Origin of the sequence: Pseudomonas sp. LB-090624 (assembly GCF_003205205.1) — a bacterium.
Lineage (GTDB): Bacteria > Pseudomonadota > Gammaproteobacteria > Pseudomonadales > Pseudomonadaceae > Aquipseudomonas.
Genome location: NZ_QJRL01000012.1, coordinates 1 through 112,602 on the forward strand (window position 1 = coordinate 1; position 112,602 = coordinate 112,602).

101 protein-coding genes, 5 tRNA genes and 1 pseudogene (1 of these 107 only partly in view) are annotated in these 112,602 nt (G+C 62.1%); 59 read left to right on the forward strand and 48 right to left on the reverse strand.

Features of this window, described 5'->3' with window-relative positions; translation table 11 throughout:
• Nucleotides 1–78: integrase core domain-containing protein (locus DMX11_RS13490; RefSeq protein ID WP_146146908.1), on the forward strand; the 78-nt coding region annotated here is incomplete at its 5' end.
• A 523-nt stretch (nt 79–601) separates the two neighbouring features.
• Here the strand turns inward: DMX11_RS13490 and DMX11_RS13495 are convergent.
• The 4 genes from DMX11_RS13495 to DMX11_RS13510 all read right to left on the reverse strand — a co-directional run bounded on the left by DMX11_RS13495 (nt 602) and on the right by DMX11_RS13510 (nt 5,925).
• A complete protein-coding gene (locus DMX11_RS13495; RefSeq protein WP_110744970.1) occupies nt 602–2,491 on the reverse strand; it encodes a methyl-accepting chemotaxis protein in 1,890 nt (629 codons plus the stop codon).
• A gap of 180 nt (nt 2,492–2,671) precedes the next feature.
• A complete protein-coding gene (locus DMX11_RS13500) occupies nt 2,672–3,955 on the reverse strand; it encodes a cation:dicarboxylate symporter family transporter (RefSeq protein ID WP_110744971.1) in 1,284 nt (427 codons plus the stop codon).
• A gap of 90 nt (nt 3,956–4,045) precedes the next feature.
• Nucleotides 4,046–5,254 (reverse strand): aminotransferase class I/II-fold pyridoxal phosphate-dependent enzyme, encoded by a 1,209-nt coding sequence (locus DMX11_RS13505; protein ID WP_110744972.1) that lies wholly within the window; start codon nt 5,252–5,254, stop codon nt 4,046–4,048.
• Nucleotides 5,255–5,265: 11 nt separating this feature from the next.
• Nucleotides 5,266–5,925 (reverse strand): RraA family protein, encoded by a 660-nt coding sequence (locus tag DMX11_RS13510; protein ID WP_110744973.1) that lies wholly within the window; start codon nt 5,923–5,925, stop codon nt 5,266–5,268.
• Between the two features lie 197 nt (nt 5,926–6,122).
• Between DMX11_RS13510 and DMX11_RS13515 the strand changes: the two genes are divergently transcribed.
• On the forward strand, nt 6,123–7,025 hold the full coding sequence (locus tag DMX11_RS13515; protein ID WP_110744974.1) for a LysR family transcriptional regulator: 903 nt from the start codon (nt 6,123–6,125) through the stop codon (nt 7,023–7,025).
• A gap of 126 nt (nt 7,026–7,151) precedes the next feature.
• Here DMX11_RS13515 and DMX11_RS26465 read toward each other — a convergent pair whose 3' ends face one another.
• From DMX11_RS26465 to DMX11_RS13525, 3 genes and pseudogenes are all read right to left on the reverse strand, one after another.
• On the reverse strand, nt 7,152–7,892 hold the full coding sequence (locus DMX11_RS26465) for a methyl-accepting chemotaxis protein (RefSeq protein WP_370290711.1): 741 nt from the start codon (nt 7,890–7,892) through the stop codon (nt 7,152–7,154).
• A gap of 114 nt (nt 7,893–8,006) precedes the next feature.
• A pseudogene (mcpA, locus tag DMX11_RS26470) lies at nt 8,007–9,083 on the reverse strand (methyl-accepting chemotaxis protein McpA); the annotation flags it as partial.
• Between the two features lie 97 nt (nt 9,084–9,180).
• The gene (locus tag DMX11_RS13525; protein WP_110744976.1) at nt 9,181–10,059 is read right to left on the reverse strand and encodes a LysR family transcriptional regulator; all 879 of its coding nucleotides are present in this window, start codon (nt 10,057–10,059) and stop codon (nt 9,181–9,183) included.
• Nucleotides 10,060–10,158: 99 nt separating this feature from the next.
• Here DMX11_RS13525 and DMX11_RS13530 point away from each other — a divergent pair, with 99 nt between their 5' ends.
• Nucleotides 10,159–10,587 (forward strand): PACE efflux transporter, encoded by a 429-nt coding sequence (locus DMX11_RS13530; RefSeq protein WP_110744977.1) that lies wholly within the window; start codon nt 10,159–10,161, stop codon nt 10,585–10,587.
• Between the two features lie 49 nt (nt 10,588–10,636).
• Here DMX11_RS13530 and DMX11_RS13535 read toward each other — a convergent pair whose 3' ends face one another.
• From DMX11_RS13535 to folD, 5 genes are all read right to left on the reverse strand, one after another.
• Nucleotides 10,637–11,698, reverse strand: coding sequence for a hypothetical protein (locus DMX11_RS13535; RefSeq protein WP_110744978.1), 1,062 nt, complete (start codon nt 11,696–11,698; stop codon nt 10,637–10,639).
• Between the two features lie 146 nt (nt 11,699–11,844).
• A complete protein-coding gene (locus DMX11_RS13540; protein ID WP_110744979.1) occupies nt 11,845–12,513 on the reverse strand; it encodes a GntR family transcriptional regulator in 669 nt (222 codons plus the stop codon).
• Nucleotides 12,514–12,529: 16 nt separating this feature from the next.
• A complete protein-coding gene (locus DMX11_RS13545) occupies nt 12,530–13,231 on the reverse strand; it encodes a FadR/GntR family transcriptional regulator (RefSeq protein WP_110744980.1) in 702 nt (233 codons plus the stop codon).
• 44 nt (nt 13,232–13,275) lie between these two features.
• Nucleotides 13,276–14,586 carry a C4-dicarboxylate transporter DctA gene (locus DMX11_RS13550; RefSeq protein WP_110744981.1) on the reverse strand — a complete coding sequence of 437 codons (1,311 nt, stop codon included), beginning with the start codon at nt 14,584–14,586 and terminating at the stop codon, nt 13,276–13,278.
• Nucleotides 14,587–15,019: 433 nt separating this feature from the next.
• Nucleotides 15,020–15,874, reverse strand: coding sequence for a bifunctional methylenetetrahydrofolate dehydrogenase/methenyltetrahydrofolate cyclohydrolase FolD (gene folD / locus DMX11_RS13555; RefSeq protein WP_110744982.1), 855 nt, complete (start codon nt 15,872–15,874; stop codon nt 15,020–15,022).
• 270 nt (nt 15,875–16,144) lie between these two features.
• Between folD and DMX11_RS13560 the strand changes: the two genes are divergently transcribed.
• The 11 genes from DMX11_RS13560 (at nt 16,145) to DMX11_RS13610 (ending at nt 25,834) form a co-directional block, all read left to right on the forward strand.
• Nucleotides 16,145–16,221, forward strand: a tRNA-Arg gene (locus DMX11_RS13560).
• A gap of 41 nt (nt 16,222–16,262) precedes the next feature.
• Nucleotides 16,263–16,338: transfer RNA gene (locus tag DMX11_RS13565), tRNA-His, on the forward strand.
• A gap of 52 nt (nt 16,339–16,390) precedes the next feature.
• Nucleotides 16,391–16,475: transfer RNA gene (locus DMX11_RS13570), tRNA-Leu, on the forward strand.
• 44 nt (nt 16,476–16,519) lie between these two features.
• Nucleotides 16,520–16,595: transfer RNA gene (locus DMX11_RS13575), tRNA-His, on the forward strand.
• A 214-nt stretch (nt 16,596–16,809) separates the two neighbouring features.
• On the forward strand, nt 16,810–17,109 hold the full coding sequence (locus DMX11_RS13580; protein ID WP_110744983.1) for a DUF6388 family protein: 300 nt from the start codon (nt 16,810–16,812) through the stop codon (nt 17,107–17,109).
• Between the two features lie 247 nt (nt 17,110–17,356).
• Complete coding sequence (tig, locus tag DMX11_RS13585) at nt 17,357–18,670, forward strand: trigger factor (protein WP_110744984.1); 1,314 nt, start codon at nt 17,357–17,359, stop codon at nt 18,668–18,670.
• A gap of 91 nt (nt 18,671–18,761) precedes the next feature.
• A complete protein-coding gene (gene clpP / locus DMX11_RS13590) occupies nt 18,762–19,403 on the forward strand; it encodes an ATP-dependent Clp endopeptidase proteolytic subunit ClpP (protein ID WP_009683825.1) in 642 nt (213 codons plus the stop codon).
• 108 nt (nt 19,404–19,511) lie between these two features.
• Nucleotides 19,512–20,795, forward strand: coding sequence for an ATP-dependent Clp protease ATP-binding subunit ClpX (gene clpX, locus DMX11_RS13595; RefSeq protein ID WP_110744985.1), 1,284 nt, complete (start codon nt 19,512–19,514; stop codon nt 20,793–20,795).
• 164 nt (nt 20,796–20,959) lie between these two features.
• Nucleotides 20,960–23,356, forward strand: coding sequence for an endopeptidase La (gene lon, locus DMX11_RS13600; RefSeq protein WP_110744986.1), 2,397 nt, complete (start codon nt 20,960–20,962; stop codon nt 23,354–23,356).
• Between the two features lie 152 nt (nt 23,357–23,508).
• On the forward strand, nt 23,509–23,781 hold the full coding sequence (gene hupB, locus DMX11_RS13605) for a nucleoid-associated protein HU-beta (protein WP_003250246.1): 273 nt from the start codon (nt 23,509–23,511) through the stop codon (nt 23,779–23,781).
• Between the two features lie 181 nt (nt 23,782–23,962).
• Entirely contained in the window at nt 23,963–25,834 is a 1,872-nt protein-coding gene (locus DMX11_RS13610; RefSeq protein ID WP_110744987.1) for a SurA N-terminal domain-containing protein, read from the forward strand.
• Between the two features lie 76 nt (nt 25,835–25,910).
• Here the strand turns inward: DMX11_RS13610 and DMX11_RS13615 are convergent, their stop codons facing one another.
• Nucleotides 25,911–26,951 (reverse strand): patatin-like phospholipase family protein, encoded by a 1,041-nt coding sequence (locus DMX11_RS13615; protein WP_110745084.1) that lies wholly within the window; start codon nt 26,949–26,951, stop codon nt 25,911–25,913.
• A 179-nt stretch (nt 26,952–27,130) separates the two neighbouring features.
• Here DMX11_RS13615 and DMX11_RS13620 point away from each other — a divergent pair, with 179 nt between their 5' ends.
• The 3 genes from DMX11_RS13620 to DMX11_RS13630 all read left to right on the forward strand — a co-directional run bounded on the left by DMX11_RS13620 (nt 27,131) and on the right by DMX11_RS13630 (nt 29,077).
• The gene (locus DMX11_RS13620; protein WP_110744988.1) at nt 27,131–27,409 is read left to right on the forward strand and encodes a hypothetical protein; all 279 of its coding nucleotides are present in this window, start codon (nt 27,131–27,133) and stop codon (nt 27,407–27,409) included.
• 14 nt (nt 27,410–27,423) lie between these two features.
• On the forward strand, nt 27,424–28,191 hold the full coding sequence (locus tag DMX11_RS13625) for a CHAD domain-containing protein (protein WP_110744989.1): 768 nt from the start codon (nt 27,424–27,426) through the stop codon (nt 28,189–28,191).
• 88 nt (nt 28,192–28,279) lie between these two features.
• The gene (locus tag DMX11_RS13630; RefSeq protein ID WP_110744990.1) at nt 28,280–29,077 is read left to right on the forward strand and encodes an acyl-CoA thioesterase II; all 798 of its coding nucleotides are present in this window, start codon (nt 28,280–28,282) and stop codon (nt 29,075–29,077) included.
• Between the two features lie 54 nt (nt 29,078–29,131).
• Here DMX11_RS13630 and DMX11_RS13635 read toward each other — a convergent pair whose 3' ends face one another.
• From DMX11_RS13635 to DMX11_RS13645, 3 genes are all read right to left on the reverse strand, one after another.
• Nucleotides 29,132–29,500 (reverse strand): Mpo1-like protein, encoded by a 369-nt coding sequence (locus DMX11_RS13635; protein WP_110744991.1) that lies wholly within the window; start codon nt 29,498–29,500, stop codon nt 29,132–29,134.
• 75 nt (nt 29,501–29,575) lie between these two features.
• Nucleotides 29,576–31,054, reverse strand: a complete 1,479-nt coding sequence (locus tag DMX11_RS13640; protein WP_110744992.1) for a methyl-accepting chemotaxis protein — start codon at nt 31,052–31,054, stop codon at nt 29,576–29,578.
• 189 nt (nt 31,055–31,243) lie between these two features.
• Entirely contained in the window at nt 31,244–32,041 is a 798-nt protein-coding gene (locus DMX11_RS13645) for a TatD family hydrolase (protein WP_110744993.1), read from the reverse strand.
• A 157-nt stretch (nt 32,042–32,198) separates the two neighbouring features.
• On the opposite strand from DMX11_RS13645, the gene DMX11_RS13650 reads away from it, so the two are divergent.
• The 4 genes from DMX11_RS13650 to greB all read left to right on the forward strand — a co-directional run bounded on the left by DMX11_RS13650 (nt 32,199) and on the right by greB (nt 35,160).
• On the forward strand, nt 32,199–33,605 hold the full coding sequence (locus DMX11_RS13650) for a transglycosylase SLT domain-containing protein (protein ID WP_110744994.1): 1,407 nt from the start codon (nt 32,199–32,201) through the stop codon (nt 33,603–33,605).
• 112 nt (nt 33,606–33,717) lie between these two features.
• Nucleotides 33,718–34,155 carry a DoxX family protein gene (locus DMX11_RS13655; RefSeq protein WP_110744995.1) on the forward strand — a complete coding sequence of 146 codons (438 nt, stop codon included), beginning with the start codon at nt 33,718–33,720 and terminating at the stop codon, nt 34,153–34,155.
• 212 nt (nt 34,156–34,367) lie between these two features.
• Complete coding sequence (locus tag DMX11_RS13660; protein ID WP_110744996.1) at nt 34,368–34,676, forward strand: hypothetical protein; 309 nt, start codon at nt 34,368–34,370, stop codon at nt 34,674–34,676.
• 10 nt (nt 34,677–34,686) lie between these two features.
• Nucleotides 34,687–35,160: a transcription elongation factor GreB gene (gene greB, locus DMX11_RS13665; protein WP_110744997.1), complete on the forward strand. Its 474-nt coding sequence runs from the start codon at nt 34,687–34,689 to the stop codon at nt 35,158–35,160.
• A 22-nt stretch (nt 35,161–35,182) separates the two neighbouring features.
• Here the strand turns inward: greB and DMX11_RS13670 are convergent, their stop codons facing one another.
• Nucleotides 35,183–37,690, reverse strand: a complete 2,508-nt coding sequence (locus DMX11_RS13670; RefSeq protein ID WP_110744998.1) for an ABC transporter permease — start codon at nt 37,688–37,690, stop codon at nt 35,183–35,185.
• Nucleotides 37,690–38,373: an ABC transporter ATP-binding protein gene (locus DMX11_RS13675; RefSeq protein ID WP_110744999.1), complete on the reverse strand. Its 684-nt coding sequence runs from the start codon at nt 38,371–38,373 to the stop codon at nt 37,690–37,692. Before DMX11_RS13675 ends, DMX11_RS13670 begins: the two co-directional genes overlap by 1 nt.
• 10 nt (nt 38,374–38,383) lie before the next feature.
• On the opposite strand from DMX11_RS13675, the gene DMX11_RS13680 reads away from it, so the two are divergent.
• The 3 genes from DMX11_RS13680 (at nt 38,384) to DMX11_RS13690 (ending at nt 40,429) form a co-directional block, all read left to right on the forward strand.
• The gene (locus tag DMX11_RS13680; protein WP_110745000.1) at nt 38,384–38,989 is read left to right on the forward strand and encodes an arylesterase; all 606 of its coding nucleotides are present in this window, start codon (nt 38,384–38,386) and stop codon (nt 38,987–38,989) included.
• A gap of 58 nt (nt 38,990–39,047) precedes the next feature.
• Entirely contained in the window at nt 39,048–39,338 is a 291-nt protein-coding gene (locus tag DMX11_RS13685) for a hypothetical protein (RefSeq protein ID WP_110745001.1), read from the forward strand.
• Nucleotides 39,339–39,451: 113 nt separating this feature from the next.
• The gene (locus DMX11_RS13690; protein ID WP_110745002.1) at nt 39,452–40,429 is read left to right on the forward strand and encodes a L,D-transpeptidase family protein; all 978 of its coding nucleotides are present in this window, start codon (nt 39,452–39,454) and stop codon (nt 40,427–40,429) included.
• Between the two features lie 132 nt (nt 40,430–40,561).
• Here the strand turns inward: DMX11_RS13690 and oprI are convergent, their stop codons facing one another.
• On the reverse strand, nt 40,562–40,813 hold the full coding sequence (gene oprI / locus DMX11_RS13695; protein ID WP_003259780.1) for an outer membrane lipoprotei OprI: 252 nt from the start codon (nt 40,811–40,813) through the stop codon (nt 40,562–40,564).
• A gap of 508 nt (nt 40,814–41,321) precedes the next feature.
• Here oprI and DMX11_RS13700 point away from each other — a divergent pair.
• Nucleotides 41,322–41,603, forward strand: coding sequence for a GNAT family N-acetyltransferase (locus DMX11_RS13700; protein ID WP_003250290.1), 282 nt, complete (start codon nt 41,322–41,324; stop codon nt 41,601–41,603).
• Between the two features lie 56 nt (nt 41,604–41,659).
• On the opposite strand, the gene DMX11_RS13705 is transcribed toward DMX11_RS13700, so the two are convergent.
• The gene (locus tag DMX11_RS13705; RefSeq protein ID WP_110745003.1) at nt 41,660–42,736 is read right to left on the reverse strand and encodes a 3-deoxy-7-phosphoheptulonate synthase; all 1,077 of its coding nucleotides are present in this window, start codon (nt 42,734–42,736) and stop codon (nt 41,660–41,662) included.
• Nucleotides 42,737–42,970: 234 nt separating this feature from the next.
• Here DMX11_RS13705 and DMX11_RS13710 point away from each other — a divergent pair, with 234 nt between their 5' ends.
• From DMX11_RS13710 to cysB, 3 genes are all read left to right on the forward strand, one after another.
• Entirely contained in the window at nt 42,971–43,918 is a 948-nt protein-coding gene (locus DMX11_RS13710; protein ID WP_110745004.1) for a putative 2-dehydropantoate 2-reductase, read from the forward strand.
• Between the two features lie 112 nt (nt 43,919–44,030).
• On the forward strand, nt 44,031–44,528 hold the full coding sequence (locus DMX11_RS13715) for a universal stress protein (RefSeq protein ID WP_110745005.1): 498 nt from the start codon (nt 44,031–44,033) through the stop codon (nt 44,526–44,528).
• Between the two features lie 127 nt (nt 44,529–44,655).
• Nucleotides 44,656–45,630 carry an HTH-type transcriptional regulator CysB gene (cysB, locus tag DMX11_RS13720; RefSeq protein WP_061203019.1) on the forward strand — a complete coding sequence of 325 codons (975 nt, stop codon included), beginning with the start codon at nt 44,656–44,658 and terminating at the stop codon, nt 45,628–45,630.
• Between the two features lie 39 nt (nt 45,631–45,669).
• Here cysB and DMX11_RS13725 read toward each other — a convergent pair whose 3' ends face one another.
• The 5 genes from DMX11_RS13725 to DMX11_RS13745 form a co-directional block, all read right to left on the reverse strand.
• Nucleotides 45,670–46,404: a phosphoadenylyl-sulfate reductase gene (locus DMX11_RS13725; protein WP_110745006.1), complete on the reverse strand. Its 735-nt coding sequence runs from the start codon at nt 46,402–46,404 to the stop codon at nt 45,670–45,672.
• 160 nt (nt 46,405–46,564) lie between these two features.
• Nucleotides 46,565–47,908 (reverse strand): aminodeoxychorismate synthase component I, encoded by a 1,344-nt coding sequence (gene pabB, locus DMX11_RS13730; protein ID WP_110745007.1) that lies wholly within the window; start codon nt 47,906–47,908, stop codon nt 46,565–46,567.
• 247 nt (nt 47,909–48,155) lie between these two features.
• Nucleotides 48,156–49,136: an alpha-L-glutamate ligase-like protein gene (locus DMX11_RS13735; protein WP_110745008.1), complete on the reverse strand. Its 981-nt coding sequence runs from the start codon at nt 49,134–49,136 to the stop codon at nt 48,156–48,158.
• Nucleotides 49,136–50,671 carry an inactive transglutaminase family protein gene (locus DMX11_RS13740; protein WP_110745009.1) on the reverse strand — a complete coding sequence of 512 codons (1,536 nt, stop codon included), beginning with the start codon at nt 50,669–50,671 and terminating at the stop codon, nt 49,136–49,138. Before DMX11_RS13740 ends, DMX11_RS13735 begins: the two co-directional genes overlap by 1 nt.
• Nucleotides 50,672–50,676: 5 nt before the next feature.
• Nucleotides 50,677–51,213, reverse strand: coding sequence for an ATP-dependent zinc protease (locus DMX11_RS13745; RefSeq protein ID WP_110745010.1), 537 nt, complete (start codon nt 51,211–51,213; stop codon nt 50,677–50,679).
• A 306-nt stretch (nt 51,214–51,519) separates the two neighbouring features.
• Between DMX11_RS13745 and DMX11_RS13750 the strand changes: the two genes are divergently transcribed.
• From DMX11_RS13750 to prpD, 6 genes are all read left to right on the forward strand, one after another.
• Nucleotides 51,520–52,236: a GntR family transcriptional regulator gene (locus DMX11_RS13750; RefSeq protein WP_110745011.1), complete on the forward strand. Its 717-nt coding sequence runs from the start codon at nt 51,520–51,522 to the stop codon at nt 52,234–52,236.
• Nucleotides 52,233–53,123 (forward strand): methylisocitrate lyase, encoded by an 891-nt coding sequence (gene prpB / locus DMX11_RS13755; RefSeq protein WP_110745012.1) that lies wholly within the window; start codon nt 52,233–52,235, stop codon nt 53,121–53,123. Before DMX11_RS13750 ends, prpB begins: the two co-directional genes overlap by 4 nt.
• Before the next feature lie 62 nt (nt 53,124–53,185).
• Complete coding sequence (gene prpC / locus DMX11_RS13760; RefSeq protein ID WP_110745013.1) at nt 53,186–54,313, forward strand: 2-methylcitrate synthase; 1,128 nt, start codon at nt 53,186–53,188, stop codon at nt 54,311–54,313.
• 161 nt (nt 54,314–54,474) lie between these two features.
• A complete protein-coding gene (gene acnD / locus DMX11_RS13765) occupies nt 54,475–57,063 on the forward strand; it encodes a Fe/S-dependent 2-methylisocitrate dehydratase AcnD (RefSeq protein WP_110745014.1) in 2,589 nt (862 codons plus the stop codon).
• A 151-nt stretch (nt 57,064–57,214) separates the two neighbouring features.
• On the forward strand, nt 57,215–58,405 hold the full coding sequence (gene prpF, locus DMX11_RS13770) for a 2-methylaconitate cis-trans isomerase PrpF (RefSeq protein ID WP_110745015.1): 1,191 nt from the start codon (nt 57,215–57,217) through the stop codon (nt 58,403–58,405).
• A 72-nt stretch (nt 58,406–58,477) separates the two neighbouring features.
• A complete protein-coding gene (prpD, locus tag DMX11_RS13775) occupies nt 58,478–59,962 on the forward strand; it encodes a 2-methylcitrate dehydratase (protein WP_110745016.1) in 1,485 nt (494 codons plus the stop codon).
• Nucleotides 59,963–60,065: 103 nt separating this feature from the next.
• Here prpD and acnB read toward each other — a convergent pair whose 3' ends face one another.
• Nucleotides 60,066–62,675 (reverse strand): bifunctional aconitate hydratase 2/2-methylisocitrate dehydratase, encoded by a 2,610-nt coding sequence (gene acnB / locus DMX11_RS13780; RefSeq protein ID WP_110745017.1) that lies wholly within the window; start codon nt 62,673–62,675, stop codon nt 60,066–60,068.
• 407 nt (nt 62,676–63,082) lie between these two features.
• Between acnB and DMX11_RS13785 the strand changes: the two genes are divergently transcribed.
• Nucleotides 63,083–63,550, forward strand: coding sequence for a DUF1289 domain-containing protein (locus tag DMX11_RS13785; RefSeq protein ID WP_110745018.1), 468 nt, complete (start codon nt 63,083–63,085; stop codon nt 63,548–63,550).
• A gap of 67 nt (nt 63,551–63,617) precedes the next feature.
• Nucleotides 63,618–64,379 carry a hypothetical protein gene (locus DMX11_RS13790; RefSeq protein ID WP_110745019.1) on the forward strand — a complete coding sequence of 254 codons (762 nt, stop codon included), beginning with the start codon at nt 63,618–63,620 and terminating at the stop codon, nt 64,377–64,379.
• 27 nt (nt 64,380–64,406) lie between these two features.
• On the opposite strand, the gene queD is transcribed toward DMX11_RS13790, so the two are convergent.
• Both queD and DMX11_RS26235 read right to left on the reverse strand, forming a co-directional pair.
• Complete coding sequence (queD, locus tag DMX11_RS13795; RefSeq protein ID WP_012053047.1) at nt 64,407–64,763, reverse strand: 6-carboxytetrahydropterin synthase QueD; 357 nt, start codon at nt 64,761–64,763, stop codon at nt 64,407–64,409.
• Nucleotides 64,764–64,827: 64 nt separating this feature from the next.
• Nucleotides 64,828–65,001, reverse strand: a complete 174-nt coding sequence (locus DMX11_RS26235) for a helix-turn-helix transcriptional regulator (protein ID WP_371921794.1) — start codon at nt 64,999–65,001, stop codon at nt 64,828–64,830.
• A gap of 70 nt (nt 65,002–65,071) precedes the next feature.
• Here DMX11_RS26235 and DMX11_RS13805 point away from each other — a divergent pair, with 70 nt between their 5' ends.
• Nucleotides 65,072–65,803 (forward strand): zeta toxin family protein, encoded by a 732-nt coding sequence (locus DMX11_RS13805; protein ID WP_110745020.1) that lies wholly within the window; start codon nt 65,072–65,074, stop codon nt 65,801–65,803.
• Nucleotides 65,800–65,997 (forward strand): hypothetical protein, encoded by a 198-nt coding sequence (locus DMX11_RS13810; RefSeq protein ID WP_110745021.1) that lies wholly within the window; start codon nt 65,800–65,802, stop codon nt 65,995–65,997. Before DMX11_RS13805 ends, DMX11_RS13810 begins: the two co-directional genes overlap by 4 nt.
• A gap of 139 nt (nt 65,998–66,136) precedes the next feature.
• On the opposite strand, the gene DMX11_RS13815 is transcribed toward DMX11_RS13810, so the two are convergent.
• Nucleotides 66,137–67,216, reverse strand: a complete 1,080-nt coding sequence (locus tag DMX11_RS13815; protein ID WP_110745022.1) for a patatin-like phospholipase family protein — start codon at nt 67,214–67,216, stop codon at nt 66,137–66,139.
• 180 nt (nt 67,217–67,396) lie between these two features.
• Here DMX11_RS13815 and DMX11_RS13820 point away from each other — a divergent pair, with 180 nt between their 5' ends.
• From DMX11_RS13820 to DMX11_RS13840, 5 genes are all read left to right on the forward strand, one after another.
• Nucleotides 67,397–67,705: a PepSY domain-containing protein gene (locus DMX11_RS13820; RefSeq protein ID WP_110745023.1), complete on the forward strand. Its 309-nt coding sequence runs from the start codon at nt 67,397–67,399 to the stop codon at nt 67,703–67,705.
• On the forward strand, nt 67,705–68,019 hold the full coding sequence (locus DMX11_RS13825) for a PepSY domain-containing protein (RefSeq protein ID WP_110745024.1): 315 nt from the start codon (nt 67,705–67,707) through the stop codon (nt 68,017–68,019). Before DMX11_RS13820 ends, DMX11_RS13825 begins: the two co-directional genes overlap by 1 nt.
• Nucleotides 68,020–68,688, forward strand: coding sequence for a response regulator transcription factor (locus DMX11_RS13830; protein WP_110745025.1), 669 nt, complete (start codon nt 68,020–68,022; stop codon nt 68,686–68,688). It begins immediately after the preceding gene.
• Nucleotides 68,685–70,004, forward strand: a complete 1,320-nt coding sequence (locus tag DMX11_RS13835) for a sensor histidine kinase (protein WP_110745026.1) — start codon at nt 68,685–68,687, stop codon at nt 70,002–70,004. Before DMX11_RS13830 ends, DMX11_RS13835 begins: the two co-directional genes overlap by 4 nt.
• A gap of 227 nt (nt 70,005–70,231) precedes the next feature.
• Nucleotides 70,232–71,386, forward strand: coding sequence for an HPP family protein (locus DMX11_RS13840; RefSeq protein WP_110745027.1), 1,155 nt, complete (start codon nt 70,232–70,234; stop codon nt 71,384–71,386).
• On the opposite strand, the gene DMX11_RS13845 is transcribed toward DMX11_RS13840, so the two are convergent.
• On the reverse strand, nt 71,360–72,226 hold the full coding sequence (locus tag DMX11_RS13845) for a LysR family transcriptional regulator (RefSeq protein WP_110745028.1): 867 nt from the start codon (nt 72,224–72,226) through the stop codon (nt 71,360–71,362). The genes DMX11_RS13840 and DMX11_RS13845 overlap by 27 nt on opposite strands.
• A 179-nt stretch (nt 72,227–72,405) precedes the next feature.
• Between DMX11_RS13845 and DMX11_RS13850 the strand changes: the two genes are divergently transcribed.
• A complete protein-coding gene (locus DMX11_RS13850; RefSeq protein WP_110745029.1) occupies nt 72,406–74,295 on the forward strand; it encodes a propionyl-CoA synthetase in 1,890 nt (629 codons plus the stop codon).
• A gap of 88 nt (nt 74,296–74,383) precedes the next feature.
• Here DMX11_RS13850 and DMX11_RS13855 read toward each other — a convergent pair whose 3' ends face one another.
• From DMX11_RS13855 to DMX11_RS13865, 3 genes are all read right to left on the reverse strand, one after another.
• Nucleotides 74,384–75,610, reverse strand: coding sequence for a hypothetical protein (locus DMX11_RS13855; protein ID WP_110745030.1), 1,227 nt, complete (start codon nt 75,608–75,610; stop codon nt 74,384–74,386).
• Between the two features lie 103 nt (nt 75,611–75,713).
• The gene (gene zapE / locus DMX11_RS13860) at nt 75,714–76,787 is read right to left on the reverse strand and encodes a cell division protein ZapE (protein WP_110745031.1); all 1,074 of its coding nucleotides are present in this window, start codon (nt 76,785–76,787) and stop codon (nt 75,714–75,716) included.
• Nucleotides 76,788–76,919: 132 nt separating this feature from the next.
• Nucleotides 76,920–77,162: a hypothetical protein gene (locus DMX11_RS13865; protein WP_110745032.1), complete on the reverse strand. Its 243-nt coding sequence runs from the start codon at nt 77,160–77,162 to the stop codon at nt 76,920–76,922.
• A gap of 265 nt (nt 77,163–77,427) precedes the next feature.
• On the opposite strand from DMX11_RS13865, the gene DMX11_RS13870 reads away from it, so the two are divergent.
• Nucleotides 77,428–77,502, forward strand: a tRNA-Gln gene (locus DMX11_RS13870).
• A 185-nt stretch (nt 77,503–77,687) separates the two neighbouring features.
• Here DMX11_RS13870 and DMX11_RS13875 read toward each other — a convergent pair.
• Genes DMX11_RS13875 through DMX11_RS13885 form a run of 3 tightly spaced genes read right to left on the reverse strand, consistent with a single transcriptional unit; the run spans nt 77,688 to nt 82,824 of the window.
• Nucleotides 77,688–80,084: a response regulator gene (locus DMX11_RS13875; protein ID WP_110745033.1), complete on the reverse strand. Its 2,397-nt coding sequence runs from the start codon at nt 80,082–80,084 to the stop codon at nt 77,688–77,690.
• Nucleotides 80,085–80,097: 13 nt separating this feature from the next.
• Nucleotides 80,098–80,559, reverse strand: a complete 462-nt coding sequence (locus DMX11_RS13880; protein WP_110745034.1) for a response regulator — start codon at nt 80,557–80,559, stop codon at nt 80,098–80,100.
• Nucleotides 80,560–80,565: 6 nt separating this feature from the next.
• Complete coding sequence (locus DMX11_RS13885) at nt 80,566–82,824, reverse strand: ATP-binding protein (protein ID WP_110745035.1); 2,259 nt, start codon at nt 82,822–82,824, stop codon at nt 80,566–80,568.
• Between the two features lie 267 nt (nt 82,825–83,091).
• On the opposite strand from DMX11_RS13885, the gene DMX11_RS13890 reads away from it, so the two are divergent.
• The 7 genes from DMX11_RS13890 to DMX11_RS13920 all read left to right on the forward strand — a co-directional run bounded on the left by DMX11_RS13890 (nt 83,092) and on the right by DMX11_RS13920 (nt 89,438).
• Entirely contained in the window at nt 83,092–83,619 is a 528-nt protein-coding gene (locus DMX11_RS13890) for a spore coat U domain-containing protein (protein WP_110745036.1), read from the forward strand.
• A gap of 30 nt (nt 83,620–83,649) precedes the next feature.
• Entirely contained in the window at nt 83,650–84,192 is a 543-nt protein-coding gene (locus DMX11_RS13895; RefSeq protein WP_110745037.1) for a spore coat U domain-containing protein, read from the forward strand.
• Nucleotides 84,193–84,210: 18 nt separating this feature from the next.
• On the forward strand, nt 84,211–84,744 hold the full coding sequence (locus DMX11_RS13900; RefSeq protein ID WP_110745038.1) for a spore coat U domain-containing protein: 534 nt from the start codon (nt 84,211–84,213) through the stop codon (nt 84,742–84,744).
• A gap of 3 nt (nt 84,745–84,747) precedes the next feature.
• Nucleotides 84,748–85,251 carry a spore coat U domain-containing protein gene (locus DMX11_RS13905; RefSeq protein ID WP_110745039.1) on the forward strand — a complete coding sequence of 168 codons (504 nt, stop codon included), beginning with the start codon at nt 84,748–84,750 and terminating at the stop codon, nt 85,249–85,251.
• Nucleotides 85,252–85,290: 39 nt separating this feature from the next.
• Complete coding sequence (locus DMX11_RS13910) at nt 85,291–86,067, forward strand: molecular chaperone (protein ID WP_110745040.1); 777 nt, start codon at nt 85,291–85,293, stop codon at nt 86,065–86,067.
• A 108-nt stretch (nt 86,068–86,175) separates the two neighbouring features.
• Nucleotides 86,176–88,473, forward strand: a complete 2,298-nt coding sequence (locus tag DMX11_RS13915) for a fimbria/pilus outer membrane usher protein (protein WP_110745041.1) — start codon at nt 86,176–86,178, stop codon at nt 88,471–88,473.
• Nucleotides 88,470–89,438 (forward strand): spore coat U domain-containing protein, encoded by a 969-nt coding sequence (locus tag DMX11_RS13920; protein WP_110745042.1) that lies wholly within the window; start codon nt 88,470–88,472, stop codon nt 89,436–89,438. The genes DMX11_RS13915 and DMX11_RS13920 overlap by 4 nt, the downstream gene beginning before the upstream one ends.
• A gap of 131 nt (nt 89,439–89,569) precedes the next feature.
• Here DMX11_RS13920 and DMX11_RS13925 read toward each other — a convergent pair whose 3' ends face one another.
• The 3 genes from DMX11_RS13925 to dkgB form a co-directional block, all read right to left on the reverse strand.
• Entirely contained in the window at nt 89,570–90,718 is a 1,149-nt protein-coding gene (locus DMX11_RS13925; protein ID WP_110745043.1) for a M14-type cytosolic carboxypeptidase, read from the reverse strand.
• Nucleotides 90,719–90,918: 200 nt separating this feature from the next.
• Entirely contained in the window at nt 90,919–91,383 is a 465-nt protein-coding gene (locus DMX11_RS13930; protein WP_110745044.1) for a nuclear transport factor 2 family protein, read from the reverse strand.
• A gap of 208 nt (nt 91,384–91,591) precedes the next feature.
• Nucleotides 91,592–92,395, reverse strand: coding sequence for a 2,5-didehydrogluconate reductase DkgB (dkgB, locus tag DMX11_RS13935; RefSeq protein ID WP_110745045.1), 804 nt, complete (start codon nt 92,393–92,395; stop codon nt 91,592–91,594).
• A 203-nt stretch (nt 92,396–92,598) separates the two neighbouring features.
• On the opposite strand from dkgB, the gene DMX11_RS13940 reads away from it, so the two are divergent.
• Nucleotides 92,599–96,633, forward strand: coding sequence for an NEL-type E3 ubiquitin ligase domain-containing protein (locus DMX11_RS13940; RefSeq protein WP_110745046.1), 4,035 nt, complete (start codon nt 92,599–92,601; stop codon nt 96,631–96,633).
• A gap of 46 nt (nt 96,634–96,679) precedes the next feature.
• On the opposite strand, the gene DMX11_RS13945 is transcribed toward DMX11_RS13940, so the two are convergent.
• Together DMX11_RS13945 and DMX11_RS13950 are read right to left on the reverse strand one after the other, a co-directional pair.
• Nucleotides 96,680–97,174: a DUF934 domain-containing protein gene (locus tag DMX11_RS13945; RefSeq protein WP_110745047.1), complete on the reverse strand. Its 495-nt coding sequence runs from the start codon at nt 97,172–97,174 to the stop codon at nt 96,680–96,682.
• On the reverse strand, nt 97,158–98,810 hold the full coding sequence (locus DMX11_RS13950) for a nitrite/sulfite reductase (protein WP_110745048.1): 1,653 nt from the start codon (nt 98,808–98,810) through the stop codon (nt 97,158–97,160). The genes DMX11_RS13945 and DMX11_RS13950 overlap by 17 nt, the downstream gene beginning before the upstream one ends.
• A 213-nt stretch (nt 98,811–99,023) precedes the next feature.
• On the opposite strand from DMX11_RS13950, the gene DMX11_RS13955 reads away from it, so the two are divergent.
• The gene (locus tag DMX11_RS13955; protein ID WP_110745049.1) at nt 99,024–100,100 is read left to right on the forward strand and encodes an ABC transporter substrate-binding protein; all 1,077 of its coding nucleotides are present in this window, start codon (nt 99,024–99,026) and stop codon (nt 100,098–100,100) included.
• Between the two features lie 290 nt (nt 100,101–100,390).
• Here the strand turns inward: DMX11_RS13955 and DMX11_RS13960 are convergent, their stop codons facing one another.
• Nucleotides 100,391–100,606 carry a DUF2970 domain-containing protein gene (locus tag DMX11_RS13960; protein WP_043201995.1) on the reverse strand — a complete coding sequence of 72 codons (216 nt, stop codon included), beginning with the start codon at nt 100,604–100,606 and terminating at the stop codon, nt 100,391–100,393.
• 75 nt (nt 100,607–100,681) lie between these two features.
• Complete coding sequence (metH, locus tag DMX11_RS13965) at nt 100,682–104,389, reverse strand: methionine synthase (RefSeq protein WP_110745050.1); 3,708 nt, start codon at nt 104,387–104,389, stop codon at nt 100,682–100,684.
• A gap of 182 nt (nt 104,390–104,571) precedes the next feature.
• Here metH and DMX11_RS13970 point away from each other — a divergent pair, with 182 nt between their 5' ends.
• The 5 genes from DMX11_RS13970 to DMX11_RS13990 all read left to right on the forward strand — a co-directional run bounded on the left by DMX11_RS13970 (nt 104,572) and on the right by DMX11_RS13990 (nt 109,986).
• On the forward strand, nt 104,572–106,872 hold the full coding sequence (locus DMX11_RS13970) for a fatty acid cis/trans isomerase (RefSeq protein WP_110745085.1): 2,301 nt from the start codon (nt 104,572–104,574) through the stop codon (nt 106,870–106,872).
• Nucleotides 106,873–107,020: 148 nt separating this feature from the next.
• On the forward strand, nt 107,021–108,055 hold the full coding sequence (locus DMX11_RS13975) for an acyltransferase (RefSeq protein WP_110745051.1): 1,035 nt from the start codon (nt 107,021–107,023) through the stop codon (nt 108,053–108,055).
• Nucleotides 108,056–108,113: 58 nt separating this feature from the next.
• Nucleotides 108,114–108,698 carry a Fe-S biogenesis protein NfuA gene (gene nfuA, locus DMX11_RS13980; RefSeq protein ID WP_003250416.1) on the forward strand — a complete coding sequence of 195 codons (585 nt, stop codon included), beginning with the start codon at nt 108,114–108,116 and terminating at the stop codon, nt 108,696–108,698.
• 196 nt (nt 108,699–108,894) lie between these two features.
• On the forward strand, nt 108,895–109,503 hold the full coding sequence (locus DMX11_RS13985) for an SCO family protein (RefSeq protein ID WP_110745052.1): 609 nt from the start codon (nt 108,895–108,897) through the stop codon (nt 109,501–109,503).
• On the forward strand, nt 109,504–109,986 hold the full coding sequence (locus tag DMX11_RS13990) for a copper chaperone PCu(A)C (protein ID WP_110745053.1): 483 nt from the start codon (nt 109,504–109,506) through the stop codon (nt 109,984–109,986).
• Nucleotides 109,987–110,028: 42 nt separating this feature from the next.
• Here DMX11_RS13990 and DMX11_RS13995 read toward each other — a convergent pair whose 3' ends face one another.
• The 5 genes from DMX11_RS13995 to DMX11_RS14015 form a co-directional block, all read right to left on the reverse strand.
• A complete protein-coding gene (locus DMX11_RS13995) occupies nt 110,029–110,256 on the reverse strand; it encodes a hypothetical protein (protein WP_110745054.1) in 228 nt (75 codons plus the stop codon).
• A gap of 68 nt (nt 110,257–110,324) precedes the next feature.
• Nucleotides 110,325–111,227 carry an AraC family transcriptional regulator gene (locus DMX11_RS14000; RefSeq protein ID WP_110745055.1) on the reverse strand — a complete coding sequence of 301 codons (903 nt, stop codon included), beginning with the start codon at nt 111,225–111,227 and terminating at the stop codon, nt 110,325–110,327.
• Nucleotides 111,224–111,538 (reverse strand): AzlD domain-containing protein, encoded by a 315-nt coding sequence (locus tag DMX11_RS14005; RefSeq protein ID WP_110745056.1) that lies wholly within the window; start codon nt 111,536–111,538, stop codon nt 111,224–111,226. The genes DMX11_RS14000 and DMX11_RS14005 overlap by 4 nt, the downstream gene beginning before the upstream one ends.
• Nucleotides 111,535–112,227 (reverse strand): AzlC family ABC transporter permease, encoded by a 693-nt coding sequence (locus DMX11_RS14010; protein WP_110745057.1) that lies wholly within the window; start codon nt 112,225–112,227, stop codon nt 111,535–111,537. Before DMX11_RS14010 ends, DMX11_RS14005 begins: the two co-directional genes overlap by 4 nt.
• Nucleotides 112,228–112,356: 129 nt before the next feature.
• Nucleotides 112,357–112,602: the 3' end of a sel1 repeat family protein gene (locus DMX11_RS14015; RefSeq protein ID WP_110745058.1), read on the reverse strand. Its footprint extends 450 nt past the window's final position; the window shows 246 of its 696 coding nt (coding positions 451–696); its start codon lies off the right edge, out of view; its stop codon occupies nt 112,357–112,359.

The window sequence follows — 112,602 nt, forward strand, 5'->3', positions numbered from 1 at the left end:
GTGCAGATCTACAACACAGAGCGGCCTCACATGGCCCTGAAAAACAAAACGCCCGATGCGGTGCATCGGGCGTTTTGAGGTCTATCGGGCTACCTGAACAGGTGTAAACCTATTTCAGGACTAGACACTCATTTTCGTAAGCCATTGCTACTGACCTGAAGGCGTAACGTCTATAGCAACTGCGCGCCAATGCACATTTGACCAAGGCTGGGCCTCACGCCACGTCAGCTGCACACTTGGCGGGGGATCAGTGATTCAAAATTGAGCTACGAAAGTCATGTCCCGTTGATGCCACAGGCGTCTGAAAGTGGATTCCGGTATTTCAAGCTGCTTGCGGGCCTCCTATTGAGTAAGCCCTTGCGCTTTTAGCTCCTGTGCAGCCTGCCTCTTCTTTTCGCCAACCGAGGCTGGCTTGAATAGGGTGGCCACCACCCGCGTGGAGGTGGTGGCCGGTGGTGCCGAACTCCGTCAGAACAGCACCTGTCCGGTCAGGCTTGTTGCTTCAGTGTTTGAGACGTCAGCTACAGGCCTGGCCAAGGCCTGGCAGAAAGGAAACCTCACAGCCAGGCTGGACTCTTCAAACGCCGGTTCCTTCTTGCCTCTAGATTCTGAATCCACCCACAAGGCGTTGGAGTCGGAGCGCTTCTTCATCCAGCGCTACGCAAGCCGCTAACGATGATTTTGCATTCTGGATGTTCTTTCCGTTCAGATCGCTGATCTGGTTGATATCTTGATTGAGGGTGTCAACGACCGCGCTTTGCTCTTCCGTCGCGGTAGCCACCGATAGGTTCTGGCCGTCAATTTGGCTCATCCGCACAGTGACTGCGTGGAATCGCTCGCTCGCGTCTTTAGCTATTTCCAGGCTTTTCTGGCTATGACTATGGCTTGCCGCCATCTGATCAACTGCTGCCTTAGCACTTGCCTGTAGTTCTTCAATCAGCCCCTGAATTTGCGATGCAGAACTTTGGGTTCTATGCGCGAGGCTGCGAACTTCATCGGCCACAACGGCAAAGCCGCGACCGGCCTCACCCGCTCTGGCTGCCTCAATTGCTGCATTCAGCGCCAGCAAGTTGATCTGGCCTGAGATGCCCTGGATCACTTCCAGGATTTCGCCGATGTTGTCTGTTCGTTGGTGCAAGTCCTCAATGCTTGAGGAGGCGGTATCGATAGCTTCGGAGAGTGTCTCCATGGCCTGACGACCATGATCCAAAACAGATTTTCCGTTCTCTGCCTGATTCCGTGCTGAAGTCGCAGCTTGCGAAGCGGAAGCTGCATTCCCGGCTATTTCTTGGGTGGCAGCGCCTAGCTCGTTAATGGCTGCGGCAACGCTCTGGGTGCGCTGATCTTGCTCGTCAGACTGTCTGAGTGAGGCGTTGGATACATCTAGGACTTTACCGGACGCTTTCGTGAGCTGGCCTGCGCTGAGGGAGACTTCTTTCATCGAGCCGTGAACACGTTCAACGAAGCTGTTGAAGGCCGAGGCCATTTGTCCGAACTCGTCGTTTCCAGCGTTAGGTAGGCGCTTTGTCAGGTCGCCATCACCTTTTGCCACTTCTATCATGGCCTGGCGCAGGCGATGTACTGGCTTGAGCAAAGCGTGAATGAGCAAGCCCAGTGTCACGAGAACGACCAGTGCTGCGGAAACGGTCGCTACGATTGCCGACTGTAGATAATCGGTCAGAGGCTCGTAAGCCAGCTCCCTGTCGGCGGCGATACCTAGATACCATTTCACAGTGGGAAGACCTGGAATCTCCTTGAAGGTGATTACGTAGCTTCCCTTATCCGATTCGATGTTCTGGATGGTGCCGTCGACGATGTCTGGCTTGGATTTGAAAAGGGTGGAGATGTTTTTGAGCACTGCATCCTGGTTTGCGCTAACCAACACTGTGCCAGCTTGGTCAATCAGAAATGCTTGGCCTTTGCCAGATTTGTCGTAGGCGGTAACCAGCGCTTGCAAGGTATCCAAGATAATATCGCCACCAATGACACCGCTAATGCGTCCATCACGCTTCACTGGGGTGGCGACGGTCATGCCTAGTCGTCCGGTGGAAGCAAAAATGTAAGGTGGCGTCAGGCTCATGCCGCCAGCATTGATAGCTGATTGGTACCACGGCCTCTGACGTGGGTCGTAACCGACAGGAGTTGGGCGGGCAGGACGGTTGATATAGGCACCGTCAGCTTGACCATAGAATGTCGTGAAAAAGCTCTTCTGGTAGACGTCCTGCTCGAGGAGCTCCGACGTATCAGCGGGTGAGTTTTTTCTGGATACCGACTCGGCTTGTGATTCGACCAGCTTGATTTTAGTGTCCATCCAACCTGCGATATTGCTTGCCGTCAGCATCGAGCTTTCGCGAAGGTTGGCCTCAAGATTGTTTCTGATCGTCTCGCTCTGCAACTGCATTTGGTAAACGGAGAATGCTGCAAAGGCGATGGTCACCACGCAGGATGCGGTAAGCAAAATCCTTTGATTGAAAGAAAGAGCTGTTTTCATTGATCACTCTCTGAATTCATCAGCTGTCCGACGCCTTGCGGCAATGCGCTAGCTGCCTAGACACTGTGGTGCTGGGTCTTGTTTGTGTTGCCAAAGACTTGATCTGTCAGGAACTGCTCATCTGCTGTCAATTTCCAGGGAGGGGCGCGCCTCGAGGGGGGCTCAAGGCGCTTCCTGGTGTTACTCGTTATGAGCTACCGCTTCCCCGAGTGAAGCCTTAGTTGTCGGGCTAGGTGCTGGCTTCCCTTGCCATTTCGCAATGACCAAAGGTGCCAAGGCATTTCCGAGGACATTAAGGGTGGTCGTGCCCATGTCCATGATGCGGTAGATGCCTGCGATAAATGCGATGCCTTCGAGTGGAAGGCCGGCGCTGGCCAGCGTTGCGGAAAGGATCACGAACATGAAGCCCGGAACCCCAGCAGCGCCTTTGGATGTCAGCACCATAGTCACGACGAGCACGGCTTGTTGCCCCAGAGTCAGATCAATGCCGTAGAGCTGAGCGACGAAGAGCGTGCCGATTCCAAGGAAGATGGAAGCTCCATCCAGGTTGAACGAGTAACCGACAGGGACGACGAAGCTCACGAGCTCCCGTGGGGCTCCAAACTTCTCAAGTTTGGCCATGAGTTGCGGCATGACTGCCGTCGAGCTTGCACTGGAGAACGCCAGAACCAGCTCGTCCTTGATATGACGAATGAGGCCGAAGAAGGGGATCCCGGCCATTCTTGCCACTGAACCCAAGACAATCGTTGCGAAGAGGAACAGGGCGATATAGGTGACGAGAATGAGCTTGGCCAAAGGCAGCAGCGAGGAGAAGCCGAAGTTGGCAACCGTCACCGAAATCATGCCGAAGACACCGATTGGTGAGTAGGCCATCACGATGGACGTCACTCTGAACATGGCATCGCTCATGCCCCGGAATACAGCTAGAACTGGATCTTTTCGTTCTTTTGGGAGGCCAGACAGACCGAGGCCAAACATGACAGCGAAGAACAGGACGGGCAGCAAACTTCCCTTGGCCATCGCGTCGACGATGTTGTCAGGAACGATCCCCAGGATCAGTCCCGCTACACCTTGATGACCACCCCCTGCAGGAAGGGATACTTCTGCAGCATGGAGGTTATGAAGGTCGGTTCCGGCACCTGGCTGCATCAGGTTGCCCAGAACCAAGCCGAAGATGATTGCGCTTGTGGTGATGCAGAAGAAGTAGAGGAGGGTCTTCACACCCATCCGACCTAACGCTTTTGTATCGCCCTGTCCGGCGATACCGACCACCATGCAGCAGAAAACGATTGGGATGACGATCATCTTCATGAGCTTGATGAACAGGTCACCAGCCGGTTGCAGGATATTGCTGATGAGCCACGGACTGGCATCTGGGAAATGATTGAGGATGGCACCCAATGCAATACCGGCGACAAGGCCGATCAGAATCTGGGCAACCAGAGGAATACGTGGTTTATGCATGTCCGTCTCACAGATTGGTTCAGCGGCAGGATCTTTTTGTAAAGGAATGGGGGCTAATGCCCCCGATGGCTCTCAGGTGTTCTTCGCTGGTTAGCGCAGAGATTCGCAGGCACGACGGATGCGTGCGCAGCCCTCTTGGATCACTGCTTCACTACTTGCAAACGACAAGCGAACGTAGGGGCTGATGCCATAGGCTGCGCCGACTACAGTGGCCACTCCTGCTTCTTCAAGCCAGTATTTGACGACGTCGCCGTCAGTATTGAGCAGCTTGCCGCCAGGGGTCGTTTTGCCCAGAAGACCCTGAACGTTCACGAACAGGTAGAACGCCCCTTCGGGGACGGTGTAGGTCAGGCCTTGTACCCCTTCAAGAGCGATCAACATGATGTCGCGACGGGTGCGATACAGGCTCGCCATCGCCTTGACGGGAGCTTGATCGCCGGCAAATGCAGCGACTGCTGCGGCCTGGCTTATGGAGCTTGGGCAGGTGGTGCTCTGAGAGAGCAGCTTGCCGATGGCCGCGATCAGCCATTTCGGGCCGGCGCCGAAGCCAAGGCGCCATCCGGTCATCGCGTAACCTTTCGACGCGCCGTTGATGATGAGGATGCGGTCTTTCAGGTCTGGTGCCGCTGCCGGGAACGAAACATAAGGTTCGTCTCCGTAAACGAAGTGCTCGTAGATCTCGTCCGCCATGATCAGGACATGTGGGTGATCACGAAGTACCTGGGCGAGGGCCTTCAGTTCAGCAGCACCATAGACAGCACCACTCGGGTTGTTGGGGCTGTTGAGGATGACCCACTTTGTCCTAGGGGTAATCGCTTTCTGCAGTTCATCAGGCGTCAGCTTAAAGCCGTTTTGCTCGGTGCCATGGATGACAACCGGTGTGCCGCCATTGAGCTTGGTGATGTCCGGATAAGATACCCAATACGGGGTGTGAACGATGACTTCGTCATCGGGGTTAAGCGTCGCGGCCAGTGCTTCAAAGATGACCTGCTTGCCGCCGGTGCCGGCTACTACCTCATCTAAGGTGTACTGGAGGCCGTTATCTCGGGCGAGCTTGGTGACAATAGCTCTGCGCAACGCTGGGGTGCCCAGCGTGCTGGTGTAGTGAGTTTCACCCGTTTCCATCGCCTTGCGGGCCGCTTCAACGATGTGGGCCGGGGTATCGAGGTCAGGTTCGCCTACGGTGAAGTTGACGATGTCGCGGCCTTCTGCACGCAACTGAGCAACCAGGGCGTTTGCGGCAACGCTTGGGGAGGGAGCGATGCTCAGCACGCGTTCAGACAGGAATTTATTGCTCATTTCAAGTGCTCTCACAGCAGACCGGATTTAGCCAGCGGATTGTTGATCCAAGATTGGTCTTTCGAGCCGTTGGCAATCTCTGCTTTAACCCGCTCTTCAAGGGCTTCGTGGTCACGTGCCTTGGCCAAGACTTCTTCTGCATCTGCTTGAGAGAAGGCAACTACACCGTCTTCGTCGCCAACGATAATGTCGCCTGGATTGACAATCATGCCGCCGATGCTGACTGGCACGTTGACTTCGCCTGGGCCGGTTTTATAAGGGCCGCAATGCACAACAGCTTTCGCGTAGCAGGGGGTGTCTGCGAAGCAGGCGACGTCGCGAATGGCGCCATCGATAACGAAACCTACGCAGCCATGTTGGAGGGCATAAAGCTTGATCAGCTCGCCGATCATTGCGTTGGTAATGTCTCCTTGACCGTCCACAACCAGGACATCGCCAGGCTTGAGCATGGTCAGGGCTTTGTAGATGATCAGGTTGTCACCTGGGCGCGTTTTCACAGTCAATGCGGTACCGACCAGCTTGCCGGTGTGGTTGTAGCGAGTCAGGCCACGCGCACCGATGTGGCGGCCCATGTTGTCGCTGATGTGCGGAGTGACAACAGAGCGGAAGGCTTCGATGATGCTCGGTGCAGCAGCGGGAGCCGGTGGGTTGAAGCGATTGCCAAGGGACATAGGTTATCTCCGTCTCACGAATGGTGTTGTTTCATTTGATGATAGGGAGATAACTCGAATGCTTTTAGCGATATTTTTGAATGTGATACCATCGCTTTTTGTAAAGATTTGCTTTTTATCCATCCCTTGAAGGCTCAGTCGGCGGTGGCGGCAGCAGGTAGACAGCCTGCTGCGAATATTTTGCGAGGACACCTCCCTTGGTGACATTCAAACAACTCGAGGCACTGTACTGGATCGCTCAACTGGGCAGTTTTGAGTCGGCTGCTGCCAAGCTGAACATGTCGCAGTCAGCTATCTCCAAACGCATTGCTGAGTTGGAAGAAACCTTCAATGTCGCAATGTTCGATCGGTCAAGGCGGACGGCACGGCTGACGCCGAGAGGGACATTGTTGCTCGAGCATGCAACCGATTTACTGTCCCGTCGCGATCAGATGCTCGGGGAGGTAAGTGACAAGGCGGCCCTGGTGGGTCGATTCCGAATTGGCGTTACAGAGCTGACAGCAATGACTTGGCTACCTTCCCTTGTGGAGGCCGTCAGTGAGGTCTATCCGCGGCTGCAATTGGAACCCTTGGTAGAGGTTGGTGCCGATCTGTTCCGGAAGCTTGAGCAAGATCATCTTGATCTGGTCGTTGTTCCAGATGTGTTCGGTGATGCCCGCTTTACGCAGGTGATGCTGCAGGGCGTTCGTAACGCCTGGATGTGCTCGCCTCGACTGCTTGATATCGAGCGGCTGTGGACGCTTGAGGAGCTGTCGGATCAAAAATTACTGACCCAAGGCATCTCTTCAGGGGCAGGGCTTTTGTATCAGCGTTGGTTCGCCAACCAGGGTGTCAATTTCTCCAGATCGGTGACGGTGAACAACTTGCTAGCTCAAGTTGGTTTGGCCATGTCGGGCTTAGGCGTTGCGTACTTGCCCCGTGACTGCATCGAGCACCTGCTGGAGCGGGGAGACCTACGGGAGATTCGGTGTGAGCCGGCACTACCTGATACCAACTACATCGCGTTGTACCGACCTGATCGCTGGGTGGGGGTTAGTGCAGACATTGCTGCGATGGCCGAGAAGCTTTGCAACTTCTCTCGTCTTCTCATCGCCCGCTGAAAGGTTACTCATCGTAAACGTAGCCACCCACACTGAGCTGCCACCTGGCGCCGTCGAGCACGGGGGTGGCAGCTGTTTCTCCTGCGACGCCGAAAGGCCTCGCCTGAACGGTGTGGGCGTGTTCGGTCAGATCCTGAAACTACCCACCAGTTGCTTCAACCGCCCGGCCTGCTGTGCCAGCTGGTCGCAGTGGCGCAGGGTTTCGTTGAGGTTCTCCACACCTTGCTGGTTCAAGGCGTTGATCTGGGTGATGTCCAGGTTGAGGCTTTCGACCACGGCGGTCTGCTCCTCAGTGGCCGTAGCTACGGACTGGTTCATGCCATCGATCTCGCCGATACGCTGGGTCACGCTGGCCAGACGCTCGCCGGCCTGGTTGGCCACCTGCACCGTCTGCTCGCTGGAAACCTGGCTGGTGTTCATGGTGTGCACCGCTTCGCGCGAGCCCACCTGCAGGCTGGTGATCATGCGGTGGATTTCTTCCGCCGATTCCTGGGTGCGGTGCGCCAGGTTGCGTACCTCGTCGGCGACCACGGCGAAGCCTCGCCCAGCCTCACCGGCACGTGCCGCCTCGATCGCAGCGTTCAGGGCCAGCAGGTTGGTCTGCTGCGAGATGCCCTTGATCACGTCGAGGATCTTGCCGATTTCGTCGGTGCTGGCGTTGAGCGTTTCAATCTGCGCGCACGACTCGCTGATGCGTTGCGACAGGGCAGTCATGGCGCTGATCGCTTCTTCCACCACCTCACGGCCGCCGTGGGCCTGTTCGCTGGCGCCGCTGGCATGCTGCGAGGCATCGGCGGCGTTGCGGGCAATTTCCTGAGTGGCGGCACCCAGTTCGTTGATGGCCGCCGCAACGCTGTTGGTGCGCATGCTCTGTTCTTCAGAGCCGCTGATCGAGGCGTTGGAGGCGCTGACCACTTTTTCCGACAGGTCGTGCACCAGGCGCGTGGCCGACGATACTTCGCTGATCGACGCATGAATACGCTCGACAAAGCGGTTGAACGAGGTGGCCAGCTCACCGAATTCGTCCTTGTTCTGCACCACCAGGCGGCGGGTCAGGTCACCTTCCCCCTCGGCGATGTCGCGCATGGCGCGGCCCATGGTAGTCAGTGGGCGCATCAGCACCGGGATCAACAGGCCGAGCAGGCCGGCGATGGCGGCCACCGCAATCAGCATGGCAATGATTGCCGAGGTGCGGAACTGGCTGAGCGCAGCGTAGGCCTTGTCCTTGTCGATCGACAGGCCAATGTACCACTGCGCCGAAGGCAGGCCGGCGACCGGGGCGAACGAGATGATCCGGTCCTGGCCATTGAGGGTGACATCCTGCATGCCGGCGGCAACCCGCAGGTTGCTGCCGGGGTAGATGTCCTTGAGGTTCTTCATTACCTGGTCTTTGTTGGGGCTGACGATCACCTGGCCATTTGCGTCGGCCAGGAAGGCGTGGCCCATGCCGCCGAAATCGACCGAGTTGATGATTTCGACCAGGGTATCGAGGGTCACGTCACCACCGACCACCCCGATCAGCTCGCCATTGCTCTTGCTTTTCACCGGGGTGGCGATGGTCACCATCAGGCCGCCGACCGCGCCCTGGTACGGGGCGGTCAGCACGGTTTGCCCGGCGTTGGCGGCGGCGCCATACCATGGGCGCTGACGTGGGTCGTAACCGGCGGGCATCTGGGTATCCGGGCGCTGGGTGAAGACGCCGTTGGCCTGGCCCAGATAGGTGAACAGGAAATTGCGCGTATACGACGGCTGCTCTATCAGCCCGGCCAGGCTGTCGCCGGTGCCTTGCTGGCCGATGTCTTGGGACAGGTTTTCCAACACCAGGATCCGCCCGCTCATCCAGTTCTGCACGCTGCTGGCAGTCAGCGCACCGGACTGCTGCACCGACGCTTCGATGTTCTGGCGGATGGTGTTGCGTTGCAGGTAGTCGTTGTAGAGCGTGAACAGGGCAAATGCCAGGACCACGACGCCGCCGGCGCTGAGCAGGATCTTGTGGCGAAATTTCAGGTTCATGTTTCGAGACCTTGAGCCAGGGAGGGGAGGGCGCAGCGCGCTCATGACGTTCTGCGGGGCCTATCGACCGAGATATCGGCTCAATGGGTAAAAGATTGAAGTACTTACAGAAATTTCTTACGGACCTTTCGACGGGCGGCAGTCAAGGGTTGGCCAGTTGTTCGATCAGCAGCTTTGCCGCCTGCTGTAGCGGCTGTTGCTTGCGCCACAGGACATGCACCGGCAGCTGCAATTCGTTGCGCGTATTGCGAAAAGCCAGGCGTAACAGGCGCCCGTTTTGCAGTAACGGAGCAACCCGTGACAACGGCAGGTCGCCCCAGCCCAGGCCGGCCTCGACCATCTGCAGGGCCAGGTCGAAGCTGTCGGTTGCCCAGTGCGTGGCGCCGATCAATGGCCGCGGGTCTGCCAGCGGCAGGTCGCGGCTGCGCACCAGAATCTGACGCACCTGGGTCAGGTCCTCGAGGTAGTGGATGCGCCCCTCGCGCAACGCCGGGTGGGTCGGCGCCAGAATGGCCACCAGCGCCTCCATGCCGATGTGGTGAAAACCCCGGCGAGCGTCCATCTGCAGGCTGGCGAAGGCCACACAAAGATCGGCACGGCCGCTGTCCAGCAGGTGCAGGGCTTCTTCCTGTGGCGCACTGAGCAGGGTGATGTCGAGTAACGGGTAGCGCTCACCCAGGTTGGCGATGGCCGCCAGCAGGGGACCGTGGTCGATGTCAGGTACCACCGCAAGGGTCAGGCTGCTCTCCAGCCCTTGGGACAGCTCAAGGGCGTGCACCTGAAGCAGCCCCAGTTGCTCGCCAATCAGCCGGGCGTGCGGCTCCAGGGCCAAGGCCTGTGCGGTTGGGCGAACCTCGCGCGGGCCACGCACGAACAGGCTGTAACCCAGTTCTGCTTCCAGATTGCCGATGGCCATGCTCACGGCGGAGGGCACGCGCTTGAGGGCGCGGGCCGCGGCGGAAAACGAACCGCGATCGAGCACGGCGAGAAACAGCTGGATGTTGTCGCTGGAAAAGTTCATGGCAGCCTCCTGTCAGTAGATTTGACAGCTGCTGACTTTTGCTGTCAAGCATGGTGAAGCATGATCACGCCCCACTATTGTCATTGGAGGTAACCCCGGGTGCAGGGACTGAAACGCAAACTGGTCTACGTGACTTGCTATGAACTGATCGGGTTGTGCATGTCGACCCTCGGGCTGGCCTACCTGTCGGACACCCAGGCGTCACATACCGGACCGCTGGCAGTGATGATCACCACCATCGCCATGCTCTGGAACCTGATCTACAACACCTTGTTCGAGCGCTGGGAGAGCCGCCAGGCCAAGCGCGGGCGCAGCGTGGCGCGGCGGGTGGCGCATGCCATCGGCTTCCAGCTGACGCTGGTTGTGTACCTGATCCCGCTGATTGCCTGGTGGCTGGACATGACATGGGTGGAAGCGTTGCTGGTGGACATGGCGTTCATCGTGCTGATCCCTTGCTACACCTTTGCCTACAACTGGGCGTTCGACCGCATCTTCGGATTGCCCACCTCGGCGTTGGCGACGGTCTGACCAGGCTTGTAGCGGCCGTATCGCCGCTCCGCGACTTTTCGTACAAAGCCTAGGGCGGCAGGCGAATGATCAAGGGTTCCTGCGGCTGCCGCACCTGCTGTTCTTCCGCTGGTTCCACGGGCCGCGGCGCACTGGCCAGCAAACTGTCCTCCACCTGCCCCGACAGGTAATACACCCCTGCCATGGCCCCGCTTTGGCGGTTCTCCATCAGCTCCTGCCACTCTTGGTTCAGGGCCACGTTGAGGATTACCCGCAACTGCTCGACCATCTGCGGGTGGTCGCGGTCATGGGTCATCATCCCGTATCCGGCGGCGGCAATCGAAATCATCGCCCCTGCCACCTTGCCCACCGCGGACGCCACGGCACTGGCAATGCCACGCGGGGCCAGGGTGGCGCCGAGTTTTTCGCTGGCCTGGTTGGCGACCGAACTGAGCCCGACATCCGTCCTGCCAGGGCCTTTGATGGCCTGTTGGTGCAAGTGCTGGCGCATGGCCTGCCAAGCGGGTTGCTGGTCCAGCGACTTGGCCCGCAGCAGCGTATAGAGGCTGGCATTGCGCGCATCGGGCGGCCCCAGGTTGATGGCAGGGATGCGGTTGAGCCGTTGGCTGAATTGTTCGGGTGGAGCGTTGTAGCGGCTGATGATGGCCGGCAGCTGCTGGCCAAGCAGTTGCACATACAGTTCACTGGCGCGGTCGCGGATGCCTTCCGGGTTTATCTGCTCGGCTACCGGCTCGATTACCCGCTCGTGGTACTGCTCCTGCAGGTATAGGGCCAGGCGCTTTTCTGCTGGCTCCCGGCCCTCACCGCTGTCGAGTTTGTACCAGGCCACCTTGAGGGTCAGCCATTGTTGAGTCCAGTAACCGGTAAACCAGGGGATGAAGTCGGTTTCAGTGCGTTGTTGCACTTGTTCCTTCCACACCCGCATCGAGCGACGGGCGTAGTCGTTGGCCGAGCCAGCGGCGCCGACCGAAGCATCGATCAATTCCTGGTCGATACGTTGCCAGGCGGCGGGGGTGAGCACAGCCGGCGGCGGTGGGGCAGGCGGGCGCTTGCCTGCGCAGCCGCCCACGGCCAGCAGAAGGCACAGCGACAGAATGATGCGAGAACTCACGCGACCGCCTCCCTGGTAGAGGCTGGGGTGGTGTTCCGAGTATAGGGGCGGCAGTCAGCCACTGCCGTGCAGCCCATCGCCAAGCGCTGGCGTGCCGGGGGCCTTGCGTCGCGAAAGGGCCGCAAAACCCCGCCGGGATCGCGTCGTTAATCCAGATCGAGCTTTTCTTCCAGGCGGTCGAGGTGCGCGTGCATCAGCCCCAGTGCCGTCTCGGCATCGCCCAGTTCCACGGCGTCGATGATCGCCGCATGCTCTTCCCAGGCACAATGGTCGCAGCATGGCGATTCGTAGCGGGCAATGATCAGCGAGGTCATTGGCACCAGGCCATTGAGGAACCGCGCCAGTGGCGCATTGGCCGCGACCTGGGCCAGCTTCAGGTGAAACTCACCGCCCAGGCGGATTGCCGCACAACGCTCGCCACTTTCATGGTGCTGGCGCTCTCGTTCCACCAATTGCCGCAGCTGCCGTACCTGAGCCGGGCGGGCGCGCTGGGCGGCCAGGGTGATCAGCGTCGTCTCGGCCAGGCGCCGGGCGCTGAGCACCTGGCGTGCCTGGTCCGGGTCGGGCGCCGCCAGGTGAGCAGTGTGGCTGGGGCGCTGCACCACCACTTGCTGGTCGGACAAGCGCCCGAGCACGCGGCGGATCACCGTGCGGCTGACCCCAAAGGCATGGCCCAGCGCCTGCTCGGGCAGCAGGCTGCCGGGCGGCAGGCGCTGTTCGAGAATGGCGTCGAACAGCCGCGGGTAGATCTGCTCGGCTGACAGGCGGGTTTCGCCGGCCGCGAGCAGGGCAGGCAGGTGGGGGGCGGCGTTCATGGTCGCTCTCCTCGGGTCATGGATGCGGGTGTTCGTCCGGGATGTTCAGTGGGATGCCCATGCGCGCGCCTTCGGCGAGGATGTGCTGGCGCATCTGGGCGCTGGCCTGGGCGCTGTTGCGTTCGCGTATGGCGCGCACCACTGCTTCGTTTTCTTTCAGCCGCGCGGCCAGGTGTTCAGGCGAGTTGCGCAGCATGTCGGCGCTCTGCTTGAGGGCATTGCCGGTTTGCTGCACCACACTCTGAAAGATCGGGTTGGTGGTCAGGGCGAACAGCGCCTCGTGGAAGGCAATGTAGGCCTTGACCCCGGCTTCGCGGTCATCGGCTTCCAGCGCTTCGCGCATGTCCATCAGGGTCAGGCGTAACTGGCCGATGTCCTGGCTGTTGGCCGACTGTGCCACCAGGCCGACGATGAACGGTTCGAGGGTGTAGCGCAGTTCCAGTACGTCGGCCAGGCTGGCCGCCGCACTGGTGTCCAGGCCCGGTTCCTGAGCGGTATCGGCATCCAGCACCAATACGCCCTTGCCCGGCAGTGAGCGCACCAGGCCCAGGGTTTCCAGCACGGTCACCGCTTCGCGCAGGCTCGGGCGACTGATGCCCAGTTGCTCGGCCAGCTCGCGCTGGCCTGGCAGCATGTCGCCGCTGCGCCATTGGCCGCGGGCCAGGGCGTGGCGCAGTTTTTCCACCACTGAATTGACGACGGTTGATGAGCTGATCACGTTTTGCTCCTGGATGGGCCGGCTTCAGTGCCGGCCACGTTCACTCAGAATTCCTGTTGATGTGCAGCGGGCTGCTTGCGCGGCGCAGGGGCAAAGCCAGGTTTGCCGGCGAGCACATTCTGCGCGCGCTCCAGGTCGATGTCCTTTTCCCAGCGGGCGATGGCCACGGTCGCCACACAGTTACCAATCAAGTTGGTCAACGCCCGGCCGATCCCCATGAACCAGTCCACTGCCAGTACCAGCACCAGGCCGACCACCGGAATCGCCGGCACGGCGGTCAGGGTGGCGGCAAGGATCACCAGCGCCGAGCCTGGGATGCCGTGAGCACCCTTGGAAGTCACCAGTGACACCAGCAGGATGGTCAGCAGGTCGGTCATCTCCAGCGGCGTGCCCGTGGCATTGGCGATGAACACGATGGCCAGGGTCAGGTAGATGGAGAAACCATCGAGGTTGAACGAGTAACCGGTGGGGATTACCAGGCCGACCGTGGACGTGCCAATGCCCAGGTGTTCCAGTTTGCGCATGATCTGTGGCAGCACGGCGTCTGAAGAGGCGGTGCCGAGGACGATGGTCAGTTCTTCACGCAGGTACTTGATCAGCGGCAGCAGCTTCAAGCCCGACAGGCGCATCACCGTGCCCAGCACGATCAGCACGAAGCCGGCGCACGTCAGGTAGAACAGTGCGACCAGCCCGCCCAGGTGCTGCAGCGACTCCAGGCCGTATTTGCTGGTGGTGAAGGCGATGGCGCCGAACACGCCGATCGGTGCCAGGCGTACGATCATGCCCATGATGCGGAAGATTACATGGCTCAGTTCGTTGATCAGCCGCGAAATACCCGCAGCCGAGTCACCCACCAGGTTCAACGCGCTACCGAACAGCACCGAGAACAGCAATACCTGAAGAATATTGTTGTCGGCGAACGCGCCGATCACCGAGGTGGGAATCAGGTCCATGAAGAACGCGGTGGCGCCATGGATGTGCTGGCCCCGTTCGGCCAGGCTGCTGGCGTCGGCGCTGGACAGCTGGTCCAGATGGATATTGGCGCCGCTGCCAATGCCGCTGCTGAAGGCGAACACCAGGCCGATCACCAGCGCCAGGGTGGTCAGCACCTCGAAGTAGATCACTGATTTCAGGCCGATGCGCCCGACCTTTTTCAGGTCGCCGGCGCCCGAGATGCCACTGACCACCACGCAGAACACGATCAGGCCGATAAGCATCTTGATCAGCTTGATGAAGCCGTCGCCGAGGGGTTTGAGTTGCAGGGAGAGGTCGGGGAAGCTTAGGCCGCAGGCGATGCCGAGGGCAAGGCCGAGCACGACTTGCAGGAATATCGAACGCGAGCACCATTTGAGCATGGGAGAAGTCTCAGATCGGTGTCCTTGCTTCGGTAGCCGCACGGGGCGAAAGAGCGCAGGACTTAATTATTGTGGTCTTACCGGTTTGTTCAGCGCGAAGCCATAAAAGCGCGAAAAAACTGCCATTGCAAGGTTTTTTGGCCTTACCGGTCTGACCAGTTATGGGGCAATCCGGCCTGCTGGGCTCTAGTTCGGTGCGTGCCGCCCGATCTAATGGGCGAAACCGCGACCGCAGAGTCCTGCTCCGCCGTCGAGACGGGGATGAAGTCCAGTGCCAATACCCATGCTGCAATCTGCTTGCCAACCCTTCCCCGGGGTGGCGGCATTGGTCGGCACCGCGCACGCAGCGCCAACGCCGCCGCCTCGCACAGTAACTTTTCGACGGGCAAAAAAAACGGCACCTGCCAGAGGTGCCGTTTTATTTCACGCGGTATTACTTGTGCAGCTCTTCCGCTGCATACAGCGTGTTTTCCAGCAGGCAGGCCCGGGTCATCGGCCCGACGCCGCCCGGCACCGGGGTGATCCAGCCGGCGCGCGGCAGGGCGGTCTCGTAGACCACGTCGCCGACCAGCTTGCCGTCTTCCTGGCGGTTGATGCCCACGTCGATGACGATGGCGCCTTGCTTGACCCACTCACCCTTGACCAGGCCGGGTTTGCCGGCAGCCACGACCACCAGGTCGGCGCGCCCAACATGGCCAGCCAGGTCTTTGGTGAAGCGGTGGCAGACGGTCACGGTGCAGCCGGCCAGCAGCAGTTCCATGGCCATCGGCCGGCCAACGATGTTGGATGCGCCGACGATCACTGCGTTCATGCCGTACAGGTCCTGACCGGTGCTTTCCAGCAGGGTCATGATGCCTTTCGGCGTGCATGGGCGCAGCAGCGGGATGCGCTGGGCCAGGCGGCCGATGTTGTAGGGGTGGAAGCCGTCCACGTCCTTGTCCGGGCGGATGCGCTCGAGCAGCAGCGAGGCATCCAGGTGCGCCGGCAACGGCAGCTGTAGCAGGATGCCATCGACGGCCGGGTCGTCATTGAGGCGGTCGATCAGCTCGGTCAGGGTATCTTGCGTGGTTTCGCTAGGCAGGTCGAACGCCTGCGAAATGAAGCCGACCTCTTCGCAGTCCTTGCGCTTATGCGAGACATAGACTTGGGAAGCAGGGTCGGTGCCGACCAGGATCACCGCCAGGCCCGGAGTACGCAGGCCTTGCTGGCGACGCTCCACGACACGTTGAGCGATCTGCTGGCGCAAGCTGGCGGCGATTGCCTTGCCATCGATTAGGTGTGCAGTCATAGACGCGTGATTAACCATCGAGAAGGAAACAATAAAGAGCGCGCATTCTCGCACGACACGCGCCAAGGGCAAAGGCGGGTGGTCGGGCAAATGCCCTAACCCCTTAAATAATTTAAATTTTTTTGAAAAAGGTGTTGACGACTTTTGGGGTCGCCTATAAGATTCGCCGCACTTGTCGGGCACAGCCTAGCACTGGTTGGCTAAGTCGGGCAGAATAAGTGGTTTGGCAGTTACCTGTTAAATGCTTGTTCGGTTAGGCTTCAAGCTTAAGCGCCCGTAGCTCAGCTGGATAGAGCATCCGCCTTCTAAGCGGATGGTCGCAGGTTCGAGTCCTGCCGGGTGCGCCATTAGGCAGCTTTGGCAAGCAAGTAGGCGGTAATGCAATATGGTGGGCGTAGCTCAGTTGGTAGAGCGCTGGATTGTGATTCCAGTTGTCGTGGGTTCGATTCCCATCGTCCACCCCATATTCTTCAAGGGCGCCCCGGTAGTACATGGCGCCTTTGTTTTAAGCGTTACGCGGACGTGGTGAAATTGGTAGACACACTGGATTTAGGTTCCAGCGGCGCAAGCTGTAAGAGTTCGAGTCTCTTCGTCCGCACCATGCTTCTGTAAGGCTGTACAGCAGCAACGCAAGACCGCAATATGGTGGGCGTAGCTCAGTTGGTAGAGCGCTGGATTGTGATTCCAGTTGTCGTGGGTTCGATTCCCATCGTCCACCCCATATTATTGAAAAGGCGCCTTGATCGTGAGATCGGGCGCCTTTTTTGTTTTGGGCTTTTGAAGTATGGGGTGTGGGGTGCCTGGCTTTAGGGTTTTGGCATCTGTGAGATCGATGCAATCCACCCCTTGCAATCCTCTGGTGGCACCCCAATAAAAGCTGTTAGATTTCAGCTGGTTGAAACAGCGGCCCGGTTGGCCGGCAGAGGAACAACCCAATGATTGCAAAAGAAGCCCGTCAGGCCATGGCGCTGCAGCGCTTTGCCGAGGCCAATCCGCAACTGCTCGAGGAAATCCGCGAGCTGGATGCGCGTGAACAGGCCCAGCAGATCGAGTGGGCATTCGAGGATGCGGCTGAGGAGCAGGGTATTCAGCCCTGGGAACTGGCGCTGCAGCTGATCGCCGAAACCCCGGAGCAGTTGCGCGCCATGCGCCTGGAGACGCACCGCGAGGTGGCCGAAGCGCTGGGCGTGGAGTGGGAAGAATACTGCCAGTTCAACGAAGTCGATCCTGAATAAAGGAAGCGAATTCGCCGCTGGAAGTTGTTTGACAAGGTATTTCGGTTGTAGTGCGCCACTGGCGTGGTGCGGCCATTGATGAGGCAGGCCCGTCGCCATGTCGAACGGGCCTTGAAAGTTAATCGACCGGCGTGGTTTCCCGTCGTCCCGTGTGGGGTGACTTCTGCTGCGCGACTCACTAGAATGCTTGCCCTTGATTCTGGAGTCGGGCTAACGCCGGCTAACGTCTGTGCAACGAGGAATATCCATGCAAGTTTCTGTTGAAAACACTTCCGCTCTCGAGCGCCGCATGACCATCGCCGTTCCGGCCGAGCGCGTCGAGAACGAAGTCAACAAGCGTCTGCAACAGACTGCCAAGCGCGCCAAGGTTGCCGGCTTCCGTCCAGGCAAGGTGCCAATGAGCGTGATCCGTCAGCGCTTCGAAGCCGATGCCCGTCAGGAGGCTTTCGGTGACCTGGTTCAGGCTTCTTTCTACGAAGCCATCGTCGAGCAGAAACTGAACCCGGCTGGCGCTCCGGCTGTAGAGCCGAAGTCCTTCGAAAAGGGCAAGGACCTGGAGTTCGTCGCCATCTTCGAAGTGTTCCCGGAGTTCACTGTTGCTGGCCTGGAGTCGATCAACGTCGAGCGCCTGAGCGCCGAAGTGGCTGATGCCGACCTGGACAAGATGCTGGAAGTGCTGCGCAAGCAAAACACCCGCTACGAGGCCGTCGAGCGCGCCGCGCAGATCGACGACCAGGTCAACATCGATTTCGTCGGCAAGGTCGACGGTGAAGTGTTCGCCGGTGGTTCGGCCAAGGGCACCCAGCTGGTACTGGGCTCCGGCCGCATGATCCCTGGCTTCGAAGATGGTCTGGTGGGCGCCAAGGCTGGCGAAGAGCGCGTTGTCAACGTGACCTTCCCAGAGGACTACCAGAACCTCGACCTGGCTGGCAAAGCCGCCGAGTTCACCATCACCGTCAACAGCGTTTCCGCCCCTGTACTGCCAGAGCTGAACGAAGAATTCTTCGCTCAGTTCGGCATCAAGGAGTCGACCCTGGAAGGCTTCCGCGCCGAAGTTCGCAAGAACATGGAGCGTGAGCTGCGCCAGGCGATCAAGACCAAGGTGAAGAACCAGGTCATGGACGGTCTGCTGGCCGCCAACCCGATCGAAGTGCCGAAAGCCCTGCTGGAAAACGAAGTCAACCGTCTGCGCGTGCAGGCTGTTCAGCAGTTCGGCGGCAACATCAAGCCAGAGCAACTGCCGGCCGAGCTGTTCGAAGAGCAAGCCAAGCGCCGCGTGGTCCTGGGCCTGATCGTTGCCGAAGTGGTCAAGCAGTTCGAGCTGAAGCCGGACGATGCCAAGGTTCGCGAGATGATCGAAGAAATGGCCTCGGCTTACCAGGAGCCTGAGCAGGTCATCGCCTGGTACTACAAGAACGACCAGCAACTGAACGAAGTGCGTTCGGTTGTGCTGGAAGAACAAGTTGTAGATACTGTTCTGCAGAAAGCGACTGTGACCGACAAGTCGGTCTCGTACGAAGATGCTGTCAAACCAGCCGAGGCTCCTGCCGCAGCTGAGTAACAGGCTTCTCTCGTAGGAAACCCCCACAAGCCAGCCTTCGAGCTGGCTTGTGCGTTATCAAGCCATGACTATTTGGGAGTGAGCGCAGGACATGTCCCGCAATTCTTATATTCAGCAGAGCTCTGACATCCAGGCCGCAGGCGGCCTGGTCCCGATGGTTATCGAGCAGTCCGCCCGTGGCGAGCGCGCTTACGACATCTACTCGCGCTTGTTGAAAGAGCGAGTGATCTTCCTGGTTGGCCCGGTCGAAGACTACATGGCCAACCTCGTCGTTGCGCAGATGCTGTTCCTCGAAGCGGAAAACCCGGACAAGGATATCCATCTGTACATCAACTCGCCGGGTGGCTCCGTCACTGCCGGTATGTCGATCTACGACACCATGCAGTTCATCAAGCCGGACGTCTCGACCATCTGCATCGGCCAGGCCTGCAGCATGGGTGCCTTCCTGCTGGCTGCCGGTGCCAAAGGCAAGCGTCACTGCCTGCCTAACTCGCGTGTGATGATTCACCAGCCACTGGGCGGTTTCCAGGGGCAGGCCACCGATATCGAGATCCACGCCCAGGAAATCCTCAATATCAAGGCACGCCTGAACGAGCTGCTGGCCTACCACACCGGCCAGGACCTCGAGACCATCAAGCGTGACACCGAGCGTGACAACTTCATGAGCGCCTCGCGCGCGGCCGAGTACGGTCTGATCGACTCGGTCTACGACAAGCGGCAACTGGCCTCCTGAACCGGGGTGTCAGAGCAGGTAGGCGCGGAAAGCGCCTACCTGCGGACTTGAAAAAGCCCGCAATTGCCTTCATCTTGTGTTGCAAGCCTACCGGATTGGATCGATCGAATGACTGACACCCGTAACGGCGAGGACAGCGGCAAATTGCTCTATTGCTCCTTCTGCGGCAAAAGCCAGCACGAAGTGCGCAAATTGATTGCCGGGCCCTCGGTATTTATCTGCGACGAGTGCGTCGACCTGTGCAATGACATCATCCGTGAGGAGGTGCAGGAAGCCCAGGCCGAGAGCAGCGCGCACAAATTGCCTTCGCCGAAAGAAATCAGCGGCATCCTGGACCAGTACGTGATTGGTCAGGAGCGCGCGAAGAAGGTGCTGGCCGTAGCGGTGTACAACCACTACAAGCGCCTGAACCAGCGTGACAAGAAGGGTGACGAAGTCGAACTGGGCAAGAGCAACATCCTGCTCATCGGGCCGACCGGCTCGGGCAAGACCCTGCTCGCCGAAACCCTGGCACGCCTGTTGAACGTACCGTTTACCATTGCTGACGCCACCACCCTGACCGAAGCCGGTTATGTGGGTGAGGACGTCGAAAACATCATCCAGAAGCTGTTGCAGAAGTGCGACTACGACGTGGAAAAGGCCCAGATGGGCATTGTCTACATCGACGAAATCGACAAGATCTCGCGCAAGTCGGACAACCCGTCCATTACCCGTGATGTCTCGGGCGAGGGCGTGCAGCAGGCACTGCTGAAACTGATCGAAGGCACTGTGGCCTCGGTTCCGCCGCAAGGCGGCCGCAAGCACCCGCAACAGGAGTTCCTGCAGGTTGATACCCGCAACATCCTGTTCATCTGCGGTGGCGCGTTCTCGGGCCTGGAAAAGGTCATCCAGAACCGCTCCACCAAAGGTGGCATCGGGTTTGGTGCCGAAGTGCGCAGCAAGGAAGAGGGCAAGAAGGTTGGCGAGTCCCTGCGTGAGGTCGAGCCGGACGATCTGGTCAAGTTTGGCCTGATTCCGGAATTCGTCGGCCGCCTGCCGGTACTGGCTACCCTCGACGAGCTGGATGAGGCTGCACTGATGCAGATCCTTACCGAGCCGAAGAACGCCCTTACCAAGCAGTATGCCAAGCTGTTCGAGATGGAAAGCGTCGACCTCGAGTTCCGCAGCGATGCGCTCAAGGCCGTTGCACGCAAGGCCCTGGAGCGCAAAACCGGCGCCCGTGGCCTGCGTTCGATCCTCGAAGGCGTGCTGCTCGACACCATGTACGAGATTCCTTCGCAGAAGGATGTCAGCAAGGTGGTGATCGACGAGAGCGTCATCGAAGGCACTTCGCAGCCGCTGATGATCTACGAGAACAGCGAGCCGCAAGCCAAGGCCGCGCCAGACGCCTGATTCAGGCAATGGCCGGTTCACGGTTGCAAATCAGAAGGGGGCCTGCGGGCCCCTTTCTGCTTTTCCTGCGCTAGCGCTTGTAATTTCCAAAGCCTACCCCCACATTAGGTCCAAGCATCATTTCAACCGGTTTCCGGCCATAAGGCCGCTGTAGAGGCGAAATCATGAAGACCACCCTCGACTTGCCTCTTTTGCCATTGCGCGATGTCGTTGTTTACCCGCACATGGTTATCCCGCTGTTCGTGGGGCGCGAAAAATCCATCGAAGCCCTCGAGGCGGCGATGACGGGCGAAAAGCAGATTCTCCTGCTGGCCCAGAAAAACCCAGCAGATGACGACCCGGGCGAGGACGCTTTGTACCGTGTCGGTACCGTTGCCACCGTGCTGCAATTGCTGAAGCTGCCTGACGGCACCGTCAAGGTGCTGGTCGAGGGCGAGCAGCGGGGCGCGGTCGAGCGTTTCACCGAAGTAGAAGGGCACATCCGTGCCGAAGTTTCCCTGATCGACGAAACCGACACCGCCGAGCGCGAGTCGGAAGTGTTCGTGCGCACGCTGCTGTCGCAATTCGAGCAGTATGTGCAGCTGGGCAAGAAAGTCCCTGCCGAAGTGCTGTCTTCGTTGAACAGCATCGAAGAGCCCGGGCGCCTGGTCGACACCATGGCCGCCCACATGGCCCTGAAGATCGAGCAGAAGCAGGAAATTCTTGAAATCGTCGACCTGGCCACCCGTGTCGAGCACGTGCTGGCGCTGCTGGATGCCGAGATCGACCTGTTGCAGGTCGAAAAACGTATCCGCGGCCGGGTCAAGAAACAGATGGAGCGCAGCCAGCGCGAGTACTACCTGAATGAGCAGATGAAGGCCATTCAGAAGGAGCTCGGCGATGGTGACGAAGGCCACAACGAAGTCGAAGAGCTGAAGAAGCGCATCGAAGCCGCTGGCCTGCCCAAGGACGCCCTGACCAAGGCCCAGGCCGAGCTCAACAAGCTCAAGCAGATGTCGCCGATGTCCGCTGAGGCAACCGTGGTGCGCTCGTACCTCGACTGGCTGGTGCAGGTGCCGTGGAAGGCCCAGAGCAAGGTACGCCTGGACCTGACCAAGGCCGAGGAAATCCTCGATGCCGACCACTATGGCCTGGAGGAGGTCAAGGAGCGCATCCTCGAGTACCTCGCCGTGCAGAAACGCGTCAAGAAAATCCGTGGCCCGGTCCTGTGCCTGGTCGGCCCGCCCGGCGTTGGTAAGACCTCGCTGGCCGAGTCGATCGCTGCCGCCACCAACCGCAAGTTCGTGCGCATGGCCTTGGGTGGCGTGCGTGACGAGGCCGAGATTCGTGGCCACCGCCGCACCTACATCGGTTCCATGCCCGGTCGCCTGATTCAGAAGATGACCAAGGTGGGCGTGCGCAACCCGCTGTTCCTGCTCGATGAAATCGACAAGATGGGCAGCGACATGCGCGGCGACCCGGCTTCGGCGCTGCTGGAAGTGCTCGACCCGGAGCAGAACCACAACTTCAACGACCACTACCTGGAAGTCGACTACGACCTCTCGGACGTGATGTTCCTCTGCACCTCGAACTCGATGAACATCCCGCCGGCGCTGCTGGACCGGATGGAAGTCATCCGCCTGCCGGGCTACACCGAGGACGAGAAGATCAACATTGCGGTCAAGTACCTGGTGCCGAAGCAGGTCAAGGCCAACGGCTTGAAGAAGGACGAGCTGGAGGTCGATGTCTCGGCGATCCGTGACATCATCCGTTTCTACACCCGCGAAGCCGGTGTGCGAGGGCTGGAACGCCAGATCGCCAAGGTTTGCCGCAAGGTGGTCAAGGAACATACCGGGCAGAAGCAGGTCAAGGTCAAGGTGGCCAGCGAGCAGCTGGAGCACTTGCTGGGCGTGCGCAAGTTCCGCTACGGCCTGGCCGAGCAACAGGACCAGATCGGCCAGGTTACCGGCCTGGCCTGGACCCAGGTGGGCGGCGAATTGCTGACCATCGAAGCCGTGGTCATCCCCGGCAAGGGTCAGCTGATCAAGACCGGCTCGCTGGGCGATGTCATGGTCGAATCGATTACGGCTGCACAGACCGTGGTGCGTAGCCGCGCCCGCAGCCTGGGGATTGCCGCGGACTTCCACGAGAAGCACGACGTGCATATCCACATGCCTGAGGGCGCCACGCCGAAGGACGGCCCGAGCGCCGGCATAGGCATGTGCACCGCGCTGGTGTCGGCGCTGACGCAGATTCCGGTACGTGCCGATGTGGCCATGACCGGCGAAATCACCCTGCGTGGCCAGGTATTGGCCATTGGCGGTTTGAAGGAAAAACTGCTGGCGGCACATCGTGGCGGGATCAAGACGGTGATCATTCCGGAGGAGAATGTTCGCGACTTGAAAGAGATTCCGGAAAATATCAAGCAGGATCTGCAGATCAAACCGGTCAAATGGATTGACGAAGTCCTGCAAATTGCGCTGCAATACGCCCCGGAGCCCTTGCCAGATGTGGCTCCGGAGATTGTCGCGAAAGACGAGAAGCGCGACGGCGATGCTAAGGAAAGAATCAGCACGCATTAGTAGTTTTTGGCTGGGGGGCTTTCCTTGACAGTATTTTCGGCGCCTTGCTATAAAGCGGCACGTTATTGTCGCCATGCCTCCCAGCACACGTTTCATAAGCTTTTCATTACATACTTAGAAACAAACTCAATAGAGAAATAAGGGGACTTAGAGTGAACAAGTCGGAACTGATTGACGCTATCGCCGCATCTGCTGACATCCCGAAAGCTGTAGCCGGCCGTGCGCTGGACGCAGTAATCGAATCCGTCACCGGCGCCCTGAAGCAAGGTGACGATGTGGTACTGGTTGGCTTCGGTACCTTCTCGGTCAAAGAGCGCGCCGAGCGCACTGGCCGCAACCCACAAACCGGTAAGGCGATCAAGATCGAAGCCGCCAAGGTTCCAGGTTTCAAGGCAGGTAAAGGCCTGAAAGACGCCGTCAACTAAGTCGTCTTTCAGCCGGACCCGGCCAGGCCTGGTCCGAGCACGGTGATGGCGGGGCGCAAACGTTCCCGCCTGACACGTTTGCTAAGCAAAGGCGCATCCTCGGATGCGCCTTTCTTTTATCAGGATTCTACCCACGCTCCGCGGTTGTCGACGCAGTGGTACAGCCGTTTCTGGGGGACGCATGCTGCAAAATATCAGGGACAATTCACAAGGTTGGATTGCCAAGACCATCATCGGCCTTATCGTCGTGTTGATGGCATTGACCGGCTTCGAAGCTATTTTCCAGGCCGCCACCCATAGCCAGGACGCTGCCAAGGTAAATGGCCAGACTATCAGCCAGAACGAGCTGAGCCAGGCGGCCGACATGCAGCGCCGCCAACTGGTGCAACAGTTGGGCAAGGATTTCGACCCGGCTTTGCTGGATGACAAATTGCTGCGCGAAGAGGCGCTCAAGGGGCTGATCAGCCGCAAACTGCTGCTGCAGGGTGCCGAGGATGCCAAGTTTGCCTTCTCCGACGCCGCACTGGATCAGGTCATTCTGCAGACGCCGGAGTTCCAGGTGGACGGCAAGTTCAGTGCCGACCGTTTCGACCAGGTCATCCGCCAGATGGGCTACGGTCGCATGCAGTTCCGCGACATGCTCGCCGAAGAAATGCTCATCGGCCAGCTGCGCACGGGCCTGGCCGGCAGCAGCTTTGTCACCGACCAGCAGGTCGATGCCTTCGCCCGTTTGGAGAAACAGACCCGCGACTTCGCTTCCCTGACCTTCAAGGCCGATCCGGCTGCGGTCAAGGTCAGCGACGATGAAGTCAAGGCGCACTACGACCAGCACGCCAAGGAGTTCATGTCGCCTGATCAGGTGGTGATCGACTACATCGAGCTCAAGAAGTCGGCGTTCTTCGACCAGGTCAAGGTGACCGACGAAGAACTCAAGGCTCAGTACGAGAAGGAAATCGCCAACCTCGCCGAGCAGCGCCATGCCGCGCACATCCTCATCGAGGTGAACGACAAGGTCACCGATGCCCAAGCCAAGGCCCGTGCCGAGGAGATTGAGCAACGCCTGGCCAAGGGTGAGGACTTTGCCGCACTGGCCAAGGAATTCTCCCAGGACCCGGGCTCGGCCAACAACGGTGGTGACCTCGGCTTTGCTGGCCCGGGCGTCTACGACCCGGCCTTCGAGGAGGCGCTGTACAAGCTGCAGGATGGCCAGGTATCGGCGCCCGTGCGCACCGAGTTCGGCTACCACCTGATCAAGCTGTTGGGCGTGGAAGCACCTGAAGTACCGAGCTTTGCCAGCTTGAAGGACAAGCTGACCCGTGACCTGAAGACCCCGTTGGTAGAGCAGCGTTACGTCGATGCCAGCAAGCAGCTGCAGGATGCGGCCTACGAGGCTTCCGACCTGGCCCAGCCGGCCCAGGACCTGAACCTCAAGGTGCACACCTCGGCCGCCTTCGGCCGCGAGGGTGGTGAAGGCATCACTGCCAACCGCTCAGTGGTGCAGGCTGCGTTCTCCGAAGAAGTGCTGGACGAGGGTGCCAACAGCACCGCTATCGAGCTCGACCCGGAAACCACCGTGGTGCTGCGCGTCAAGGAGCACCGCAAGCCAGAGCAACTGCCGCTGGAAGCTGTAGCTCAGAATATCCGCGAGCACCTGGCCAAGGAGAAGGCGACAGCCGAACTCAAGACCAAGGCGGACAAGCTGATCGCAGGCCTGCGTGACGGCTCCATCGCCGCTGGCGGCGTGCACGAAGGGCAGGCGTGGAAAGCCTACGAAGCAGTTACCCGTGGAGAGGACGGCATCGACCCGGCCGAACTCCAGGCGCTGTTCCGTCTGGGCAAGCCCCAAGCCAAGGATAAGCCGGTGTATGGCAGCGTCGTGCTGCGTGACGGCAGCTTGGTGGTGCTGCAGCTCAAGGGTGTCAACGATGGGGCTGCTGCCACCGACGAAGAGAAGCAGCAGATCCGTCGCTACCTCGCCTCGCGTGCTGGCCAGCAGGACTTTGCCGCCTTCCGCAAGCAGTTGGAAGCCAATGCGGACATCACGCGTTACTAAAGTGATCGCTGCATGACAAACAGGCCGCCTCGTGCGGCCTGTTTCATTTGTGTTGCCGGTGCTCGGCGACAGTTCGTCAGCGCTTCACCCCTTCATAGCTGTCCAGCGTATCCCGCGCAATCTCCCGCCCCAAAGCGATCAGCTCCGGCGCTTTGTAGAACTCGAAAAAACGGCACACCCGCTTGGGCACGTTGATCAGCACATCCGGTGGATAACCAGCGATCTTGTACTGCGCCAACGAAGTCTGCATGACTTCGAAGCTCTGGTTGATCAAGTCCAGCAGCGAAGCAGGGCCTACGTTGTCGATGATGAACGAACCCGTGGCCGATTTCGGTGCGCCCTCGCGCTCCGGTGCCGCTGCTGGTTGCTGGCCTTCCGGGTCGGGGGCATCGTTCAGCCATGGGCTTGGTGGCGCCAGCCCTTCGGCGACGATTTCCTGTTCGATACGGATCAGCTCCTCCGCAGGTTTGCGCCGGAAAGGCAAGCGTGAGCCCAGCGAACTGAGCAAGGCGTCGAAGCGCATCTTGAACGCGGCCGGGCGTTCGATCACCGGCAACTGGTACTGCTTCTGGTTGGTGGCATTGAGGTTGACCGCAATAATGAGGTCGCAATGGCTGGAGACCACCGGCACGATCGGCAGCGGGTTGAGGATGCCGCCATCGACCAGCATGCGGTTGCCCTGCATCACGGGCGTGAACAGGCTGGGGATGGCCGCCGAAGCGCGCATGGCCTGGTGCAGGCAGCCCTCCTGGAACCAGATTTCCTGCTGGTTGGTAAGGTCGGCGGCGACCGCCGTGTAGGGAATGCGCAGTTGCTCGATGTTGATCTCGCCCACGATCTTGCGGATTTGCCCGAACACCTTGTCGCCGCGTATCGCGCCGAGGCGGAAGCTGACGTCGACCAGGCGCAACACATCCAGGTAATCCAGGCTTTCGATCCAGTTGCGGTATTCGTCGAGCTTGCCGGCGGCGTAAATGCCGCCGATCACTGCGCCCATGGAGCAGCCTGCCACGCAGGCGATGTCGTAGCCACGGCGCTCGATTTCCTCGATCACGCCAATGTGCGCATACCCCCGTGCTCCACCTGATCCCAGTACCAGTGCCACACGTTTACTCATGAACATTCCCCGTCCAGTGCCACCATGGTCCTACAATGCACCTATCGCTGCCTGTGCTTCAATGTAGATCGCGCTGAGCTAGTGCAAAAATGCCGGCAAACGAAGCGGCTGAGCGCGGCACTTTTCTATTGCCGGAGCGTCGAAATGCCATTGTTCTTTACACCTTTGAGGTATTACCGATGAAAGCCTGGATCTGCCTTCCACTGTTTGCCCTGGCCCTGGCCGGCTGTGCGGGCAAAACGGCCTACCGTGACAGTTGCGCGACCCAACTGGATGCCGCCTGGAAGGAGCTGGACCTGGCCAAGGCTGAAGGCTTTGCCGGTGCCGTCAGCTACTCCAAGGCCCTGTCCTTGTTGACCGGAGCCAAGACCCAACAACAGTTCGAAGGTTACGAGAGCTGTACCAACAAAGCCGAGAAGGCGCGCTTCTATATCCGTGAGTCCCGCGCCGGGCGCTAACCAAGGAGCGTTTCATGTCCGCGATGCTTGACCACGTGGTTGCCCAGATACTGGTTTTGCAGGTGCGTTTGCTGGCCTGTCGTGAACGCCTGGCGGCCGATACCGACAGCGAGGCCTTGCACGACCTGCGCATCGCGGTGCGCCGCCTGCGCAGCCTGCTGCGGCCACTGCGCGGGCTGCCGGGGGTGGAGCAGCTGGAGGATGCCGCGGGCGCGTTGGGGACGCTCACCACCCCGTTGCGTGACCGTGAAGTACTGGCGGCCGAACTGCTGGCCCGCGGTCACGGCGCAGCGGGGCAGCGTCGGCTGGAAGGGCGTGGCAAGGTTTTCGCCAGTGTCGCTGCCAGTCCGCAGCTGGCGAGGGTGCTGGCGATAGTCGATGCCTTTCCGCTGTTCCTGCGCGCAGCTGGCCGTGAAGGCCTGGTCAAGTCGCTGGACAAGCGCATCGACAAGCGCCTGGTCAAGCAATGGCGCAAGTTGCGTGACGCCTTGCAGGACCCCGCCCACGACCGCCACCGCCTGCGCTTGCTGATCAAACGTGCGCGCTATGGCGACGAGGCCTACCCGCAGCTCGATCACGCCGGCAAGAAACTGCAACGCCTGCTGAAAAAGGCCCAGGGCGACTTGGGCGACTGGCATGATCGGCTGCAGTGGTTGCTGCAGGCGCGTGAACAGGCCGACCTGGCGCATTGCAAGGTGGACTGGGAGCGGGAGCTGCACGAGGCCGAGCAGAAGGCAGATGTAACCCTGGATGCCCTGCAGCAGGCGCTGGCAAGGCGCTAGCCCGAAAAATGACCGAAATGCGGGCTGATCACCCGGGGTTTGCTGGCTAGGATGGGCAGACCTTTTCGTTGCAGGCAGGAGCCGCTCCATGAATTTCAACCAACTGCTCGACGCCGTACGGGCCAACCCCGATGCCGTCAGTGTTCCGCCAAGCTGGGCGCAGGGGCGCGCTGCCTTTGGCGGGCTGATGGCGGCCATGGTGTATGAGGCCATGCGGCTGAAACTCAGCGATAGCCGCCCGGTGCGTTCGCTGGCCATCAGCTTCGTGGCACCGGCCGCTGCGGATGTGCCCATCCGTTTCGAGGTCGAGGTGCTGCGCGAGGGTAAAGCGGTCAGTACCTTGCTGGGTCGTGCCGTTCAGGAGGGCCAGGTGGTGACCCTGGTGCAAGGCAACTTCGGTGCGGGGCGGCCTTCGGCAGTAGAGGTGCCGGCTTTACCGGCGATGGACATGAAGGCGCTCGAAGACGCGGCCCCCGAACTGCCCTATATCAAGGGAGTGACCCCGGAATTCATGCGCCATGTAGCCTTGCGCTGGGCAGTGGGCGGGTTGCCTTTCACTGGCAATCAGTCGCGCAAGATGGGCGGTTGGGTGCGCCTGCGGGATGTTGCCGTAGAGCCAGTGAACGAAGCGCACTTGCTTGCCTTGGTCGATGCCTGGCCGCCGAGCCTGATGCCGTTTCTCAAGCAGCCCGCTGCGGGCAGTACATTGACCTGGACCATTGAATTTATTCAGCCAACGGCCAAGCTGTCGACGATGGACTGGTGCCGGTATTGCGTAGAGACCGAGCATGCCAGGGACGGTTACGGGCATGCCGCTGCCGCGCTGTGGACGGCGCAAGGGGAATTGTTGGCCCTGAGCCGACAGACCGTCACCGTGTTTGCCTGATAGGCCTTGGGAGCGCGGCGCGCTGCTTCCCGACGCAATGCCGCGCCCAAGGCTTCAGTGCCGGTGCTTGTGCCGCTCCCGCCAGGCTCTCCACCAGGCCCCGCTCAGGACAAACCGCGGAAAGGTGATGAATTGTTCGGTCAGCAGCCGCTTTACGGCATCCTGGCGGTTGGCGAATGGCTCGGGCTGTTCGGCTTCCAGGCGGTGACCCTGGCGCTGCAGGCCCAGGCCGGCAATCACGGAGATGACACCCACCGCGATCTGGCCCAGATCAAGGCCAAACAGGCCGGACAACACCAGTAGTGCGCCGAGGATGAACAACGGCACGGCAATCAGGTGCAACACCAGGTTGGCCGGGTGGCGGTGGTTATGATGATAGCCGCGCCATTGCCAGGCGGGCAGGTTGGGCAGGCGTTTGCTCATGGGCATTTCCTCATCGTCATGCCCAAAGCTTAGTGCGGCCCCCCTCAGGGGGCCAATCGAGGCTGGCTATGATGACTATAGCTTGAGCTGGCCGATGGCCTTGCTCAGTTCGCCGGCCAGGGTCGCCAGCTCGCTGCTGGTGGTTGCCGAACCCACGGTTTGCTGCACAGTTTGCTCGGTGACGTCGCGGATGCTCACCACCGCGCGATTCATTTCCTCGGCCACCTGGCTTTGCTGCTCGGCTGCCACGGCAATCTGGGTATTGCTTTCGCGCATCTGCGCGACGGCCCCGGTAATTTCGGCCAGCGCCTCACCGGCTTCCTGTGCCTGGCGCACGCAGTCGTCAGCCTTATATGAGCTTTCCTGCATGAACTCCACTGCATCGCGGGTGCCCGACTGCAGAGCCGAGACCATGGTCGTGATCTCGTCAGTGGAGGTTTGCACGCGCTTGGCCAGGTTGCGCACCTCATCGGCAACCACGGCAAACCCCCGGCCCAGGTCGCCAGCGCGCGCCGCTTCGATGGCGGCGTTGAGTGCCAGCAGGTTGGTCTGCTCGGCGATGCTGTGGATTACGCCGACCACGCCGTTGATCTTCTGGCTGTCTTCGGCCAGCTGGCGAATCATCTCGGCCGTTTGCTGCACGCCGCTGGATAGCCCGGAGATCGACGCCTGCACACGGCTGACCACGTCCTTGCCACTGCCGGCCAAGGTGTCGGCGGTCTGTGACAAGTCGCGGGTGGCGCCAGCGTGCTGGGCAATGTGGTGCACGGTCGCCGACATCTGGTTGATGGCGGTGGCGGCCTGGTCGGTCTCGCTTTGCTGCCCGAGCATGCCGTGGCGCACGTCGCTCATGCTGGCGGCCAGGCGCGCAGCGCCCGAGTCCAGCTGTGCAGCGGTATGGGCGACGGTACTGACCACGCGGTGGTAGGTGGCTTGCATGGCGTTGAAGGCGCCGGCCATCTGGCCGACCTCGTCACCGCAGGCCAGCGGTACGCGGGCGGCCAGGTCGCCGGTTTTTTCCACGTGCAACATCACATCCTTGAGGGTATTGAGCTGGCTGAGCAGGAACCGGATCAGCAATTGCGAGGCGCCGAGCATGGCCAGCATCAGGATCAGCACGCAAACGGCATAATTGCTGAAACGGTCGAAGAAAACCTGCCTCAGGCTTGGCGACGGCGCCAGTACGGCCATGTGCTGATCGCCGACGTTCAGCACGTGTGCGCCACGCAGCGGGTTGTCGCCAAGGATCCACGCGCTTGGCAGCTCGACCCAGCCTTGGGCGCCGCGCAGGCCATCCAGCGCTTCGCCGGCAAAGGTTGGCGTTTGCCCCGCGGACCATTCGATGACGTTAGCCGGGCGTGGCACTGGCTGCCCGGCTGGCCAGGCGGCCAACAGCTGGGCTTGCGCGGCGGCCTGCGCCTGCGCCGCCTCGGCACGGGCGGATTGCTCCAGGTGCACGGCATAAAGCACCAGTAGCAAGGTCGTGACAAAGGCCACCGCGTTGACGGCCCAGAATTTGTACTTCAGGGAAACATTGCTAAGCCAGGCACCCATGGGCAGGTCTTCTCTGAGTTGAGCGTAAACAATATTGGCAAGGTGCCATCATTGTGCCCGCGCAAGCCATGGCTGTTGTTGATGTGTATCAAGGAAATCCTGCCGTCTGTATGGCCCTGTCGCCGGCAGGCCTTGGCAGCGGCGGTGTACTGTGGCTGCGGGCATACTGGCGATTCGGCCGTTACAGGTTCAAGGGAGCTGGAAAAACGCCCGCGCCGTCGCTGTGGTGTGTGCCGCCGTATGCTCGACCGGCTCACCCCGATGCAGCGCTACTTCACGCAGCACCTCCGGCAAGAACGCCGGTTCGTTGCGCCCGCTCTTTGGCTTTGGCCGCAGGCTGCGCGGTAGCAGGTATGGCGCATCGCTCTCCAGCATCAGCCGGCCTTCGGCAATGTTGCCCACCAATGGGTGCAGGTGGGTGCCCCGGCGTTCGTCGCAGATCCAGCCGGTGATGCCGATGTGCAGGTCCATGTCCAGGTAGGCGAACAGCGCGTCGCGCTCGCCGGTAAAGCAGTGCACCACTGCTGCCGGCAGGTGGTCGCGGTAATCCTTGAGGATCGCCAGCAACCGCTCGCTGGCATCACGTTCATGCAGAAACACCGGCAGGTGCAATTCGGCGGCCAACGCCAATTGGGCTTCCAAGGCTTTTTCCTGCAGAGGGCGAGGGGAGAAGTCGCGGTTGAAATCCAGGCCACATTCGCCCACGGCACGCACCCGTGGCTCGCTCAGCAGTTGGCGCAGCTGGCGTTCGCTGCCGGCATCCCAGCCCTTGGCATCGTGGGGGTGCACGCCTGCGGTGGCGAACAGGTGCGCGCCGCTGGCATCCAGTTGCTGGCAGAGCTCCAGTGCCTGTTCGCTGACCGCCAAACTGGTGCCCGTCAGCACCATTTGCGTCACGCCCGCCTCGATGGCGCGCTCGACAATGGCCGCCTGTTGGTCGTGGAAACTGCTATTGGTCAGGTTGACGCCGATATCGATCAGTTGCATGGTGTTGTCTCGTGCCGCGGGGCGGCCAGCATAACAAAAACCGGGTTTTTCTGAAAAAACCAAGAACTTCATGCTGTTACCGTGGTCTTTTGCCGTCATTTATCACTTGGCGGTGCAACCCATGGATGCCGCCCACCGACCATGGACACGTTTTCGCATGCCGCGATTCTGGCTCACATTCCTGGTGATGTTCGGGCTGGCCTTGTCGGGCCTGGCCTTCGCTCAAGCGCCCGGGCCGCAACAGAATATTCCGCCTGCCAAGGTCCGTGACCTGCAGCAGATCCGCAGCAGCAAGGTACTGCGCGTGCTGGTCAACCAGAGCCGCAACAGCTCTGGGGAAGTCAAGGGCGAGCCGGTAGGCATCGAGTACTATCGCCTGCGTGCCCTTGAGCATTACCTGAACGCGCGCAGCGCCGATGACCAGCAAATCCAGCTCAAGCTCATCCCGCGGGCCAAGGAGCAGCTGCTGGGGGCGCTCGCACGTGGCGAGGGTGACCTGGCGGCGCCAGGCGAGCTGCTTGACCCCGGTACCGTACGCGGCGTGAGCAGCAGTGCGCCGATACTCGACCAGGTCCCCTTGGTGCTGGTGGGGCGCAAGGGCGAGCGTAGCTTCAGCAAGGTCGAACAGCTGTCCGGGCGCACAGTGGCATTGACCAGTGCCAGTGCTGCTGGGCCGTTGATCCTGCAGGCCAACCAGCAACTGGCCTTGCGCAAGCGGCCGCCGATCAAGGTGGAGTGGGTCGACTCGACGCTGGCAGTGGAGGATGTGCTGGAAATGGTGCAGGCCGGTATCTATCACCTGACGGTGGTCGAGCAGCCGATTGCCCGGCGCTGGGCGCGTGTGATGCCACGCCTGCGCCTGCACAGCCGGGTGCACCTGGGGGCGCCGCAAGCCATGCGCTGGTATGTGGGGCGTGATGCGCCGCAATTGCTGGCCACGGTCGACCACTTCCTGAAAGGCTACCGCGCGCCTGACAACCAGGATGCCGCGTTCGAGCGCATCTACCGGCGCCAGTATCGGGTACACAACCCCTTGGCCGGCAAGGACCGCCAGCGCTTGGTGTCGGTGCGGGCAGTGCTGCAGAAGCATGGCCAGGCGCAACAGATAGACTGGCTCAACCTGGCTGCCCTGGCGTTCAAGGAGTCCACCCTCAACCCGGCCGCACGGGGCGCTGGCGGCGCCCATGGCCTGATGCAGATTACCCCCTCGGCGGCCCAGCGCGTGGGGGTGAGCAACACCGCCACGGTGGATGGCAATGTTCAGGCCAGTGCCCGCTACCTGGCGCTGATACGGCGCAAGTTCTTTGCCAGCGCCAAGATCAACGAGCGTGAGCGCATGGCTTTTGTACTGGCAGCCTACAATCTCGGCCCCGAGCGGGTCCAGGCCATGCGCGCCGAGGCCCGGCGTCGTGGCCTCAACGGCAACCAGTGGTTCTTCCAGACCGAGCGCATTGCAATGGAGCAGGTGGGCATGGGGCCGGTCAACTTTGTCAACAGCGTCAACAAGTACTACCTGGCGTTCAACCGCGAGCGTGCGGTGCTGGAGCGTGTGGTTAAACGCTGACAAATCGATTTTGTCGATTGTTATGTTGGGTTTTTTGCGATTTTCATATCTATTGAATTGATTATGATGGCGCCCATCCCAACACAACTTCTCCGCTCAAGGACGCTTCGACATGAACACCACCATCCTCAATGCCCTGTTCTCTACCCGCGCTGGCGCTGGCCTCAGCGTTATCCGTATCCTGGTTGGCATCATCTTCATGGCGCACGGTGCGCAAAAACTGTTCGGCCTGTTCGGCGGTTATGGCCTCGAAGGCACCGGCCAGTGGATGGAAAGCATCGGCCTGGCGCCGGGTTATCTAATGGCCCTGCTGTCTGGCAGCGCGGAATTCTTCGGTGGCCTGGCCCTGGTGGTCGGTCTGCTCGCCCGGCCGGCAGCCCTGGCGCTGACGGTGACCCTGGTGGTAGCGATCTTCTCGGTCCACATCGGCAATGGCCTGTTCATGTCGAACAATGGTTATGAATTCGCCCTGGCGCTTCTGGCCGGCACCGTTGCCGTCATGATCGAAGGCGCTGGCCGGTTCTCGCTGGACCGCCTGATAGCCCGCTGATACGCCGCCTAGGGCAAGATACCAGCCTCAAGCCGATTGAGGCTTGTATCTTGCCGCTAGTAGCTCTAGCATACCGTCTGCGCCGATTTAAACAGCTACTTGCGGGGCGCAGGAAAGCCCACCTCCGGGTTATCCGAAATACCGCTAAAGCGCTGGTTCGGTGACGCCTCCCACCGCTGCCCAGCGGGATTCGCGAGGCGGAGAGAAGCTCCATGAGTTGCCCACGTACCAGTGTCTGTTTGAGCCCTTTGCCTGTATCTCAGGCTCCCCGTACACCGCGCATCCTGCTCGGCGGCCAGCATCAGCCCACTCTTTTGCGTCACCTCGAAGGCCTGTCCCGTCGCAAGGGGCAGGCGCGTGCCTTTCTGATCCAGTTCGCCGATACCGGCTGCCACCTCGCGCAATATGGCAACGACCGGTTCGACCTGGCCGTGATCCAGGCACCGTCGTCGGACGAGGCCGCCGCGGTCATCGGCCACCTCACCCGCATCGCGCGCCAGGGCCTCATTACCCGTCGCTGAGGAGCGCCCGTTGAGCACCAATATCATCACCACGGAAGGCCATGAGGCGCTGAAAAAAGAGCTGGATCATCTATGGCGGGTGTATCGCCCGGAAATCACCCAGAAAGTCGCCTGGGCGGCGTCGCTGGGTGACCGTAGCGAGAACGCTGACTACCAGTACAACAAGAAGCTGTTGCGCGAAATCGATCGCCGGGTCCGTTATCTGCGCAAGCGTCTTGAAGATGTGAAGGTGGTGGCCTACTCGCCAGAGCAGGAGGGCAAGGTTTTTTTTGGTGCCTGGGTCGAGATCGAGAATGACGAAGGCGAGACCATGAAGTTTCGCATCGTCGGTTATGACGAGATCTACGGGCGCAATGACTATATCTCGATCGATTCACCCATGGCCCGCGCCTTGCTGAAGAAGGAGGAGGGCGATGAGGTGGTGGTGCACACGCCTACCGGTGAAGCGACCTGGTATGTGAGCAGCATCACTTACGCCCAGTGAATCGGTCATGCCTGGGTCGGCTTCATCCCTCTCGCAGCACTGCCAGCGGGCTGGCATTCAGCGCTCGTCGGGTGCCCAGCACGCCGGCCCCCCCCACCAGTAGCGCCCCCGCCAAGGGTAGCACCAGCAACCACGGATGCGGACTCCACTGCAAAGCGAAGGCATAGCGGTAAAGCACCAGGGTAATCAGCTCACACCCCACGGCCGCCAAAAGCCCGCTGGCGGCGCCAAGCAGACCAAACTCGATCCGCCGCGCCCTGACCAGCAGTGGCCGCGCCGCCCCCAGCGCCCGCAGCAGGGCACCTTGGCGGATGCGCTCGTCCAGCGTCGCCTGCAAGCCGGCGAACAGCACCGCCAGCCCGGCCGCCAGCACGAACAGCAGTACATATTCCACTGCCAGGGTCACTTGGGCGAGGATGCTGCGCAGTTGGTCGAGCAAGGCATCCACCTGCAGGATGGTCACGGCCGGGAAGGCCCGCGACAGCGCTACTACATCCAGATCATGCCCGGGTGCCAGGTAGAAGCTGGTCAGGTAGGTAGTCGGCAGCCCCTGCAGCGTGCCGGGCTGGAAGATCATGTAGAAGTTCGGCTGGAAACTGTCCCAGTGCACGCTGCGCAGGCTGCTGACCCTGGCCTGGCGCTGCTGGCCGCCGATGTCGAAAGTGAGCAGGTCGCCCATGTGCAGCTTCAGGCTTTTGGCCAGTTCTGCCTCCACCGACACGCCGGGTACTTCAGCGTCGCCGGGTAGCGCTTGCCACCAGTTGCCGGCGGTTAAGGCATTGCCCTCGGGCAATTCGGCGGCCCAGGTCAGGCTGAGGTCGCGCTGGACGGCGCGCTCGCCGGCCGAATCCTTGCTGACGATCTGCTGTACAGGTTGTTGGTTGACCTGCACCAGGCGCCCGGGCGTTACCGGGTATAGCGGTGCCGCGGTGGCGTTGACCTGCTGCAGGTGCTGGGCGAAGGGCTCGCGGTCATCCGGCAGTATGTTCAGGGCGAAATGGTTGGGCGCATCCTTGGGCAGTTGCGCTTGCCAGGTGTCGAGCAATTCTGCGCGCAGCAGGGCGACCAGGGCCATGGCCAGCAGGATCAGGCCGAAGGCCAGGGCTTGGCCGGCCGCAGCCGTAGGGTGGCGCAGCAGCTGCCCCAGCCCCAGGCGCCAGGTCAGTGGGGCCCCGGCCAGCAGTTGGCGCAGGCTGCGCAAGCCCAGCAACAGCATGCCGCCGAGCAGCAGCGCAGCAACCAGGCCACCACCGAGCAGGGCGAATGTGAGCAGCAGGTCGAGGCTCAGTCGCCACATGATCAGCCCCAGCGCCAGCAAGGCGGCGCCGTACACCAGCCAGCTGCTCGGGGGGATCGGCAGCAGGTCGCGGCGCAAAACCCGCAGCGGCGGCACCTGGCCCAAGGCCGCGATCGGCGGCAGGGCGAAACCGGCCAACGCCACCAGCCCGGTGGCGATGCCCGCCAAGGCCGGCACCACGCCGCCAGCAGGTACCACGCTGGGCAGCAGGCCCTGAAGCAGGCGGAACAGGCCCAGTTGGGCCAGCCAACCGAGCAAGGCGCCAGCCAGCGCTGCGACCAGGCCCAGCATGGCCAGTTGCACGCAATACAGGCCAAGGGCCTGGCGACGCGACAGCCCCAGGCAGCGCAGCAGGGCGCTGGCGTCCAGGCGGCGCGCTGCGTAGCGGCTGGCCGACAGGGCAACGGCAACGCCGGCCAGCAGCACGGCCACCAGGCTGGCCATGTTCAGGTAGCGTTCGGCCTTGCCCAGGGCGCCGCCGATCTGCTGGTTGCCATCGCGGGTGTCGCGCAGGCGCTGGTTGGCGGCCAGGTCCTTCTCCACGGCCTGGCGGTATTGCGCCAGTGCCTCGCTATCGCCCCGCCACAGGTCACGGTAGGTCACCCGGCTGCCCGGCTGGATCACGCCGGTGGCTTGCAGGTCGGCCAGGTTGATCAGCACCCGTGGGGTGAGGCTGTAGAAATTGTTGGCGCGGTCCGGTTCATAGGTGAGCACGCGGCTCATGCGCAAGGTTTTCATGCCGACGTCGATGCTGTCGCCGATCGACAGCCCCAATGCAGCCAGCAGACGTGGCTCGACCCATGCCTCGCCAGGCGCCGGGCCGCCACCCGGGGTTTCTTCGGCATAGGGTGCGGGGGCGCTACGTACTTGCCCGCGCAGCGGGTAGGCGCCGTCAGCCGCCTTGACGCTGGACAGCTGGATGCCGTTATCGCCACCGACCACACTGGTGAACTCGACCACCTGGGCATGGCGCAAGCCCAGCGTTTTGCCAGCAGCAAGCTGTTGCTCGCGGGCCGGGGCACTGCCCTGCAGTACCAGGTCGGCGCCGAGGAATTCGCTGGCACGCAGTTGCATGGCGCCGTTGAGGCGGGCGCCGAAATAGCCGATGGCAGTACTGGCCGCTACCGCCACCAGCAGGGCGAAGAACAGCACACGCACTTCGCTGGCGCGAATGTCGCGCAGTAACTGGCGCAGCGCCAGGCCGCACAGGCGGGACAGCGGCATGTGGGTCATCAGGCCTCCACCGGCGCTACAAGGCGGCCCGCGTCCAGACGGATATGGCGACGGCAGCGGCGCGCGAGGCGCTCGTCATGGGTGACCAGCACCAGCGTGGTACCGCGCTCCTTGTTCAGCTCGAACAACAGGTCGCTGATGCGCTCGCCGGTGTGGCTGTCGAGGTTTCCGGTGGGTTCGTCGGCGAACAGCACCGCTGGCTGGGCGGCAAACGCCCGGGCGATGGCCACCCGCTGCTGTTCGCCGCCTGAGAGCTGGCGCGGGGTGTGGCTCAGACGCTTGCCCAGGCCGACCCGTTCCAGCAGGGTGCGCGCATGCTCGCGGGCATCTCGTCGGCCGTCCAGCTCCAGGGGCAGCATCACGTTCTCCAAGGCATTGAGGCTGTCGAGCAACTGGAATGACTGAAACACGAACCCCACATGTTCGGCGCGCACCCGGGCGCGCTGGTCTTCGTCCAGCGGCCCGAGGTCGTGGCCGGCGAGGATGACTTTGCCGGCGCTGGGCTGGTCGAGGCCGGCGAGCAGGCCGAGCAGGGTCGACTTGCCCGAGCCCGAGGCGCCGACGATGGCCAGGCTGTCGCCCTGGGCCAGGTCAAGGGAGAGCGCGTGGAGGATGGTCAAGTCACCTTCCGCACTGGGGACCACTTTGCTAAGGTTCTGCGCAACGAGAATGCTGGGGCCCATGGAGAATCCGATGCGAGTGTGGTGGTTGAGTGCCGGTCTGGCCCTGTATTGCCTGGCCCAGAGCGCGGCGGCGGGAACACTGCTGGTTGTTGGCGATAGTATCAGCGCCGGTTTCGGCCTGGATACCCGCCAGGGTTGGGTGTCTCTGTTGCAGACCCGGCTCAGGGAGGAAGGTTTCGACGACGAAGTGGTGAATGCGTCTATCAGCGGCGACACCAGTGCAGGTGGCCAGGCGCGGCTGCCGGCGCTGCTTGCAGCGCACAAGCCGAGCCTGGTGGTACTGGAGCTGGGCGGTAACGATGGCCTGCGCGGCCAGCCCCCGGCGCAATTGCAACAAAATCTTGCCTCGATGATCGAAAGCGCGCGCCAGGCCGGTGCCAAGGTAGTGCTGTTGGGTATGCGCCTGCCGCCCAATTATGGTGTGCGTTACACCAGCGCTTTTGCCCAGGTGTATGAACAGCTCGCAGCGGACAAACAGGTGCCATTGGTGCCGTTTTTCCTGGAAGGGGTAGGGGGTGTGCCGGAGCTGATGCAGGCTGACGGCATTCATCCGGCCCAGGGTGCCCAGCAGCGCCTGCTGGAAAATGCCTGGCCGGCGATAAAACCCTTGCTGTGACGCTTTAAACGGGGGCCGCTTTCCGCTAATGTTGCGCCCCCCGTTTCGAGTGCCCCCGATGCCGCGCCCTGCCTGGTCCCTTTATGCCTACCAACTGATCGAGCCCGACGAGCAGCTCGACCTGTTCGCTTGCCAGGAAATTCGCGTTCACCTGGTGGCCCGCCAGCTAGAGCTGGGCGTGCCGGTCGACCGTACCCTGTGCGGCGGTTTGCTGCCAGCGCAGCCGCGCTGGTCGGGGGTGCCGCGCTCGATCTACCGCGATGGCCGCCTGTGTGACCTGTGCCGCGCCATCCTCGATGCGCAGCGCCGCGGCATGCGCCCGGTGTGGCCAGAGCTGCACGGCAGCTGAACGGCAGCCACCTTTCATCATCTGAAACGCTTGCGCGGCGGCAATGCCTCCCGCTTGCAGCGGAGCGGGTGTACAATCGTTCCTCTTGACCCATCTTTCGAAGGATTTACCGGATGTTGCCGCGCTTTCCTGCCGTCACCCGTAGCCTGTCCCTGGCCGCCCTGCTGGTAGCGGGCCCCGCCGCTGCGCTGGAGCTGCCACTGCCACCGCCCGGTGAAGACATCGTCGGCCAGGTGCAAGTGATCAAGGCAAAGTACGAGGACACGTTCGCCGACATCGGCACCGCCAACGACCTCGGCTACCTGGAAATGATCGCCGCCAACCCGGGTGTCGACCCCTGGCTGCCGGGTGCCGGCACCGAGATCATCCTGCCGACCCGCTACATCCTCCCGCCCGGCCCGCGTGAAGGTATCGTCATCAACCTGGCTGAGTACCGCATGTATTACTTCCCGAAAGGGCAGAATGTGGTGCATACCTTCCCGCTGGGTATCGGGCGCGAGGGCTGGGGCTCGCCGATTGCCAACACCAAGATCACTGCCAAGACGCCGAACCCGACCTGGACCCCGCCCGCATCCATTCGCAAGGAACACGCGGCGGACGGTGACATCCTGCCGACCGTGGTGCCGGCCGGCCCGGACAACCCGCTGGGGCCCTTCAAGTTCACCCTGGGTGTGCCGGGGTACCTGATCCACGGTTCGAACAAGAAGTTCGGAATTGGCATGCGTACCAGTCACGGTTGTTTCCGCATGCTCAACAACAATGTGCTGGAACTGTCGAAGATGGTGCCGGTGGGTACGCCGGTGCGCATCATCAACGAGCCTTACAAGTTCGGTATCAGTGCTGGCAAGGTCTATCTTGAGGCGCACACGCCGCTGGATGATCAAGGTAACCCGTCGGTCGTCGACAAGCACACCGCGGTTATCAATGCCTTGCTCAAGCGGGAAGACCTGGCCAATAACCTGCGCATGAACTGGGACATGGTGCGTGACGTAGTGGCTGCGGAAGATGGCATGCCGGTAGAAATTGCCATTCCGGTCGAGAACCAGGGTGGTTCACCGATGGTGTCGAGCATCCCGCCCGAACTGCAGTAAGCGAATTGCGACACACCCCGGCCCGCCTTAGTGCGGGCCTTTTCGTTTCTGACGGGCGTGCCAGCCTTGTTCGCGCGCAATAAAAAAGCCGACCCACAAGTGGGTCGGCTCCTTAACAATCCGTGAGGATTATTACTTGCGGCTGGCTTTGTCCAGCATACGCAGGGCGCGCTCGTTGGCTTCGTCAGCGGTCTGCTGAGCCTTCTGAGCGGCTGCCAGTGCGTCGTCAGCCTTACGGTAGGCTTCATCGGCACGAGCTTGAGCGCGAGCTGCTGCGTCTTCAGTCGCAGTCAGACGAGCTTCGGTTTCTTTGGATACGCTGCTGCAACCGGTAGCCAGAACTGCGGCCAGAGCCAGAGCAGAGAATTTCAGAACGTTGTTCATCGTGTTCCCCTTCAAGGACTTTCTATTAAATAGCCATCTCTCGGAAAAGAGAAACTGGCCGGCGTACATAGTACCCATTACTTGTAGTAAGTAAACTGACTGAGCGCAAGAACTGCAAAAAAAATGTTGCTTGACGTCTGGTCGACAAGATTTGTGACGTGCTTGTGAAAAAAATGGGGAGGGTTCGCAAGCGATTGTAGTACAGGAACTTTTTTGCTGAACTAAGGGTGACTTTAACTGTCCTTGGGCGTCTTAAGCCCTAGAACATCCGGCGGCTATTGAGCGGGCAGGGGAAGAGTCGCCCTGGTAGCGTTTTGGCCATTTTTAACGGCCGCCACCTTGAGCAATCCTGCTTGCCGCGCCTACTATCTTGTGAGTGCCAGAAGACGCGAACGATTGCAATCGTCCAGCGGTCGAAGGGGCAACAGGTGGCGCAGACAGTTCTGTGCCGGATAAACCACCATCGGTTAAGGTATGGGTCTGCCGAGAAGACCTGCGAGGAGTAGTGATGAGCGAAGCGCTGACCATCCACCATGACCAGGCCGGTCATCAGTTTGAGACCAACGTGGACGGTCATCGTGCCTACCTGACGTACATGGACTTGGGCAAGCAGACGCTGGACATCTATCGCACCTTCGTCCCCAACGCCCTGCGTGGCCGCGGGATTGCTGCCGCGCTGACCGAACGGGCGCTGGAGTACGCTGAGCAGATGGGTTACACGGTGATCCCGTCCTGCTCGTATGTGGAACGCTACATGGAGCGCCAGCAGCGGCATTCGAGCAAGGCCTGAATCTGTATTAAAAAAAGCGGGGCCGCTGTGCGGCCCCGCTTTTTTATTGCGCCAAATCAGCCGCGTTTACGCTGCGGCAGCACATCCTTCAGCTTGGCGTGCATGCTGCGCAGGGTCTTTTCGGTAGCTGACCAGTCGATGCAGGCATCGGTAATCGACACGCCGTATTGCAGCTCTTCCAGGTTCTTCGGAATCGACTGGCAGCCCCAGTTCAGGTGGCTTTCAACCATCAGGCCGATGATCGACTGGTTGCCTTCGAGAATCTGGTTGGCCACGTTCTCCATCACCAGCGGTTGCAGGGCCGGGTCCTTGTTGGAGTTGGCGTGGCTGCAATCGACCATGATGTTGGCCTTGATCTTGGCCTTCGCCAGGTCCTGCTCACACAAGGCGACGCTGACCGAGTCGTAGTTCGGCTTGCCGTTACCGCCGCGCAGTACTACGTGGCCGTAAGGGTTGCCCTTGGTGGTGACGATCGACACGCCGCCTTCCTGGTTGATGCCCAGGAAACGGTGCGGCTTGGACACCGACTGCAGGGCGTTGATGGCAACGGTGAGGCCGCCGTCGGTGCCATTCTTGAAGCCGACCGCCGAGGACAGGCCCGAGGCCATTTCGCGGTGGGTTTGCGATTCGGTGGTGCGGGCGCCGATGGCCGACCAGCTGATCAGGTCCTGCAGGTACTGCGGGGAGATCGGGTCGAGTGCTTCGGTGGCGGTCGGCAGGCCCATTTCGGCCAGGTCGAGCAGCAACTGGCGGCCGATGTGCAGGCCGTCCTGGATCTTGAACGAGTCATCCAGGTAGGGGTCGTTGATCAGGCCTTTCCAGCCGACGGTGGTGCGCGGTTTTTCGAAGTACACACGCATGACCAGGTACAGCGTATCGGACACTTCTTCGGCCAGCACCTTCAGGCGCTCGGCGTACTCGTGGGCGGCCTTGATGTCGTGGATGGAGCAAGGGCCAACCACGATGAACAGGCGATGGTCCTTGCCGTCGAGAATATTGCGCACCACTTCACGGCCGGCAGTAACGGTCTGCAGGGCCTTGGCGCTGAGGGGGATTTCCTTCTTGAGCTGATCGGGGGTGATCAGGGTCTCGTTGGAGGCAACGTTCAAGTCATCGATCGGTAAATCAGCCATCGTGTTACTCGTCAGGTCACGGGTGCCGGCCGCCAACTATCCCCGTGCGGCCCAGCAGCAAGAATAATCGCAGCGGGGAGCCGAACCTTAGCGCGTTACAGGTGGCGCGACAATGGGCTGGGCCCAGTCATTGTGGGGTTTTTCCGCGTTCGGGGGGCGCTGCGCGCGAACGGGCTGCCCAGTGTTGCGCAACCTGTGTAAAAAGAACGCTGAATTTATCCAGTGGAGATCGGCATGCATTCGCACACACCCCGCATCGGCATCATTGGCACCGGCGCCATCGGCGGCTTCTACGGGTTGATGCTGGCCCGTGCCGGTTTCGACGTCCATTTTCTGTTGCGCAGCGAGTACCAGGCTGTTCGTGCGCAAGGCCTGACGCTGGACAGTGCCGTCCATGGCGCGATGCAGATGGACGTGCAGGCCTACGCCAACGCCGCCGACATGCCGCCATGCGACTGGCTGCTGATCGGTGCCAAAGCCACCAGCAACGATCAGCTGGCGCCGCTGATCGTCCAGGCGGCTGCGCCAGGCGCCAAGGTGGTGCTGCTGCAGAACGGCCTGGGCGTGGAGGAGCGGCTGCGGCCAGCTTTGCGCAACGATATGCACCTGCTCGGTGGGCTGTGTTTCATCTGCGTCAACCGCCAGGCTCCGGGTGTGATCCGCCACCAGGCGTTGGGGGCGGTCAATCTGGGCTATCACAGCGGGCCGGCCAGTGACGGCGGGGCTGCGCTTGCCAGGGAAGGAGCCGGCCTGTTCCAGGCGGCAGGTATCGATTCGCAGGCCATGCCGAACCTGGCCCTGGCGCGCTGGCAAAAGCTGGTGTGGAACGTGCCCTACAACGGCCTGTCGGTGCTGCTGGGGGCCAGTACCACGCCACTGATGGCCGACAGCCACAGCCGCGAGCTGATCCAGGCCTTGATGGCCGAGGTGGTGCAGGGGGCGGCGGCGTGTGGCCAGGTGTTGCCCGAGGGTTACGCCGAGCACCTGTTCCAGGTGACAGAGCGTATGCCCGACTACTGGCCAAGCATGTACCACGACCATGTGCACAAGCGCCGGCTGGAGCTGCAGGCCATCTATGCCGAGCCGCTGGCACAGGCAATGGCCGCCGGCTGCAGCCTGCCGCGCATGCAGATGCTGCATCAGGCGCTGAGTTTCATCGACAGCAGCGACCGCCGCCGCTGAGGTCGGCTTTGGTCTGCAGCCCGCGCCAGTAGTGCGCCAGACGGCAAAGCGAGCGTCTGGCGCGCTGCTAAGCTGAAGCTTGCTCTGCCGCTGCGGCAGTCGAGGAGGTCGAATGATCCGCTCCATGCTGTACGCCACCGACCTCGGTGTCTACGCCCCTTTTGTGATGCAACACGCGCTGGCCCTGGCGCGCACTTTCGGCGCCGAATTGTATGTAATCCATGCGGTGGAGCCGATGGGCCAGTTCGCCGAGTCACTCCTGCAGAGCTACCTCGATGAACAGACACTGGACCAGCTGCACAGCCAGGGGGTGAACACGGTGATGGCCAACATAGAACAGCGTGTGCTGGAGAGCTTTCGCGACGAGCTGGGCGAGGAGGCCGACCTGGCGGTGATCAAGGCCGTGCGGGTGCGTCAGGGCGACCCGGCGCAGGTGATCCTGGATCAAGCGCAGCGATTAAGTGTCGACCTGCTGATATTCGGTAGCCACAGCGCCGGTGCCGGCGTGGATGTACCGCTGGGGCGCACCGCAGTGCGGTTGCTGCAGCTGTCGCCGGTACCGGTGTACATGGTGCCATTGGCGCAGCATCTGGGGCGTAGGAAATCATGAAGGTGGCCGTAGGCCATTTCCGGGCATGTAACAAAATTGTTCTAGATTTATTTCCAGAACCACTAATATAGTTATATATCGTCGCTGCCTGACTGCTGCGGACTCATCGCTGAACCGAGGGAAACCTATGAAGCTTCAACAACTGCGCTACATCTGGGAAGTGGCGCACCATGACCTCAACGTCTCCGCGACGGCTCAGAGTCTGTATACCTCCCAGCCCGGTATCAGCAAGCAGATCCGCCTGCTGGAAGATGAACTGGGTGTTGAAGTCTTTGCCCGCAGCGGTAAGCACCTGACCCGCGTTACCCCGGCCGGCGAGCGCATCATCAACACCGCTGGCGAGATCCTGCGCAAGGTCGAAAGCATCAAGCAGATTGCCCAGGAGTTCTCCAACGAGAAGAAGGGCACACTGTCCATCGCCACCACCCATACCCAGGCGCGCTATGCCTTGCCGCCGGTGATCAGCAGTTTCATCAAGCAGTACCCTGAAGTGTCGCTGCACATGCACCAGGGTTCGCCCATGCAGATTGCCGAGATGGCTGCGGACGGGACGGTCGACTTCGCCATCGCTACCGAGGCGCTGGAGCTGTTCGGCGACCTGATCATGATGCCGTGCTACAAGTGGAACCGTTGTGTGGTGGTGCCGCAAGGTCACCCGTTGGCGAAGCTGCCAAAGCTGACCCTGGAAGCCGTTGCCGAATACCCTATCGTCACCTATGTGTTCGGTTTCACCGGGCGCTCGAAGCTGGACGAAGCCTTCAACCATCGTGGCCTCACGCCGAAAGTGGTGTTCACCGCCGCCGACGCTGACGTGATCAAGACCTATGTGCGCCTGGGGCTGGGCGTGGGTATCGTCGCGGGCATGGCGGTGGACGCCAAGCTCGACAGCGACCTGGTGGCGCTGGATGCGAGCGAGCTGTTCGAGGCCAGCATTACCAAGATCGGCTTCCGTCGTGGCACCTTCCTGCGTGGCTTCATGTGCGACTTCATCGAGAAATTTGCCCCGCACCTGACCCGCGAAGTGATGGCCAAGGCCATTCAGTGCCACAACAAGCAAGAGCTTGAAGAATTGTTCGCCGGTGTTGAACTGCCGGTGCACTGATCCACAATTGCAAGGGGCCGCTATGCGGCCCCGGGTTTTTCAAGCTTTACTGATCAGGTTGCCTGCGTGCAACCCGCATTCCTTCTGCGTCGACTCTTCCCACCACCAACGCCCTTCACGCTCGTGCTGGTTCGGCAGCACGGGGCGGGTGCATGGCTCGCAGCCGATGCTGATGAAACCACGCTCATGCAGGCTGTTGTACGGCAGCTCCAGCATGCGGATATAACCCCACACTTCTGCGCTGCTCATCTGCGCCAGCGGGTTGAACTTGTACAGCGTGCGCTCGGGGGTGGAGAAGGCGCTGTCGATTTCAAGTGCGGCCACCTGGCTGCGGGTCCCTGGGCTCTGGTCGCGGCGCTGGCCGGTGGCCCAGGCGCTCACGGTCGCCAGCTTGCGGCGCAATGGCTCGATCTTGCGGATGCCGCAGCACTCGCCATGGCCGTCCTTGTAGAAGCTGAACAGCCCCTTGTCCTTGACGAACGGGTCGAGCTTGGCGCGGTCGGGGCTGAGGATTTCGATGGGCAGGTTGTACTGCTCGCGAACCTGGTCGATGAACCGGTAGGTCTCCGGGTGCAGGCGGCCGGTGTCGAGGCTGAATACCTTGACCTGCTTGTTCAGCTTCCAGGCCATGTCAACCAGCACCACGTCCTCGGCGCCGCTGAAGGAGATCCACAAGTCATCACCGAAGTGCTCGAAGGCAAGCTTGAGAATGTCCTGCGGGGACTTGTTGGCATAGGTCGCGGCCAGGGCGGCGACGTCGAAGGGTTGGCTCATCAGGCGGTTTCCATCTTGGCTGTGGCGCTGTGCGCTCGTAGTGGAGTGATGGTAACAAAAAAACGCGGGTTAGACGGTCTGATATCGGCGGCGCCTGCCTCGCGGTTCAGCTGCACATACCCTGTGGGCGCGGGCGCGCCCGCCAGGAATCCGCCACCGGTCACAAGCCCTGCAGGGTCTGCATCAGCACGCGTACCTTGGCAATCGATTCTTCATATTCGGCCTGCCATTCGGAGTCAGCCACCACAGCGCCACCGCCCCAGCAGCTGACCTGGCCGTCTTTTACCAGCAGGCTGCGAATGGCGATCGAGCTGTCCATTTCCCCGCGCACGTCCACATACAGCAGCGAGCCGCAGTACAGCGCCCGTCGCGCCGGTTCCAGTTCGTCGATGATCTGCATGGCACGGATTTTTGGTGCGCCGGTGATCGAGCCGCCAGGGAAGCTGTCGCCAATCAGGTCCAGGGCGTCTTTATCGCTGGCCAGCTGCCCGGTAATGCTGCTAACCAAGTGGTGCACGTTAGGGTAGCTCTCCAGGCTGAACAGCTCGGGTACTTTCACTGAGCCGATCTCACAGGTGCGCCCAAGGTCGTTGCGCAGCAAGTCGACGATCATCAGGTTTTCCGAGCGGTCCTTGGGGCTGTGCAGAAGCTCCTCGGCATTGCGCTGGTCTTCAGCCGGGTCGCTGGCGCGCGGGCGAGTACCCTTGATCGGCCGGGTTTCGACCTGGCCCTGGCTGACGCGGATAAAACGTTCAGGCGAAAAGCTCAGCAGGGCGCTGCCGTCGTTCAGTTGCTGATAGGCGGAAAACGGCGTCGGGCAGGCGCGGCGCAGCGCCTGGTAAGCCCGCCAATGGTCCCCCTGGCAGGGCGCACGGAAGCGTTGGGTGAGGTTGATCTGGTAGCAGTCACCGGCCTGGATGTAGCGCTGTACCTGGTCGAACGCCGTTTTGTACTGCGTGGGCTGCAAGTCGCCGGTCATTGGCGCAAGCAGCTGGAAGTCGCCGCTATCGGCCTGCTGGTCGGCCTCGAACAGGCTGAGCAGGCGATCGCGCTCATCGCCTGCCAGGCTCGGGTGGAACACCAGCTGGCTGGTGCCGTGCAGGTGGTCGCTGACCAGTGCCCAGGCATACAGGCCCAGTTGGGCGTCTGGCAGCCCGAGGTCGTCTGCGGCCAGGCTTGGCAGCTGTTCCAGGCGGCGGCCGAAGTCGTAGCTCAGGTAGCCGATCAGGCCGCCGGCAAAGGGCAGCTCGCTGCCTTCGGGCAGTCGTGCGTGACCCAATTGTGCCAAGGCGGCGCGCAGGCGCTGGAGGAACGCGCGACCCTGTTCGTCAGGCTGCACTTGCAAGTGTTGCAGCGGCCAGGCGCTGAGCAGGTCGAAGCGGCCGCGTTCGGCACCAGGGCGGGCGCTGTCGAGCAGGATCGCACCGGGGGCCTGGCGCAGGCGGGCGAAATAGGCGGCAGGGTCGGGTTGGTAGGGCAGGGGATGGAGCGTACAGGTCGGCATCAGTGTGGACGGCGATGTAAAAGCGAGGAGGGCGATTGTAGACCTGTGCAGGAAAAGCGCCTAGCACTGGGCGCGACATTCAACAGTGTGTTTGGCATTCGGGGCTGCTTTGCAGCCCAACCGCCACGCAAGGCCGCTCTCAGAGAGCCAAAATGCCTTGTTGATTCGGCAGGAACTCTTTGGGAGCAACTGCCTTGCTCAATTTCTAGAAGCTAGCGCAATCCTTGTGGGAGCGGCCCCGGCCCTGTCAGCCGGGATGCACGTGCCCGAATAACCCCTGCGACACTTTCACTCGCTGCTCCGCATCTTCGGTAACGCCATCTTTGGCCAGCGCCTCGATGTGCGCCTCGATAGCGTGGGTGCGCTGGGTCAGGCCGCAGTCGTTGGCAATCTGGATGTTCAGGCCCGGGCGGGCGTTGAGCTCCAGAATCAGTGGGCCCTTGTCCTGGTCCAGGACCATGTCCACACCGATGTAACCTAGCCCGCACAGCTCATAGCAACCGGCGGCCAGCTTCATGAAGCCGTCCCAGTTCGGCAACTGCACGCCGTCCACCGCGTTGGTGGTATCCGGGTGCTTGCTGATGATGTTGTTCAGCCAGGTGCCGCGCAGGGTCACGCCGGTGGCCAGGTCGACCCCGACGCCGATGGCCCCCTGGTGCAGGTTGGCCTTGCCGCCGGACTGGCGGGTGGGCAGGCGCAGCATGGCCATTACCGGGTAGCCCATCAGTACGATGATGCGGATGTCCGGCACGCCTTCGTAGCTGATGCTCTTGAAGATCTGGTCCGGGGTCACCCGGTATTCGATCAGCGCGCGGTCGCGGTGCCCGCCCAGCGAATACAGGCCGGTGAGGATGCTCGAGACCTGATGCTCGATTTCCTCATGGCTCATGATCTTGCCCGAGACCGTGCGATAACGGTCCTCGAAGCGGTCGGCGATCACCAGGATGCCGTCACCGCCAGCCCCTTGCGCCGGCTTGATGACGAAATCGCTGCGGCCGCCGATGATCTCGTGAAGCTTGTCGATCTGCTTCTCGGTCTCGATGATGCCGTACATTTCCGGCACGTGGATGCCGGCCGCCAGGGCGCGCTCCTTGGTGATGATCTTGTCGTCGACGATCGGGTACAGGTGGCGCTTGTTGTACTTCAGCACGTAGTCCGCGTTGCGCCGGTTGATACCCATGATGCCCCGGGCCTCCAGGGCTTTCCACGTCTTGATCAGGCCAAACATCAGGCGTCAGCCTTCTTCAGGAATGCCTTGAAGCGTACGAGCTCGGTCAGGCGGTAGCCGCGGTAACGGCCCATTGCCAGCATGAAGCCCACGAGGATCAGCAGCACGGCAGGGAAGGTGAACACGAAGTACACCAGCTCCGGCACCATCATCAGCAGGTGTGCCAGCGAGGCGGCGAACAAGGTGCCGATGGCCACTTTCATGGCATGGCCGCCGCCACGCTCTTCCCAGGTGATCGACAAGCGCTCGATGGTCATGGTCAAAATCACCATCGGGAACAGCGCCACCGACAGCCCACGTTCCAGGCCCAGTTTGTGGCTGAACAGGCTGATGGCCGCGATCAGCACCACGACGAAGGTCAGTACCACCGACAGGCGTGGCAGCATTTGCAGCTTCAGGTGTTCCAGGTACGAGCGCAGCGACAGGCCGAGTGCCGTGATTACCGTGAACAGCACGATACCGAAGCCCAGCTGGGTCTCGCGGAAGGCCAGGGCGATCAGCACCGGGGTGAAGGTACCCAGGGTCTGCAGACCGATCAGGTTGCGCAGCACCAGGATCACCAGCACGCCGATCGGGATCATCACCATGATCATGAAGGTTTGCTGGGTTTGCAGTGGTAGGCCGTACAGCGAGTATTCGAGGAAGTCGGCGTCGGTGTTCTCGTCAGTCAGCTTGGCCAGGCGGATGGCGTTCATCTCGCTGTTGTTCATGCTGAAGGTGACGTTGGCCTTCTTGCCGCCATCGACGGTGATCAGGTTGTCGTCACCCGTCCACCACAGCAGACGGTCGCTCGGCAGGCCTTGCTCGCCAGTGTCCGGGTTGAAGTACAGCCAGTCGTTGCCGTTGAAGCTGCGCAGCCACAGTTCCGGGGTTTGCGGGGTGTCGGCCACCAGGCGGATGGTGTGCACCTTTTCCATCGGCACGTGGGCGATGGACAACAGCAAGTCGATGACCTGGGCCTTCTTCATCGGCGAGGTGTCACCGGCGAGCAGCAGCTTGACGTTGTCATCGTTGAGGTTGTTGACCCGCTTGATGGTCTCGCTGACGAAGGTTTCGACGTCGGCCGAGTGCTGGCGAATCGGTGCCATCAGGGCTTCGGCAGCGATCTTCTCAGGGCCCTCGATGGCCAGGCTGTCACGGAAGGTCGGCCCTTTGACCGTGGTCTTCTCGTTGCTGTAGCGCTTGGTCAGCACCAGGCGATAGTAGAGGGTCTGGTTGCCGCTGGCGCGACGGGCCGACCAGGTCACCTTGCGGTTGCCGTCGGCACGGTTGACGCTGACCCCGTAGTTGTTGGAGATGAAGCTCTCGTTGAGGCTGACGTAGTCGCGGTTCAGCGGTGGCACGAACATCTGCACCTTGACCGGGTCTTTGGTGCTGGCCACGAATTCGACCTTGGCGTCGATATTCCACAGGTCGTCGGTTTCATCCTCGGTCACCGGGATGCCGAGGAAGAAGATCTGATAAGCCGTGACGGCCACGCCCAGCAGCACCAGCACGGTGATCAGGACTTTCAGATGGAGGGTAAGAGAGCGCATCGGGATTACTCTGCTTTGGGAGCGTCGGTGGCACAGGCAGGTTTGCCGGCCGCGTATTTAAGGCTTGGATCAACCAGTGCGTCGAAGTGCTTGAGGGCCTCGGAACCGATCAGCAGCGGGAACTGGAAGGCGCTGCGGTCGGTGAGGTTGACTTCGATGGTGCGCACGGCCTGGCCCATGCATATTTCGAGTTCGATGACCGGGCGGGCAGTGTAGGCCTTGCCCGAATCGGCATCATAGTCGCCGGCCCGGCGCTTGATCTTGCTGACGCGTGCCAGCGGGCGTTCGATCGGGTGCGAGTGGGCCGCGTCGATGGCCAGGTAGAAGCGCACCCAGCTTTCGCCATTGCGCTTGAACCGCTTGATGTCGCGGGCGCTTAGCGATGCGGTCTTGGCACCGGTGTCGAGCTTGGCGGCCACTTCCAGATCCAGGTCGCCCAGTCGTGCATATTCGTTGAGACCATACACGGTCTTGCCTGCCGCCTGGCCAATGGCCGGTAGCAGGGTGAGGCATAGCAGCAATAAAACGGGTGTAAGTCTCATAATCCTGGCGCGGTGCAGTGCAAGGTTCTAGGCAAGGTTCAGGTCAAGGTGACTGGCAACTACTGCGCAAGCTTCCTCGTTCATCTGTCAACAAGCATCAATGAATGACAGACAGGCTATCCATACCCCATCGGAGGCGCGGCATTCTATCACGCCGACGTCTTGACGCCAGCGGTGCGCGATATGACAGCGCATGGCCATCGTTAGTTCGTTCTTAGACGATTGTCGACAATATTGATTTTGTCTTTGACTTGAATGGCTTGATTCGCTAATTTCAGCGCTATGGATTTTCAAGGTGTCGACAATATGCAAGACCTTTCCACCCCTGCCGCGGTGCTGACAGACGAAACGGAAACCTTGTCCGAAAACGTCTTCCGGCGCATCCAGGCGGCCATCGTCAAGGGTGAAATCGCCCCCGGCAGCAAGATTTCCGAGCCTGAGCTGGCGCGTACCTACGGTATCAGCCGCGGCCCGCTGCGCGAGGCCATCCACCGCCTGGAGGGGCAGCGCCTGCTGGTGCGTGTGCCGCATGTGGGCGCGCGGGTAGTTTCGCTCAACCACGCCGAGCTGATCGAGCTGTACGAAATCCGCGAGTCGCTGGAGGGCATGGCCTGCCGCCTGGCCGCCGAGCGCATGAGCCAGGCCGACATCGACGAGCTGCGCCGGGTGCTCGATACCCACGAGCGTGATGCTGCGTTTCAGGCCGGCGTAGGTTACTACCAGCAAGAAGGCGACTACGACTTCCATTACCGGATCATCCAGGGTAGCGGCAACCAGACCCTGGTGAAGATGCTCTGCGGCGAGCTGTACCAGCTGGTGCGCATGTACCGCATCCAGTTCTCCGCCACGCCCAATCGGCCGCGCCAGGCTTTTGCCGAGCACCACCGCATTCTCGATGCCATCGCCGACCGTGACGGCGAGCTGGCCGAACTCCTGATGCGCCGGCACATCGGCGCGTCCAAGCGCAATATCGAGCGTCATTACCTGGACGCCCACAACAACAGCCCACGAGGTGAGAAATGACTGTGAAGAGCACCCCTGGTCAGCGTTTCCGCGACGCCGTTGCCGCTGAACACCCGCTGCAGGTGGTTGGCGCCATCAATGCCAACCATGCCCTGCTGGCCAAACGCGCCGGCTTCAAGGCCATCTACCTGTCCGGTGGTGGCGTGGCCGCGGGCTCCCTGGGCCTGCCAGACCTGGGCATCAGCGGCCTGGATGACGTGCTGACTGACGTGCGCCGCATCACCGACGTGTGCGACCTGCCGCTGCTGGTGGATGTCGACACCGGCTTCGGTGCCTCGGCCTTCAACGTGGCCCGCACGGTGCGCTCGATGAGCAAGTTCGGGGCAGCAGCGATCCACATCGAGGATCAGGTAGGCGCCAAGCGTTGTGGCCACCGGCCGAACAAGGAAATCGTCACCCAGCAGGAAATGGTCGACCGCATCAAGGCAGCCGTCGACGCCCGTACCGATGACAGCTTCGTGATCATGGCGCGTACCGACGCCCTGGCGGTCGAAGGCCTGAATGCCGCTCTGGACCGTGCCGAGGCGTGCATCGAGGCAGGTGCCGACATGATCTTCCCGGAAGCCATCACCGAACTGCAGATGTACAAGACCTTCGCTGACCGGGTGAAGGCCCCGATCCTGGCGAATATCACCGAATTCGGCGCCACGCCGCTGTACACCACTGAAGAGCTGGCCTCGGTCGACGTGTCGCTGGTGCTGTACCCGCTGTCGGCATTCCGCGCCATGAACAAGGCGGCCGAGAACGTGTACACCGCACTGCGCCGCGACGGCACGCAGAAGAACGTGATCGACACCATGCAGACCCGCATGGAGCTTTACGATGCCATTGGCTACCACGCCTTCGAGCAGAGCCTGGATGCGCTGTTCGCCCAGAAAAAAGGTTGAGCCAGCCGCTCCCGAATTAGCCAGATCGCTTCCTATAACAAGTTCAAGAAAGGAGAAACACCATGGCCGAAGCAAAAGTACTCAGTGGCGCAGGCCTGCGCGGCCAGGTGGCCGGCCAGACCGCACTGTCGACCGTGGGCCAGGCCGGTGCCGGGCTGACCTACCGGGGTTACGACGTGCGTGACCTGGCAGCCGATGCCGAGTTTGAAGAAGTCGCCTACCTGCTGCTGTATGGCGAGCTGCCAACCCAGGCTGAACTGGCCGACTACAAGCGCAAGCTCAAGGGCCTGCGTGACCTGCCGCAAGCATTGAAGGAAGTGCTCGAGCGCATTCCCCGCGACGCCCACCCGATGGACGTGATGCGCACCGGTTGCTCGGTGCTCGGCACCCTTGAGCCCGAACTTACCTTCGAGGCCCAGCGTGACAAGACCGACCGCCTGCTGGCGCTGTTCCCGGCCGTGATGTGTTACTGGTACCGCTTCACGCACCATGGGGTGCGCATCGATTGCACCAGCGATGAAGACACCCTCGGCGGCCATTTCCTGCACCTGCTGCACGGCAAGAAACCGAGCGAGCTGCACGTAAAGGTCATGAACGTATCGCTGATCCTGTACGCCGAGCACGAATTCAACGCTTCGACCTTCACTGCCCGCGTCTGTGCCTCGACCCTGTCCGACCTGTACTCCTGCGTTACTGCAGCCATCGGTTCGCTACGCGGCCCGCTGCACGGTGGCGCCAACGAGGCAGCCATGGAGCTCATCGAGCGCTTCCAGAGCCCCCAGGAAGCCACCGCCGAGCTGCTGCGCATGCTGGAGCGCAAAGACAAGATCATGGGCTTCGGCCATGCCATCTACAAAGAGTCCGACCCGCGCAACGAGGTCATCAAGGGCTGGTCGAAGCAGCTGGCCGATGAAGTGGGTGACAAGGTGCTGTACCCGGTTTCCGAGGCCATCGACAAGACCATGTGGGAGCAGAAGCGCCTGTTCCCCAATGCCGATTTCTACCATGCCTCGGCGTACCACTTCATGGGTATCCCGACCAAGCTGTTTACCCCGATCTTCGTCTGTTCGCGCCTGACCGGCTGGGCGGCGCACGTCTTCGAGCAGCGCGCCAACAACCGCATCATCCGCCCGAGCGCCGAGTATGTCGGCGTAGAACAGCGCCAGTTCGTGCCGATCGAGCAGCGCTGAATAGCTATAGAGAGGCAACCCGTTCCCCTTGTGGGAGCGGGCGTGCCCGCGAATGCGCCCGGCCTTGCAATCACTGTGCACCTGCTGACGCATTCGGGGGGCGCCCGCTTCCACAGGTACGGTAAAACCTTCCGAATCCTGTGACCGAGCCTGATTCCATGATGAACACTGCATACCGCAAGCACCTGCCAGGCACCGATCTGGACTACTTCGATGCCCGCGCGGCGGTCGAGGCGATCAAGCCCGGCGCCTACGACGGCCTGCCCTACACCTCCCGCGTACTCGCTGAAAACCTGGTGCGCCGCTGCGACCCGGCCACCCTCGACGCCTCGCTGGGGCAACTGATCGAGCGCCAGCGCGACCTCGACTTCCCGTGGTTTCCGGCGCGCGTGGTGTGCCATGACATTCTCGGCCAGACTGCGCTGGTCGACCTCGCCGGCCTGCGTGACGCCATCGCCGACAAGGGCGGCGACCCCGCCCAGGTCAACCCGGTGGTGCCGGTCCAGTTGATCGTCGACCACTCCCTGGCCGTCGAGTGCGGTGGCTTCGACCCGCAAGCGTTCGACAAGAACCGCGCCATCGAAGACCGCCGGAATGAAGACCGTTTCCATTTCATCAACTGGACCAAGAAGGCGTTCAAGAACGTCGACGTGATCCAGCCGGGCAACGGCATCATGCACCAGATCAACCTGGAGAAGATGTCGCCGGTTATTCACAACGACCATGGCGTGGCCTACCCAGACACCTGTGTCGGCACCGACAGCCATACTCCCCACGTCGATGCACTGGGCGTGATCGCCATTGGCGTGGGCGGCCTGGAGGCGGAAAACGTCATGCTCGGCCGCGCCTCGTGGATGCGCTTGCCGGAAATCGTCGGGGTCGAGCTGACCGGCAAGCTGGCACCGAACATCACCGCCACCGATCTGGTGCTGGCCTTGACCGAATTCCTGCGCAAGCAGAAAGTGGTGGGCGCCTACCTGGAATTCCATGGCGAAGGTGCGCGCGCCCTGACCCTGGGTGACCGCGCCACGATCTCCAACATGGCCCCGGAGTACGGTGCCACGGCGGCAATGTTCGCGATCGACCAACAGACCATCGACTACCTGCGCCTGACCGGCCGCGAGGAGCAGCAGGTCAAGCTTGTGGAAACCTACGCCAAGGCCACCGGCCTGTGGGCTGACAGCCTGAGCGGCGCCGTCTACGAGCGCACCCTGAGCTTCGACCTGTCGAGCGTGGTGCGCAACATGGCCGGCCCGTCCAACCCGCATGCCCGCGTCGCCACCAGTGACCTGGCGGCCAAAGGCATCGCCGGCAGCTGGGAGGAAGTGCCGGGGCAAATGCCGGATGGCGCGGTCATCATCGCTGCCATCACCAGTTGCACCAACACCAGCAACCCGCGCAACGTGATTGCCGCAGGCCTGATTGCGCGCAATGCCAACAAGCTGGGCCTGACCCGCAAGCCGTGGGTCAAGTCGTCGTTGGCACCCGGCTCCAAGGCGGTGCAGCTGTACCTGGAGGAGGCAGGGCTGGAGAAGGAGCTGGAGCAGCTTGGCTTTGGCATCGTCGCCTTCGCCTGCACCACCTGCAACGGTATGTCCGGCGCCCTGGACCCGGTGATCCAGCAAGAAATCATCGACCGCGACCTGTACGCCACTGCCGTGTTGTCGGGTAACCGCAACTTCGACGGGCGTATCCACCCGTACGCCAAGCAGGCTTTCCTGGCTTCGCCACCGCTGGTGGTCGCCTACGCCATCGCCGGTACCATCCGCTTCGACATCGAGAAGGATGTACTGGGGGTGGTCGACGGCAAGGAAATCCGCCTCAAGGACATCTGGCCCAGCGACGAAGAAATCGATGCGGTGGTGCGTGCGGCGGTCAAGCCGGAGCAGTTCCGCAAGGTCTACATTCCAATGTTCGCCATCGAGGAAGACCGCGGGCCGAAAGTTGCGCCGCTGTATGATTGGCGCCCGATGAGCACCTATATCCGCCGCCCTCCCTACTGGGAAGGGGCCCTGGCCGGTGAGCGCACCCTGCGCGGCATGCGCCCGCTGGCGGTGCTGCCGGACAACATCACCACCGACCACCTCTCGCCGTCCAACGCAATCATGCTCGACAGCGCGGCGGGTGAGTACCTGGCGAAAATGGGCCTGCCGGAAGAAGACTTCAACTCCTACGCTACCCACCGTGGCGACCACCTGACCGCGCAGCGCGCCACCTTCGCCAACCCCAAGCTGTTCAATGAAATGGTGCGCAAGGAAGACGGCAGCGTGAAGCAGGGCTCGCTGGCGAGAATCGAGCCGGAAGGCAAGGTTACCCGTATGTGGGAGGCGATCGAAACTTACATGCAGCGCAAGCAGCCGCTGATCATCGTCGCGGGTGCTGACTACGGCCAGGGCTCGTCGCGCGACTGGGCGGCCAAGGGCGTGCGCCTGGCGGGTGTCGAGGCAATCGTCGCCGAAGGCTTCGAGCGTATTCACCGGACCAACCTGGTAGGCATGGGCGTGCTGCCGCTGGAGTTCAAACCGGGCACCGACCGCAAGACCCTGGGCCTGGATGGCAGCGAGACCTATGACGTGCTGGGGGCGCGTACGCCACGGGCGACCCTGACCCTGGTGGTTACCCGCGCCAATGGCGAGCGGCTGGAGGTGCCGGTGACCTGCCGCCTGGACACCGCCGAGGAAGTGTCGATCTACGAAGCGGGCGGGGTGCTGCAGCGCTTCGCCCAGGACTTCCTCGAAGCGACCGCCTGAGCATGAATCGGGGGCCGTTTTGCGGCCCTTTCGCGACACAAGGCCGCTCCCACAAAGGGCGGCGCAGTACCTGTGGGAGCGGCCTTGTGTCGCGAAAGGGCTGCAAGGCAGCCCCAGGGTATTTCACCGGACTATCAGGATGCCCAAGACAATGGCACATGTACCCCAGATCAAAATCCCCGCCACCTACATCCGCGGCGGCACCAGCAAAGGCGTGTTCTTCCGCCTGCAAGACTTGCCCGAGCAGGCGCAAATTCCAGGCCCCGCTCGGGACTCACTGCTGCTGCGGGTAATCGGCAGCCCCGACCCCTATGGCAAGCAGATCGACGGCATGGGCGGTGCCACGTCCAGCACCAGCAAGACCGTGATCCTGTCGAAAAGCATCAAGCCCGAACACGATGTCGACTACCTGTTTGGCCAGGTCAGCATCGACAAGGCCTTCGTCGACTGGAGCGGCAACTGCGGGAACCTGTCTGCTGCGGTCGGTTCGTTCGCCATCAGCAGCGGCCTGGTCGACCCGGCGCGCATTCCGCGCAATGGCATCGCCACCGTGCGCATCTGGCAAGCCAACATCGGCAAGACCATCATCGCTCACGTTCCGATCACCGAAGGCGAAGTGCAAGAGACCGGCGACTTCGAGCTGGACGGGGTCACGTTCCCGGCCGCCGAGGTGCAACTGGAGTTCCTTGACCCCGCGGCCGACGAGGACGGTGACGGCGGGGCTATGTTCCCCACCGGCAAGCTGGTCGATGACCTGGAAGTGCCCGGTGTGGGCACCCTGAAGGCGACGTTGATCAATGCCGGCATCCCGACCATTTTCCTCAATGCCGCCGACATCGGTTACACCGGTACGGAATTGCAGGACGCCATCAACGGTGACCCCCAGGCGCTGCTGCGTTTCGAGACCATTCGTGCCTATGGAGCAGTGCGCATGGGCCTGATCGAAAACGTCGACCAGGCTGCCGGGCGTCAGCACACGCCGAAAGTCGCTTTCGTCGCGCCGCCGAGCACCTACACTGCGTCCAGTGGCAAGACGGTGCAGGCGGGCGACATCGACCTGCTGGTGCGGGCGTTGTCGATGGGTAAGCTGCACCATGCCATGATGGGAACGGCAGCAGTGGCAATCGGCACCGCAGCGGCCATTCCGGGTACGCTGGTCAACCTCGCAGCGGGTGGGGGCGAGCGCAGTGCCGTACGGTTCGGCCACCCCTCGGGCACCTTGCGGGTCGGGGCTCAGGCGCGCCAGCTGGAGGGTGAGTGGACGGTAACCAAAGCAATCATGAGCCGTAGTGCTCGCGTGCTGATGGAGGGCTGGGTTCGCGTGCCTGGCGATAGCTTCTAACGCACCACTGGCGCTCGGCTTTAGTTCGTTGGGGCCGCAAAGCGGCCCCGGCAATTCTGAAGGGAGCTGGATATGAGCGCCAACGTAGACCTCAACGACCGCCCGGACTACGACCGGGTGCTACAAACCTTGGCCGATTACGCCCTCGGCTACCGGGTCGAATCCCTCGAGGCCCTGGACACTGCGCGCAATTGCCTGATGGACACCCTCGGTTGTGGCCTGCTGGCCTTGCGCTTTCCGGAGTGCACCAAGCTTCTCGGTCCTCAGGTGGAAGGCACGGTGGTGCCCAATGGCGCGCGCGTGCCCGGCACTGCCTACCGCCTCGACCCGGTCAAGGCTGCCTGGGACATTGGCTGTACGGTGCGCTGGCTGGACTACAACGATACCTGGCTGGCCGCTGAATGGGCCCACCCCTCGGACAACCTCGGTGGCATCCTGGCGGTTGCCGATCACCTGTCGCAGAAGCATGTGTCCGCAGGCGAGCAGCCGCTGGTGATGCGAGATGTGCTCCAGGCCATGATCATGGCCCACGAAATACAGGGCGTACTGGCGCTGGAAAACGCCTTCAACCGCGTGGGCCTTGACCACGTGATACTGGTCAAGGTGGCCTCCACGGCCGTGTGCGCGAGGCTGATGGGCGCCAACCGCCAGCAGATGCTGAGCGCGCTGTCCCATGCCTTTGTCGATGGTCAGGCACTGCGCACCTATCGCCATGCCCCCAACGCCGGGTCGCGCAAGTCCTGGGCTGCAGGCGATGCCTCCAGCCGCGGCGTGCGCCTGGCAGACATCGCCCTGCGCGGCGAGATGGGCGTCCCAAGTGTGCTCACGGCGCCGCAGTGGGGCTTCTACGATGTGTCGTTCAGCCATACCAACAAGGACCTGGCGCTCAAGCCTGCCGGCCAGTACGAGCTGCGCCTGCCGCAAGCGCTGGGCAGCTACGTGATGGAAAACGTACTGTTCAAGGTCAGTTTCCCTGCCGAGTTCCACGCCCAGACGGCCTGCGAGGCGGCGGTGGCCCTGCACCCCAAGGTGCGTAACCGCTTGCACGAAGTCGACCGTATCGTCATCACCACCCAGGAGTCGGCAATCCGTATCATTTCCAAGAGCGGGCCGCTGGCCAATGCCGCTGACCGCGACCACTGCCTGCAGTACATGGTGGCGGTGCCGCTGATTTTCGGGCATCTGGTGGCCGAGCAATATGAAGACGCCTTTCATGCCAACCACCCGAGCATCGACCGCTTGCGCGAGAAGATGGAAGTGGTGGAAGACCCGCGGTTCAGCCGTGAGTACCTGGAGCCAGACAAGCGTTCGATCGCCAATGCGCTGCAGGTGTTTTTCAAGGATGGCAGCAGTACCGAGCAAGTGGTGGTGGAATACCCGATAGGGCATCGGCGCCGGCGCGGGGAGGGCATACCACTGCTGGAGAGCAAGTTCAGGGCTAACCTGGCCACACGTTTTGCCCGGCAGCGGTGTCAGCAGATTGTCGAACTGTGCAAGGACCAGCAAACGCTGGAACAGATGGCGGTGCACAGGTTTGTGGATCTGTTCGTGATCTGAGCAGCGCGAGGCCTATCAAGGCTGCTGCAGGAAGGCGGGACAGGGCGAACAAAAAAACCCCGGCATCGCTGCCGGGGCTTTCTGTTACACCTTACAACTCAGCTTACGCCTGAACCACCGGGATCTTGGCGTTGGCTGCCGCTTCGCGGAACTCGGCGATCTGGTCGAAGCTCAGGTAGCGGTAAACGTCGGCAGCCATGCTGTCGATGTCTTTCGCGTACTGCATGTACTCTTCGACGGTCGGCAGTTTGCCGATGATCGAGGCAACAGCAGCCAGCTCGGCCGATGCCAGGTACACGTTGGTAGCGTCGCCCAGGCGGTTAGGGAAGTTACGGGTCGAAGTGGAAACCACGGTCGAACCGGTCTGCACACGTGCCTGGTTACCCATGCACAGCGAGCAGCCTGGCATTTCCATGCGCGCACCGGCCTTGCCGTAGATGCCGTAGTAGCCTTCTTCGGTCAGCTGGTGAGCATCCATCTTGGTTGGCGGAGCCAGCCACAGACGGGTCGGGATACCGCCCTTGACCTTGTCCAGCAACTTGCCGGCCGCGCGGAAGTGACCGATGTTGGTCATGCACGAACCGATGAACACTTCGTCGATCTTCTCGCCCTGTACCGAGGACAGCAGGCGGGCATCGTCCGGGTCGTTCGGCGCGCAGAGCACAGGCTCCTTGACGTCGGCCAGGTCGATTTCGATGATTTCGGCGTATTCGGCATCGGCGTCGGCCGACAGCAGCTCAGGCTTGGCCAGCCAGGCTTCCATGGCCTGGGCACGGCGCTCCAGGGTGCGGGCATCGCCGTAGCCTTCGCCGATCATCCAGCGCAGCAGGGTGATGTTGGACTGCAGGTACTCGGCGATGGCCTTTTCCGGCAGCTTGATGGTGCAACCGGCAGCGGAACGCTCGGCCGAGGCGTCGGACAGCTCGAAGGCTTGCTCGACGGTCAGTTCGTCCAGGCCTTCGATTTCCAGGATGCGGCCGGAGAAGGCGTTTTTCTTGCCTTTCTTCTCGACGGTCAGCAGGCCCTTCTGGATGGCGTAGTAAGGGATGGCATGAACCAGGTCACGCAGGGTGATGCCTGGCTGCAGTTTGCCCTTGAAGCGCACCAGGATCGACTCTGGCATGTCCAGCGGCATGACGCCGGTGGCAGCGGCGAAGGCTACCAGGCCGGAACCGGCCGGGAACGAAATACCGATCGGGAAGCGGGTGTGCGAGTCGCCACCAGTACCCACGGTGTCAGGCATCAGCATGCGGTTCAGCCAGCTGTGGATGATGCCGTCGCCCGGGCGCAGCGACACGCCGCCACGGGTGCGGATGAAGTCTGGCAGGGTGTGGTGGGTGGTGACGTCGATTGGCTTCGGATAGGCCGCGGTGTGGCAGAACGACTGCATTACCAGGTCGGCAGAGAAGCCCAGGCATGCCAGGTCTTTCAGCTCGTCGCGCGTCATCGGGCCCGTGGTGTCCTGGGAGCCGACGGTGGTCATTTTTGGCTCGCAGTAGGCACCTGGGCGTACGCCCTGGCCTTCTGGCAGACCGCAAGCGCGGCCGACCATTTTCTGTGCCAGGGTGAAGCCTTTGCCGGTGTCGGCAGGCTGCTCTGGCTTCTTGAACAGGTCGGAAGCACCCAGGCCCAGCTCGGCGCGGGCCTTTTCGGTCAGGCCACGGCCTACGATCAGCGGGATACGGCCGCCAGCGCGAACTTCGTCCAGCAGTACTTCGGTTTTCAGTTCGAAGGTGGTCACCAGCTCATCGCTTTCGTGGCGGCGTACTTCACCTTTGAACGGGTAGACGTCGATGACGTCGCCCATGCCCAGGTTGGTGCAGTCGAATTCGATCGGCAGGGCGCCAGCGTCTTCCATGGTGTTGTAGAAGATCGGGGCGATCTTGGTGCCGAAGCAGAAACCACCAGCGCGCTTGTTCGGCACGTACGGGATGTCGTCGCCGAAGAACCACAGTACCGAGTTGGTAGCGGATTTACGCGAGGAACCGGTACCGACCACGTCACCCACGTAGGCAACCGGGAAGCCCTTGGCTTTGACGGCTTCGATCTGGGCCAGTGGGCCGACCGAACCTGGCTGCGACGGCTCGATACCGTCGCGGGCCATTTTCAGCATGGCCAGGGCGTGCAGCGGGATGTCAGGGCGCGACCAGGCGTCCGGGGCAGGCGACAGGTCGTCGGTGTTGGTTTCGCCTGGCACCTTGAACACGGTCAGGGTGTACTTGTCGGCAATGGCCGGACGCGAGGTGAACCACTCGCCGGCAGCCCACGATTCCATTACAGCCTTGGCGTGCGCGTTGCCGGCCTTGGCTTTTTCAGCCACGTCGTGGAAGGCATCGAACATCAGCAGGGTGTGCTTGAGCTGCTCGGCCGCGACGGCGCCCAGTTCGGCGTCATCCAGCAGCGCTACCAGCGTTTCGATGTTGTAGCCGCCCTGCATGGTGCCCAGCAGCTCGGCAGCGTGCTTGCGGTCGATCAGTGGCGACGTGGCTTCGCCCTTGGCGACGGCGGAGAGGAAAGCGGCCTTGACGTAGGCAGCTTCGTCGACCCCTGGTGGTACGCGGTTGGTGATCAGGTCTACGAGGAAGGCTTCTTCGCCGGCCGGCGGGTTTTTCAGCAGCTCGACCAGGCCTGCAGTTTGTTCGGCGTTCAGCGGCTGGGGCACGATACCCAGGGCGGCACGCTCTTCGATGTGTTTGCGGTAGGCTTCAAGCACAGTTATTTCCCTCATCAGTGGTCCCTAAAGGGGGTCCGGGACGCTTATCCAGCATTCGATGCACCCATGCGCTGCCACGGCTTTGTGGGCCGCCCAGCCAGGGTCGCAAAGAATCCTTACAGAAGCTGCTTTCAAAGTTTTACGCCTGCAGAACGGGGGGCTGATGAGGGCTGGCTCGGGCATGCGAGGGGTGCATGGCCCGGGCCAACGCCGTTCTACCGGATCAACTGTGCTCGTGACGCTTTGAAAACAGCTTCCAACGGACATTGTTGCCTTTGAAAAGGCGGGATGATTCTACGGCAAAAAAAGCCTGAAGGTAAGGCGGTGTTCATGACTTTAACGAGTGACCCTGGTTAGACAAAGGGCTAACATGGGCCTGTATTCCACCGCCAAGCCGTTGTTTTTCCATGTCCAACCAATCCATCAAGACCCCTTGCGTCGGCCTTTGCTCCACGGTGTATGGAGACACGGTATGCCGTGGCTGCAAGCGTTTCCACCATGAAGTGATCCACTGGAATGGCTATGACGAGGCGCAGAAACGCGCCGTGTGGCTGCGTCTGGAGCAGCTGCTGACGCAGGTGATGATGGCCAAGCTGGAAGTCTTCGACAAAGGCTTGCTGCGCCAGCAACTGCAGCAGCGTTCGATCCGTTTTGTCGAGCAGCAGTCGGAATACTGCTGGGCGTATCAGCTGATTGCTCGCGGGGCGCGGATGATTCGTGACCTGGAGGCCTATGGGATGGCCTTGATGCCTGAATTCCGCGACTGGGATCTGCCGCAGTTGCGCGACGCCATCGACCGCGAATTCTTCCTCTTGTCCGAGGCGCATTACCAGCGCTACATAGCCCCTGCCTTCCTGCGTGCCGAGCTGAGGTAAGCCTTCTTTCTGCTCCATGCTTCGAAAAGGCGCCATTGTGCGTTTTTACCGAGCGTATGGAGTATCGATGATGGCGGATCTGTATTTTGAACGGCTGCTGAGTTTTACCGCGACATGCCGCTGGCAATTGCTGGATGCACCGTTGCGTGCTGCCCAGTTTCACGATGATGAAATCACCCGGCCGTTCTGGGTCGAATTCGACGATTGGAACGGTGACGATGGTTGGTTGATGACCAGCCTGGACTACGGCGAAGAAATGTTGCAATCCTTCCTTATTGACTCGCTGTGGGCGGGCGAGGGTCGTCAGCGTGCGTTTTGTGACAGTTTCTGGTTTGGTGTCTATCGACTTGCAACAGGCTTCGTTTACGAGATCCGCCCTGCATATGAGGGCAATAACGTGGACCGCTGGCCGTCACTGGAATACTGGCTCGACGTCAGTCGCAACGGGTACCTGGGCTTTTACCCGGCGGGTTCGGATGCCGGTGTGCTCAAGGACGATCCGGCCAGTCTGGCGTTGCGCGACCCCTTCGGGCTATCCGTGGTGCTACCCGTCGACCCGCCTATCGATCTGGATACGGTACTGTACAAGCTGACCGCGGGGCGACGAACGCCCCTGTGGCACATCCCTGGTCTGAATCCGCAGCGGTTGCAAGAAGGGCAATTGTTCTTGAACATGAAGCTTTATAGCCCGGACGGTCGGCAAGTGAGGCGAAGGGTCGAGCGGGTTGCATACCTTAACAACCGTCGGGGCGAGCGTGGCCAGTTCAGCCTGCAGGTGTCGAACCCTTGCGTGCCTCCTCACCCTCGCCCGCTCGTTGCCAAGCCTTGACCCCGTGTTCGGTTAGCGCAGCGCCAATCAATCGCCGCTGTATTCGCAGCCGCTGGTGCAGGTTTCATGAATACGCACCTTCGACAGCTCCGGCATCAGCGGCTTGACCTGGTCCCAGATCCACTTGGCGATCACTTCGCTGGTGGGGTTTTCCAGGCCGGGGATGTCGTTCAGGTAGTTGTGGTCCAGCTGATCATAGATAGGCTTGAAGATCGCCTTGACCTCGGCGAAGTCGCGGATCCAGCCGGTGTGCGGGTCGAGCGGGCCGGTCAGGTGCAGGCCGACCTTGAACGAGTGGCCATGCAAACGGCCGCATTTGTGCCCTTCAGGGACGTGGGGCAGGCGGTGGGCCGATTCGAATGTGAATTCCTTGAAGATTTCCACTGGTGGACCTGTATAAGCTGGTGGGATAAGGGCTTGGGCAGAAACTGCTATCTCAGTGGGCTGCTCAATGTACTGATTGGTCGTCGCTGGCGCCGGGCAATCGAATTGCGCGTATCTTAACCTGTTTTGGGAACGTGGCCTTACGGAATCCGCGATAGACGGTGTGCCGGCCTATCCTCGTCAAGTGCAGCAACCTGTCGAGGCGCAGGAAGTGGTCGAGGTGTTCTGCAGGTGGTATGGGTGTCTCCTACATGGACGGTCAGCCCTTGAACGTTGGTACATTTTCCGATCGTCAAAAGGACTGAGAAATGACCCAAGAAGAACAGGAAATTTCTGGCCGTGCTTTGCAGTTCGCAAAAGAGAATCGCACGCGCATCGCTCGTGAACTGACTTGCCTCGAAACCTATCCGGCGGATGAATACCCGGTGTCAGTTTTCATGGCAGGATCTCCTGGCGCTGGGAAAACCGAGGTTTCAAGAGCTTTTATCGGGCACATGCAGTCCGCAGGATCTCGTGCGCTACGTATCGATCCTGACGATTTCAGGGAGTATTTTCCCGAATACAACGGAAAGAATTCCAGCCTTTTCCAGCGCGGGGTAATCACGTTTGTCGAGAGAACCCTGGATCAGGTGTACAAGCAGCGGCAGTCCTTTCTGTTGGATGGCACCCTCGCCAACCTTGATGTGGGAAGAAGAAACATCGCTCGCGCGCTTGAAAAAGTGAACAGGTCCGCCCAGGTTATCTACGTGTACCAGCGACCTGAGCTTGCGTGGGAGTTTGTTCTGGCGAGAGAGAAGAAGGACGGAAGGCACATCCCGTGCTCGGAATTTGTAAGACAGTTTTACGCGGCCAAGGTGTCGGTATGTGCACTGAAACGTGAATTTGATGGCAGGCTGCAGGTAGATGTGATCATCAAGGACAACGATGGCAGCAATAGTGACATCGGTATCGACCTTTCAGCTAGCGAAATTGACGCATTTGTCAACCAGCCCTATGATCACCTTGAGCTTCAGCGTGTTTTGAACGGAGAGTCCCAATGAAAGGCGAAAAGGTAGCAGGCGTGTCGACCAAGCCCTATGAGGCATCGACTATGTCTGAGTTTTTCCGCCACGGGTCCGTGGAGGAGAGGCGATCTGTGTATCGCATGGCTGCAATGGCTGCCATCGACGAGCAGAAGGATGTGATTCGCTCAGCAAAGTCTGAGGAATTCAGTATCGCCAAATGCAAAATGTGAGCGATCACTCCACTTGGTAGCCCAAAGCCCAGCCTCCCGCTGGGCTTTTTGCATCTGCGCCGACCACGCGATCTGGCCTGCAGTCGGTACAGAGGTACTGCAAGCTTTCCAATTAACGGTAGGCCATGTGACATGGCCGCTACAAGGCTTGCAGGCGTTCATGCAGCCGCCCGGTGGCGATCAGTTCGAGCAGTTCGTCGCCCAGCCGCTGGCTTTCGGCAATGGCCTTGTACCAATAGCGCTTGCGCGCTGGGGCATCGCCCATGAAGCGCTTGAAATCGTTGCGGTCGGGCAGCTTGCCGTAGGGCAGGGCGGCCAGGTACTGCGGCGAGGGGGTCATCAGCAGCACGTTCTGCAGGCGAGTGGCATTGCCCTTGCGCCAGGGCAGCGCCTTGTCGAACCAGCCGGGCACCACCTTGTCGGTGAAGTGCGGGTACAGCACCAGGTCGTCGCCGCGATAGGGAAGGTCGAGGTGGTAGTCGAGCAGGCCGCCGTCACGGTAGGTGCCAGCACCTGCGCCGGGGATGTCCTTTACCCCTTCCATGACCATGGGAATCGAACCCGAGGCGAGCAGGGCGTGGCGCAGGTTGGCCAGGTCCAGCGGCAGGCAGCGCGAAGGAAAGTCGGTGAGGGCGTCGAGCGGCGGTGCGCTGCGACCGTCGTGCAGGATGATGCGCTCGAAGTGGCGGGCCAGGCGGGAGCGGCCTAACAAGTTGCTGGCCACCACCGAGCCCAGGCCAAGGCCCAGCCGGCCGCGATGGTCGTGGGCGAGCTGGCCGTGGCTCTTTACCACCAGGATGTTGAGGCGGTAATGCGGGTTGGCCAGCAGCTGGTTGTCGCGGCCTTGCAGCAGGTCATTGAGCATGCGTTGGCAGCTGCGACTGATTTCGGCCGGGGTCACGCCCTTGGCGAAGTCCTGTTCGGTATACAACTCGCCCAGCCGGCGAATCCCGGCGACTGAGTCGTCAAGGCAAGCACTGGCGAAGCGCCAGGCGCCGATCGAGGCGCCGATCAGGGCGCGTTGGCGCGGTGCGGTGGGCAGGAATTCACCAAACAGGGCCAGGTCCAGGCCCTGAATACCCAGTGGTTTCGGCCCGCCCGCAGCGCCCGGCAAGACCCCCACATCCGCCGCCTGCAGGCCGCGCTCGCGGACCTGCCGCAGCGCACGCTCGCCGGCCTTGAAGGTAAGGGCGGGGTATTTGATGTGGATGGCGCTCATGAGGGACCTCTTGGCTGACGAGCTGGTCATTGTAAAGGGTTTGCCGGGCACATCGCCGGCAAGCCCGCTGCCACGTTGACCTGCGCTATCATGCCGCCAGTTGTTTTCAGGTTGAATTAAGGACTGCTGGTTAATCTTAACCCCGTAGACAACTTGCACAGTTCTCAGGAGAGAAGAACGATGAAAACCTTGACTGCCCTGTTCACCGCCGCCGCCCTTGCCCTGGGTGCCAATGCCGCCTTCGCCAAGGACGTGCAGCCCGACGAAGTGGTCAAACTGGTGAATGCCAAGACCATTATGTCGCTGGATGGCCTCAAGGCCGCTGCCGTGGCCAAGCACCCAGGCGCCACCGTGACCGATTCCGAGCTGGAAGACGAGTACGGCCGTTACATCTACAAGGTCGAGCTGCGCGATACGCAGAACGTCGAATGGGACGTGGCCCTGGACGCCAAGACCGGTGAAGTGCTGAAGGACGAGCGGGACAACTGATGATCCACTTACCGCGGCCGGCGCGTTACCTCGCGCTGGCGCTGCTGGCAGTGTGCTCGCTGGCCGCTGCCCGCGACCTCGACCAGGACGAAGCCCTGAAGCTGCGGCAGAAGGGCGTCATCCTGCCACTCGAACAGTTGCTGGAAACCGCCCTGGGGCGTTATCCCGGGGCGCGTTTGCTGGAAGCCGAGCTGGAAGAGGACGACGACCGCTACGAATATGAAGTCGAGTTGCTGACGACTGAAGGTGTGGTGCGCGAAATCAAACTCGACGCCAGCACCGGCGCCCTGCTCAAAGACGAGGAAGACGACTGAATGCGCCTGTTGCTTGTCGAGGACAACGTACCGCTGGCCGATGAACTGATCGCCGGCCTGCAACGCCAAGGCTACGCGGTGGACTGGCTGGCCGACGGGCGTGACGCGGTGTACCAGGGCCAGAGCGAGCCTTATGACCTGATCATCCTCGACCTCGGCTTGCCGGGCTTGTCGGGCCTGGACGTGCTGGCCCAGTGGCGCGCAGCCGGCCTGGCCACGCCAGTGCTGATCCTGACTGCGCGCGGCTCCTGGGCCGAGCGTATCGAAGGGCTCAAGGCCGGGGCGGACGATTACCTGAGCAAGCCCTTCCACCCTGAAGAGCTGCAACTGCGCATTCAGGCCCTGTTACGCCGTGCCCGGGGCCTGGCCAATCAGCCAAGGCTGGAGGCGGCCGGCCTGCACCTGGACGAGGGCCGCCAATGCGTAAGCCGCGACGGTGTGGACATCCAGCTGACTGCCGCCGAGTTCCGCTTGCTGCGCTATTTCATGCTGCACCCGCAACAGATCCTGTCCAAGAGCCACCTGGCCGAACACCTCTACGACGGCGAAACCGAGCGTGATTCCAACGTGCTGGAAGTACACGTCAACCACTTGCGCCGCAAGCTGGGGCGCAGTGTTATCGAAACTCGCCGTGGGCAAGGCTACATCTACGCGGGGAGCGGCGTGTGAAGTCGATCCAGGCGCGCCTCAGCCTGGGCCTGGTGGCGGTACTGGTGGTGGTTGGCGTGGTGCTGGCGCAACTGACCTTGTGGCTGTTCGAAGCCGGCCTGCAACGTTACCTGGAAAACGGCCTGCGCAAGGAAAGCGAGAACCTGCTGGTGGCGCTGGTGCGCGGTCCGTCCGGCCTGCAACTGGACGAGCGGCGTATCTCGGCGGCTTATCAGCGGCCGTTTTCCGGTTACTACTTCCGCATCGATTTCGACAAAGGCACCTGGCGTTCACGTTCGCTGTGGGACCTGGATATGCCCAAACCCGCGGCACCGGGCCTTTCCGACAGCCATGAACTCGGCCCGGAAGGGCAGCAACTTCTGGCGTTGCGCGCTGACTACCGGCGCCTGGGCCAGGACATCTCGATCAGCGTGGCGCAGGACTATTCGCCGGTACGTGAAGGATTCCGGCGCCTGCAGCAGATTGGCCTGGGCATGGGCCTGGTCGCGCTGGTACTGGTGCTGGTGCTGCAGCGCATTACCGTGACCCGCTCGCTGCGGCCCCTTGAGCGGGCACGCCAGCAGATCGCCCAGCTGCAACAGGGCCAGCGTTCGCAGCTGGATGCCGAAGTGCCCAGCGAGCTGGCGCCGCTGGTGGGGCAGATCAACCATTTGCTCAGCCACACTGAAGATAGCCTGCGCCGTTCGCGAAATGCCCTGGGCAACCTTGGCCACGCCCTGAAGACACCGCTGGCGGTGTTGTTGAGCCTGGCGTCGAGCGACCGGCTCAAGGATTTGCCGCAGGTGCGTGAGCAGATGCGTGAGCAGCTGGAGCAGATCCAGCAACGCCTAGCCCGCGAGTTGAACCGTGCCCGCCTGGCGGGTGATGCATTGCCAGGGGCGCAGTTCGATTGTGATGCGGAGTTGCCCGGGCTGCTCGGGACCTTGGGCATGATCCATGGCGAGGGCCTGCTGCTGGCCAGTGATGTGCCGCCGGGGCTGTTGTTGCCATGGGATCGGGAGGACGTTCTGGAGCTGCTGGGCAACGTGCTGGACAACGCCTGCAAGTGGGCTGACAGCGAGGTGCGCCTGGGGCTTGCGGCGGATGACGGAGGGTACCGGCTGTGGGTCGATGATGATGGACCGGGTATCCCCGAGGGGCAGCGGCAGCAGGTGCTGGAGCGAGGGTCGCGGCTGGATGAGCAGGTTGACGGGCATGGCCTGGGGCTGGGTATCGTGCGCGATATCGTCGAGGCCTGGGGTGGGCAGTTGGCGCTGCAGGAAGGCCCCCTTGGCGGGTTGCGGGTAAGCATCGACCTGCCGCGCAAGGCTCGATAAAACCCGGGTCGCCCTATCAGCACTGCAAAAAAATTGCAGTACAGGCGCATTTTTTTGAATTGGCCCAATCCTGACCCACCCGGCAAAATCCCCCCCCATGAAACCCTGCGGTTTCCATCTCTCCACGGACGGAGCCCCTTGTGATATTGCATGCGCAATATCAGGCCCAGGCCGGCTCGGCTGGGCTTCCTTTTTAACCAGAAAAACGACAGATCCCGAATCCCTGAATGTCTGCTTCGCGTTCCGAAAAACGTCTGCAGCGGCTGTTGCCGGCGCCCCTCAATACCGCCCCAAAAGAATGGCTGCGTGCCGGCATCGGCGCGCTGCTTGGTCTGTTTCTCGCAGGCTGGTTGACCAGCATGGCCTATGGGCCCGGCATTGCCCTGCACCTGCTCGGCCCGTTGGCGGCCTCGGCGGTGCTGGTGTTTGCCGTGCACTCCGGCCCGCTGGCGCAACCCTGGCCAGTACTGGGCAGCTACGCCCTGGCCGGTGCGGTCGGCCTTGCCATGCGCCAGGGTTTTGGCCCCGAGCTGTGGGTGGCCGCCGCCGCCCTGGGCATCTCGCTGCTGGTAATGTGCCTGCTGCGCTGCCTGCACCCGCCAGGTGGCGGGGTGGCGGTGAGTGCGGTGCTGGCCGACTCGGGCCTGACCGCCATGGGTGACCACCTGCTGGAACCGGTATTGCTCAATGCCCTGGTCCTGGTGGTGGTGGCCATGGTCTACAACCGCCTGACCGGCGTGCGCTACCCGAAAGGCACAGTGCCGCGCAAAGACCTGCACCACACCCATGACCCGCTGCCCAGTGAACGGGTAGGCGTCAGCAGTGAAGACCTGGACCAGGCACTGGAAGAACTGGGCGAGTTTGTCGACGTCACCCGTGACGAATTGGAGCGCATCATCCTGGCTACCGAACAGCACGCCTTGCAGCGCAGCCTGGGCGGTATCACCGCTGCATCGGTGATGTCGCGCGATGTGCAATTCGCCAGCCTCGACACCACCCTGGAGCAGGCCTGGAAAATGCTCGCCAGCCATCACCTGAAAACCCTGCCGGTTCTGCAGGAGGGCAAGCTGGTGGGCATCGTAAGCCTCAGCGATCTGGTTGGCCCGGCCATGCAACGTGCCCGTTTCAGCTGGCGCGGGCTGTTCGGTCGCAAGGCGGTGCGCATGGAGCAGGTCATGAGCCGGCGAGTGGTCAGCGTCAGCAGCCAGCACCCGCTGGAGCGCCTGCTGCCGCTGTTGTGCGAGCAAGGCCTGCATTGCCTGCCGGTGCTTGATGCCGGCCAGCTGGTGGGGGTGGTCACCCAGACCGACCTGGTGGCCGGCCTCAAGCGCCAGTTGCTCAGCAAGGCTGAGGCTTCAGGCAACCGGGTCCCAGCGTTGTGACCAGTCGCTGGCGCCGGCAGCTACCAGCCGGCGCAGGATGGCGAAGGCGTGTTGCAGGGCTTCGCTGTCGCGTTTGCGTGGGTACACCAGAAAGGTCGGGTAGGTGAACTCCGGTGCCTGCGGTACCCGCTCGAGCACGCCGCTGTCCAGATAGGCCTGCACCACCCGCGTGCGGAAGTAGCCACTGCCACCTTGGTCGAGAATGAACTGCAGGGCCAGCGGACCGAGGTTGAAGCTCAGGGCCGGGCGCGCGCATTCGGGCAGGGCCGCGTCGTGCTGGCGGCGGAAGGCCTCGCCCCAGTCGATGTAGATGTAGGGTTCGGGCCGGCCGACCCGGCGCACGCGGATCAGCTTTTCTTCCATCAGTTGCTCGACTTGCAAGCCAGGCCCATAGGTCGGCTGGTAGACCAGCGCGGCGTCCAGCAGGCCCATTTCGACCTTGCGCAGCAGTGACTCGCCGTCGCTGACCTCGCTGCGGATGGCATGGCTGGGCAACTCGCGGTGCAGGGCACTTACCCAGTCGAGCATCATCGGGTTGCCCAGGCTCACCTCACCGCCTACATGCAGCACCTGCTGGCAACCTTCAGGCAACGGCAGGTCGCGGCGCGCGGCTTCCCAGGTTTGCACCAACTGGTTGGCATAACTGACGAACGCTTCGCCATCGCTGGTCAGGCTGGCGCCGTTGCGGCTACGCACGAATAACTGGCAGCCCAGTTGCTGCTCCAGGCGCTGCACGCGCGCGGTGATCGCGGTTTGTGACACGAACAGCCGTTCGGCCGCGGCGACCAGGCTGCCGCAGCGCACAATTTCCAGGAAGGTCCGGGCCTGATCGATGTCCATGGGCTGCTCGGTGTGTGAAGGGGTGGCTATTCTAGAGGCTTTGCACCGTTCTGGGGCGTTTTTGCCTTGTCTGCAAATTTGCAGGTCGGTTGTGACTTTAGTCCCATGGCGGCGTGGGTGTAGCGGTCCATACTCAGGGTTCGCCCTTCAATAACAACAAGTACCGGGTTTCTTTCACTATGAGCTACCAGCACAGCTACGCCCATTCCATTTCCGACCCTGCCGCTTTCTGGGCGGAACAGGCCGCACACCTGGCCTGGCACCGCAAGCCTGCCCTGACCCTGCAAGACAACGCCGACGGTACCCACCGCTGGTTTGCTGATGGCCGCCTCAACAGCTGTTACCTGGCCCTGGATCACCAGATAGAACAGGGGCGGGGCGAGCAGCTGGCGCTGATCTACGATTCGCCCGTGACTGGCGTTCAGCAGGCCTACACCTATAACCAGTTACGCGACGAGGTGGCACGCCTGGCCGGTTTGCTGCGCCAGCTGGGGGTGAACAAGGGCGATGGGGTGATCATCTACATGCCCATGGTGCCGCAGGCGGCCATGGCGATGCTGGCCTGTGCGCGGATTGGCGCGGTGCATTCGGTGGTGTTCGGTGGCTTTGCTGCCAACGAGTTGGCCCTGCGCATCGATGACGCCCGGCCCGCCTTGTTGCTGACGGCTTCGTGCGGCCTGGAGTTCGATCGGGTCATAGCCTATAAGCCGCTGGTTGACCGCGCCCTGCAACTGGCCCGGCACCAGCCGCGCAATGTGCTGGTACTGCAGCGGCCGCAGGCGCATGCCGAACTGCTGCCGGGCCGCGACCTGGACTGGCAGGCGGCCTTGGCCGGCGCAGAACCGGTGGCGCCAGTCGAACTCGATGCCGGCGACCCGCTGTACATCATGTACACATCGGGCACCACCGGCAAACCCAAGGGTATCGTCCGGGAAAACGGCGGCAATGCCGTGGCGCTGTGTTATGCCATGCGCCATATCTACGGCATGCAGGCTGGCGATGTGTGGTGGGGCATATCCGACGTCGGTTGGGTGGTCGGCCATTCACTGATCGTCTACGGGCCGTTGATGAGCGGCTGCACCACCGTTTTCTACGAAGGTAAGCCGATCCGTACCCCGGACGCTTCGGCCTATTGGCGGGTGGTGGAGCAGTACCAGGTCAACGCGCTGTTCTGTGCACCGACGGCCATGCGCGCCATCCGCAAGGAAGACCCGGAGGGTGAATTGATCCGCAAACATGACCTCCGCTCGTTGCGTCAACTGTTCCTGGCGGGGGAAAAGCTCGATTCCAGCACCCACGAATGGCTGGAGCGGGTAAGTGGCAAACCGGTGCACGACCACTGGTGGCAGACCGAGACCGGTTGGCCGGTCACCGCGCCGTGCGTCGGGTTGGAGGGCAGCGGCGCGAAGCCAGGGTCGAGCAACCGGGCGGTGCCTGGCTACAACGTTCGCGTGCTGGATGACGAAGGCCGCTTGCTCGGGCCTAACCATCAGGGGGCGATCGTGATTGCCCTGCCATTGCCACCTGGTTGCAGTCAGACGCTCTGGGGCGATCACGAACGCTACCTGCAGGCCTATCTGCGCACGTACCCGGGCTACTACCACACGGGCGATGGCGGCTATCTGGATGACGAAGGCTTCGTCTACATCATGGGTCGCACCGATGATGTGATCAACGTGTCCGGGCATCGGCTTTCCACGGGTGAGATGGAGGACTTGGTGGCGCGCCATCCGGCGGTGGCCGAGTGCGCAGTGATCGGCGTGCACGACGAGATCAAGGGCCAGGTGCCGTTGGCGCTGGTGGTGCTCAAGGATGGCGAGGGCATTGCCGAAGCTCAACTGCTGGTGGACCTGGTAGGCCGTGTGCGCGATGAGATCGGCCCACTGGCCTGTTTCAACCAGGTGCGGTTGGTGAAACGCTTGCCCAAGACCCGCTCTGGCAAGATTCTGCGGGCGGTGCTGCGCAAGATTGCCGATGGGCAGGATTATGTGCCGCCTTCGACCCTGGATGACCCGGCAGTGCTGGGCGAGATCGAAGCGGTGCTGGCGGATTTGCCCAGGGCGGGGTAATCAACGCCAGCATTGACTGAGTATCGGTAGCCCCGCTCGCATGATGCTGGAGCGCGACGGGGCCATCCGTCTATCAAGACGCCAAGTGTTACAAGGGGTGGCGGGCAATGAACTCCTTGCCCCTCAGCTCTATGATTTCCTGGTCTTCGTAAGTCAAGGTGAGCAGGGTATAGGGCTCGGGGTATTCAGGCGTGATCAACCAGCCTTGGTCACCGAATGCGGTATCCACATGGCCATTTTCGTCCAGGCGCACGATGGCGATTGGCATCTGATCTTCGATTGGGGACACCGCGCGGCAGCCCACCAGGACGCCGCTGCCATGCGGCGTGAGCGCGAATGCGATTGTCCGCTCGAATTCAGGTCGTTTGAAAATGATGGCCTGGCCATCGTTGAAGCGATTGTCCACGGTGCCGTCCAGTTTCAGGCAGTGTACAAAGCCACTTTGGTTGGTGCCGGTGCCAGCGTTGCCTGTCAGATAAAGGCGGTCGTGGGCTTGAGTGGTGGCGTGTACGGCAATATAAGCGAGATCTGGATGGCCGGGCAGGCGTTTGACCATCCAGACGCCTTGCTCGGCAAAGCCCGATAACACGGCGCCGTTCTTGTCGCATGCTCCAACCCATGCCTGCGTTTCATCACCGCCCACGCGGTGGGCGCCGCAATAATGGAAGCCAGCATGTTCAGTACCGCGGTAACGGGCGTTTACGGCAAGTGTCTGTAGCGCGCGGCCTTGCCAACGGAAGTGCCTGCGCATACCTACTTCATTGAAGGAGGTATCCAGATTGCCTTGCATATCGAACTGTGCGAGCCCGGAGTCGACCATCTGGCGGAGCTTACCATCCGGGAATTGCGGCACGCTGCCCGCATAACCTTCAGCACCATCAAGCCTTGGCTGGGCTGCCTCTGAGGTGTCGTCCGGTTCGACTGGATAAGGATGTATTTTATATCCCTGGTGGCCGAAATCGATATCCATGGCGCCTGACGCCTTGTTCAGGCGGAAAATGGCAAAGTTATCGGAGCTCCGAAGCGCTACACCGCAAAGGAGGTGCTCGCCGTCGACAACGAAACAGAAGTAGTCGCCCCATTCCCCTGGCATAGGGATGCGTACGGTGCCGTTGTCGCCAAATGCCTCGACTGTCCTGCCATCGGGCGTAAGCTTGGTAACTACGGTTGTGGGTTCGCCCTGACGGTCCCGCGAGGCCCAGCAACTGTAGAAGAAACCCTCTACCAGATAAGGCGGGCGGTAGACGATTTCGTTTCGGATGTCATCAGGCAGTTGAAGATCAATACGGGTCCATGCTTCTTGTTTCGAGATCATGATGAAGGCCCTTCGTAAGTGAACCTCCATTACAGGACTGAGTCGCTGGACTGTCTGCTGGCAAAACTGACAGTTGCCTATTCAACAACGCTCATGAACCGCATCAACCCGGACCGAGCGGGTGCAGCTGCCCCAAGCGGCTGCGGGTACGCATCAGGTCGGCCAGTGGGCCGCCCAGGCTCTCTTCCAGCGGATGTTTACCTATGACAACCACCCGCCGGTCCTGGTCATACAGCACGTCTACCAGGTTGACGAAGCGCTGCTGAGCCGCCAGCGAACACGCGGACAGATCGTCCAGCCCGTCGATGATCCACTCGTCATACTCCCTGGCTAGCACCAAGTAGTCGATGACCGCGGTGGCTTTTTCGCACAGGTCGTCAAAGCCAAGCATCACCCGCCGGCCATCAATGGCCAGCGCCCGCAGCGGGCGGTTGTTCACCTCCAGTATCACCGGTTGTTCGTCCGGCACGTTCAGCGCCCGGCGCTGCGCCGCATCGCCCGGCCAGACATAATGGCCCTGGGTAAAACGCTGATGCTCGCGGTTGGCCGGCAAACTGCGAAAATCGGTGTCGCCACCAACTTCAAGCACTTGCATCGAGCTGTTGATCAGGCGAATGACCGGCAGAAAACGCTCATGGTACAGCGGGTTGGGCAACAAACCTTCGGGCGCGTAGTTCGAGGTCACCAGCAGGTATACGCCACGGCTGAACAAGGCCTTGAACAGCCGGGTGAGCAGCATGGCATCGCCGATGTCATGCACGTGGAATTCGTCGAAGCACAGCACCCGGCAATCGCCCACCAGCTCGTCCAGCGTTGCGCCCAGCGCGTCGTCCAGCGCCCGATGGCGGTGCATGCCCTGGTGCAGGCGGGCGAAAAAGTCATGAAAATGCAGGCGCAGCTTGGCGGCTATCGGCACGGCCTGGAAAAAGCCATCGAGCAGCCAGCTTTTACCGCGACCAACCGAGCCGAACAGGTACAGGCTGCGGGGTTGGCCTTGTTCAAGCTGCGCCAGTTGTTCGGCCATGCAGTGGATCACCCGCCGCTGGCCGTCACTGAGCTGATAACCGCGGCTGTGCGCTTTGTCCTCGAACCAGCCGAGCAGTTCGCTCTGTTGATTGGCGGTGCCGCGCAGGCGTTGGCCAAGCTGGCGCAGCGGGGTAGGGATCCAGGCAGGCAAAAGCAAAGCTCCTTGGGCGATGGCGGGGCAGCATGCAGCTTGCCCCAGGGCGGCTATTTTGACTAATAGAGAAAGTGCCCGGCAATCATCACTTCTTGCGATAGGTCTGGCCGCCTGTCGTGCCTGTCTGGGCTATGCCTTGCGCTCCAGCTGGTTCTCGATCATGTACTTCACCGCCAGACGACGCTCCTTCAGGTGGCGCAGGTCCTCGTCAACGAAGTTGCCGGCCGAGATCGACTCGGCGGCCAGCACCTGGTTGTCGATGTCCACGTATTCGTCCAGCAGGCGGTCCAGGGTCTTGTCCTGCTGACGGCGCTGCTGGACGATTTCGCGGGGGTAGTGCAGGTCTTGGTAGAGGTCGTGTGAGACAGGCATAGGGTCCTCCTTGGTCAATGCAGTACGTTCATCTGATTGGAAGGAAATAAACCGATTGTGTTGAAGCGAAGCGGAAGGAATGCGACGGATGGTCGTGCCGTGAGCGGCAAAATGACTAAGCCGCTGTTTTTTGGCAATTTTTTCATCAGGGGGGTTCACAGACCTGAACTTTGTTGTTAAAGTGCCGCGCATTCCAAGACAACAAGCAAATAAGCGGTTGTCAGAAAGTTGGAATTTTCAGAGCAGCAAAAGCTGCATCCGATACAGGGGCGTCGCCAAGCGGTAAGGCAGCAGGTTTTGATCCTGCCATGCGTTGGTTCGAATCCAGCCGCCCCTGCCATTTTCCAGTTTCAAACGTCTATGCCCGGTGCCTGATTTGATAGGTTCTGGGTTTTGTCGTTTCTGCAGGTTCAATTGCGACGTTGACCCGCCAGTGCCAATGCTCCCAATAGCAACGTGCATACGTTGAGGGCGAGGCCGCCTCCCAAGGAAGCGCAACCTCCAGTGGGAAAAGCGGCCTGCTGATTAGCCGATCAAGCCAGCAACGCCCAGCATCTCGTTCAGCGCCCGTGCCAATTCATCGGCCTGTACCGGTTTCTGCATCACCACGCTGGCTGGCAATTCCAGACCCTGCAATTCCGCATACCCGGTCAGAAAAACAACAGGCAAGCGCGGGTAGCGCTCGCGGGCTGCCAGCGCGAGTTGCGCTCCATTGAATTCTGGCATGGCGAAATCGGTGAGCAGCAGGTCGATCTCGTCATCCAGCAGTGCCAACGCCTGCTCGCCGCTGTGCGCCTGGCGTACCTGATACCCATATTGGCGCAACACATCGCCGAGCATGTCGCGCACCAGGTGGTCGTCGTCTACCAGCAGCACGGTGCGGTCATGGCCACTTTCGCAGATCGGTTGGCTGGGCTGCGCCGCTGCAGGTTCACTGGCCATCTCACCCTTCACCGCCGGCAGGTACACCGCCACCTCGGTGCCGCGGCCTGGCGCGGTGTCGATACGCACGCCCCCGCCGGACTGCTTGGCAAAACCAAACACTTGCGCCAGGCCCAGGCCGGAGCCTTTGCCGATATCCTTGGTGGTGAAGAACGGCTCGAATACCTTGGCCAGCACCTCTTCGCTCATGCCGCTGCCGGTGTCGCGGATACTGAGCATCACGTACTCACCGGGTTCCGGGTCTTCCGGGCGCTGCGGGCGAGTGTCGATGCAGGTGTTGTGGGTGGCCAGGGTCAGCTGACCACCATCCGGCATCGCATCGCGGGCGTTGATCGCCAGGTTGAGGATGATCATTTCGGTCTGGGTCGGGTCGGTCAGCGCCTGCCACAGGCGCGGGTCCAGGTCCAGTCGCACCGAGACGTTGCCACCCAAGGTCCGGCGCAACAGCTCCTCGAGGCCGGTCAGCGTGCGGTTGAGGTTAAGTGGCACCGGCTCCAGGCGTTGGCGGCGTGAGAAGGCCAGGAGTTGCGACGTCAGCTTGGCACCGCGCTCGCCCGCTTCGCGGATATGCGTGAGACGTGTGCGCGCCTTGTCCAGGTCGGCCTTGGCCAGGTCGCGCTCGAGAAAGCTGGCGCCAGTGAGGATCACTGTCAGTAGGTTGTTGAAATCGTGCGCCACGCCGGCGGTCAGTTGGCCGACGGCCTCCAGCCGTTGCATCTGCTGCAGTGCCGCTTCGATGCGTTCGCGCTCGTCGATCTGCTCGCGCAGGCGGGCGTTGGCCTCGGCCAGGCCCAGGGCGGCTTCGCGCTCGCTGGTGATATCCCGCGCCACCACATACAGCAGGGTGTCTTCCGGTACCACTACCCATGACAGCCAACGCTGCTGGCCACCGGCATGCAGGATGCGGCCGACGAAGCGCGCGCTGGTGCGGCCATGAGCAAGGGCGGCAAGTTCGGTGAGGAGGAGTTCCTGGTCAGGCTCGGGCAGCAGGTGCAGCAGTGACGACTGGCTAAGGCGCTCGCGGGAAAAGCCCAGGCTGGCCTCCCAGGCGGGGTTCAGCGCGACCGGGGTCAGGTCCTTGTTCAGGACGGCCAACAGGTCCTGCGACAGTTCCCAGGCGCGGTCGCGTTCACGTGTGCGGCGCTCGACGCGCTCGCCGAGCATTTCGTTCAGCTGGCGCAACGCCTGGGTGGCCTGGCGTTGGGTATGGATGTCCTGCAGCACGCCGGAAAAGCGTACGCACTGGCCGTCGACGAACTGGCTCTGGCCACTGCTGAGCAACCACCGCGGCTCCAGGCCGTTGGGTTGCGCGATACGGAACTCGACCCGGTACTGGCCGCCACTTTCGGGGCGCATGGCGTATTCCACCGCATCGCGCACCATGGGCAGGTCAGCGGGGTAGATGCCATCGAGGAACACCTCTAGGCTCATTTCGGTGCTGGTGGGCAGGCCGAACAGGGTCTTGCAGCGGTCATCCCACAGCAGCAGGCCTTCTTGCGGGCGCAGGTCCCAGGTGCCCATGCCGGCAGCGTCGATGGCAATGCGTGCACGTGCCTCGACATCGGCCAGGGCTTCTTCGGCGCGGCGTCGGCGTTGGCGCTCCTGCACCTCGGTCAGCGCCCGGCGCACGGCCTTGGGCAGCAACGGCAGGTTCTTTTTCAGCACATAGTCGGTGGCGCCGAGGCGGATCATTTCCACCGCGTGCTCTTCGCCGTAGATGCCCGAGAGGAAGATGAAGGGTGTATCCGGGGCCAAACGTTGGGCGATGGCCAGCACTTCAGTGCCGGACGACCCCGGCAACACGCAGTCGCACAGGATCAGGTCGTAGCGCGCCTCGCGCAGGGCATGTTCAACGCCCGTGTGGTCGAATTCCAGCTGGGGCTGAACATGCAGCCCGCTGCGCTCCAGGCGCATCAGGGTCAGCTCGGCGTCCATCGAGCTGTCTTCGACCATCAGTAGTTTCAACGGCGTTTGCTGCATCGTTGCGGTGGCCTCAGTTGCTACCGCGACGGTTCAGCCGCAGCGAGCCGGGTGGCGGTTCGTTCAAAACGGCCCAGAATACCCCGAGGTCGGAAATGGCAGCGACGAATTCCTTGAACTCGACCGGCTTGACCACATAGGCATTGACGCCCAGTTCGTAGGCGCGCAGCAGGTCGGGTTCTTCGCGCGAAGAGGTCAGCATCACCGTGGGGATGCTGCGCAATTCGGCGGTGGCGCGCACTTCCCTGAGCACTTCCAGGCCGTCGACCTTGGGCAGCTTGAGGTCCAGCAGCAGAACGGCAGGGTTGCCGTCGTCGCGCGTGGCATAGGCATTGCGGCGCAGCAGGTAGTCCAGTGCTTCGGCGCCGTCACGCAGCACGATGACCTCGTTGGCCAACTGGCTGCGCTCTAGCGCCAGGAGCGTCAGCTCCAGGTCCCGTGGGTTGTCTTCGACCAGCAGGATGGGTTTGAGCATGGTTATTCAGGTGCCTCGGGTAGTTGCGGGTTGGCGCGGTAGCGAAAAGTGGAAACTGGCGCCTTGGTCGATCTGGCCTTCGGCCCAGACACGGCCGTCATGGCGCTCGATGATGCGGCGCACGCTTGCCAGGCCAATCCCTGTGCCTTCGAACTCTTCCATGCGGTGCAAGCGCTGGAACACGCCGAACAGCTTGTTGGCATAGGCCATGTCGAAGCCCACGCCGTTGTCGCGGATACAGATCTCGGTTTCGTCCGGGTGTTGCTCTGCGCTGACCGAAATACGCGCAGGCTCACGGCCCCGGGTGTACTTGATGGCATTGGCAATCAGGTTGTGCAAGGCCAGGTTGATGAATGCCGGGTCGCCGATCACCTTCGGCAGTGGGGCAATGTCCCAGACGATTTCGCGGCCCTCGTAGTCCGGCGCCAGTTCGTTGCGGATGGCTTCGACCAGGGCATTCAGGTCAACATCGGACATGCGCAAGGCAGAGCGGCCCATTTGCGAGAAATTGAGCAGGTTGTCGACCAGGCTGCCGGCGAAGTTGGCGGCTTCACCGATGTGCTGCAGAAAGCGCTTGCCGCGCTCGCTCAGGCCCTGGCCCTCTATTTCACCGAGCAGCTCGGTATAACCCGCGATGTGCCGCAGGGGCGCCCGCAGGTCGTGGGAAACACTGTACGAAAAGGCCTCCAGCTCCCTGTTCGAGCGGCGCAGTTCACCGGCGAGCTGCGCCAGCTCCTCGGCCTTGCGCAGGACGATGCCGAGTACGGCAGTGCGCAGTTCCTGGACACCTTCGATGACCAATGGGTGCCAAGGTTCGCAGTATCCTCGCAGTTGTTCCTGCCAGCGTTCGAAGCTGTGCCGCGGGCCAAGGCTGCCCTGCGGCCCCACGTGCTTGCTCGGCTGGCCCGCCCAGTTCACCGTGCGCACCTGCTCGGGGCGGAACCACAACAGGTAGTGCGAATGGATCTGCGAAATGGCAACCGCCAGCACGCCACCGGCATGGTCTGCCAGTTCTGGCAACTCATCGATGTCGCGACGCAGGTTGTCGCTGTGGAAAACCGCCCCTTCGCCGCGCTGGCTCAGCCAGTGCACCAGGGCGGTGACCTGGGCGGCAGGCGGGGTCTGGCCGATCAGGTCGCAGCGCTCTGCCGAAATCACGGCGGCGCCTTGGGCGCCGGCAAACGCCAGCAGCACCTCGGGCAGGTTAAGCAGGCCCTCGCTGACGCTGTCATGGTCGGCCATGGAAGAGATCATGCGCACGATGTGCTGGCGCAGCTCCAGCAGTTTCTGTGTGCTGGCATGCGACTCGCGGGACTCGATCTGCAATGACAGTACGCTGGCCAGTAATTCGCAGGCGGTTCGCGTGCGCAGGTCTACCGTGCGCGGTTCATGATGGTGGCAGGAGACCAGCCCCCACAGCTCGCCGTCGACCACGATGGACAGTGACATCGACGCCAGGGTACCCATGTTGCGCATGTACTGGAGGTGGACTCGCGAAACGCTGCGCAGCACGGTAAAGCTCATGTCCAGCGGCTTGCCGGTACGCGGGTTGGCCGTCGGCATGAGGGGTGAGGGCTGGTAGTTGGCATCCTCGATCACCCGGATACGGTTGACCCGGTACAGTTCGCGCGCCTGGCGCGGGATGTCCGAGGCCGGGAAGCACAGGCCCAGGTAGCTGGGGTAGCCGGGGTCGGCCACTTCGGCCAACACCTGGCCGTTGCCTTCGCTGTCGAAGCGGTAAGCCTTGACGCGGCCGAAGCCGGTGATGCGCTTGAGCTGCACCACCGCTTGCTGCAGCAAATCCTCGACACTGCCAGCCAGGTGCAAGGTGCTGACGAAACTGCGCACCAACGGGTAGTAATCACCTTGGCCGGTCAGGTCGGCTGGCAGGCGCGGCGATTCGAATTCGGTAATCAGCACCTGGTCGTGACGATGGGCCAGCACGTGCAGGGGGGCGCTGTGGGGTGCGCCCTGGCGCAAGCGTACATCACCGATGTGGAATGGGAAGACTTCGTCCTCGGGTAGCCGTCTCAGGTGCAGGCGCAGGTCGAAGGCATCGCTGACCAGCTCGGCGAAGTGGCACCCGATCAGTTCCCTGGCGGGTATGCCCAGCCACCGTTCGGCATTTTCACTGGCCTGAAGGATGCGCAAGTCGGCTTCGTCGACGACCAGCAGGAAGCCTTGGGGTTGGACGCTGCCGGGTACCTGGATGGGTTCCTGTGCGCAACGCTCCACGGCTTGGGCGAGCGTGCTGTCTGCAGTCATCAATTGAGCGCTCCTGTCTTGTTCGTCCATGCTTGCCGTACGAGTTTGAGGCAGGATGATGGAGCTATACCCTATCAGAATATCTGCTCGTTCGCCGGCCTTTGGCAATTGGAGGGCCATCAAACACCAACGGTTCTGTACTGTGCATGGTTTTTTTGGCGAGCGGTTATCGCTTTGTTGCTAACACGAAAAAAAGGTAGGCCGTGGCCGTTGGGTCTGCGCCTCGCTGCTACGCTCAAAACAGCATAGAGCGAAAGGGACAACAAGGTGACGGAACGCTTTCTGGCCGGGTTGTTGGGCCTGCTGTTGAGCAGCGGTGCTGCAGCTGCGGATTTTCTCGTGGAAGTGCGGGTGCTGGTACAGCGCGGCTGCATGCTGGTGAACCAGACCCGCGACGCGGGTGCGCAAGCGCTGGGGCGTATCGACCTGGGCACTGCCGCGCGCCTGGATGGCGCGGGTGGGCCATTGAGCGGTGTGCTACTGAACCAGCGCCCGCCGCGCCTGGAGTGCAACCCCGATACCCCCTACCAAGTACGCGTCGACGGCGGCCAGCATGGCGGCGTTGGCGAAGTGCGTTTTTTGGCCAGTGATGACACCAATGCCCGGCCGATTCCCTATCGCCTGTACCGCGATGCGGCCTGGCGCGAGCCGTTAGCGGTGAATGTGGCGCAGTCGGCGCGGGTGCCGGACAGCGGCTCGGTCGAACTGCCGCTGTATGCGCGTATCGACAAGCTGGCCTGGGTGCCGAACGCCGGCCTGTATGCCGACCTGCTCAAAGTCACGGTTACCTGGTAGGGACGCCATCATGCACAAGGACGCCACGCCATGAACCGCACCCGCACCTCGATCCTGCTGTTGTCCCTTGGGCCGCTGTTGGTACCTGGCGGTGAGGCGCATGGCACCAGCACCGGGTTCATCCAGGCGCGGCTGGTGATCAGCGCGGCCTGCCAGATCAGCAGCAATGAGCCCCAGCCGGCAACCTTGGCCAACCCAGGTTTGCTGGACTTTGGCGAGCGCGGCCCGAACTGGGAGCAGCCATTGCGCAGCCGCGTAGATGAAGCCGGCGGGGAGGGCAGCCTGCAGATCAGTTGTACACCCGAGGTACGCGCCTTCAACGTACGCATCAATGGCGGCATGAACGGCGACGACGGCATTCGTCGCCTGAGCAACGGTAGCCAGCTGATCCCTTATCAACTGGCGGTCGACCCAGGCGGCAACAGCCGCTACGGCATCGGCCAGGCCCGCGCCTTCACCATCAGCAGCACCCAGCAGATACCGATTCCCATCTACGGCGTGGTCGTGGCGCAACCGCGCGCGCTGCCGGCCGGGCTGTACCGCGACACCCTCAGGGTGACCCTGGACTGGTAACAACGCAAGGAGACTCCGATGCGAACGAACCTATCATGCTGCATCCTCGCCGGTCTGGCCCTGGCCCTGGCCTCGCAGGCCCAGGCCGCCACGGTGACCGGGACCATCAACTCGACGCTGACGTTGACTGCGGCGTGCCAGGTCAACGGCAGTTCGGGCACCTCTGGGTTGAATTTCGGTTCCCTCAACTTCGGCACCCAGGATGCCTTGTTCACTACGGCCAATGCCCAGGTGCTTGGCGGCGGTGGCGGGGCAATGAGCATCCTCTGCTCGGCGGGTACGGTGCCGGCGATTCGGGTGCGTGCAGGCAGCCACGATGGCCAGTCGACCGGCGGCACCCGTGCCCTGGCGGATGGCGCGGGTAACTTCGTGCCCTACGATTTCTACACCGACGCCGGTCGCACGACCCTGTTGGCCATCGACGGCACCATCACCTTGCCGACCAGTACCGGCGTGGCGCAAACCGTCAATCTGTACGGCCAGGCGCGCGGCAAGGCCGGCCTGCCGGCCGGGGTGTACACCGATACGGTGGCAGTCGAGCTGTCGTTCTGAGCCATGCGTGGCTGGCTGGCGGGTGGCCTGACCGGCATCGGTGTGCTGCTGGCCGCACCCTTGGATGCGGCAACCACCAGCACTTTCACGGTGTCGGCGCAGATTGTCGCCGGTTGCCTGGTGGTGGGCGGCGTCACCAACTACGGGGTTTTGAACTATGGTACCCAGTCGGCGTTGTCCACTGGGCTTCTCAGCACCTCGCTGGGCGGCACCACGGTGACGTTCCAGTGCACCCCAGGCGTCGCCTTGAGCATGAGCCTGGACGGCGGCCAGAACAGCGCCAGTGGTACGCGCAACTTGAAGAACACCAGCGGGACGCAAGTGCTGGCCTACCAGTTGTACCGGGACGCGGCATACACCCAGAGCCTGGGGATAGGCCAGAGCGCAGCGGTGAGCTATACCGATGCAACCGCCATCAAGCTGCCGGTTTACGGGCGGGTGCAGTTGACCGGCAAGCTCCCGGCAGGGACGTATACCGATGTAGTGCAAGTGACGGTGACCTGGTGAATGCCAGCGGCACCCAGATAAGTGTCTAAGGAGAGTTTCATGGCGGCAGGCGCGAAGTGGGCGCGTGGGTTGATTGGATTGTTGTGGCTGGCAAGCCAGCCGGCCGGGGCGGCCACCTCGGTGCTGATCTGGCCCATCGACCCGGTGCTGGAGGCCGACCAGAAGGCAGGTGCATTGTGGCTGGAAAACCGTGGCACTGACCCCGCCAACCTGCAGGTGCGGGTTTTCGCCTGGCGCCAGGGTGACTATCAGGAGCAGTTTCAGGCGCAGCGCGAGATTATCGGCAGCCCCCCGGTGGCGAATATCGCTCCCGGGCAAAAGCAGCTTATCCGCCTGACCCGCACCGGCGCTTCGCCTGCGGGCCAGGAGCAGGCCTACCGCATCATCATCGATGAAATCCCGCCCGCTATTCCCGTCGACAAGGCCGGCCCCGGCACCACGGCGGCCATCCGCCTGCAGATGCGCTACTCCGTGCCGCTGTTCGTTTACGGCGAGGGCCTGTGGGGCAAGGCGGACCCGGAGGGCAAGCGCAATGCCGAGGGGGTGGGCAAGCCGCAGCTCAGCTGGCGCCCGGTAACGGTGCAGGGCAAGCCCTATGTGGAGCTGCGCAACACCGGCCCGGTACATGCGCGCCTGACTGACGTGGTGCTGCAGCAAGGCAGCCAGAGCAAACCGCTGGTCGAGGGCTTGCTCGGCTATGTATTGCCGGGCGCCAGCATGCGCTGGCCCGCCCCCGCGGCGACCAATGCCGGCAGCGTGCTCAAGGGCCGGGTGAACGGGCAGAACAGCGCCGACGCTATCCGCCAAGGCCAATGATCCACCGAATGAATGCTGCGCAGGGGCCAGGGAGGACCCGGCAATGGTTGGAAACCGTGTGTGAACTGGCTATCGGCGACGACGCGCCGCTGGTGCTTGGGGCTGGCCATGGCCGGCTCCGGCCTGGCGCTGGCCGACGACCTGCCACCGCCGCCCACGGAGATGGCTGCCATCGCCGACGCCACCCTGTACCTCGACCTGATGGTGAACCAGATGCCCCGGGCTGAGCTGGTACCCGTGCAGCAACGGGCCGGGCGATTGTACCTGGACAGCGAGGTGCTGCGGGCTGCCGGCGTGTCATTGCCGGGCAACCCCCAGGGAGAGATAGCGCTGGACGCTGTCAGCGGGCTGCACACCGACTACGACAGCCAGAACCAGCGCCTGCTGTTGCAGGTACCGCCGGCCTGGTTGCCAGACCAGCAGGTGGGTGAGCGCAGCCTTTACCCGCCCAGCGATGCGCGCAGCAGCTTCGGCGCCTTGTTCAACTACGACCTGTACCTTAACGACACCGATGATGGTGGCACCTACCTGGCGGCCTGGAACGAGCTGCGTCTGTTCGACAGCTGGGGCATTTTCTCCAGCACTGGCCAATGGCGCCAGTCGTTCAACGGGGCGCAGGCAGACGATTCGCGCCAGGGCTTTCTGCGATACGACACCACCTGGCGGTTCACGGACGAGCAGCGCCTGCTGACCTATGAAGCGGGTGACTTCGTGACCGGTGCCTTGCCCTGGACCAGCTCGGTGCGCGTCGGCGGTTTGCAACTGTCGCGTGACTTTGCCGCGCGGCCCGACCTGGTCACCTACCCATTGCCGGCGTTTGCCGGCGAGGCGGCGGTGCCGACCTCGCTCGACCTGTTCATAAACGGCTACAAGTCCAGCTCCGCCGAGCTGCAGCCAGGCCCCTACACGCTGACCAACGTGCCGTTCATCAACGGTGCGGGTGAAGCGGTGGTGGTCACCACCGATGCCCTTGGTCGACAGGTGTCGACCACCTTGCCGTTCTACGTCACCAGTAGCCTGTTGCAGAAAGGCCTGTCGGATTACTCGGTCGCAGCCGGTAGCCTGCGTCGCGATTATGGCGTGCGTGACTTCGGCTACGGGCCGGGCGTTGCATCGGCCAACCTGCGTTACGGCGTGAGCGATACGTTCACCCTGGAAACCCATGCCGAGACCGCTGAGTCGCTGATGCTTGGAGGCCTGGGCGGCAACATGCGGCTGGGCAACTTCGGCGTGCTCAATGCCGCACTCGCACAAAGCCAGTTCGACGGCGACAAAGGCCACCAGGTCGCGCTCGGCTACCAGTACAACAGCCAGCGCATCGGCTTCAGTTACCAGCGCCTGCAACGCCACGGTGATTATGCCGACCTGACCCGCGTCGATACCCCGGACATGCAGCTGAGCAAAAGCAGCGAGCAGGTCACCCTCAGCCTCAACCTCAACGAATATGGCAACATCGGCGCGGGCTACTTTGACGTGCGCGCAGGGGACGGTACGCGCACCCGGCTGATCAACCTGAGCTACAGCAGGCCGCTGTGGGGCAATAGCAGCGTCTACCTGTCAGCCAACCGCGAAGTCGGTGACAGCCAGTGGGCGGTGCAGGCGCAACTGGTGATTCCGTTCGACACCCACGGCACGTTGGCTTTGGGCATGGAGCGCAGCAACACAGGTGAAACCCTGCAGCGGGTCAACTACAGCCGTGCAGTGCCGGTGGGCAGTGGTGTCGGCTACAACCTGGGTTATGCCGCCGGCAGTGACCGTGATGCCTATCGCCAGGCCGATGTCACCTGGCGCCTGCAGTCGGTTCAGTTGCAGGCCGGTGTATACGGCAGCAGCGGCGAGATGACGCGTTGGGCCGACGCCAGTGGCTCGCTGGTGTGGATGGATGCCGGCTTGTTTGCCGCTAACCGCATCGACGATGCGTTCGTGGTGGTCAGCACCGACGGTTACGCCAACGTGCCGGTGCGCTACGAAAACCAGGAGGTTGGTCGCACCGATGCCGGCGGCCACTTGCTGGTGCCCTATAGCAGTGGCTATTACCGGGGCAAATATGAGATCGACCCGATGGACCTGCCGCCGGATGTCCTTGCGCCGCAGGTGGAACAGCGTGTGGCAGTGCGCCGGGGCAGCGGCTATCTGCTGGAGTTCCCGCTCAGGCGCGTGCTGGCGGCCAGCATCGAACTGGTAGACGCCAACCAGCAACCCCTCAAGCTGGGCAGCCGCGTCACCCATGAGCAAAGCGGTAGCCAGGCAGTGGTCGGTTGGGATGGCCTGGTGTACCTGGAAAACCTCTCACCGCAGAACCGCCTGCAGGTCGAAGTCGAGGGAGGCGGGCATTGCCAGGTGTCCTTCGACTTGCCCGAGGCCGAAGGCTCGATCCCGCTGATCGGCCCACTGGTGTGCAGATGAAGCCCGCCTGGCGTGTGATGTGGGCCTGTGCGTTGCTGCTGTGCGCGGGCTCGGCCTGGGCAAAGTGTGCGGTGGTGGCTACTGCGCCGGTGCTGTTTGGGTCACTCAATTCGACCCAGGTGCGCTCCACGGTACAGACGGGCTCCACCACCAACGCAGGCCTGCAGTGCAACGGTACCGTGCTGAGCGTACTCAGCGCCACCGACTCGTTCAAGCTCACTGTGCTGCCCGCCACGGGAGGTCTGGTAGGGCCAACCGGCGATGTCATCCCTTACACCCTGTATGCCGATTCATCCACCAACTTTCCGATTACCCGCAATGTGGCGTTCGAGTTCGGCCGTACCGGTATCCTCGACTTGCTCGGGCTGCTCGGCGGCACGCCGAAGACCGTGCCGTTGTACATCCGCACGCAGGTTGGCAGCAACGTCGCGGCAGGCCTGTATCAGGAAACCTTGAGCCTGGGCTGGTCGTGGAACTACTGTGAAGGGATTGCCATCGGGGGGCTTTGCATCGGGCGGGACACTGGCGCGGGTACACAAAGCCTCACGGTGAGCCTGACGGTGACCAACGACTGCCAGATCACCACACCGAACATAAGCTTTGGCAGCGCGCCGGTGGTGGCGGGGTTCGCTACGGTGAGCCAGAGCCTGAGCGTATCGTGCACCAAGGGTAGCAACTACACCGTGGGGCTGGATGATGGGTTGAACGTGGCCAGCGGGCGACGACGGATGAAATCCACGGCCAACAACTACCTGGCGTACGACATTTTCAAAAGTGCCGGGGCCGTGCGCTGGGGGGCTTCGGGAGCGGCACGGCGTGCCAGCAGTGATGCGGATGTGAACCCGGGAGCAGGTACTGGCACGGGAAGCCAGGTGTTCAACTACAACGCCAGGGTCTACACCGACCAGGCCACGCCGCCGGCGGCGAGCTATACCGACAGCGTTGTTCTGGATGTGCAGTTCTGACGCAAGTCCCGGCGGCCACGATCCGCGTACCTGGTGAGAACTGCCTTGTCCTGCCGGCCCGATCACCGCCTCCCCTGCACAGAGCCAGCGGAGCAAGGCAACGGTGCCCAAATTGACTGCGCTAGGCGCGTTCAGCGCAAGTCGCCAACCATCTTCGCCAGGGTCTCCAGCACCGCCCCGGCCAGTGCCTTCGAACGTGCCCCAGACCAGCCGGTAACGGTATCAGGCGCGTCATCATGGTCCTTGAACGGCATTTCAAGGGTGAGCGACAGGCAGTCATGTGCCATACCGACGGCATTGCAAGCCAGGGTCGTGTTTGCCTGCCCGGGTTCGTCGCGGGTATAGCCGTGCACCGTCTGGAAGTCGCGCGTCACGCTGCACAGCGTACTGCGGAACTGCTCTTCGAGGTTTGCCAGCCGTGGTGTGTAGCCCGGGTTGCCCTCGCAGGCGGCGGTGAACACATGCGGGATTTCTTCGTCGCCATGCACGTCGATGAACGCATCCACCCCGTACTGTTTCATCTGTGCCTGGGCGAAGAATACTTCCGGGCTGAGTTCGACGCTGGCGTCCTGCCAGGCGCGGTTGAGGTCCTTGCCCTTGAAATTGGTGCGCAGGTGGCCGAGGAAGGCGCCGTCGGGGTTCATGTTGGGGATGAGGTACAGATCCGCCTTGGCCAGCAGTTGCCGGACCACCGCATCGTTGGCCTGCAGGCGGTCGATTACCCCTTCCATGAACCATTCCGCCATGTGCTCGCCCGGGTGCTGCTGGGCGATCAGCCACAGCTTGCGCTTGCCATCGGCACCGTCACCGGCCCGCAGCAGGGGAATGTCCCGGCCCTGCACGCTGCGGCCGCTGGCCAGCAATGTGACGCCGGGCAACTGCCGGGCGCGCTCGATCAGCTGGTTGTGGCGGGCGCGGGGGTAGGGCTCGAAGTAGGCGAACCAGATTTGCGGCTGTTCGGCCTTCACTTCGAACGACAGCGCCGTGCCGTCGAACTGGCTGGGCACGCGGAACCAGTTTTGCTGGTCGTAGCTGGCTACGGCGTTGTAGCCACTCCAGGCGTTCTTGTAAGAAGAACCTGAGGCGTTGTCCAGGCTGAAGCGATGGACCTGCCCCGGCGTCAGTCCGCTGACCTTGAAGTGGAACCACTGGTAGTGGCCGCTGTGGGTATCCGGGCGGATTGCCAGACGCACCTGGGCGGGGTTGCTGGCATCCAGGACCTGGATGTTGCCGGAGTCGAAATCGCAGTCTATCTGCAGGGGGGACAGCGTCACGGTCATGTGCCGGGCTCCTTTGCGGGCATTGTTTCAGGGGTACTGTACACGCCTTGTCCGGGATGCTGCGCAACTAGTGGTTTGCGTTTTTTGTCTGGGCGATGCGGCAGGGCGGCGCCGTTGCGTTCAGTTGAGCCGTGACGCACGCGGCGAGAGGGCCGCTGGAAAGCGCATTGCCAGTGGCCGACGAGGTGGACTCAGCGACGTCACAACCCAAGCTCACTGAGCCCTGGATGATCATCCGGGCGTCGCCCCAACGGCCAGTGGAACTTGCGCTCGGTTTCGCTGATGGGGTGTTCGTTGATGCTGGAATGGCGGTTGTGCATCAGCCCGTCTTCGACAAACTCCCAGTTCTCGTTGCCATAGGCACGGAACCACTGGCCGCTGTCGTCGCGGTACTCGTAGGCGTAGCGCACGGCAATGCGATTACCAGTGAATGCCCACAGCTCCTTGATCAGGCGGTATTCCAGTTCGTGGTTCCATTTACGGGTCAGAAACGCCTCGACCTCGCTACGGCCACGGGGGAACTCCGCACGGTTCCGCCAGACCGTGTCAGGGGTGTAGGCGAGCGCGACCTTGGCCGGGTCGCGGCTGTTCCAGCCATCTTCGGCCAAGCGTACTTTTTCGATGGCGCTTTCGCGGGTGAAAGGCGGCAGAGGTGGGCGGGGCATTGGGCTACTCCTAAGGGGTGAAGGGTAGGTAGGAGGGTAGTAGCTGAATGCCTGGGCGAGAATGCCCGGACCGGGGACTTCACAATTTCGCCAGGTGCAACGGTGGCGCAGCGTACGGTTCAACGGGCCTGTGCCTGCCGGCCGCAGGGGTGGGCAATGTGGGGGCGGTTCTGACACCAACCCCCGGCTGCTGGTGACTGCGCGAGTGTCAATCCCACGCGGGGGCGAGGCCATCCGGGCTGACTTCGCGGCCATTGCGTTCAAGCGTGGCGATGCGAGCCATGTCGTCAGGGTCTAGCTTCAAGCCAATGGCAAGCAGGTTGCTGGCCAGGTTTTCGCGCTTGGTCGACGACGGAATTACCGCATAGCCCAGTTGCAGGGCCCAGGCCAGGGCAACCTGGGCGACGGTCGCCTTGTGCTTGTCGGCTATTTCACCCAGTACCGGGTCGTTCAGCACCTTGCCGTAGGCCAGGGTCATGTATGAGGTAACGGTAATGCCTTGTTCCTTCAGGAAGCCAGCCAGCTTGCTGTTCTGCAGGTACGGGCTGAGCTCGATCTGATTGGTGGCAATTTCGCCCTTGCCAACCACTTCGATGGCCTGGCGAGTCAGTGCGATGTTGAAATTGGACACGCCAATCTGGCGGGTCAGGCCCAGCGTCTTCGCTTCGGCCAGTGCGGTCATGTATTCCGGCAACCCTACGCCATTGCCTGGGGCTGGCCAATGGATCAGCAGCAGGTCGACATAGTCGGTGCGCAGTTTCTTCAGGCTTTCGCGCAGGCTCGGGATCAGCTTGTCCGCCGCGTAGTTGTCGACCCAGATCTTGGTGGTGATGAAAAGCTCGCTGCGCGGTACACCGCTTTCAGCGATGGCTTGGCCGACTTCAGCTTCATTCTTGTAGATCTGTGCGGTGTCGATGGCCCGATAGCCCAGCTCAAGGGCCGATTTGACCGAGTCGATGACGGTTTGGCCAGTGAGTCGGAAGGTACCGAGGCCGAAGGAAGGAACGCTCATGGGCTTACTCCTGGGAAGTGGGGTTGAATCCTTTAGCAGCCAGTGTGCAGGTTCGCAGGCCATCGAATAAGCGGCTGCTGCGTCAAAGTCCTTTGACCTGCGGGCAAGAATCGCGTTTCACCCAGGCCTTCATTACATAAGTATGGCCAGAACAGGGTGAGACCTTGGTCAGCTAACGCTTTTATCAAGCGGACACACTGCCCATGATTCCTTCTGTGATACCTGCCGACTCCATCGATGCGCTGATTGCCAGTCATCTGCCGGGTTGGGTAACGCGCGCTCGCGTCGAACACCTGACACTATTGCGCGCAGCTTCATTGCGTCAGCAGCGGGCGCAGGAACAACTCCACGCCAGGTTGCAGGCGCTCGAGCCTCTGGATGAATTCGCCGAAGCGCTGCTCAAAAGTGCGCTCGCGGCGCGCTCCATCACACAGGTAGATCTACGCCTGGCCCGGGTCCGGCTGGTGACTCTGCGGCCAAATCCGCCGATATCGCCTGCTTTGCCATCCTCCTCGACCCGGGTCGAAAGTACCCAGTCGCTGCTTTCGGCGGCACTGCACAATTTCCACGAAAATGAAACGCGACCGGGCTGGTTCGCCACAGGGTCACAGCTGGTCAATGCGACTGGAAAGAGGCTGCCATTGAGCGTTGAGGTATTCGCCCAGCTCTGTCGCAGCCTCGATATCGGTCGACATTATCAACGCCATCTGCAATCGCAGCTGGAAACCGAAAGCATGGCCGGGGGGCAGGTCGAGGCCATCATGGAGGAGGCATTGAGCGCCAGGCTGGAGCTTGACGCGGTTGTCGCCAGGGTCAAGGGCGACATTGACGAGTTGACGTATCAGCGTATCCGCCACGTTGTCGACGCAGCGTCAGGGCCTGCCGAGGACACCGTTGTGAGGTGCCACACCCTGAGGCTGCTGGGCAAGAAGATCATTGGCGCACTGGCGATCGAAGTGCGTCAGAACGCCCGTCTGGTTGGCGTTATCGCATGGTTGCCTGAGGACCGGTACGCCGCGGTGAGCTGGCATGCCAACTGGGAACTGTTGTACCTGACGCTGGGTGTGCGCATGCGTGACGAAGCGTATCGTCAGTTCTTTCAGCGCTTTGTCGCAGAGCGGGACCGCGTTGCTTTCTACACGGCCCTGAACGCGCTGCTGAAGCAGGGCAATACTGTTTTACCGCTCGAGCTGGATGGCCGCTGCTTTGCGGTCGAAGGCGACGTGTTCACCGCGCTGCGCAAAGCGCTGCTCGACAAGATGCTGGATGATGCACGGGTATTGGCGGTATCAACGGAGGATGAGGATATCGCCGACCGCCAGGCACGTCTGCAAGGTTATCTTGACTTGGGGCTCAGCGTGGCAGGCCTGGCAGCGCTGTTTGTCCCCGGGTTGGGCCAGGCCATGCTCGGGCTCACGGTCGCGCAGTTGGCGGGCGAAGTGTACGAGGGGTACCAGGACTGGCAGTTGGGTGATCGCAATGCTGCCTTGGGCCACCTGTTCAACGTGGCGGAAACGGGGGCGACAGGGGCGTTGACGGCTGCGGGGGCGGCGGCACTCGGCAAGCTCGCCCAGCGCGTGGCACGCGTGGATGCGCTGGTGCCGGTACGCCTGGCGGATGGCCAGTTGCGTCTGTGTGATCCGGATTTGCCAGGCTACCAGCTAGCGGGCATCGACCTGACGGCAGGGCAGGCCATCAATGAAAATGGCCGTTCGCTGAGGCGCCTGCACGATGCCGTGTATGAGGTAAGTGAAGGCGACGATGGAGCATGGCGGATTCATCACCCGTCCAGGCCGGGGGCCTATCTACCTGCACTCGAGCACAATGGTGCCGGGGGATGGGTGCATGAGTTCGAGCAACCCCAGCGCTGGCAGGACGCCGCCTACATGGTTCGCCGTCTTGCCAGCCGCACAGCGGCTGTTTCCGACGAGGCGGCAGCCTTTGCCTTGCAGGTTACCGGTTACGGCGCTGACCAGCTGCGCCGGTTGGTTCTGGAGAGCGCCGCGCCCCCGGCGCGTTTGCTCGATGCCATCGAGCGCTGGCACCTGCACGATGAGTTGCCGACTCTGCGGGGTGAGGCATTCGAGGAAGTGTTCAACGAGCGGCAGGTCAACCCGAACGCTGCGGACCAGGTGCTGATGCGCGACTTCCCTGGCCTTTCCCATCGCTGCGCACGAGAAATTGTCGAGCACGCCAACAGTGTCGAGCTCGAGCGCCTGAATGATGCGGGACGGGTGCCGCTTACCCTGGCGGAGCGAGCACGTTGGGCCGTACGTGACAGCCGGATTGATCGCGCCTTGGCAGGGTTGCGTCAGCCTGCTGCGGTAAATGCTGACACCGAAAAGCTCGTGCAGGGCGGGGTGGGCGATGCCCTTGCCGAGCGGGAGGCGGCGGCCCGAATGATTGGTCTGGCCCCGGTGGGGCAAGGCGTTCGCCCCCCTTTGCGGTTGTTCGATGGGCGCTTGGGCTACCCGCTCAGTGGCCACCTGTCGGGGACCCGCCAGGCACTGCGGCGCACCTTGAATCATGTGTTCCCGCTGATGACCGGTGAAGCGTTGCAGGCATACCTGCAAGACCTGGCTCGGCAGGGTGTAGAGCCGTGGAACCATGTCAGTCAGCTGTTACAGGCCAAGGCCAGCCTCAAGCAGGCATTGCACGCCTGGCGGAGTGAGCCAGGGCTGAACCTGGTTCGCCGCTGGCGCCGGATCAAGGTTGCCAGGCGCATCATGATGAGCTGGCAGCGCGCGACGCCGGGTGATGTAGCGGGTGATTACCACCTGACCATCGTGGGTGAGCGAGTGGGCAATCTGCCGGCCTTGCCTGAGAATGTGTCTTTCGACCACATCACACACCTCACATTGCGCGATATGCGGGCGACGAGCGTCGAGGCGGGTTTCCTGGTTCGCTTCAGCAAGGTGCGTAACCTGGATTTGCGGGGCAACCAGCTGACCCGGCTTCCGGCTGGCATCGAGCAACTGGGCGAATTGCGAAACCTGCGCCTTGCTGACAACCAGATCGTACTGACCCGCGACGACAACCTGCGCTTCAGCCAGCTCGAGGGGCTACGCCGCCTCGAGTTGAACGGTAACCCGGTAGGCTTGCTGCCGCCATTGGCATCGTTCCCGATGATGCGCCGGTTGTCCTTGCGCAACACCGGGCTGGGCGAATTGCCTGTCGACCTGGCCAGGCACGGCAACCTGGAATTGCTGGACATGCGTGACAATCAGATCCACACGCTGCCAGAGGCACTGTCTGCGCTGCCGCTTCGCTTGTTGCAGGGCTTGGAGCTACACGACAACCCACTCTCGGATCAGACCGTGCAGCGCCTGCAATTGGCCAGAGCGTCCGCCGGGTCACCTGCACGTCGGCTTGCGCCTCACCCATCGTCGGGCCCGAGCGCTGCTTCACCCTGGCTGTCGGGGTTTTCCACGGCGCAGCGCGAGGCGCGATTGGCGCTCTGGGCCCGCTTGTACCGGGAGGACGGCGCGAGTGATCTGTTCCGGTTCATTTCAGACTTGCAGGGCCTGCGTGAATACCGCGAGCAGCCCCGCGACCTTCAGTTGCGGGTGTGGCACATCCTTGATGCCTGCGAGCAGCACGCTGAAGTGCGTGCGAGCCTGTTCGAGCAAGTTAGCCGGCCGCGCAGTTGCAGTGACGAGTTACTGCTTACGCTCAGCGAACTGGAGATTGGCGCGATGGTCGCCAGGGCTGGAACCGCTGGCAATGGGTTGCACAAGGAGCGGGCACTGGTGAAGCTGGGGCGTTCTTTAGCCCGCCTGGACAAAGTCAACGCAATTGCGGCCCGGCATATTGCTGAGCAGCATTCTGTCGATCCCGTCGAGGTGTATTTGACCTATCGCGTAAAGCTTGCGGATAGCCTCGACCTCCCTGCGCAGCCTGACAAGCTGATGTACCAGAGTGTCAGCGGGGTGGGCCCTGACGAGTTGGACGCTGCACGCAACGAGGTTCTGCGGGAGGAAACACCACACGCCTTGGCGCAGGCTCTGGCAGATCGAACCTTCTGGCAGGCCTACCTGCACGAACACCAGGCGGCGCGCTTCAGCCAGATGGAGGTGCCGTTCCAGCAGCGCTTGGATACGTTGTTCACGCAATGGAAAACGCTGAGTGACGGCGACTATCTCGCGCAAATCGAGCACATCTGCGCTGAGCGTGAGGCCGTGCAACACCAGCTTCTGCTGGCGTTGAGCCGCGAGGCAATTCAGCGCCACGGCCTGTAAACGAAACAGCCCGCCGAGGGGCGGGCTGTTCGCTGGAGCGGGACGATCAGCGGCGGCGGAACAGTGGCAGCGGTTCGTCAGTCGCGGCCTGGTAGGTCACCGAGAAGTCCTTGAGGCTTTGCAGCGCGTCTTGCGGGTCTTTATCGGCACGGATGGCGAATGCATCGAAACCGCAACGGGCCATGAAGAACAGCTGGTCGCGCAGTACGTCGCCAATGGCGCGCAGCTCGCCCTTGAAGCCATAGCGGTCACGCAGCAGGCGCGCATTGGAATAGCTGCGCCCGTCGGTGAAGGCCGGGAAGTTCAGGGCGATGACCTGGAAGTGCTGCACGTCTTCGCCGATTTCTTCCGCTTCCTGGTCACTGTCCAGCCATACGCCCAAGCCGCCATCACGGGCCTTGAGCACATGGGCATGGTCACGCCACATCTGCAGCGGGACGATGTAGTCGTCACAGTTGGTCAGCTCGTCGAACGAAAAGTCCTTGGGCAGCAGGTGCCAGGTTTCGTCGACGATCTGGTTGTTCTTAATGATTCGCTGCATAGACGCGTTCCTTGAAGGGGTCGATACCGATACGCTGGTAGGTGTCGATGAAACGCTCTTCCTCGGTACGTTGCTCGACGTACACGGCGATCAGCTTCTCGATCACGTCGGCCATTGCATCCTGGGCGAACGACGGGCCGAGGATCTTGCCCAGGCTTGCGCCGCGCGCGGCGTTGCCGCCCAGCGACACCTGGTAGAATTCCTCACCCTTCTTGTCCACGCCAAGAATGCCGATGTGGCCCACGTGGTGGTGGCCGCAGGCGTTCATGCAGCCGGAGATGTTCAGGTCGATTTCGCCGATGTCGAACAGGTAGTCCAGGTCGTCGAAGCGGCGCTGGATGGATTCGGCGATCGGGATCGACTTGGCGTTGGCCAGCGAGCAATAGTCACCACCCGGGCAGCAGATGATGTCGGTCAGCAGGCCGATGTTCGGCGTGGCGAAGCCACCTTCGCGCAGTTCCATCCACAGTGCGTGCAGCTGGCGCTGCTCGACGTCGGCGAGGATGATGTTCTGCTCGTGCGAAGTCCGCAGGAAGCCGAAGCTGTAGCGCTCGGCCAGGTCGGCCACGGCGTCCAGCTGCTTGTCGGTGAGGTCGCCCGGGGCAACCCCGGTGGGCTTGAGCGACAGGGTCACGGCCACGTAGCCCGGGCGTTTGTGGGCGCGGGTGTTGCGCGAACGCCAGCGGGCGAAGCCTGGGAACTCAGCGTCCTGGGCGGCGTAGTCGAAGTTGTCGAGGGCCAGGTATTCCGGGTCGACGAAGTGGCGCGATACCCGCTGCACTTCGGCTTCGGTCAGGGTGGTGTTGCCGCCGCGCAGGTGGACCATTTCGGCCTCGACCTTCTCGGCGAACACTTCCGGGGTCAGCGCCTTGACGAGGATCTTGATCCGCGCCTTGTACTTGTTGTCACGGCGACCGTAACGGTTGTACACGCGCAGGATGGCGTCGAGGTAGCTGATCAGGTCCTGCCACGGCAGGAACTCGTTGATGAACGAACCGACCACCGGGGTACGGCCCAGGCCGCCGCCGACCAGCACGCGGAAGCCCAGCTCGCCGGCCGCATTGCGCACCGGCTCCAGGCCGATGTCGTGCACCTCGATGGCAGCGCGGTCTTCCTGCGAGCCGTTGATGGCGATTTTGAACTTGCGCGGCAGGTAGGCGAATTCCGGGTGGAAGGTGGTCCACTGGCGGACGATTTCGCACCACGGGCGCGGGTCGATGATTTCGTCTGCGGCAACACCGGCGAACTGGTCGGTGGTGGTGTTGCGCAGGCAGTTGCCGCTGGTCTGGATCGCGTGCATCTGCACGTTGGCCAGCTCGGCGAGGATATCCGGGATGTCTTCCAGCGCCGGCCAGTTGTACTGCACGTTCTGGCGGGTGGAGATGTGGGCGTAGCCCTTGTCGTAGTCGCGAGCGATCTTGGCCAGGGTGCGGACCTGGTTGGCGTTCAGCTGGCCGTACGGCACGGCGACACGCAGCATCGGCGCGAAACGTTGGATGTATAGGCCGTTCTGCAGGCGCAGAGGGCGGAATTCTTCTTCGCTCAGCTCACCGGCCAGGTAGCGGCGGGTCTGATCCCGGAACTGCTTGACGCGGTCCTCGATGATCCGCTGATCGTACTCGTCGTATACGTACATAAAAGTCCTGTCTCAGGCATGCAGCTATTCGCGCGCACGGCCGCGCACTCCGGTACGGAGCCGGGGAACGATAGCAGGTTGCGGTTATGCGCTAAAGTGATGTTTTTGCATATGAAAAGAACCAAATGGACTATGTGAGACTGACTGCCATTTGTGCGCGGCCCTGGGCCTGGTGGGTATAATCCGGCGTTTGCATTGCAGGGATGTCAGCCGATGCTCAAGGTGTTGTGCCAAAGCCTGTCGCTTGCCTTGCCACTGGCGGCAAGCGCGCAAGCGGCTTCGGTGGTGTTCCTCAACCCAGGGTTGTCCACCGAGAACTTCTGGACCAGCTACAGCCGCTTCATGCAGGCCGCCGCCGCCGACCTGGGCATGACCTTGCGGGTGGAATACAGCGAGCGGCGTGCCGACCTGGCGCTGACCCAGGCCAGGGCAATCCTCGCCGGGCCGCAGCGGCCCGACTACCTGGTGCTGGTCAATGAGCAATACGTGGCGCCCGAGGTCTTGCGCCTGTCACGTGGCACAGGGGTGAAGCTGCTGTTGGTCAACAACGGCCTGACTGCCAGCCAGGTTCGCAACATGCAGGCCCAGCCCGACAAGTATGCCGAACCCTTGGGCACGCTGATGAGCAACGACGAGCAGGCCGGCTTCCAGATGTTGCACCAGATGGTAGCGCAGTTGCCTCGCGACAGCCTGCCAGTAGATTTGGTGGCATTTGCCGGGGTCAAGACCACCCCGGCCTCGCAGTTGCGCGAACAAGGCATGCGTCGTGCCTTGGCCGACTTCCCACAGGTGCGCCTGCGTCAGGTGGTGTATGGCGGTTGGAGCCGCCAGCGTGCCTACGAGCAGGCGCAGCAGTTGCTGGAGCGCTACCCGGCCACCCGCCTGGTGTGGTCGGCCAACGATGAGATGGCCTTCGGTGCCATGCAGGCGTTCGAGGAGGCCGGACGGGTACCGGGGCGCGACGTGCTGTTCAGTGCTGTCAACAATTCACCCGAAGCCTTGCGGGCGCGTATCGATGGGCGCCTGAGTGTCTTGATGGGGGGGCACTTCAGCCTTGGTGGCTGGGCCATGGTGATGCTGCACGATGACGCCCAAGGGCTGCCCATTAACCGCGACGGCCTGCGCGAGCACAGTGCGCCAGTTTTGCAGGTGATTGACCGGGCCAAGGCCAGGCGCTGGCTGAAACTGTTGCAACGGGACGACTACGGCGTCGATTTCCAGCGTTACAGCGCCGAAGGGCGGCCACCGGGCTACCAGTACCCGTTTCTGACGTCACCGGTCGAATACTGAAAGACCTTGCTTGAGGGAAGGGCATTGCTCGTCTTAACTGCTGGTTGTGAAGTGCATTCCCATAACCACTACAAGAGGCAATGCAATGGGAAACTCAACCAAGGTCCGCAAAGCTGACAGCAGTGTAGATGCCTGGGCGATCCTCTGCCTGATCGCGCTGGTTGTAGTGACTGCCGTGTATTGGGTCAGCCACCAGTGACTTGAAACTCAAGACCGTGATGCAGCCAGAGCGCCTGCGGGTGGGAATCCCGCAGGCGCTTTTGTTTTGCCGGCGATGAGGCCCTGACGGGCTAGCGGGTGAGGTGCAGGGCCAACTGCACCAGGCCGATCAGCACGGCAATGAACACCAACGTAAACAGCGTTCCCAGCGCAATGAAATGGCTGGCCTTGCCGTGGGTGAAATCACGGGCGCGGTTTTTGCCGCTTTGCACGCCGAAGGCGGCGGCGAGGATGCTGTGCAGCATCTGCCAGAAGGTCGGGGGTTTGCCCTGGCTGGAATCGTCCATGGTGGCTCCTGAAGAATCAGAGGCAGTCAGGACAGTGTAGGTGGCTATCGGGGCTGCAGTGCAGCCCCAACGGTCTTAGCTGTCATACCCCAGGTTGGGTGCCAGCCAGCGCTCGCTCACACTCAGATCCTGGCCTTTGCGTGCGCTGTACTTCTCGACCTGGTCCTTGTCGACCTTGCCCACGGCAAAGTACTGCGCCTGCGGGTGAGCAAAATACCAGCCGCTGACTGCCGCCGCCGGGAACATGGCGAAGTGCTCGGTGAGGAACACGCCGCTCGGCCCGGTCTCGCCAATGGCAGTGCCATCGAGCAGGCGGAACAGGGTCTCCTTCTCGGTGTGGTCGGGGCAGGCCGGGTAGCCCGGGGCCGGGCGTATGCCGCTGTACTGCTCCTTGATCAGCGCTTCGTTGTCCAGGTGCTCGTCGCGGGCATAGCCCCAGTGCTCCTTGCGCACTTGCTCGTGCAGCCATTCGGCACAGGCTTCGGCCAGGCGGTCGGCCAGGGCCTTGACCATGATCGAGCTGTAGTCATCGCCCTTGTCCTGGTACGCCTTGGCCACTTCCTCGGCGCCGATGCCGGCGGTGGTGATGAAGCCACCCACGTAGTCGGTCACGCCGCTGGCTTTGGGCGCAACGAAGTCGGCCAGCGACCAGTTGGGCTTGCCGTCCGGCTTGATGGTCTGCTGGCGCAGGTGATGCAGGGTGGCCAGTGGCTGGCCGTCTTCACCGTAGACTTCGATGTCGTCATCGGCGACCTGGTTGGCTGGCCAGAAGCCAAACACCGCCCGGGCGCTGATCAGCTTCTCGTCGATCAGCTTGTCGAGCATCTCGCGGGCATCCTTGTACAGCGCCGTGGCAGCCTCGCCGACCACTTCGTCGGTGAGGATGCGCGGGAACTTGCCTGCCAGGTCCCATGAGATGAAGAACGGGGTCCAGTCGATGTATTCGGCCAGGGTGCGCAAGTCAATGTCTTCCAGCACCTTGACGCCGGTGAAGGAGGGCACGGCTGGCTGGTAGTTCTCCCAGTCGTACTGCGGCTTGGCAGCGATGGCCTGGGCGTAGCTCAGGCGCTCGGTGCGGGCGCTGCGGTTGGCGGTGCGCTCACGCACTTCCACGTATTCCTGGCGGGTCTTCTCGACAAAGCCAGGTTTGAGCTCTTTCGACAGCAACTGAGTGGCCACGCCCACGGCGCGTGAGGCATCGGTCACATAGACCACGGCGTCGTTGCTGTACTTGGGTTCGATCTTGACTGCGGTGTGGGCCTTGGAGGTGGTGGCACCACCGATCATCAGCGGCAGCTCGAAGCCCTGGCGCTGCATTTCGCGGGCGACGTGGACCATCTCGTCCAGCGACGGGGTGATCAGCCCAGACAAGCCGATGATGTCGCACTTCTGCTCGCGGGCGGTCTGCAGGATCTTCTCGGCAGGCACCATCACCCCAAGGTCGACGATGTCGTAACCATTGCAGCCCAGCACCACGCCAACGATGTTCTTGCCGATGTCGTGCACGTCGCCCTTGACGGTAGCCATGAGGATTTTGCCTTTGGCTTCCGGCTTGTCGCCTTTCTCGGCTTCGATGAACGGGATGAGGTGGGCAACGGCCTGCTTCATTACGCGGGCCGACTTGACGACCTGCGGCAGGAACATCTTGCCGGCGCCGAACAGGTCGCCAACCACGTTCATGCCGTTCATCAGCGGGCCTTCGATCACTTCGATCGGGCGTGCGCACTGCTGGCGGCATTCTTCGGTGTCTTCGACGATGAAGGCGGTGATGCCTTTTACCAGTGCATGCTCCAGGCGTTTTTCCACCGGCAGCGAGCGCCATTCTTCGTTTTCAACTTCTTTGGTGGCGCCGCCGCCGCGGTAATCGTCAGCGATCGCCAGCAGGGCGTCAGTGCCATGCGGGGTGCGGTTGAGCACTACGTCCTCGACCTTCTCGCGCAGTGCCGCCGGGATTTCGTCGTAGATCTCCAGCTGGCCGGCGTTGACGATACCCATGGTCAGGCCGTTCTGGATGGCATGGTAGAGGAACACCGAGTGGATCGCTTCGCGCACCGGGTTGTTACCACGGAACGAGAACGACACGTTGGACACACCGCCCGAGCTCAGCGCATGGGGCAGGTGGTCACGGATGTAGGCACAGGCCTCGATGAAATCGACGGCGTAGTTGTTGTGTTCCTCGATGCCGGTGGCCACGGCGAAAATGTTCGGGTCGAAGATGATGTCTTCCGGGGGGAAGCCCACTTCGTTGACCAGGATGTCGTAGCTGCGCTGGCAGATCTCCTTCTTGCGCGCGGCGGTATCGGCCTGGCCGACCTCGTCGAAGGCCATCACCACCACGGCAGCACCGTAGCGTTTGCACAGGCGGGCGTGGTGCTTGAACTGCTCGACGCCTTCCTTCATGGAGATGGAGTTGACGATACCCTTGCCCTGGATGCACTTCAGGCCGGCTTCGATCACTTCCCACTTGGACGAGTCGATCATGATCGGCACCCGCGAGATGTCGGGCTCGCCGGCGATCAGGTTGAGGAAGCGAACCATGGCGGCCTGGGAATCGAGCATCCCTTCGTCCATGTTGATGTCGATCACCTGGGCGCCTGCCTCGACCTGCTGCAGGGCGACTTCCAGGGCTTCGGTGTAGTTCTCTTCACGGATCAGCCGGGCGAACTTGGCGGAGCCGGTGATGTTGGTACGCTCGCCGACGTTGACGAACAGCGACTGGCGATCGATGGTGAACGGTTCCAAGCCCGACAGGCGGCAGGCCTTGGCGATTTCCGGGATTTCGCGCGGCTTGTACTTGGCCACGGCCTCGGCAATGGCCTGGATGTGGCCTGGGGTGGTGCCGCAGCAACCGCCGATGATGTTGAGGAAGCCGCTGGCGGCGAACTCCTCGACCACCACGGCCATCTCGGCCGGGGTTTCGTCATACTCACCGAAGGCGTTCGGCAGGCCGGCGTTGGGGTGGGCGGACACGTGGGTGTCGGCCTTGGTGGCCAGCTCTTCCAGGTACGGGCGCAGGTCCTTGGCGCCGAGGGCGCAGTTAAGGCCCACGGAGATCGGCTTGGCGTGGCGCACCGAGTTCCAGAACGCTTCGGTGGTCTGCCCCGACAGGGTGCGGCCGGAAGCGTCGGTGATGGTGCCGGAGATCATGATCGGCAGTTCGACCTTGTCGTCCTCGAACACTTGTTGCACAGCGAAAATCGCGGCCTTGGCGTTGAGGGTGTCGAAGATGGTCTCGATCAGGATCAGGTCGGCGCCGCCCTCGATCAGGCCGCGGGTAGCCTCGACGTAGTTTTCCACCAGTTCGTCGAACGTGACGTTGCGGTAGCCAGGGTCGTTGACGTCAGGGGAAATCGAGCAGGTGCGGCTGGTCGGGCCGAGCACGCCGGCAACGAAGCGTGGCTTGTCCGGGGTTTCCAGGGTCTTGGCGTCAGCCACCTGGCGGGCAATGCGCGCACCTTCGACGTTGAGCTCGTAGACCAGCGACTCCATGCCGTAGTCAGCCTGGGAAATCTGTGTGGCGTTGAAGGTGTTGGTTTCGAGAATATCGGCACCCGCATCCAGGTAGGCCTTCTCGATGGCAGCGATGACGTCCGGGCGGCTGAGCAGCAACAGGTCGTTGTTACCCTTTACATCGCTTGGCCAATCGGCGAAACGCGTGCCACGATAGTCGTGTTCCTCCAGACGGTAGCTTTGGATCATAGTACCCATGCCGCCGTCGAGTATCAGGATGCGCTCTTTGAGAGCGTTCTGGAGTGCTTGGAGACGAGCGCTGCGGTCGGACATAGGAACTACCTGGTCGGGCGAATATCAGAAGGTGCGGAATCATAACAAAGCTGCGCGGTTTTTAGGTGTATCGCCCATTTGCATGAAATTTGCTCATGTTGGGCGGCGCCAGCGAAGCTCGGCACCCAGGGACGACCAGGCTACAACTCGTGATGGCTTTCAAGAACCAGGACTTTCCGCACATGGTGCATCGTATCCTTGCCGGCGCTTTCGCCCTGCTTATCAGCGGCGTGGTGTTCGGGCAAGCCCCCCAGTCGAGCCCGGCTATTTCCTACACCCGGGACATTCAACCGATCTTTACCGAGAAGTGCGTGGCCTGCCACGCCTGCAACGACGCCGCCTGCCAGCTCAAGCTGGAAAGCCCCGAAGGCGCGGTGCGCGGGGCCAGCAAGGTCCCGGTGTACCAGGGCGAGCGCAGCCAGGCGGTGCCTACCACGCGGCTGTTCTACGATGCCCACAGCGAGGGTGAGTGGCGCAAGAAGGGTTTTTACTCGGTGCTCGACAACCAGGGCAGCCAGGCCGCGCTGATGGCGCGCATGCTCGAGCTGGGGCACAAGACCCCGCTCACGCCCAACGCCAAGCTGCCCGAGGAAATCGTCCTGGGCCTGAACCGCAACAACATGTGCCCATTGCCGCACGAGTTCGACGCCTACGCGGGCGCGCACCCCAAGGAGGGCATGCCGCTGGCGGTGACCGGGCTGACCGACAAGGAATACGACACCCTGCGCCGCTGGCTGGCCGCAGGTGCGCCGGTGGAGTACCAGCCAATCCAGCCTAGCGCGAACGAAGCCAGGCAGATCGCCGACTGGGAAGAACTGCTCAACCGCCCGGGATCAACCGAGGCACTGGTAGGCCGCTGGCTGTACGAGCACCTGTTCCTGGCGCACATCTACTTTGTTGGGGGTGAGCAAGGCCACTTCTTCCAGTGGGTGCGGTCACGCACCCCAAGCGGCAAGCCGGTCGACATCATCGCCACGCGCCGGCCCAATGACCCGCCGGGCACCGACTTCTATTACCGGTTGATCCCGGTGCAGGGTGTGATCGTGCACAAGACGCACATCACCTACCCGATGGGGCCGCAAAAGCTCAAGCGTGTGAAGCAGCTGTTCTACGCGGGCGACTGGCATGCCAGTGCGCTGCCTGGTTATGGCCCTCGCCACCGCGCCAACCCGTTCGAAACCTTCGAAGCGATCCCGGCGGTCGCGCGCTACCAGTTCATGCTGGATAACGCCGAGTATTTCGTGCGCACGTTCATCCGTGGCCCGGTTTGCCGTGGGCAGATCGCTACCGACGTGATCCGGGACAATTTCTGGGCGCTGTTCCAGGAGCCGGCCCACGACCGCTACATCACCGATGCCCAGTACCGTGGTGAGGCCACGCCGTTGCTGGCCATGCCTGGCCAGATCGATGACGTGGGCAGCGTGCTGAGCCTGTGGCACGCCTACCGCGACAAGCGTAACGAGTACGAGAAACTGCGCCGAGAAGCCTATGCCGAAATGCCGGCACCGGGGTGGTCAACGCTGTGGGCCGGCAACGACAATGCACTGCTCAGCATCTTCCGCCACTTCGACAGCGCATCGGTCACCAAGGGTCTGATCGGTGACGTGCCGCTGACCGTGTGGTTGTTCGACTACCCGCTGTTCGAACGCACCTACTACCAGCTGGCGGTCAACTTCGATGTGTACGGCAATGTTTCGCACCAGTTGCAGACGCGGCTGTACTTCGACCTGATCCGCAACGGTGCCGAGGTCAACTTCTTGCGCCTGATGCCGGCCGACCAGCGCAAGGCGATCCTGGGTGACTGGTACCAGAACAGCGGCAAGGTGAAGATGTGGATGGATTATGAAGACATCGACACCGACACCCCGAGCGGCATCAAGCTCGACCCGCGCAACCCCAAGCGCGACTTCGGCCTGAAGCTGCTGCAGCGCACCGGGAGCCTGAACGCCGCGCCGGATCCGATCAACCGCTGCCAGGGCGCGTTCTGCTCACGGCCGCAGTCCAGCGAAGAGTTTCGCAATGCCGAGCAGTCGCTGAGCCGTCTGGTCTCGCGCCCGGCGGCCGGCCTCAAGGTGATCAACCAGTTGCCCGAGGCAACCATGCTGCGCATCGAAGGGCAGGGCGGTGAGCGCCAGGTGTACAGCCTGCTGCGCAACCGCGCGCACAGCAATGTGGCGTTCCTGCTGGGTGAAGCCTACCGCTACCAGCCTGGCCTCGACACGCTGACCCTGTACCCGGGCGTGCTCAGCAGCTACCCCAACTTCATCTTCAACATCCCGACCAGGGATGTGGCGGAGTTTGTCGAAGACATGGAGTATGCGAAGGATGATGCGGCGAAGTTCGAGCGCATTGTCATGCGTTGGGGTGTGCGTCGCAGTCACCCTGAGTTCTGGCGCTACTTCCATGACCTGAACAGCTATATCAAGGAGACCGAACCGGTCGAGGCGGGCGTGCTGGACATGAACCGCTACGAAAACCTCTGATCGGGTTGGCTGACCTTTCCGACCTACCTGCGGTCGGAAATGGTGGGTGGTCCGGGGGCTGGTGTGCAGCCCCCTTCACGGGTAAGCCGCGGGAACGAGCGCGGTGCGCTCACCGGGCCTCAATGCACAGCCAAGCGCAGGGTATTTCATGCTGTATTCGCTTCAGGCACTGCGGGCGTTCGCCGCCTGGGTGGTGGTCTGCCACCACTTCATGCAGATCTTCTTCGACTTCCACGCCACCGGCCCTATCGGCCAGCTGCTCACCGACCGCGGTGCGGTCGGCGTCGACATCTTCTTCGTCATCAGTGGGCTGGTCATCTACCTGTCGACCCGCGACAAGGCGATCGAGCCGCGTCAGTTCCTGCTCAACCGCGTTCTGCGCATCGTTCCGGCTTACTGGTTCTACACAGCGCTGATGAGCATACTGTTGCTGGCCTTCAGCCAATGGATGCCGCATCAGGAATTCACCTGGCACCATCTGTTGCTGTCGCTGGTCTTCGTCCCGGCGGAGAACCCCGGTGGGTATGGCCTTTACCCGACGCTGAACGTGGGCTGGACGCTGAACTTCGAAATGTTCTTCTACCTGCTGTTCGGCCTGGCGTTTCTGGTGCGTCAGCGGCACCACCTGCTGCTGGTCACTGCCGCGCTGCTATTGGTCAGCGAGGTGCTGGGGCGGCTGGGTGTGCTCAGCCGTTTCTACAACAACGACATCATCTATGAGTTCCTGCTCGGCATCGGTTTGGGCGTGCTGTATCGCCGTGGGCTGATCCGTGAGGGCCGCGGGTTGCCGCTGCTGGTGCTGGTGGTGGCAGGCCTGGCCATCTACCACCTGGATGCGTCGCAGCGGCTGCTGCACTGGGGCGTGCCGAGCGCGATGATCGTGCTGGCGTTCATTGCCCTGGAGCCGTGGTTCAAGGGCAACCGGTTGCTCAAGGCGCTGGGTGATTGCTCTTACTCGGTGTACCTGATCCATGTGCTGGTGCTGTATGCCGGCTGGTTCGCCAGCCAGCGCCTGCACCTGAATCCCTACCTGGTGTTCGCGCTGTGCGTGCCGTCCATTGGACTAATGTCGTGGTTCAGCTACCGCTGGCTGGAGCGCGGCCTGTACCGGCGCATGCAAGCCTGGCTGGCGGCGCCGCGGGAGCCGGCGGCGGAATATGCGCTTTCCCGAGTCAAATACTAGGACTTTGTTCAAGGGCCGGGTTGGCGTACACTTGGCGGCAAGTCTGTGAGGAACCTACATGAGCGCTATAACCATTACCGACGCCGCCCATGACTACCTGGCCGATCTGCTTTCCAAGCAGAATACGCCTGGCATCGGCATTCGCATTTTCATCACCCAGCCGGGCACTCAGTACGCAGAGACGTGCATTGCCTACTGCAAGCCGGGCGAAGAGAAGCCTGACGACACCGCCGTGGGTCTGAAGAGCTTCACCGCCTACCTGGACGCGGTCAGCGTGCCGTTCCTGGAGGATGCCCTGGTCGACTACGCCACCGACCGCATGGGTGGCCAGCTGACCATCAAGGCACCGAACGCCAAGGTGCCGATGGTCAACGAAGACAGCCCGATCAACGAGCGCATCAACTACTACCTGCAGACCGAGATCAACCCGGGCCTGGCCAGCCATGGCGGCCAGGTCAGCCTGGTGGACGTGGTCGACGACGGCATTGCCGTGCTGCAGTTCGGTGGTGGCTGCCAGGGTTGCGGCCAGGCCGATGTCACCCTGAAGGAAGGCATCGAGCGCACCCTGCTCGAGCGTATTCCGGAGCTCAAGGGCGTGCGTGACGTGACTGACCACAGCCAGAAAGAAAACGCCTACTACTGAGTTGAAGGCGTCTCCCTTAGCAACAAAGTGTTACGGTTTCAACCCCTGCGACAACAGGTCGCAGCCCGTAATCAAAGGGCTGCAGGCCATCACCGCCTTGGTCGGGTAGAACCCCTCTGGGTGTCATGCCAGAATGCCCCGGTTTTTCGGCCGGCCCATCCCGAGGGCCGGCACCTTCCCTGTAAAGGATGGTTTCATGAATGATCTATATAGCCGGCGGGCAGTAGTCGCCGGCATGGGCGTTCTCGGGCTTGGTCTGCTTGCAGGCTGCAGCCCGGCCCGGGGGCTCGAGTTCAAGTACGGCAAGAACATGAGCAACGAAATCCTCGGGCGCAAGTTCAGCCTCAAGGACCCGCAAGGCAACGTGCGCACCCTGTCGAGCTTCTACGGCAGCATGCCGATGATCTTCTTCGGCTTCACCCAGTGCCCAGCGGTTTGCCCCACCACCCTCGCGCGTGCGGCGCAGATCCGCAAGACCCTGCGTGGCCGTGATCGCGACCTGTTCCAGGTGGTGTTCATCACCCTGGACCCGGAGCGCGACACCCCCGAGGTGCTGGATGCCTACGTCAAGGCCTTCGACCCGACGTTCATCGCGCTGACCGGTACACCGGAAGAAATTGCCGCGGTAGCCAAGGAATTCAAGGTGTTCTACGAGAAAGTCCCAGCCGGGGACACCTATACCATTTCTCATTCGTCCACCAGCTACGTCTACGATACACGTGGCACCCTGCGCCTGAGCCTGGGCCATTCCCTGAACGCCAAGGAATGCGCCGAAGACCTGGTCACCCTGATGGAGATTTGCTGAATGTCGATGCTACCGATCAAGCGCGGTCTGGCTGCCCTGGTCCTGGTGGGCCTGGCGCTCCCTGCCTTTGCCCAGACTACCGTAAGCGACGCCTGGGTACGTGCCAGCGTGCCGCACCAGCAGTCCACCGGTGCGTTCATGACGCTGACCGCCAGCAGCGACAGCAAGCTGGTAAGCGTGGCGTCGCCCGTGGCCAAGACCGTGCAGGTGCATGAAATGACCATGAACGGTGACGTCATGGGCATGCGTGAAGTGAAAGCCGTCCAGCTGCCAGCTGGCAAGGCCGTGACCCTGGACCCGAATGGCCTGCATGTCATGCTGATGGGCTTGGCCAACCAGGTGAAGGAAGGCGAGAAAGTGCCGCTGACCCTGACCATCGAAGATGCCAAGGGCGCCCAGGAAACCCTGGATGTGCAGGCCGAAGTGCGCGCGCTCAATGCCGAAGCGGGTGCCGGGCATGACCACATGCACATGAATCACTGACAGGCTGGAAACGTTGGGGCTGCACAGCAGCCCCCGTCTCGCTCAGCTGCGAAACCTGGGCAGCGGCTTGTCGAGGGTCAGCGAGGTCAAGGTCTTGCGAACCTGTGCCTCATCGGCCTCCAGGGCCTTGAGGCTTGCGCGGATCTTGCCGGCGGCGGGCATGTCGCCCTGCCGGTCGATCCAGTCGGCAATCTCCTTGCAGGCACTGCTCAGGCAGGCCTGGCGCTGGTTCATCAGCGACAGGAGGGTGGTGAGCTCTCTTTCGGACATGGCAGGATCCTCCATTTCAGCCATCTCAGTGTAGCAGAGGGATGGTGTAGCCCTGCTTGTGGTTGCCGTCAGGATTCGACGGCACATGCGGGATCCGCTGCAACTGGCGTTGAGATTGTGAGTAGCCGGGTGGCCACGTTTGGGCTGACGCAGGCTTGCCGATAGGCCCCCGGTGAAACCCCGTAAGCCTGCTTGAATTGCCGGCTCAAATGGCTCTGGTCGGCGAAACCCAGGGCGAACGCCACTTCTGAAGCCACCCGCCCGCTCTTCAGCATTTCCCGCGCGCGCGCCAGGCGGCGCTGCTTCAGCCAAGCGTGCGGCGGCAGGCCTGTCGCCTGTCGAAACACCCGGGCGAAGTGGAACGGCGACAGGTTGACTGCTGCCGCCAGCGCTTCCAGTGAGGGCGGGTCTGCCAGTTGGCTTTCCAACAGTTCGCGGGCGCGGGCCACGGCCAGGGGTTCTTGACCAGGGGCCGAAGGCTCGGCGCATTGCCCGTGCCGTTGCACCAGGGCCAGCACCGCCTGGCGCCAGGCGGTCTGCTGCTGCAAGGCACTGGCGCCGGCCTCGGACAGCTGATGCAGCTGGCTGAAGGCGATAGCCAGGGCCGGGTCGTGGATCACGCTGTCCTTGAAGCTCGGCATGCCGTGGCGGCCAAGCTCCAGTTCGTCCAGCACCCCGGTGACCCGCTCGTGCTCAGGATAGAAGCCGCGGTAGCGCCAGCCCGCTTCGTGGGCAGTGGCGCCAGTGTGCAGCTCGTCCGGGTTGATCAGTACCATGCTGCCGACCGGCGCCAGGTGCTCGCTGCCACGATGCCAGAAGCGCTGGGCGCCGGACTCGATCACGGTGAATACAAAGCCTTCGTGCACATGTGGGGCGAAGCGCTGCTGGAAATACCGCGCGTGCAGCATCTCGACGTCGCCCAGGGCTGGCGCCTGCCACAGGTGTGTCTGCTCGCGCAGGGGCGTGGTCATGCCAGCCAGCTGCGCAGGATGAAAAAGATCAACATGCTCACCAGCATGCTCAGCAACACGCTACGGGTCAACAACACCAGGGCGATGGCCACCAGCGAGCCCAGCAGGTAAGGGTTGAGCAGGCTCAGGTTGAGCTGGTGCTCGGGCATGAAGATGATCGGGCCGCAGATGGCAGTGAGCATCCCCGGTACGGCAAAGCCGAGGAACTGCCGGGCGTTGGAGCTCAGGCGCAAGGGCAGGCGTGGTTCCAGAAAGGCATAGCGGTTGAGGAACACGATGGCGCCCATGGCGAAAATCAGGATCCAGGTCATGTGCGGGCTCCGGCAAATTTCTGGCAGATGAAGCCGGCGCTCATGCCCAGCAGGCCTGCGGCGACCAGGGCGGTCTCCCAGTGCCAATAGCTGAACAGTACCGAACTGAACAACGACACGGCCACGCACACAACGGTGGCCAGGTTACGCACCAGTGGGGCGATGAGGGCGACGAAGGTGGCGACGATAGAGAAGTCCAGGCCGAACTGGTCCAGGTGCGGAATGCTCTGGCCCAGCAGGATGCCGGCAAGGGTAAACAGGTTCCAGGCGACGTAGAAGGTCAGGCCCACCCCCAAGGCGTACCAGCGGTTGAACTGCTGCTGGTCGTACTGGCTGGTCAGGGCGAAGAATTCGTCGGTCAGCAGAAAGCCCAGGCCCAAGCGCCAGCGCAGCGGCTGGCTGGACAGTACCGGGCGCATCGACAGGCCATAGAGTAGGTGCTGCGAGGTCAGCAGCAGGGTGGTGAGCAGGATCGATGCCAGGTTGGCACCACCCTTGAGCATGCCGATGGCGACCAGTTGCGCGGCGCCGGCAAAGACGATGGCCGACAGCCCTTGACCCTGCCAGGCGCTAAGGTTGGCCTCGATGGCCATGGAGCCGGCCAGCAAGCCCCAGGGGGCGACGGCCAGGGACAGCGGGAGAATGGCGATGGCGCCGTGGAGAAAGGCTTGGCGGGCGACGTGGGGCATGATGGCTGCAGTACGTTTAGGTGGCAGGCCAGCATGCCAGACGGGTGGGCGTGTGGCTTGAACGATCTTGCTCTCAAGTCATGTACGTGGTCTGCACGAGGCAGTTCAACCTGTGTGTCCAGGCGAAGCTCAGGGGTGACTGCTCAGGTGCTGCTGCGCCGTCACGCAGCCGTTGATCTCCACGGCCTTCTGCAGCAGGCTCAGGCGGTGCTGTGGGTCGAGGTCGCCGAGCAGCCGGTACACTTCGGCCTGGTAGTCGCGCTGACGCCCCCAGAGCATTTCCAGCCCTTGCGGGCGGCTGCGGTTGCAGGCCAGGCGGGTGGCCGGTTGCGGATAGTAGGGGGCGTAGACCGTGGCCATGCTGGGAATGGCCTC

Excerpts from the sequence above, each read along its gene's own strand:
- DMX11_RS13735 (WP_110745008.1), bottom strand. The coding sequence starts at position 49,136 with ATGTTTGGCCTGATCAAGACGTGGAAAGCCCTGGAGGCCCGGGGCATC.
- DMX11_RS13840 (WP_110745027.1), top strand. The coding sequence starts at position 70,232 with ATGTCTGCTTCGCGTTCCGAAAAACGTCTGCAGCGGCTGTTGCCGGCG.
- DMX11_RS13825 (WP_110745024.1), top strand. The coding sequence starts at position 67,705 with ATGATCCACTTACCGCGGCCGGCGCGTTACCTCGCGCTGGCGCTGCTG.
- oprI (WP_003259780.1), bottom strand. The coding sequence starts at position 40,813 with ATGAACAACGTTCTGAAATTCTCTGCTCTGGCTCTGGCCGCAGTTCTG.
- cysB (WP_061203019.1), top strand. The coding sequence starts at position 44,656 with ATGAAGCTTCAACAACTGCGCTACATCTGGGAAGTGGCGCACCATGAC.
- DMX11_RS13850 (WP_110745029.1), top strand. The coding sequence starts at position 72,406 with ATGAGCTACCAGCACAGCTACGCCCATTCCATTTCCGACCCTGCCGCT.
- DMX11_RS13745 (WP_110745010.1), bottom strand. The coding sequence starts at position 51,213 with ATGAGACTTACACCCGTTTTATTGCTGCTATGCCTCACCCTGCTACCG.
- DMX11_RS13660 (WP_110744996.1), top strand. The coding sequence starts at position 34,368 with ATGAGTTGCCCACGTACCAGTGTCTGTTTGAGCCCTTTGCCTGTATCT.
- DMX11_RS13925 (WP_110745043.1), bottom strand. The coding sequence starts at position 90,718 with ATGACCGTGACGCTGTCCCCCCTGCAGATAGACTGCGATTTCGACTCC.
- DMX11_RS13685 (WP_110745001.1), top strand. The coding sequence starts at position 39,048 with ATGCCGCGCCCTGCCTGGTCCCTTTATGCCTACCAACTGATCGAGCCC.
- DMX11_RS13705 (WP_110745003.1), bottom strand. The coding sequence starts at position 42,736 with ATGGCTGATTTACCGATCGATGACTTGAACGTTGCCTCCAACGAGACC.
- DMX11_RS13540 (WP_110744979.1), bottom strand. The coding sequence starts at position 12,513 with ATGAACGCCGCCCCCCACCTGCCTGCCCTGCTCGCGGCCGGCGAAACC.
- DMX11_RS13930 (WP_110745044.1), bottom strand. The coding sequence starts at position 91,383 with ATGCCCCGCCCACCTCTGCCGCCTTTCACCCGCGAAAGCGCCATCGAA.
- acnD (WP_110745014.1), top strand. The coding sequence starts at position 54,475 with ATGAACACTGCATACCGCAAGCACCTGCCAGGCACCGATCTGGACTAC.
- DMX11_RS14005 (WP_110745056.1), bottom strand. The coding sequence starts at position 111,538 with ATGACCTGGATCCTGATTTTCGCCATGGGCGCCATCGTGTTCCTCAAC.
- metH (WP_110745050.1), bottom strand. The coding sequence starts at position 104,389 with ATGTCCGACCGCAGCGCTCGTCTCCAAGCACTCCAGAACGCTCTCAAA.
- DMX11_RS13630 (WP_110744990.1), top strand. The coding sequence starts at position 28,280 with ATGAATTTCAACCAACTGCTCGACGCCGTACGGGCCAACCCCGATGCC.
- DMX11_RS13645 (WP_110744993.1), bottom strand. The coding sequence starts at position 32,041 with ATGCAACTGATCGATATCGGCGTCAACCTGACCAATAGCAGTTTCCAC.
- DMX11_RS13995 (WP_110745054.1), bottom strand. The coding sequence starts at position 110,256 with ATGTCCGAAAGAGAGCTCACCACCCTCCTGTCGCTGATGAACCAGCGC.
- DMX11_RS13725 (WP_110745006.1), bottom strand. The coding sequence starts at position 46,404 with ATGAGCCAACCCTTCGACGTCGCCGCCCTGGCCGCGACCTATGCCAAC.
- DMX11_RS13885 (WP_110745035.1), bottom strand. The coding sequence starts at position 82,824 with ATGACTGCAGACAGCACGCTCGCCCAAGCCGTGGAGCGTTGCGCACAG.
- DMX11_RS13905 (WP_110745039.1), top strand. The coding sequence starts at position 84,748 with ATGCGTGGCTGGCTGGCGGGTGGCCTGACCGGCATCGGTGTGCTGCTG.
- DMX11_RS13900 (WP_110745038.1), top strand. The coding sequence starts at position 84,211 with ATGCGAACGAACCTATCATGCTGCATCCTCGCCGGTCTGGCCCTGGCC.
- DMX11_RS13680 (WP_110745000.1), top strand. The coding sequence starts at position 38,384 with ATGCGAGTGTGGTGGTTGAGTGCCGGTCTGGCCCTGTATTGCCTGGCC.
- DMX11_RS13805 (WP_110745020.1), top strand. The coding sequence starts at position 65,072 with ATGACCCAAGAAGAACAGGAAATTTCTGGCCGTGCTTTGCAGTTCGCA.
- DMX11_RS13960 (WP_043201995.1), bottom strand. The coding sequence starts at position 100,606 with ATGGACGATTCCAGCCAGGGCAAACCCCCGACCTTCTGGCAGATGCTG.
- DMX11_RS13615 (WP_110745084.1), bottom strand. The coding sequence starts at position 26,951 with ATGAGTAAACGTGTGGCACTGGTACTGGGATCAGGTGGAGCACGGGGG.
- DMX11_RS13715 (WP_110745005.1), top strand. The coding sequence starts at position 44,031 with ATGATCCGCTCCATGCTGTACGCCACCGACCTCGGTGTCTACGCCCCT.
- DMX11_RS13740 (WP_110745009.1), bottom strand. The coding sequence starts at position 50,671 with ATGCGCTCTCTTACCCTCCATCTGAAAGTCCTGATCACCGTGCTGGTG.
- DMX11_RS13910 (WP_110745040.1), top strand. The coding sequence starts at position 85,291 with ATGGCGGCAGGCGCGAAGTGGGCGCGTGGGTTGATTGGATTGTTGTGG.
- DMX11_RS13830 (WP_110745025.1), top strand. The coding sequence starts at position 68,020 with ATGCGCCTGTTGCTTGTCGAGGACAACGTACCGCTGGCCGATGAACTG.
- DMX11_RS13865 (WP_110745032.1), bottom strand. The coding sequence starts at position 77,162 with ATGCCTGTCTCACACGACCTCTACCAAGACCTGCACTACCCCCGCGAA.
- DMX11_RS14010 (WP_110745057.1), bottom strand. The coding sequence starts at position 112,227 with ATGCCCCACGTCGCCCGCCAAGCCTTTCTCCACGGCGCCATCGCCATT.
- DMX11_RS13810 (WP_110745021.1), top strand. The coding sequence starts at position 65,800 with ATGAAAGGCGAAAAGGTAGCAGGCGTGTCGACCAAGCCCTATGAGGCA.
- DMX11_RS13610 (WP_110744987.1), top strand. The coding sequence starts at position 23,963 with ATGCTGCAAAATATCAGGGACAATTCACAAGGTTGGATTGCCAAGACC.
- tig (WP_110744984.1), top strand. The coding sequence starts at position 17,357 with ATGCAAGTTTCTGTTGAAAACACTTCCGCTCTCGAGCGCCGCATGACC.
- DMX11_RS13955 (WP_110745049.1), top strand. The coding sequence starts at position 99,024 with ATGCTCAAGGTGTTGTGCCAAAGCCTGTCGCTTGCCTTGCCACTGGCG.
- DMX11_RS13500 (WP_110744971.1), bottom strand. The coding sequence starts at position 3,955 with ATGCATAAACCACGTATTCCTCTGGTTGCCCAGATTCTGATCGGCCTT.
- nfuA (WP_003250416.1), top strand. The coding sequence starts at position 108,114 with ATGAGCGCTATAACCATTACCGACGCCGCCCATGACTACCTGGCCGAT.
- DMX11_RS13970 (WP_110745085.1), top strand. The coding sequence starts at position 104,572 with ATGGTGCATCGTATCCTTGCCGGCGCTTTCGCCCTGCTTATCAGCGGC.
- clpP (WP_009683825.1), top strand. The coding sequence starts at position 18,762 with ATGTCCCGCAATTCTTATATTCAGCAGAGCTCTGACATCCAGGCCGCA.
- DMX11_RS13845 (WP_110745028.1), bottom strand. The coding sequence starts at position 72,226 with ATGGACATCGATCAGGCCCGGACCTTCCTGGAAATTGTGCGCTGCGGC.
- DMX11_RS13550 (WP_110744981.1), bottom strand. The coding sequence starts at position 14,586 with ATGCTCAAATGGTGCTCGCGTTCGATATTCCTGCAAGTCGTGCTCGGC.
- DMX11_RS13855 (WP_110745030.1), bottom strand. The coding sequence starts at position 75,610 with ATGATCTCGAAACAAGAAGCATGGACCCGTATTGATCTTCAACTGCCT.
- DMX11_RS13700 (WP_003250290.1), top strand. The coding sequence starts at position 41,322 with ATGAGCGAAGCGCTGACCATCCACCATGACCAGGCCGGTCATCAGTTT.
- DMX11_RS13915 (WP_110745041.1), top strand. The coding sequence starts at position 86,176 with ATGGCCGGCTCCGGCCTGGCGCTGGCCGACGACCTGCCACCGCCGCCC.
- DMX11_RS13990 (WP_110745053.1), top strand. The coding sequence starts at position 109,504 with ATGTCGATGCTACCGATCAAGCGCGGTCTGGCTGCCCTGGTCCTGGTG.
- DMX11_RS14000 (WP_110745055.1), bottom strand. The coding sequence starts at position 111,227 with ATGACCACGCCCCTGCGCGAGCAGACACACCTGTGGCAGGCGCCAGCC.
- pabB (WP_110745007.1), bottom strand. The coding sequence starts at position 47,908 with ATGCCGACCTGTACGCTCCATCCCCTGCCCTACCAACCCGACCCTGCC.
- DMX11_RS13495 (WP_110744970.1), bottom strand. The coding sequence starts at position 2,491 with ATGAAAACAGCTCTTTCTTTCAATCAAAGGATTTTGCTTACCGCATCC.
- DMX11_RS13950 (WP_110745048.1), bottom strand. The coding sequence starts at position 98,810 with ATGTACGTATACGACGAGTACGATCAGCGGATCATCGAGGACCGCGTC.
- DMX11_RS13525 (WP_110744976.1), bottom strand. The coding sequence starts at position 10,059 with ATGAACTTTTCCAGCGACAACATCCAGCTGTTTCTCGCCGTGCTCGAT.
- DMX11_RS13510 (WP_110744973.1), bottom strand. The coding sequence starts at position 5,925 with ATGTCCCTTGGCAATCGCTTCAACCCACCGGCTCCCGCTGCTGCACCG.
- DMX11_RS13895 (WP_110745037.1), top strand. The coding sequence starts at position 83,650 with ATGAACCGCACCCGCACCTCGATCCTGCTGTTGTCCCTTGGGCCGCTG.
- DMX11_RS13675 (WP_110744999.1), bottom strand. The coding sequence starts at position 38,373 with ATGGGCCCCAGCATTCTCGTTGCGCAGAACCTTAGCAAAGTGGTCCCC.
- DMX11_RS13655 (WP_110744995.1), top strand. The coding sequence starts at position 33,718 with ATGAACACCACCATCCTCAATGCCCTGTTCTCTACCCGCGCTGGCGCT.
- DMX11_RS13985 (WP_110745052.1), top strand. The coding sequence starts at position 108,895 with ATGAATGATCTATATAGCCGGCGGGCAGTAGTCGCCGGCATGGGCGTT.
- DMX11_RS13940 (WP_110745046.1), top strand. The coding sequence starts at position 92,599 with ATGATTCCTTCTGTGATACCTGCCGACTCCATCGATGCGCTGATTGCC.
- DMX11_RS13505 (WP_110744972.1), bottom strand. The coding sequence starts at position 5,254 with ATGAGCAATAAATTCCTGTCTGAACGCGTGCTGAGCATCGCTCCCTCC.
- folD (WP_110744982.1), bottom strand. The coding sequence starts at position 15,874 with ATGACTGCACACCTAATCGATGGCAAGGCAATCGCCGCCAGCTTGCGC.
- prpD (WP_110745016.1), top strand. The coding sequence starts at position 58,478 with ATGAGCGCCAACGTAGACCTCAACGACCGCCCGGACTACGACCGGGTG.
- prpB (WP_110745012.1), top strand. The coding sequence starts at position 52,233 with ATGACTGTGAAGAGCACCCCTGGTCAGCGTTTCCGCGACGCCGTTGCC.
- DMX11_RS13690 (WP_110745002.1), top strand. The coding sequence starts at position 39,452 with ATGTTGCCGCGCTTTCCTGCCGTCACCCGTAGCCTGTCCCTGGCCGCC.
- prpF (WP_110745015.1), top strand. The coding sequence starts at position 57,215 with ATGGCACATGTACCCCAGATCAAAATCCCCGCCACCTACATCCGCGGC.
- DMX11_RS13785 (WP_110745018.1), top strand. The coding sequence starts at position 63,083 with ATGTCCAACCAATCCATCAAGACCCCTTGCGTCGGCCTTTGCTCCACG.
- DMX11_RS13670 (WP_110744998.1), bottom strand. The coding sequence starts at position 37,690 with ATGACCCACATGCCGCTGTCCCGCCTGTGCGGCCTGGCGCTGCGCCAG.
- prpC (WP_110745013.1), top strand. The coding sequence starts at position 53,186 with ATGGCCGAAGCAAAAGTACTCAGTGGCGCAGGCCTGCGCGGCCAGGTG.
- DMX11_RS13880 (WP_110745034.1), bottom strand. The coding sequence starts at position 80,559 with ATGCTCAAACCCATCCTGCTGGTCGAAGACAACCCACGGGACCTGGAG.
- DMX11_RS13635 (WP_110744991.1), bottom strand. The coding sequence starts at position 29,500 with ATGAGCAAACGCCTGCCCAACCTGCCCGCCTGGCAATGGCGCGGCTAT.
- clpX (WP_110744985.1), top strand. The coding sequence starts at position 19,512 with ATGACTGACACCCGTAACGGCGAGGACAGCGGCAAATTGCTCTATTGC.
- DMX11_RS13820 (WP_110745023.1), top strand. The coding sequence starts at position 67,397 with ATGAAAACCTTGACTGCCCTGTTCACCGCCGCCGCCCTTGCCCTGGGT.
- DMX11_RS13640 (WP_110744992.1), bottom strand. The coding sequence starts at position 31,054 with ATGGGTGCCTGGCTTAGCAATGTTTCCCTGAAGTACAAATTCTGGGCC.
- DMX11_RS13580 (WP_110744983.1), top strand. The coding sequence starts at position 16,810 with ATGATTGCAAAAGAAGCCCGTCAGGCCATGGCGCTGCAGCGCTTTGCC.
- DMX11_RS13975 (WP_110745051.1), top strand. The coding sequence starts at position 107,021 with ATGCTGTATTCGCTTCAGGCACTGCGGGCGTTCGCCGCCTGGGTGGTG.
- lon (WP_110744986.1), top strand. The coding sequence starts at position 20,960 with ATGAAGACCACCCTCGACTTGCCTCTTTTGCCATTGCGCGATGTCGTT.
- DMX11_RS13945 (WP_110745047.1), bottom strand. The coding sequence starts at position 97,174 with ATGCAGCGAATCATTAAGAACAACCAGATCGTCGACGAAACCTGGCAC.
- DMX11_RS13815 (WP_110745022.1), bottom strand. The coding sequence starts at position 67,216 with ATGAGCGCCATCCACATCAAATACCCCGCCCTTACCTTCAAGGCCGGC.
- DMX11_RS13625 (WP_110744989.1), top strand. The coding sequence starts at position 27,424 with ATGTCCGCGATGCTTGACCACGTGGTTGCCCAGATACTGGTTTTGCAG.
- DMX11_RS13875 (WP_110745033.1), bottom strand. The coding sequence starts at position 80,084 with ATGCAGCAAACGCCGTTGAAACTACTGATGGTCGAAGACAGCTCGATG.
- DMX11_RS13710 (WP_110745004.1), top strand. The coding sequence starts at position 42,971 with ATGCATTCGCACACACCCCGCATCGGCATCATTGGCACCGGCGCCATC.
- DMX11_RS13620 (WP_110744988.1), top strand. The coding sequence starts at position 27,131 with ATGAAAGCCTGGATCTGCCTTCCACTGTTTGCCCTGGCCCTGGCCGGC.
- DMX11_RS13650 (WP_110744994.1), top strand. The coding sequence starts at position 32,199 with ATGCCGCGATTCTGGCTCACATTCCTGGTGATGTTCGGGCTGGCCTTG.
- DMX11_RS13790 (WP_110745019.1), top strand. The coding sequence starts at position 63,618 with ATGATGGCGGATCTGTATTTTGAACGGCTGCTGAGTTTTACCGCGACA.
- dkgB (WP_110745045.1), bottom strand. The coding sequence starts at position 92,395 with ATGAGCGTTCCTTCCTTCGGCCTCGGTACCTTCCGACTCACTGGCCAA.
- DMX11_RS13920 (WP_110745042.1), top strand. The coding sequence starts at position 88,470 with ATGAAGCCCGCCTGGCGTGTGATGTGGGCCTGTGCGTTGCTGCTGTGC.
- DMX11_RS26465 (WP_370290711.1), bottom strand. The coding sequence starts at position 7,892 with ATGCGCACCAACAGCGTTGCGGCGGCCATCAACGAACTGGGTGCCGCC.
- DMX11_RS13750 (WP_110745011.1), top strand. The coding sequence starts at position 51,520 with ATGCAAGACCTTTCCACCCCTGCCGCGGTGCTGACAGACGAAACGGAA.